Genomic DNA, 108,200 nt, shown 5'->3' on the forward strand with positions numbered 1-108,200 from the left:
TGCAAGCCCAGCTTTTGAAAATCCAGAGCTTCACGGCTTTAAAAAATTCTGTCATACCCTTGAGGACCACCGCAAGGCGATTACCCAGCCATCATGGAAGCATATGCTAAGCTATGAAACAACACAGATGACACGCGATGATATCTTGAACTCAACCTATGATTCTGCGCAAAAACTTAATGATTTTAAATTAAAATATGGTCTGATTGACCAAGCTGGCTACGAAGAAATTAAAGGCAAGATTGAAAAATCTCCAGCCTACATTGAAAAGATTGATTATGTCCTTTCTCTTTCTGAGGCAGAACAGCAAGTGGAATTAGCAAAGATTCATAAAGAAATTGAAGAATTAAATAAATATAGTATTTGTGGTAAGAACGAGTTAAAGTGGGAGGTTCAAAAAAATTATGCGAACTTCTTCTCCCTTGCATTAGTTGGTTTAGAGCAGCTGTATGAAGAGTATGCAATTAAAATCAAACATGCCTTCCAGCCAAAGCTTCGCCATCAATTCAAACTAGAAACACAACATCAGAACGCAAAAATGTAATCAAAAAAGACGTGTGAAGCACACGTCTTTTTAATGCCCGCCTAGGTAGGCCATTCTTATTTGGTCACTTTGATTTAATTCATCGGAAGAGCCTGAAAGGACAATTTTTCCTGTCTCAATAACATAGGCACGGTCTGCAATCGATAATGCCATGTTCGCATTCTGCTCCACCAACAGGATGGTAGTACCAGACTTGTTAATCTCTTCAATGATTCTAAAAATCGTCTTAACTAAAAGGGGAGCTAGTCCCATTGAAGGCTCGTCTAATAGTAAGAGCTTCGGACGTGCCATCAAGGCTCTGCCCATTGCAAGCATTTGCTGCTCACCGCCTGATAGTGTACCAGACAGCTGCTTACGCCGCTCTAGCAGACGCGGGAACAGGTTGTAGACCTTCTCAAAGTCCTCTTTAATGCCTTGCTTATCTTTTCGTAAATATGCCCCTAATTCGAGATTTTCCTCTACTGACATATTGGCAAACACACGGCGCCCTTCAGGAACATGTGAAAGCCCTTGTTTTACAATCGCCTGTGCTACCTTGCCAGAAATGGATTGACCCTCAAACAAAATACTGCCGTTCTTTGGCTTTAGTAATCCGGAAATCGTCTTTAACAGCGTACTTTTTCCTGCTCCATTCGCTCCAATCAAGGTAACGATTTCGCCTTCATTAATATCGAGAGAAACTCCCTTTAAGGCATGAATATTGCCATAATATACATTAATATCTTCAATTTTCAGCATTACGAAACCTCCTCCCCAAGATATGCTTCGATGACTTTTGGATTATTTCTGATTTGCTCGGGAGTCCCATCCGCAATAAGCTGACCATGGTCAAGCACATAGATTCGTTCACATACCCCCATCACAAGGAGCATGTCATGTTCAATCAAAAGAATGGTTAAATCAAACTTTTTACGAATTAAGGCAATTAAATTCATTAATTCTTCTGTTTCCTGTGGATTCATACCCGCTGCGGGTTCATCCAGCAGCAATAATTTCGGATTCGCTGCCAGCGCCCTGGCAATCTCTAGACGGCGCTGCTGACCGTACGGCAGATTCTTTGCCTTTTCATGCAAAACATTATCTAAATGAAAGATTTTCAAAAACTCAATCGCCTTTTCCTCCATATATTTTTCCTCTGAAAAGTGCTTAGGGAGACGGAAGATTGAACTCATAATGGAGTGCTTAGCAAGGGAGTGGTAGGCTACCTTTACATTATCAAGCACCGACAATTCATTAAACAAACGAATGTTTTGAAAGGTTCTGCTGATTCCCTTTTTAGTAATCTTATAGGGTGCTAATCCATTTAATTTATCTCCATCCAACTCAATACTGCCTTCAGTTGGTACATAGACGCCTGTTAACAAGTTAAAGAATGTTGTTTTACCGGCACCATTCGGTCCAATTAACCCTACTAATTCACCTTGCTTTAATTCGAGGTTCACGTCAGAAACAGCCTTTAATCCGCCAAAACGGATGCCTGCATTATTTACTTTAAGCAACGGGTTGTTTGCTGTCATCGTTGACTCCTCCTTTTGCAGACTTTCCAAACTTAAAGAATGAGGTTAATTCTCTTGTTCCCATAATTCCTTGTGGACGGTAAAGCATCATAATGATTAATACTAAGCTGTAAATAATCATCCGTAATTCAGGATAGCTTTGCAGGAAGGTAGAAACAATCGTTAACAGGATTGCAGCCAATACTGCACCTGACATGCTTCCTAACCCGCCTAGAACGACAAAGATTAAGATATCAAAAGATTTTAAGAAACCGAAGTTTGTCGGCTGGATAATGAAAAAGTTGTGCGCATATAAGGCACCCGCGACACCGGCAAAAAAGGCACCGATGGCAAACGCGATTACCTTATAGTAAGTAGTGTTAATCCCCATGGCGTCAGCCGCAATTTCATTTTCTCTAACAGAGATACAAGCTCGTCCATGAGTTGAATTGGTAAAGTTCCTGATGACAAGAAGTGTTAAAAGGATACTTCCAAATAGCCATGGCCAAGTAGTGAGCTGCGTGACGGTCATTCCGCTTGCTCCGCCGACATATTCAATATTTAAAAAGACAATCCGGACAATTTCCCCAAACCCAAGCGTGGCAATTGCTAGATAATCTCCTTTTAGCCGAAGTGTAGGAATACCAATAATTAAGCCTGCAATGGCAGCTGCTACTCCTCCCGCCACTAATCCAAGCGCGAAAGGAAGCTCTAATTTCATTGTAATAATCGCAGAGGCATAAGCGCCTACAGCAAGGAAGCCTGCATGTCCAATCGAAAACTGACCGGTAATTCCAATAATCAGATGTAAACTCGCAGCAAGAATAATATTGATACCAATAAAATAAAGTGTGTTTACATAAAAGAAATTAATTATTTCTCCGGTAATTAAAAATTGCATGACAACACCAAAAACAATGGCTAAAACGATTGATGACCAAAAACCTTTCGCTGATTTGAGAATATTCATCGCTATAGCCCCCCTTACACTTTTTCCCGTACATTTTTACCGAATAAACCGGCTGGACGGAAAATCAAAATTAAGATTAGTACAACAAACGCTACGCCATCTCGCCATAATGAGAAGCCCGCAGCACTTACAAGCGACTCAATGACACCCAATAACAAGCCGCCAACCATTGCGCCTGGAATAATTCCAATACCGCCAAGTACGGCCGCAACGAAGGCTTTAAGACCTGGAATAATCCCCATTAGTGGCTCAATTTTTGTATAGTACATTCCAAAAGCAACACCCGCTGCACCTGCTAACGCTGACCCAATCGCAAACGTTGCGGAAATGGTGTTGTTTACGTTAATTCCCATCAGTCTTGCGGCATCCATATCGTGGGAAACTGCACGCATTGCTTTTCCAATTTTTGTTTTATGAACAATAAATTGTAATAAAATCATTAAAGCGACAGATGTACCTAATATCAACAATGATTGACTGCTTACCTTAACTCCAAGGAAATCAATGCTTGTTGCCGGAATAAGATCGCTTGGATAAGCCTCTGGCTGAGCACCACGAACATAAATCATCCCATATTCAATGAGCAGGGATACGCCAATCGCAGTAATAAGTGCCGCGATCCTGGTGGCATTACGCAAAGGTTTATAGGCGATTCTTTCAATTAAAACCCCTAAGATGGCACAAGTTGCCATGGAAATGAGCAGGGAAGGAAAAAATCCTAAATCTAATATAGTAATAGAATAGAAACCGATAAATGCACCGACCATGAAGACGTCTCCATGGGCAAAGTTAATTAATTTTACAATTCCGTAGACCATCGTATAACCAAGGGCAATCAAGGCATAAATACTGCCTAACGACACCCCGTTGACCAGCTGTTGTAAAAATTCCATGTCTAAGTCTCCTCCTAAAATAAGGAAAATATCATCTAAATAGGAATAGGGAGATTTCCATTCTCCCTATTCTTTTATTCCACTATAAAATTTGTCTATTAAGGATTTACTTTTGTATTAAATTCTTGCTTGCCGCCTTTGTATTCTAAGATAACAGCTGCTTTGATAGGGTCATGGTTCTTATCAAGCTTCAAATTACCTGATACAAGCGCAAGGCCGTCTGTTTCTTCAAGTGCTTTTTTGATTTTCTCAGGGTCGCCGCTTCCTGCACGTTTAATGGCATCTGCAAGGTAGTAAGCAGTGTCATAGCCTAACGCAGCAAACGCATCAGGAGATTTACCATCATATTTACCTTCGAACGCTTTTACGAAATCTTGTACTTTTGGATCAGAATCTCCAGAAGAATAGTGATTTGTAATAAATGTGTTGTTTAACGGATCCGCACCTGCAATATCTACTAGAGTAGGAGAGTCCCAGCCATCGCCGCCCATGATAGGAACAGTAATTCCAAGTGCACGAGCTTGCTTGATAATTAATCCAACTTCTTCATAAAATCCAGGAAGGAAGATGAATTCTGGATTCTTTGCTTTGATATTCGTTAAGATTGCGTTGAAATCAGTATCCTTTGCTACATATGCTTCTTCAGCAACAACCTTACCGCCATTTCCTTCAAATGACTCTTGGAAAGATGCTGCAAGACCTTTTGAATAGTCGCTGGAGCTGTCAATAATGATCGCTGCATTTTTTACTTTACGATCTTTTGAAGCAAAGTTAGCCGCTACAGTCCCTTGGAATGGATCGATAAAACAAGTACGGAATACAAAGTCATTAAGGACTCCATCCTTGCTTGTAATTGTCGAGTTTGTTCCAGTTGGTGTGATCAATGGAGTTTTGTTTTTCTGAGCAATTTCCACCTGTGCTAATGTATTTGTACTTGTAGCTGCTCCCACGATAGCTGAAACTTTATCTTGGCTGATTAGCTTAATGGCACCGTTTGTTGCTTCCGCCGCATCAGATTTATTATCGAAGGTTACGAGCTCCAACTTTTTGCCATCAATACCTTCTTTGTTGATCTCTTCAATGGCCAATTTCAGACCTTCTTCAATCGACTGACCGTAAGAAGCTACCCCGCCTGAAAGTTCAAGGTTGGCACCGATTTTAACAGTTTCGCCATCCTTTTCCCCGCTTGTACTTGATGAGTTGCAGCCTGCCATAACACCTGCCGCCATCATGAACGACATAAAAATACCTGCTAGTTTTTTCTTTCTCACTGTCTATACCCCCTATTTTTGAATAGTCCCCTTTACCCGTTGTTTATCTCCGAGATGTTTAAAAAAAGATAATATTCTGAAAACATTGTACAAAATAAATTCCTGTTCGTCTAGTAGTATCTGCGTTATTTTAATATAATTCTGAAAAATTAATATAATTATGAATTCCTACTATTGTCATAGGGTTAAATAGATGATTTTAGGGCTTTTATGCATTAAAGGATTAAAATCATACTGTGTTAAAAAACAAAAGAGAGATTCCTAAATAGAAATCTCTCTCACCTAAAAATATTATACTAATATTTTGTTTTTTGTTTCTTTTCCTAAAAAGATAACGGCTAATGCAGCGATGAAAACCGAGATACAAAAGATCGTAAAAATAGTGGCAATCGATGTTTCTTGTGCTACCAGATATCCTACCAATAAGGGGCCCAGCACCCCACCTAACCTGCCAAATGCCGCTGCTGAACCTGAACCAGTGCCGCGGATAATGGTAGGATATTGTTCTGGAGTATAGGCATATAATCCGCCCCATGCCCCAAGATTAAAGAAGGATAAAAGAATTCCTGATGTGATTAACAGGGCCGTCGACTCTGCATTTCCAAACATAAAAGCACTGATTGCCGTACCAATTAGGTAGACAGCTAAGACAAATTTCCGGCCGAACCTTTCAATACACCATGCAGCTGTAAAATAACCCGGCAATTGAGCAAGCGTCATAATCAACACATATCCAAAGCTTTTAATGAGACTAAAACCTTTCAACACCATCACACTCGGGAGCCATAAAAACATGCCATAATAGGAAAAGACAACACAGAACCAAACAATCCATAACATCGTTGTTCTGCGGCGATACTCATTGGTCCATAAATTAGCGATACTTTGGAAGGCAGAAATCTTTTCTTTATCCTTAATCGCTTCAAATCTAGGCGAGTCGGGTAATCCAACACGTAGATATAAAGCATACAATGCAGGTGTCGCACTAATTAACAAGGCTGTCTGCCAGCCAAACTTCGGAATAATAAAATAGGAAATGACTGCTGCAATCAGCCAGCCGGCAGCCCAAAAGCTTTCAAGTAACACCACGATTCTCCCTCGTTTTTCTGCCGGAACGCTTTCCGAAACAAGAGTCGATGCAACAGGAAGTTCGCCGCCTAGGCCCATTCCAATAAAAAATCTTAATATAAGAAAAATCGTAATCGATGTGGCAAATGCGGAAATCCCGCTTCCAATTGAAAATAATAATAAGGTAATGATAAAAACATTTTTACGGCCAATTCGGTCTGCCATTAAGCCAAAAAGTAATGCCCCGACCGCCATTCCGATCGATTGAATGCTGCCAATCCAGCCCATTTGTTGGGCCGTTAAATCCCACTCCACACTTAATGCTGCAATAATGAAGGAAAGCATCCCAACATCCATCGCGTCAAACATCCAGCCCGTACCAGAAACCCAGAGCAATCTCCGGTTAGAAATCTCTTTTTTCATAACCTGCCCCCTTAAAAATACCATTAGTGACATTATTCCCTAATGAATGATCATTAATCTACTGCAATTTCAACGTTTTTAAATTGATTGTAGAACATATTAAAGTATCTGCCTTGCTGATCCATGAGTTCACCGTGATTTCCTTGTTCTACAATTTTCCCATTTTCAATCACCATAATTCTATCCGCGTCACGAATGGTGTTTAAACGATGGGCAATAATAAAGCTTGTCCTGCCCTTCATCAGAGATAGCAGTGCCTCTTGAATATGAAGCTCGGTACGCGTATCAATACTGCTTGTGGCCTCATCTAATATCAATACGGCTGGCTTTGCGAGAATCACCCTGGCAATCGCAATCAACTGGCGCTGCCCTTGACTTAAGTTTCCGCCGTTTTCTGAGAGGATTGTCTCATATTGATTAGGCAGACGTTTAATAAAAGCATCCGCATTGGCCATCTTAGCCGCACGAATGACTTCCTCATCACTTGCCGCAGGCTTTCCATACTTAATATTATCCTTAATCGTCCCTGAAAATAGATACGTATCCTGCAAAACAAAGCCGAAACAGCTTCTTAAGCTATCGCGGGTATAGTCACGAATGTCACGGCCGTCTAACAAAATCCTGCCCTCTGTCACATCATAAAATCTTGTCAGCAAATTAACGATTGTCGTTTTTCCCGCTCCCGTTGGTCCAACTAACGCCGTACTGCTGCCAATATCACTTTCAAAACTAACATTTTTTAATATCGGTACATCGCCCCGGTAACCGAAGCTGACATTTTCAAACACAACATGTCCCATTGGATTGTCCAGCACAACCGCATCCTGCACATCATCTGGTTCCTCTTGCTCGTCGAGTATTTCAAATACGCGCTCCGCACCGGCAACACCTGACTGGAGCATATTGAAAATTTGCGCAAGGTCATTCAACGGCCGGACAAACTGACGAGAGTAGGTGATAAAGCTCGCAATCGCGCCTACAGTAATCATATTCTCAACAGCAAGAAATCCCCCTGTTACGGCGACAATGGCAAAGCCTAAATTGTTGATTACATTCATGATTGGCATGAGAAAGCCGGACCAAATCTGCGCCTTAAGGCCAACCTCACGCAGTTTCTGATTGACCTCTTCAAACTCTGAGATCACTTTTTCTTCATGATTGAAGGCTTTCACTACCTCAATGCCTGAAATGGTTTCCTCAATTTGTCCATTTAGTTTTCCCAGCTGGATTTGCTGATCTTTAAACAGGACACTGGTTCTTTTTGCAATCGTCTTGGTTAACAGAAAGACAAGCGGAACCGTTACTAAGCTTGCCGCCGTCAAAATCGGACTCAAAATCAGCATCATAATGAATGAACCGCTGATAACAATGACACCTGACATCAGCTGTGTTGTCGATTGAGAGATGGTACTGCTGACATTATCAATATCGTTTGAAAGCCGGCTCATTAATTCTCCATGTGTCCGCTTGTCAAAAAAAGCCACTGGCAGTTTTTGCAGCTTTTTAAAAAGCGCATTCCGCAATCGTTTGACGATTCTTTGCGAGACACCCGCCATCAGCCAGCCCTGCAAAAACGTCAACACCGCATCTAAAATGAATGCCGATATTAGAATCATCACCATAACTTCAAGAAAATTAAAATCTACTTGTTTATCCAGGCTTATCGCATCAACCGCTTTTCCGATTAAAAAAGGAGAAAGCAGTGATAATGATGAGCTCAATAAGATGAACAAAAACACAAGGCTGAGCATTTTTCTTTCATTGCCAAAATAATGCCATAACCTCTGCATTGTTTCTTTAAAGTTCTTTGGTTTTACAATCGGTGCCCCCCGGCGATTGCCTCCAAAGCCGCCAGGTCTTCCCGGTATCGATAGGGGAGGAGGAGTGTTTGATTGATTGGCTGTTTTTGACATTAGAGGGCCACCTCCTTACCGACTTGTGATTGATAGATTTCCTGATAAACCTTGCAGTCTTTTAATAAATCATCGTGTTTTCCAATTCCAACGATTTCCCCATGGTCCATGACGACAATTTTATCGGCATCGATAATCGAGGTAATCCGCTGTGCAATAAGCAGACAGGTAAGACCTTTTGCATATTTTTTTAAGCCCGCTTTAATCCTTGCCTCCGTGGTGACGTCAACCGCACTAGTACTATCATCTAAAATCAAAATTTCCGGATTTTTAATTAATGCCCTTGCGATCGATAGCCGCTGCTTTTGACCTCCAGAAAAATTGACTCCGCCTTGCCCGATTCTTGTTTGATATCCCTCAGGTGAAGCACTAATAAAGTCATGTGCACCGGCAATCTCTGCCGCTTTTATGATTTCTTCGGTTGAGGCGTCTTCCTTTCCCCATTTAATGTTTTCCTCGACAGTTCCTGTAAAAAGAATTGTTTTTTGCGGAACAAAGGCGATCTTTTCCCGCAGTCTTTTAGGGTCAGCACGCTGTATCTCCTCACCATCCACCTTGATACTTCCGGCACTCACATCATAAAAACGGGGAATTAAGCCAACAAGGGTGCTTTTCCCTGAGCCTGTCGAGCCAATAATTCCGACTGTCTCACCTGGTGAGATTGATAGATTAATAGTTTTCAATACGGGTTCGCCGCTTGTTCCTTCATAAGAAAAGGAGACATTGTTAAACTCTATTCTTCCTTTTTCCACGAGAGGAGGGGCCAGTCCATCTTCCCAGGTTAGGTCATCCTCCTGGGAAAAGACCTCACTGATTCTGACAGCGGAGGTTTTCGCACGGACAAACATATTAAATACCATCGAAATCATCATTAATGAGAACAAAATTTGCGTCATGTAGTTAATAAAAGCAATAATATGTCCAACCTGAACATTGCCATTCGTCACGCCGTAACCGCCAATCCAGAGGACAGCGACAATACCCAGGTTAACCGTCAACATAATTGCGGGGCTGAATACTGCCATTAACCTTGTGGCAGAAATCGATTGCTTTTTAAACTCTTCATTTGTCTTATCAAATTTGTTGACTTCAACATCAAAACGATTGAAGGCTTTCACTACGCGGACACCAGATAAGTACTCACGCATTACACCGTTAACACGATCTAAAGCTTTTTGTACTTTTGAGAACATGGGGAACCCAAGTCTTAGATTTAGAATAATAAATATGGCAACAATTGGGACAACAACTGCCAATACGGCGGATAGATGAAGGTTTAACCGAGTTGCCATGATTAAGCCGCCGATGGCTAAAAGCGGTGATTTTACAAAAATCCGCATTAACCCATTGGCAAAAACTTGTACCTGGGTCACATCATTAGTCAGCCTCGTGACGAGCGACGCTCGCTCGAAACGGTCAATATTTTTGAATGACAGCGTTTGGATTTTTTTATATAAGTCGGACCGTAACTCTGACCCAAAGCTTTGCGAGACAATACTGGCTAATATACTTCTGGTAGAGGCAGCAATTGCACCAAAAAGGGTAATCAGGAGCATTAATCCGCCCATTTTTAATACGTAGTTTAAATCTCTGCCAGCAACACCAACATCTATGATTTTTGCCATGATCGTTGGCATTAACAAATCGCTTATCGCCTCAAAGGTTAAAAATAAAACAGCTAAGCTAAAAGACTTCCAATATTTCTTTATGTATTTTGCTAAAAACCCCATGAACCTTCACCTCGAGGAAATCTTTTCAAATTTATGGATAAAGCTATTATAGCAAAAAAAGTATGAGTTCTATGATAAGAACTCATACTTTTAATTAATCTTCGAGCGGGCGAAATTCATGAACCCAAACACGCATTTGCGGGAGCCATGGCATCCCAGGATGATAGGCAAGAATGGATTGCTTATACTCTTCAACCGTAGGGTAGCCCTCGCGGCGAGCGTCTTCATCCGTCAATTCACCTAAGCTTTGTGAATAGACTCGTTCCACGACAAATCGACGTCCTTCAAGTGTCATAATTTCTCCCGGATCGGCATATCTTCCATTTCTGCGGGTTGCGGTCTTTTCTCCTGCAAGCACCTTTTTAACATCACTTTCCATTGTTACTAAACGTTCAATGGAGCATGTTTTTGGCGGTAGTGTAGTGTTTTCATTTTGGCTCATAGTGTTATCCTCCTTTTTCCAATTGCACTTGCACTATTTTAACACTATAACCATGTTATTAAAAACGTTTATACATTCAAATCTCTTTTTTTATAAAAGATAAATGTCGCGGCTGTAAATGCAGCAATCAGGACACCGGATAATAATACAAAGATGAGCTCAAAACCGTCGCCGAACATCACATTTTTTGCCTCGAAATATTTAAACGGGGTGAGGTATTTTAAGCCTTCTATATTTTCGTTTAAATCAATCGCAACCGAGATCACATACGTAAGCAAAAGAACACCGGCCGCAAAGGAAGCCGCTGTTTTAGACTTCCTTTTAACGGCTGCAAGGGAGCTGCCGATCACCATAAATAACAGCTGCAAAATAAACATCCCCGCCATTGTTATCGCAATATCCCCTGTCACCACCTCACCATTGCTATATTTACCAACTAAAACCAGTGATGAAACGAATGTGACGATATTCAGGAATAAGATATTTACGAATGCCGCACCCAATTTTGCTGTAATAATCTCATTCCTTGATACAGGTTTAACAAATAAAAACTCGGTCGTTTTGTCCCGCGCTTCTTTTGCAATAATCGTTGCACCGAGCATGGCAGCATGAATGCTCGCCATTAATAACAAATAGATAAATAGTAATCCGTAATAACCACTTGCTGTGGAGATATCAAACTCACCAATTCCCAACACAGCAAGCAATGATTTGGGCATTCCTGCCAGCATTTCATTCATCGGCTGCCCAGAAGAAGATAGACTCTCATATTTAACCATCCCTGACGCGACCATTAGGAATATACCTATACTCCAAAAAATCAGTGATTTTCTATGTGACTTCATTTCTTTTAAAAAAATATTCATCCTTCCATCATCCTCCTTTGGGCGGCTTTTATACCGTATGGATATCCTTTTTAGCATAAATGAAATAACTGATTCCAATTGCTATGATAATGAACCCTGCGCCAGTAATTAAGAAGGAAGCTTCATAGTTAGATTGTTCCATGATATAGGCTGTGTCAAAGTATTTAAACGGGGAAAGATAACGTTTTACTTCATCACCGGAAGTCGAGCTGAACATCCCCAAAAAGTAAAAGGCAAAAACTGTTGCCAGTGACACCGTTAACACTGATTTTATCTTTTGAAAAATAATTGAAACGATGATTCCTATTCCTAAAAAAATCAATTGTGTGAATAAGACAGTCAATGAAAGCAGGACGAAAATGCCAACTTCAAAATCTTCCGCTGCTGCCTGGTAGGCTAGTAGTGTGGCTGCTGCTATATAAAAAATATTAGTTATAACAATTGAAATGAGGGCGGCCAATAGTTTGTTTGTCAAAACAGCGGTACGTGTAACCGGCTTTGTTAATAGAAAATCAGCTGTTTTTTCCCTGACCTCTTTGCTGACAATACTCGTACCAAGATTCATTGCCTGAATCGCACCGCAAAGAGTTACAAACGACAGGCCATAACAATAGAATCCAAGGATTGAAAAGAAATTATCGAGATTAATTCCGAATGCTTCTCTGAGCGTAGCTGGATACCCTTCAAGCAGCTTTCTAAACTCTTCCGTATCCTTTGTAAACGAAGGAAAAAATGACATGAACAGCGCTGCTATGGCAATTAATGATATCGTCCAAACAATCGTAGACTTCCGATAAGCCCTTAATTCATGCAACAATATATTCATCGTTTTTTACGCCTCCTTTTCGTAGTAGTGCATAAAAATCTCCTCGAGGTCTGGCTCTTCAATCCATAGATTGGTAATTTCTATGTCAGCAATTTTTTTCATGACTTCGTTGATATTCCCTTTAAATAAAAAGCTCGTAAGGTTATCCTTGGATTCCAACTTATTTACACCTGTGAGGTTGAAGTAATTTGGATCGAGGGCTGATTTTGTTTCTACTTTAAATTTTTTATAGGTATTCTCTTTTAAGGTACTGATCTTCTCAACGGTAACAATCCTGCCTTCTTTAATAATCGCAACCCGATTACACAAGCGCTGAACCTCCGTTAATATATGAGAGGAAAATAGAATCGTGGCACCTTTTCTATTCTCTTCCTCAAGTAGCTCAAAGAACTTTTGCTGCATGAGGGGGTCTAAGCCGCTTGTAGGTTCATCGAGTATGATAAGTTTTGGCTCATGGAGCAGCCCTTGAACAATCCCGACCTTCTTTTTATTTCCCAGTGAAAGGTCATCAATTTTTTTAGAGAGATCTAAATCCATAATTTCAGCCAACTCTTTGATTCTCTTACTGCAATCCTTTTTATAAAAACTAGCTGAATAGTTTAATAGTTCTTTTACCTTCATATTGTCATAGTAGAATACCTCAGATGGTAAATAACCAATTTCCTTTTTAATTTCAGGCGCAAATTGGACAGAGTCTTTTCCAAAAATAGTTGCACTGCCGCTGGTTGGGTAAATGAGTGAAAGGAGTGTCCGAATGGTGGTCGATTTTCCTGCACCATTTGGACCAATAAAACCAAAAATCTCGCCTTCTTCAACGTTAAAGCTGATATCGCTAATCCCTCTTGCTTTGCCGTATGTCTTTGTAAGATTCTTAATCTCAATCACATTCATCGTCACTGCCCCCTTATTTATAAAAGCATGTAATGAAAATATCAAAATACTCTTCTGCTTCCAGAAAGACTTTTTCATAATCAATCTTGTGACCAGGGATCATTTTTGCTTTGTGGAGCTCTTCATCACTCATTTTTTCAAACGTCCATGTGATGACCTTTAAGATTTTTTCGACATCCACGTCATCCCTAAATTTTGAGAGGTCGATTCCATCGTAAATAATCCCTATATTAACCGCGTTAAGTTCCCGCTTCTTTTTATCAAATTCATCTTTTATTTCCGGTGAATCCTGCATAAATGCTTCTTGGATAAACGTTAAGATTTCTGGGTATTTTGTCTGCAGATCCATTTTGATGAGTACAGATTGACGGATTCTCTTAAAAAAGTCCCTTTCTGTTAAATCAACCTTTTTATAAAACTCATCAGCAACGAGGTTGTAGCAATAATCAAATAGAAAGAAAAACAACTGCTTTTTGCTTTGAAAATAATGAAAGAGCAGCCCCTTTGAGATTCCAGCTTCCTTTACAATTTCATTCGTTGAGGCGCTATCATATCCTTTCTGGGCAAATTCCTTAATTGCTGCATTTATTATGCGGTCCTGCTTTTCCGTATCCAGGCTTAAAAATTTCGAAAACATACTGGCTGGCCCCTTTCGATTTATCATTGACCACATCAGTCAATTACAGTTTACTCCCGTTGACTCATCTGGTCAATGTTAGATAAGTTATATTTTTTACAAAATTATGAAGTTTATATATTTTGGATGGGGGATGTGCTAGGATACGTGTGGAGGTGAAAAACATTAATAGTAAAGAACGATCCGACTCAATAACGTTAAAGGGCTTAATTGCTGCCCAAAGCAGGATGTCTGCTAATCATCCTACCGTAGCTATACTATCTTCTAAACAATCCATGATTGAAGCTGGAATTGGCGGGGAGGAGCGCGTTGCCGAGGTCCTTGGGAGGTATAAGTTCCCATTTAAAAATAACATTTTCCACGACTTATCACTTTGCTCCGACAGTTACTTTCAAATTGACCACTTAGTAAAAACACCCTATTATGGCGTAATCTTAGAAACCAAAAATTTAGCCGGAAGCTTAGAATTCAGGGATAATCCCCCGCAGCTAATTCAAAAACGGGAAGACGGACAAATAAAATATTACGAAAGTCCAGTCGTTCAATTGGAGCGCAATATCGAACTCTTCTCCGCATGGTTATCCGAGCGGAATATTGACTTACCCCTTTATGGCGCCATTGTATTAGCCTATCCGAAACAACATGTGGAAATTCCACCTGCCGATACTAAGATACTGTTCCCGAACCTGGTCCCGCCTTTTATCAAAAGCCTTCCACAGCAAGGAAAGGGACTGTCTGCATCTACTTTTAACTGGTTATCTGCTGAACTGATTAGGTGTCATCAAACCTACATTCCGAAACCCATTTGTGAATCTTATCAAATTCCAATACAGGATGTTCAACCAGGGGTGCGGTGTATATCCTGCGGGAAGATTGGGATGATCAAAATATCTAGGTCGTGGCACTGTCCAGTTTGTAAGGTGAACAATCATCTAGCTCATGAGCCGACCTTGGCCGAGTGGTTTTTAGTGGTGAAGAGAACGATTACCAATCGGGAGTGCCGTGAGTTTTTGCAAATAAATGATAAATTCACTGCAAATCGAATATTACAAAGTATGAATTTTAAAAGTCACGGAACCTATCGAAACCGGACCTATTTTATGGACTTAAGGACTATTATCCGCAACTAATTTCGGCTATCCGTAACTAATCTCTGCTATCCACAACTAATCTCTGCTATCCGCAACTAATCTCTGCTATCCGCAACTAATTTCGGCTATCCGCAACTAAGGCTCGGCTATCCGCAACTAATCTCTGCTATCCGCAACTAATTCTGGCTATCCGCAACTAATCTCTGCTATCCGCAACTAATCTCTGCTATCCGCAACTAATCTCAGCCATCCGCAACTAATCTCAGCCATCCGCAACTAATCTCAGCCATCCGCAACTAATCTCAGCCATCCGCAACTAATCTCAGCCATCCGCAACTAATTTCGGCTATCCGCAACTAATCTCAGCTATCCACAACTAAGGCTCGGCTATCCGCAACTAATCTCAGCTATCCGCAACTAATCTCAGCTATCCGCAAGTATTCCAATCCAAGATACCTATTTTCAGCACCCCCACCCTCCGATTTCCACCCGGCCTGTTCAACGTGCTATTATTAGTTTGTAAAATTGATAAGGGGAGTGCTGCTAGAGTGAAGAATGAGATTATTAAGAGGTTTACTTCCTATGTGAAGGTGGATACGCAGTCGAATGAGAGCAATGAAAGCTGTCCTTCTACACCTGGACAACTTACGTTAGCCAATATGCTCGTTGAGGAGCTAAAGTCAATTGGTATGCAAGAGGTAACCATCGATGAAAATGGGTATGTGATGGCAACTCTCCCGTCCAATACGGATAAGGATGTGCCAACAATCGGCTTCTTAGCTCACGTCGATACTGCAACCGATTTCACAGGCAAGAACGTGAATCCGCAAATCATTGAAAACTATGATGGGAACGATATCCCTCTAAACGCGAACGTCACCATGACAACGAAGGATTTCCCAAGCCTGCCAAGCTATAAAGGGCACACGCTGATTACCACGGATGGTACTACACTGCTTGGAGCAGATAACAAGGCAGGGATTGCGGAAATCATGACCGCAATGTCTTACCTGATTCAACACCCAGAAATTAAGCACGGTAAGGTTCGCGTTGCGTTCACACCAGATGAGGAGATTGGCAGAGGTCCACATAAGTTTGACGTTGCTGCCTTTAACGCTAAATACGCTTACACTGTGGATGGCGGACCGCTAGGGGAGTTAGAATACGAAAGCTTTAATGCTGCGGCTGCAAAGATCACAATCAAGGGCACCAATATCCATCCAGGTTCAGCAAAAGATAAAATGGTGAATTCAATGAAGATTGCCATGGAATTACATAGCCAGCTGCCAGCATTGGAGGCACCTGAACATACAGAGGGTTATGAAGGTTTCTACCATCTGATTTCCTTCAACGGTGATGTTGAACAAACGAAAATGTACTATATTATCCGAGATCACGACAAAGAAATCTTCGAGGCGAGAAAAAAGAGAATCAACGATATTGTTGATCTGCTAAATGAAAGATACGGAAAAGACACCGTCCATTTAGAATTGAATGACCAGTATTACAATATGGGTGAAAAAATCAAACCGGTTATGGAAATCGTTGACATTGCCCAACATGCAATGGAGAGTTTAGATATTAAACCGCTTATTAAACCAATCCGCGGCGGTACGGATGGTTCTCAGCTTTCTTATATGGGTCTGCCAACTCCGAATATTTTTACAGGCGGAGAAAACTTCCACGGAAAGTATGAATTTATCTCTGTTGATAATATGATTAAAGCAGCCCACACCGTCATTGAAATAACAAAACTTTTCGAACAAAAAGCATAATATTAAGCCCAACTGATTGGTTGGGCTTTTACATTTGGTAGCGGTCCAATATTGAAAAGAAGTCTTTTAAAAAGTCATAGAAAAGTCTGACCGTAGGGAGCATTTTGCGTTCTCGCGGTATAATGACTCCGACCGTACGGCGGCTAACTTCAGGCTCAATAATCGGCACCTTTACGGTGGAACGAGGGAACCCATCCACCAGCGTAATTTCTGGAATTAATGTGATACCAAGGCCTGCTGAAACCAAGCCTTTTATGGAATCAATATCTACCCCTTCGAAGGACACCTTCGGCTGGAAACCCAGCTGTTCACAAGCTTGAACGATAATTTCTCTTAATATCTATTCCTTTGGAAACAAAACAAAGGCTTCCTCACGCAGCTAAAGGATGACTAGATGGTAATAGTGCCACAATATTATCTGTGAATAATGTTGTCCCCGCACCTTCTTCTCGTATTTCGGGATAGGTCCAATCAATGCCATATCGAAATCGCCATTCATAACCCCCTCAATCAACTCTTTGTATGTACCCTGTTTTAGTTGAAATTTCACTTGACATTTAACATTACGGCCTTCTCGGATGAATAAGTTAACGCCAAGTTCTTTTTAGAGGTTAAAGATTTGCCGGCTTACAGCTGATTGTGCTACGTGCAGCGCGGTTGCCGCCTCGGTAACATGTTCACGTTTGGCCACTTCCATAAAGTATTGGATTTGTCTTAATTCCAAAGGGCTCACCTCGAATCATCTCATTATGAGATGGATTTCATCTATTATTAGTATTGTTTAGATTATTATTTAATTATAAAATAATTGATATTAATAATCTAATTATTTAAAAAAATAACTTCCCATTAAAGAGGTGGATAGCTTGAAAACAATTGAACAGTTAAAACATGATGCGCAAGGCACAGCACTTCAATATGTGGATGAAGTGTTTAATAAGGTTGTATGCAGAAATACTTATGAATCTGAATTTCACCAAGCAGTTAAGGAAATCTTTGACTCCCTCATTCCTGTTTTTGCGAAACATCCCAAATACATGGAGCACAATATTCTTGAAAGAATCGTAGAGCCTGAAAGAGTCATTTACTTCCGTGTTCCTTGGGTTGATGATAAAGGGAAAGTTCAAGTAAACCGCGGCTTCCGTGTTCAATTCAACAGTGCAATCGGACCTTATAAAGGCGGATTACGCTTCCACCCATCCGTAAATGCCAGTATTATTAAATTCTTAGGTTTTGAGCAAATCTTTAAGAATTCATTAACTGGTCAGCCTATTGGCGGCGGAAAAGGCGGATCTGATTTTGATCCAAAGGGAAAATCAGATGGCGAAATTATGCGTTTTACACAAAGCTTTATGACCGAGCTTTACAGACATATTGGACCTGATGTCGATGTACCAGCTGGAGATATCGGCGTAGGTGCCCGCGAAATCGGTTATATGTTTGGACAATATAAGAAAATCCGCGGCGCCTATGAAGCAGGCGTGTTAACTGGTAAAGGACTTGGATATGGCGGTAGTTTAGGACGTACAGAAGCTACTGGTTACGGTACTGTTTACTTTGTAAACGAAATGCTTGCTGACAAAGGTGATAGCTTTGATGGAAGCACAGTTGTCGTTTCCGGCTCAGGAAATGTTTCTATTTATGCAATTGAAAAAGCTACTCAGTTAGGCGCAAAAGTTGTAGCCTGCAGTGATTCCAATGGATATATTTATGATCCATCCGGCATTAAACTTGAGACTGTAAAACGAATTAAAGAAGTGGAACGTAAGAGAATCAGCGAATATGTTCTTGAGCACCCAGAAGCTCAGTACTACGAAGGCTGCACTGGCATTTGGTCAATTCCCTGTGATATTGCTTTACCATGTGCAACTCAAAATGAAATTGATGAGGAATCTGCAAAAATCCTCGTTTCTAATGGTGTAAAAGCTGTTGGAGAAGGTGCTAATATGCCATCTACTCTTGAAGCAGTTGAGGTATTTTTAGAAAATGATATTTTATTTGCCCCTGGGAAAGCAGCAAATGCTGGCGGTGTAGCAGTATCTGCGCTTGAAATGGCTCAAAATAGCCAAAGACTTTCTTGGACATTTGAAGAAGTGGATGCAAAATTGCACCAAATTATGATCAACATCTATCGTAACAGTATGAATGCTGCCGAAGAATATGGCTACCCAGGCAACCTTGTTGTCGGCGCCAATATCGCAGGATTCTTAAAAGTAGCAGACGCAATGATTGCACAGGGCGTTATCTAAAAACATAAGGGTGCTCCGAGATGGAGCACCCTTATGTTTTGCAATTTTTTCAAGCCAATTCCTGCCTTCTACCATTCTCGAAACCATCATTCCCGCAACATTATCTCCACTTGCGTTCAGCATGGTCGCAGGAGGGTCAATTAATGTAGAGATTGCTGCGATGATGGGCAAGGCCTCAGGCGAGAATCCAAATAAACTCAAGATTAACATTGCCCCAATCATACCTCCACTTGGGATAGCTCCCATAACCGCTCCAACTAAAAGGGATATACTGATAATCAAGAAAAAGGTGCCAATCCCTGTGTTATTCATATCAAAGATTCCAAACAGAAATACATTTTTTAACACACCGCCAATAACAGAACCATCCTTTTGTAAGGCAGCTCCTAATGGAATGGTTGTATTCGAATATCTTCCTTGATTCCCATTCTTTTTGAAGCTTCTAGATTAACTGGAATTGAAGCGGCACTTGAACAGGTTGCAAGCGCAGTAATGGAAGGAGCCAGCACATTTGCTCCAAAACACTCTATAAATCCTTTTCTATGCTATAATTAGCCTAACAATTTATCAAAAATTAAGGGGGAGAATGGATGGAAATCGGTTTACTTTCCATACTTGGGTTGGGATTTGTTCTTGGTATCAAACATGCCATTGAGCCGGATCATGTTATTGCTGTATCCACCATCGCTAGTCAAAGTAAAAAGTTATTACGTTCGTCACTAGCTGGTGTGTTTTGGGGATCGGTCACACTGCAACATTATTTATTATAGGAATCGTCCTTATTCTTATGAAGGGTGAGATTCCGGAAAAATGGGCCATGTCATTAGAATTTTTAGTAGGAATCATGCTCGTTTATCTTGGTATTACTACTATTCTTTCCTTTAAAAATATTCATTTACATAAGCATGAACATAATGGTGAATTACATAAACATGTCCATTCCCATGAACATAGCGGCACACACGAGCACCGTCATCAGCATAAAAAAGTCTCCTACCTAAAATCTATGTTGATCGGGTTGGTGCACGGTCTTGCTGGAAGTGGTGCAATGATTGTTCTAACAATGAGTACAGTAAATAGTGCTTGGGAAGCCGCTGTTTATATCCTGATTTTTGGGGCAGGAACCATAATTGGGATGCTTTTCTTTACTACCTTAATTGGCATTCCATTTGTGTTTAGTGCGAAGAAGTTTAGTATAAATAAAACCCTTACACAGGTTACAGGTGTGATTAGTACTGTTTTTGGTATCTATTACATGTACAACCTAGGTATAACAGAGGGGTTATTTAAACTTTGGATACAGTAATAGAGAAAAAATGGACCTTATCGGGTCCATTTTTCTATTTATTCATACTCGCTAAAAATCCACCCAAGAGGTCATCTAAATCTGGCTCTTCCTCAACCTTTTCTTCTTGTATCAAAGGTTTGGCATTTTCCCAATCAAATTCATCTAAGTCATCATCCATATCGGATAAATCGATAGAAGCAGCCGTTTCCTCTACAACACTATCATTTTCTGGGTAGGAACTTATATCATGTTTCTCAGGAAATACTTCTTCTTGCAGGTATAAAGCTTCATCAATATCAACCGATCTGCTATTTAAACTTGCGAGCAGAGAAGTAGATCGAACGGGATCAGATATTAATTGATAGATGATACTCCCTAATAGGGCCTCTGAATGCTCGTGCTTCAGCCAGTCTCGCTGTGCCTTCGTCAGCTGTTTCGGCAGAGGAACGGTAATCATTTCGCGTTCTCTCGCATTTACGTTACCGACACCTTCCATTACAAACTCAGCGATTTTGCTTGAAAAATTTCTTCTTTCGGTTTCCTTTAATTTTTGCAGCTGCTTAATTAAATGGTCAGGTGTATCAGAAGGGACACGGAAGGAAATCGCCTGTCCCCGCTGAATTTCATTCGATCCAGCTTTTTTCATTTTATCACCCTATTAATTCGTAACAGGTTTTTTAGGTTGTTCAGCCTTTGGTTTCTCTGTTTTTCTAACGTAATCCATGATGAGTTTGTAATACGCATTTGCCATCATCCAAATACTCTCTTTTTCATCTTCAAAGAAATCAATATTAAAACCATCGAGATTATTATTTAATGTTTTAAGATAATCCTTTAATACGGTTGCACCACCGCCAACAAAGTAGCAAATTTCTGTTTGGGAGTTCTTTGACCAAACATTTCGTAATAAACGATATTGTTTCTTTGCTAAATCTAGTAAGATGCGGTCAGTAATATCGTGAACACTGGTCCTGCTACCTTTAACCATGATATGATTTCGGTCGTTTTTCTTCGTGATGATATCAACAACATCGCGGCGGCTGTCTAGTTCAACACCATGCTTTGTCCTAATTTCTTCACGGATTGCTTCCAATGATTCTGAAACCCCAAGATTAAAGCCTTGTGCCTTATCATCATCCACATTTCGATTTTTAATAACTGCAATATCTGTTGATAATCCACCGATATCTTGAATCAAGATACGCTTATCGATTAAATCCTTATTAATGATTTTTAAGTTATTATCCATAACTAGGTTAATATAGGCAGCAAAGCCTTCAGGGTATACTTTTATTTCATCAAACTTGATGTTTACTTTTAAACCCTGGTATTTAGGTGTAACAAGAAACTCTACTTGGTGAACAGAACCGATTAACTTCGAGCGGTAGCCAGCATCCTTCCCTTCCTTAACTTCACGAAGAGGGAGGCCTGTTCCAAGTGTGTAGTTCGCATCAATGACGTTTTTCGTTTGACGGAAATTGTTCTTATTTCCTTCCATCACCGCGTCCAATGCTAATGTAGTAAAAAGAAGAACTAAAGTTTGGTCTTCCTCTGACTTGCTGCTTCCAGGATCTAATTCAGTTCCATTAGAACTTTTTGTTGCGAGATTTCCAACACGATAAATAGCATTATTATCCTTCAAAGCAGGGGAGTGTACTCTAATATGAATACCATCCAGTGGATTTTTGTCATCTAATTCTTCAATTCCAATTACAGGGCGGTCTTCAGTATCCCTGGCAATAATATTAGGAATATTTAGCTCATATTCCATTTCTCCAAAAATCGCCTTAATCGAATCATTTCCAACATCAATAGCTGCAATTCTAGTATTATTCAAAATTGTCATCCTTTCATACTCTTAATTTAGATGTTAATGAAGATATGTATCTAACATTCTACTTTTAGATTATAGGAGATTGATAGATTCTTCAATCATGAAGTCCAAAAGAAATCAAAGTGTAAAATTGTAAACAATACGTAATCGTTGTACACACCAGCGTTTACATGTATACAAAACCGTACACATAGCTATATACCAATATGTGTACAGGTTTGCATACATGTAAACATTTTTGTGAACGCACTGTATACAAGATTGCAAACAAGTATACAGTTATTGTAAACACGTTTACGTATTTCGTATACAAAAGATAGACCCTCAATTGACGAGAGTCTATTACAGCTCTCTACGTTTTTTTTACCTACTTCTGTAACAGCAAAGGTTCGAACCATTTACTTAATTTGATCAGGTTGTTGGAACCTTAACACGGACCAGTCACCGTCAATGGTGATTTGTTGAACGAGCTCAAAGCCTTCTTCAGAGAGAATATCCCTATTTGGTTCACGGCTGCAATCCTTCCCTTTGTAGATACTCGATGATTTCTTTGGATAGCAGCAGCGCCAAAGTAAACCATCCTCTTTCAAATGAGTAACCGCATTTTTTGCATGTGATGGAAGTTTATGAGTACTTGTTCCAATTGCTGAGAAAAATCATACATCACCTGTTCATCCACTTAAAGGACTTCACCTTCAAATGCGCTCTAACCTCAGCATACGATTTTGGTACTTTAATCACTAATAGCAGCTGCTTTAATACTTGAAATTTATTTAATTGTTTTAATTAATTCCTTATACAACGCTGTCAAGTCTATGCGCAAGGCTCTATACCGGCATGTGTACAGCTTTGTATACGTATAAACGTTTTTGTAAACGCGATGTAAACAGACTCGTAAACATGTGCACATTAACGTAAACACGTAAACGTTTTTTGTAAACAAAAAAATAGACCCTCATTCAAGAGAGTCTATTCCTGCTCCGTACGTTTTTTACCGACCTCTGTTACAGCAAAGGTTCGAACCATTTTCTTAATTTTTTCAGGCTCTCTGAATCTTAATGCAGACCAGTCTTCATCAATGGCAATTTGTCTGACCGGTTCAAAACCTTCTTCAGAGAGCATACCTGTTACCGTATCACGGCTGCAATCAGAGCCTTTATAGGTTTTTGAAGATTTCTTTGGGTAGCATAGCCACAGTAATCCATCCTCGCTCACATAAGATACCGCGTTTTTAGCATGTGATTGAAGTTCTTGATTACTTATTCCAAATACTTGAACAAAATCATACTTCTCTAGCTCAGCCTGTTGATGAACCTCCCCTTCAAACGCTGCCTTAATATCGTCATAAGACTTTGGTGCATTGATTACTAATACCGGCTGTCCTTGATCCTTAAAATTCAACTTTTTTAAAACAGGAGCTGCTTCTGTCATCTATAAACCTCCCTCTCTTTCTATATACTCTCTATCTTAGCATAGACGTGTTTTCAGAACATTATTAGTATCTGCATCTTCGCATAGCTCTAGACTATTCCTTAAAACTACTATGACAAAATATTGCTAGAAATTAGGTATTTCGTCTTCCTAAATATATAACAAAATTGGGTCTTTTGTTTCTCTTTCATTTCTGATAATTCTGATATATTATAATTCTCAAATAATTTTAGGAGTGACGCTCATGTTAAAAGTACTATCAAAAACCGGTCTAATTCTAGCATTAGCTGGAAGTATTGTGGCAGCAGGCTTTCAACCTACTGAAGCACCATCCACAACAAAAAGTACATACACTATAAGTCCAGCTGATTTCGTTGGAGCTGCTCCAGAACTAGCTGCAAAAGCTAAGGAACTGGGAGTCGATTTATCAAAGGTCGACCCTGCAGAGAAGGCTAATATAGGAACTAAATTCCAGGAGCCAGGCGATAATCACGTAGCATATAAAGAGGCAACAGGTGATGTACCGGTTCTTGTTATTCTAGCAAAATATAAGGAAGGCGATGAACCAGTCAGCGACTATAAAGGACAAGTCCCTGCAAAATACTATGAGGATTTAATATTTGGAACAGAATATAATCCATATGAATTAGAAGCATTCAAACAATATGCTGAATATAACGGTGTGAAAGCTCCAACCGATCGTACTATGCAAAATGCTTATAAGGAGTCTAGTAATGGAGCTATTAATTTAGTTCGCAATGAAAACACCGAGTTTGTTTGGGTAGAACTTCCTAAAGGTGCTTCTTATTATTTAGACCAAGAAGGCAAGTATGCTGAAAACGGCAAATATGTACTAGGAAACGTTAACGGGGATGCTCACACAGGAGAATTCGTTCGTGACCTATTAAAAGCAGCAGATGACCAAATTGACTTTTCGAAGTATGCAGAAAACGGTGAAGTGCCAAACATTTTCGTTGTTCACGAAGGAACAGGAGCGGAGTGGAGCCAAGACCCAGCACAATTCTGGTCTCACAAATGGAGTTTATTAAGTGCCTTATACTATGGTAAATACTATGAAACTGGTAAACCAGCAGATGTTCATGCAGGTCTGAGTCAAAGTGCCTGGATTAATAAAACTGTTGCCGAAGATATGACATATGATGGCGTTGTTGTAAATAACTATAATATCCAGCCTGCTATTGGCGGTAACGTTGCCGGCTTCGACTTAACAACTGGCGGATATAACGAAGCCTTGAAAACCGGTCCATATCCTGCACAAGCTGGGGTATATGCTCATGAATTTGGACATGCATTAGGTCTACCTGACTTCTATGATACTCTTTATACTTCTGAAGGTGTTGGAAATTACTCAATGATGGCTGGCGGTTCTTGGATGCGCTATCCGGATAACAATGCCTATTCTGGTAACTCACCAACTCATTTTGATCCATTCTCAAAGATTTTCCTTGGATGGGCTGAGCCAAAAGAAGTTAAACCGACAGATGGAGTCCAAGAAATTACCTTACCGGCTATTAATAAAGCCAGTGCTACAAACGGTATCGTAAAGATGGAGGTTCCTGGATCTAACGGAACAGAGTATTTCTTATTTGAAAACGTACAGCAAGATGGCTTTAATAAAGGATTAGTCCGTCAAGGCGAAGATTCCCACGGTTTATTAGCTTGGCATGTAGATGAAAACATCATCAACCTATACCAAACTGCCGGCTTCCGTCCAAACAACGTTGAAAACTGGATGAACAAACGCTTCCAGTTTAATCAATCACAAACAGCAAGTGACGGCACTGTTGTAACACACTACGGATTATCTCTTCTTCAAGCAGATGGATTATATGAATTAGAAAAGAACTTAAACCGTGGTAACGCCGGGGACTTCTTTAAGACAGGCGCGAAGATCACACCGACCTCTTCAAATGTTCATACTGGTTCCTACTACTTCTGGAAGGGCTACAGCGCTACTCCAGCAGACTCTGGAATTCATGTAACGGATATTAAAGAAAATGCTGATGGTTCTATTACTGCTAAGTTCTACTATAGCTTTAGTGAAGCTAAGCAACAATAATATTTTACAAAAACCTGAGTTCAAATTGAGCTCAGGTTTTTTCCAGCTCTCCGTTACAATGAAAACCCTTTCGTATTATTCGTTTGGAACTTTTTGTAAAATAGTCCAGTTAATCCTCGAAGACTGTTGTCGTTTTTGGTAATATTACTTCTATTTTTGTAACTAGTTATTTTAATATTCACAATATTCAAACTAAATTATATCATCATATTACACTACTATATTCTTAGGGACTCGAACAATTTTAAGATTAGTAGATTCTTTTTATAAGGAGGTATGAGTACATAGTAGTAATCGGTTATAAAAGGGGTAAATAGAAAAAGGGAGGTTCTATATGAAGAAGAGAAAAATACTATCCACTGCCCTAACACTATCCTTAGGACTAGGGTTGTTTAATGTTGCCTCAGTCCCTCCAAATGCAAAGGCTACAGATTTTAAAGGCGCTACTTACGGTACTCCAATCGACTTGGGCATTGCAAACGATGAGAGATTAATAGAAATGCTCAAGAAAAACGGCACGATTGCTAAAAATGCTACCACTGCAGAGGCTGAAAAAGCGCTGCAAAAATTCTTAAAAAATAAAGCGGCCGGTGCAACAAAAGAAACCGGAGGGCTCCTTCAGCAAGAAAAAAAATTACAAAGTACTTTAAAGGATAATTTGGCTAAGGCCGGATTAACAAGTGGCAAAGGTAATAAACTCGGGCAAGCAAAGAAAAGCACTGTTGACTCAGTTAAAGTGGAATCTTGGACAGGTGGTAAACGAAAAGACAATGTCCTAGTCTTACTTATTGAATATCCTGATTTCCCTCACAATAGTATCGGTGAAAATGAAACAGATATGTATTATAAAGATTACACAAAACAGCATTACACCGACATGGTATTTGGTGATGATGGTTATACCGGGCCTAATGGTGAAAAGTTAATCTCAGTTAAACAATACTATGAACAACAGTCTGGGGGAAGTTATACCATTGATGGAGAAGTGGCGGGTTGGTACATGGCCTCTAAACCTGCTGCTGCATATGGTGGAAATAACTCTAGCGATAATGACAAAGATCCTCGTGGTCTTGTAACCGAAGCACTTAAAGCTGTTGCTGCAGATAAAACTGTTAACCTAAGCACGTATGACCAAGAAGACCGTTATGATTTGGATGGAGACGAAAATTATCGTGAGCCAGATGGACTAATTGACCACTTAATGGTAGTCCATTCAAGTGTCGGTGAAGAAGCTGGTGGCGGTTCATTAGAAGAAGATGCCATATGGTCACACCGTTCAAGTCTAGAAAATGTAACAACACTTCCTGGCACCACAACTGACGTACCTTACTGGGGAGGTAGGTTAGCAGCTTATGACTACACTATTGAACCTGCAGATGGTGCTGCAGGTGTGTTCGCTCATGAGTATGGGCATGACTTAGGACTTCCTGATGAATATGATACCATTTATTCTGGAGCTGGTGAGCCAATTGAGTATTGGTCTATCATGTCTGGCGGAAGCTGGGCAGGTAAAGTTCCTGGAACAGAACCAACTGGATTTAGCCCATATGCTAGAGAATTTTTACATGCCTCTATGCCAGGTAGTAATTGGTTAACTGGACTCACTATTAATCAAGCAGATGTAACCAGCAAAGGTACTGAAATTCTACTTGATCAAGCAAACTCAAAGGGCACAAATAATGACGCTGTCAGAATTGATTTACCTGAAAAAGTAAACGTGATTAACACCCCACCAGCGGGTGAATTCGAATACCATGGCGGTAAAGGTGATGAAGCCGACCATAAAATGGTAACAACGGTTGACTTAACAGGTGCTACTACAGCAACTCTTGATTTCGATGCTTGGTATAACATTGAAGAGAATTGGGATTTTGCAATGGTTCAGGTGTCAATTGATGGTGGAAGCACTTGGATTTCTTTATCAACACAAAAAACTACCTCTGATATTGTTGAAGATGGGTATCCAGCTATTAAAGCAAATCTCCCTGGATACACGGGTTCAAGTAATGGTTGGATTCATGAGAACATTGATTTATCTGCCTATGTTGGGAAGGAAATTAAGCTCCAGTTCCGTTCTATGTCAGACTGGGGAGCTAACTTAGAGGGCTTCTTTGTTGACAATATATCAGTAAAGGCAAATGGAACTGAAGTATTATTTGATGGGGCCGAAGGCGAAAGTTCATTTACACTAGATGATTTTGCTAAGCATAATGGTAAAACTGTAGCTACCCACTACTATCTATTAGAGTGGAGATCCCATAATGGTGTTGACCAAGGGTTAAAGAACATTCGCCGCGGAGCGAGTTTAATGAGCTATGACCCAGGTTTAGTTGTTTGGTATGTTGATGAAACTTATGGAGATAACTGGACTGGAGTACACCCTGGTAATGGTTTCCTTGGAGTTGTGGACGCTGATCAGCATGTCAATTCTTGGAGTGATAAAGCCCTTGGCTCTACTCGCTACCAAATGCATGATGCTGCATTTGGCCTAAACAAAACAGAGAAAATGTTCTTAAACTATCCAGGTCAATTTACTATGACCGATAACTTTACCCAACGTAACCCACTATTCGATGACAGCGCAGACTACAGTAACCCTGGTCTAGTTGACGCAGGACGTAATGTTCCAAAGTACGGATTAAAATTCCGTGTTGTTGGAGAAAGCTCTGATGGTACTGTTGGTAAAGTGTTAATATTTAAATAACTACTTTAGGTGACTCCGGTGCTTGCCGGAGTCATTTTTATAATAAAAAAACCGAATAACGACTATTTTAAGTCATTATCCGGTCTGTACTTACTTCTTCTTTGCAGAATTCTCTTTTAAATGAACTTCATATGAAAAGTCTACTGGATTTTTATCATCCGCAGGTGCTGCATAAGATGTGATCATATAGTTCTTACCATCTTTAAATAACTGTCTAAGAGTTAATGCATCCTCTTCTGTTACATTGAATGGATCAACTGTGATCACTTTGTAATTCGTCTTTGCACCCTTTTTATTACCAACTTCCTTTTCGTTGATAAATGTTACAGTGTAGTTTACATACTGTCCAGCTATCTCTTGTAAAGATTTAAAACCGTCTGTAGAACTGCCATCATTGCTATAACCGATTTCAGGAATTGCAATGTTATCAATGAACCAGCCACTATCAGTGTGACCCCAGTCTGTTAAGTATCGGAAGGAAACCAATACCTTTTGACCAGCGTACTCACTTAAATCAAACGATTCCTCTTGCCAAGTTTTTAAATTACCAGTAAAACCAGGTACGTTTTCTTTAATTTTAGGATAGCCTTCTTCGACAACGTCAGTGCGGGTGTTTTCGTTTGATAAGCTCTTCCAAGTCTTACCGCCATCCGTTGATACTTGAACCACTCCGAAATCCCACTGCTCTTCGATATCAAGGTAATTGTCAAAGTTTAATGTTGCTGTATTAACCCCTGATAGATCGGCTTCAAGGATAATTGCATTATCTGCTTCGTCTCCAGCGCTGCCCCACAATACTTTGTTTGTAGCATTTTTAGGGTCTGCAACTGATTGCCATGGAGTTGAAAGGAAATCTACTCCTTCAAAGGAAATACTTCTAATCTTATCTTGGAAATCTAACTCTTTAAAATCGCCGCCCCATGCTGGAACGCCTTCTTTTTCAAATTTAACTGCACCTTCATAGTCTACTGTTTTTCCACGTTTTGTTCCCTCATTGTCAACAACAAGGTTACGAAGGTCAATACTGTCAAAATTATATACTCCATTACCCACTCTATCAGAGTCTAATGCTAATGCAGTAATGAAGTTTTGATAAACTTGAGTGAAATCAAGATCATAACCATGTGCTTTTAATACTTCGTTAACACTATTAATTCCTTGTGTATCCTTCAAAGCTAAGTCACGAATAAACTCCTGACCGAACTTGTCATTCATATATAAGGTAAATAGGTAAACCTGGCCATAGTCAGCAATAGTTTCTGGTCCTGTTGTAGCACCAACGTGCTCATCCCAATTTACTAGTGAATTCTCTGGATGGTCTAAGTAGAAATTAATAGACCTATCATCATGTCCATATCCTCCGAGATATTCAGAGAAAGTAGACATTCCTTCATTTAACCATGTCTCTTCTGCGCCATCATTGTCTGCATGAATTAAATGCTGTAACTCATGAATCGTTGTTCCGAAGAAGGTAGACTCTAAACGAGTTTCCCAACTGTTTGTATCAATTGTAATGATATTTCTATCAATATAGTTTTCTAGCGTTTGCCAGAAGAAACCAGCAACAAAGAATGGATAACTAGGGTTAGTATAATTATCATCTTGGATATTATCGACTAACATGATAACCTTGTCGCTTCCCTCATAGTATCCAGCTGGAACATTTTTTCCAGCTAACGGGGATTTTGATCCATCATGAACGTCAGGTGTTCCAAAGAACGCTGTTGCTTTCGGATAAATATTTTTATCAAACTCATCTCGTAGTTTATCTACTTGCTCTTGTGTAACCACATGCGCCGGGCGAGAATCTCCTGCTGGGAATGCAAGGTCATTCGCTACCCAAATTTCAACATTTTCACCTACGCTGCGTAATGTAAATGGTTTGAACTTCAAATTTCTATTTAAGAATTGTTTCGTACCACCATCGTATGTAAAACTACTATTGGCAGTTGCACTACTTGATGATAGATCCTCATTAAAATTAATCTGTGCAGCTTGCTCAGCTATCTTCTTTTCTGCTTGTTTTAAATAGGAAGCGTCGTTAGCTAGTAGATTTAATTGACCATCAATATCTACACGATCTCCATAACGCTCTACGTCCCATTTTGGCGTTGTAGAAGCCGCAGCCTCTGCTTTTGAATTATTAGCTGATAAAGGAGCAAAAAGTGATAGAGCTAATGCACCAGTTGATAGAATGGATAATAATTTTTTCTTTTTCAACTTCTGGTTCCTCCCTTTTATTTCTATATGTTTTCCAAATAATAGTAACATATAGAATTTTTGGAATATATAGTTAATTAGATGCAAACACCTATTCCTAAAGTTCCAATTTTACTAGGATTTTCCATGTTCCTTTTTTCCTAAAAATTAGGATATTTATATCATCATCACTCCAACAAAAGTACTAAACCTCTATATTAATATTATTTCCCAGAAATAATTCATAGTTTACTTTTTAGCAGTACACCCTAAGAAAAAGTATGTAAACAGGAGGAAGAAATGTGAATGTAGATGATATTATCATTGCGAGGGAAAAGATGAAGGGGGTTGTCCATACCACGCCTTTAGACTACTCCAAGACATTTAGTCAGCTTTCTCATAATGAAGTATTTTTAAAGCTTGAAAACCTTCAAAAGACCGGGTCCTTTAAAGCGAGGGGTTCTTATAATAAACTCATTTCGCTGTCAAAGGAAGAACTGCAAAAGGGTGTAGTAGCTGCCTCAGCAGGCAACCATGCACAAGGGGTTGCTTATTCCAGCCAAATGCTTGGTGTAGACTGTACGATTGTGATGCCGAAGGGTGCGCCCCTTAGTAAAGTGCTTGCTACGAAACAGTATGGAGCACAGGTACTCTTAGAAGGAGCTACTTTTGATGATGCCCTTGCCTATACTTTAGAGCTTAAAGAGCAAAGGAACGCCACCTTTATTCACGCTTTTGATGATGAGGCAGTTATTGCCGGACAAGGAACAGTTGGATTAGAGATACTTGACCAACTTCAAGACGTAGAGGCTATTATTTGCCCTGTAGGAGGCGGCGGGCTGATTGCGGGAGTTGCACTAGCCGTGAAGGAGAAAAACCCCCATATAGCCGTATATGGAGTTCAGGCGCTTGCCTGCCCGAGCATGAAAACTTCTTTAAAAGAAAAGAAACCCGTGATGGTTGAATCCACTCCTACGATGGCAGATGGTATTGCTGTTAAAAAACCAGGACAAAGAACATTTGAAATCATTCAAAAGTATGTGGATGATATTTATTGTGTAGATGAAATGGAAATTGCCAGAACGATGCTCATGCTTTTAGAAAGAAACAAGCTGTTAGTAGAAGGCTCTGGTGCTTGTTCACTATCCTCACTTCTCTATGAGAAAGTAAAATTGAAGGAAAGAAAAGTAGTTGCGGTTTTAAGCGGTGGAAATGTTGATATGAATTTTATTTCAAGAATCATTGAACGCGGATTAGTTGAGTCGGGACGTTATGCTTCTTTTACCATTACCCTAAAGGATAAACCTGGCGAACTTCAGAAAGTATTAAGTTCATTAACCGATCTAGATGCAAACATTCAATCCGTCAATCTCAATAGAATGGGCAAAAATATATATCCAGGATATGCAGGTCTTGAAATTTCCGTAGAAACAAAAAACAACGAGCACATTGATATGCTGTATAAAGTCCTAAAAGAAAAAAATGAAAGTGTCGAGATGACACATTTTCAGTCATAAAAAAAGAGTGTTGATTTTTCAACACTCTTTTCTAATTGCTGCTTATTTATTTTTTTGCTCATTTTGGTATCTTTCAAATTCCTTTGCCGTACAACGTACAAAATGGCCTGGTGTAACTTCTCTTAGTTCAAACTCACCATCTGTATCATGTACAGTCGGATCATAGCTGATACGTTTACGCGTGCGCTCGTATCTTGGATCTGGAAGAGGAATAGCAGATAACAATGATTTTGTATATGGATGAATAGGATTGTTGTATAATTCATCACTTTCCGCTAATTCTACCAAGTTACCCATATACATAACGCCAATGCGATCGGAAATATATTTAACCATTGATAGGTCATGAGCGATGAACAGGTACGTTAATCCACGTTCTTTTTGAAGTTTCTTAAGCAGATTGACTACCTGTGCTTGAATAGAAACATCCAGTGCAGAGATAGGTTCATCGGCAATGATAAACTCAGGATCTACTGCTAGCGCTCTAGCAATACCAATCCGCTGTCTTTGCCCGCCGCTAAATTCATGTGGGAAACGAGTAGCATGCTCTTTGTTTAGACCTACCGCTTCTAGTAATTCTTCAACTTTCGCCTTGCGCTCCGCATCATTTTTTACTAGTTTATGAACGTCTAGACCCTCAGCAATGATATCCAATACCGTCATTCTAGGATTTAAGGATGAAGACGGATCCTGGAAGATCATTTGCATTTTACGGTTAAACTTAAGCAGTTGGGCTTTATTTTTCTTGCCGTGAACATCTTCACCAGCAAATTTAACTTCGCCGCCCGTTGCATCATAAAGTCTAATGATGGTTCTCCCTGTTGTAGACTTTCCACAGCCGGATTCTCCAACTAGACCAAAGGTTTCACCTTTATATACGTCAAAGCTAACACCATCAACAGCCTTGATCGTATTCTTTTTACCTACAGCAAAATGTTTTTGTAAGTTTTTTACTTCAAGTAGTTTTTCTCTTGTCACCGTTTTCCACCGCCTTTAGTACCTGTTTGAGCAAAACCTTGCATCCTGTGCTTAACAGCATCAGGCGGCTCAATTTTAGGCGCATCTGGGTGCAGCAGCCACGTTGCTGCATAATGTGTGTCAGAAACTTTAAACATCGGCGGTTCCATAACCGTATCAATTTCTAAAGCAAACTGATTTCTTGGAGCAAACGCATCCCCTACTGGAGGAGTAAGCATGTTAGGCGGACTGCCAGGAATAGCAAAAAGCTCTTCATCACTGCTGTCCAATGTAGGCATAGAACCGATCAATCCCCAAGTATATGGATGTTTAGGGTTGTAGAAAATATCATCTACTGTCCCAATTTCTACGATTTTTCCAGCGTACATTACCGCTACACGGTCTGCCACGTTTGCTACAACACCGAGGTCATGCGTGATAAAGATTATCGCACTATCGGTTTTTTGTTGAATACTCTTCATCAATTCTAAAATTTGAGCTTGAATGGTTACGTCAAGCGCAGTCGTTGGTTCGTCTGCAATTAAGATTTTTGGATTACATGCTAACGCAATCGCTACAACCACACGCTGACGCATACCGCCTGAAAATTGATGAGGGTATTGGTCTATACGTACATCAGGTCTCGGAATCCCAACAAGAGTTAGAAGTTCAAGAGCCGTTTTTCTTGCTTCTTGTTTGCTCATATTTTGGTGCTTAATCAGACCTTCAATAATCTGATTTCCAATTTTCATTGTCGGATTTAAAGATGACATTGGATCTTGGAAAACCATTGAAATGTCTTTACCGCGAATTTTTTGCATTTCCTTGCTTGTTTTTTTGGCAAGGTCTACTCCCTCAAGAAGGATTTGACCTTCTTTAATATAGCCATGCGGCTCTGGAAGGAGTCTCATGATCGCATTAGAGGTTACTGACTTCCCGGACCCAGATTCACCTACTATTGCCAATGTTTCACCTTTATTTAAATCAAAGGTAACACCTCGAACAGCATGCACTTCACCATTGTAGGTGTTAAATGATACTTTTAAATCTTTGACTTCTAATAATTTACTCATTTATTAAACACCTACTTTCTTATTTATGCATTTTCGGATCAAATGCATCTCTCAAACCGTCACCAACAATATTAAATGCAATCATAAGCACAGAAATTACAATTGCCGGGAACACAAGCATGTATGGATAAAGTCTGAGGTTATCAAACCCAAGGTCAATTAAAGATCCCAATGAAGCATCTGGAGGAACAATACCTAGTCCAATAAAGCTTAGGAATGCCTCAAAAAAGATCGCTCCTGGAACTGAAAACATCGTGTTAATAATGATAATACCGCTGATATTTGGAACTAAGTGTTTTCTAATGATGGTACCATTAGATGTCCCTAATGTTCTTGAAGCTAAAACAAACTCTTGGTTTTTTAGCTTTAATACTTCACCACGTACAATCCGGGACATACCAATCCAGCCAGTGATCGATAATGCAATGACAATCGAAATGATACCTGGCTTCAGAACGAGCATCATTAATAGGATAATAACTAGGTTCGGAATACCAACTAAAATCTCAGCAATACGCTGCATGACATTGTCGACTCTTCCGCCATAAAATCCGGATATCCCGCCATAAGCGACCCCAATAACAAGGTCAAGTACTGCGGCAACAAAAGCGATGATAAGAGAAACCCTTGTACCTTCCCAAAGTCTTGTCCATTGGTCACGGCCTAAGGCATCACTGCCAAACCAAAAATAGGTGTCTTTCATATCTTTCGCTTCATAAATATGATAGGTTGCTTTAACTTCAGCGGAATTTCTAGTGCCGTCACCTTTATTAATGACTTCAATATCAATAAAATCTTCTTTATTATCAAATCTTGCATTCGCTTTGGCAGTAGCCTGCTGAACATCTTTCCCTTGGAAAGTTCCACTTAACGTACCATCCAAACCAAGCCAAGAGACATTTTCTAAAGCAGGTACACGTGGAGGCATTTTTGCTCTTTTTAAATCCTGATCATCTGACCCAAAATCATTCATCCAAGGACCAGCAATACTCATGATAATAATAAACAGGATAAGAATCATGCTGAAAACAGCAGGCTTATTACCTAAAAGTGTTCTTTTCGCATCCTGAAAAAACGTTCTGCTTGGAGCTGAAATTTTTTCGCTCGTATCCTCTTTACGTACGAGAGGAACAAATAAATCTTTTGGTATATTATTTAGGTTATTTTTATCCATTTTATTTATTTCCTCCTGCTAGTCTAATCCTAGGATCAATTAATCCGTATAGGAGGTCAATGATTAAGATAATCACAATAAATCCGAAAGCAAATAACAATGTTGTACCCATTATTGTTGGGTAATCATTTACCATAACAGATGAAACGAATTGCTCACCAATACCAGGAATCGCAAAAATTTGTTCAATAACCATTGAGCCTGTCATTAAACCAACTGCCATTGGACCCAATACTGTAATTAACGGAATGAGTGCATTACGCAATCCATGTTTTAATATAATTCCAGCTTCAGAAACACCTTTAGCCCGAGCCGTAATGATGTAATTAGAGTGTAACACTTCTACCATTTCAGTTCTGGTGAAACGTGCCGCAGTTGCCATCGGGTGAATAGCCAAAGCGATGGTTGGCAAAATGGTATGTTCAAATTCACCCCAAAGCGCCACAGGGAACCAGCCTAACTTTACAGCAAACACATATTGCAATAATCCTGCAAATACAAACGAAGGAATCGACGTTCCTATAACCGCAATGATTGTCGATGAAAAATCAATCGGACTATTCCGGAAAATAGAAGCCATTAATCCGAGGAATATTCCCAAGATAGAACCTACCACTAATGCTTGAAAGCCTAAAAGTGCAGATGGCCCGATTCTGTCAAACAAGATTGTTGTAACCGGTGTATTATCAAATTTAAAAGATACACCCAAATCACCTTGTACAAGTCCGCCAAGATATTTGGCATATTGAACAGGTATTGGATCATTCAATCCATATTTTTCTAAAATAATTTCTTTTTGTTCTTCACTCAATTTATCTTCTGCGTTTAACGGACTACCCGGCAAAATCTTCATAAGAAAGAACGAGAAAGTCGCAATAATAAATAATGTTATTAGCATGTACCATACGCGACGTAGTAAATATCGAGTCATGTTGCACCTCCTAAATTTCTCTTTATTATAGGTTATATCGGTTCGATTATAAATTTTTGTTATAATCGGAATATTCATGTTCATAAGCCGAAAGAGAGTATATGCTTTAAAAGCATACACTCCCTTCAATTTTTATAAATAGTATCATTTATACTATTTTTTTACTGATTATTATTCTTCTGCACCAACACTAGCCCATTTGTACTCGTAAGTTGCTCCGAATGCGTTTGTAAACACACCCTGTACTTTAGGAGAAACTAATAGAGCAGATGCTCTTTGATATACTGGAGCGATTGCTGCATCTTCAAATAAGATTTTTTCTGCTTTTAAGAAGTTTTCATTACGTGCTTCTGGATCTTGAGCTAAAGTTGTTGCAGTTTCGTTTACTAACTTGTCATATTCTGGGTTAGAGTAGCCCATCTTATTGTTTCCACCATCAGTCAACCAAAGATTCATATAAGTATATGGATCAAGGAAGTCTGGTCCCCATCCAGCAAACTGCATGTCATAATCCATTGCTTTGTCTAATTCTAGACGTTGTTCAAATGGAACTTCTTTTAAAGTAACTTTTAAACCAGGCAGGTTAGTTGATAATTGGTTTGCAAGGTATTGGTTCATCATCTTAGAAACATCTGTGTCGCCGCCAAGCAATTCGATTTCAACTGAATCAGTACCTAGTTCAGTTAAAGCTTGTTCCCAGAATTTCTTTGCTTCTTTTACATTGAATTCCACAAGATCTCCGCTAACTTCACGGAAGTCTTTACCGTCTGGAGTTGGAACGAAATCTTTTGGTACTAAACCGTTAGCAACGATGGAACCGTTGTTTAAGATTTCATCAACTAGTGCTTGCTTATCAAATGCTCTAGAGATTGCTTTACGTACGTTTAAGTTCTTAAGAGCCGGATTTTTAGTTTGGTTCAGCTTAAGATAGAATACTGAAGTATCAGGTTCTACTGTGTAATCATCATGAGTTGAGTATTGGTCAACTAAGTCAGATGATAAACCAGCACGATCAACTTCACCTTTTTCATATAAGTCAACAGCTGTTTGTGCTTCTTTTACTACAACATAAGTCATTTTTTCTAATTTTACAGTTTTCGCATCCCAGTAATCTTCGTTCTTAACTAATTCCCACTCTTGAGCAGTACTAGTCCAGCTAGAGAACTTGAATGGTCCGTTAGATAATAATGTATCAGCGCTAGTAGCGAATGTATCACCTTTTTCTTCAACGAACTTTTGGTTCAATGGTAAGAAAGTACCGAAAGTTGCTAAAGATTCAAAGTATGGAGTTGCATTTTCAAGTTCAACAACTAGTTTGAAATCGCCATCAGCTTTAACACCTAATTGATCAACAGGAACTTCACCTTTGTTTACAGCAGTTGCGTTTTTGATAACGCCGCCCATCATGTATGGACCATATTCAGATCCAGTAGCTGGGTCAACTGCACGCTGCCAAGCATAAACGAAATCGTTTGCAGTTACAGGGTCACCATTTGACCACTTAGCATCTTCACGTAAAGTAAATGTCCAAGTTTTACCATCCTCACTTACTTCATGCTTCTTTGCAATACCTTCACTTACTTGACCCTTTTCGTCAAGACGGTATAGACCTTCCATTGTAGCACCTAAGAATTGGAAAGCATACTCATCAGTACCTAATGATGGGTCCATAGATGGAATAGTGTCACCATTAATAAAGTTTAATGTTTGTTCTACTTTTGGCGCATCAGCTGTATCTTTTGAATCATCAGCTGTTTCTTTGTCGCCGCCGCCTGAACATGCTGCTAAAAACATGCTTAGCACTAAGCTAAGGGCTAAAAGCCATGCATACTTTTTCTTCATAAAAAAATGACCTCCTATTGTTTTATTTTTCTGTCAATTCGCTCTTAAAAAAGAAGCTAAAGAAATCATACTATTTTTCTCCTACTCTTGTAAAGACTAAATATATCAAAGAGTCAAAAAATTATTATACCATTATAGATTACAATAACATTACAGTTGATATATCAACTCTTTTCCTCTTATTATTTGGAAAAAATTTATTTTAAAATAGGAATGCGCTTTCATAATTAAAGTAAAAAACGGATAAAGTATACTTTCTAAACGAGTTAGGTTAAAATACCTTTAATCTTCTTGTATGTTTAAAATAATATTATGAATGATAAGGTGAAAGTAAATGTTCAAAAATAAATGGAAGTTATTATTACTCAATCTATTATTAACCCTTTTGTTCTTTCTTATTTTTTCATCAAACTATAATCTTCTGAACTTTATAAATTCTTTATTCTATCTTAGTTTTATTTATATTATCACCGTTTTATTAATGTACACGACTAAAGGCGGTTTTTTTGACGGTGTTACCTTTGGATTTAGAAGATTCAATAGTATCATGTTTAAACGGAATGATTATCTAGAAGAGTGGCGTGATAAACCACTGCCGTCGGAAAAATTTAATGCTTCTCTCTATCAAAGGCTTAAATTCCAATCCATGTCCTTGCTAGTCCTGCTAATCATCCTGCTTATTCTTTACTATATAATGTAAAATAACTTTTAAATAATCCTTAGCATGGTTACACTTAACGTGTCTGAAAATTAAGCTTTATTTTGCGCAAGGGAGAAATAATCAATGGGGAAAAATCTGATTCAAAAAGTTGGTCAAATTGCAGTTCCAGTAAAAGATTTAGATCGAGCAGTAAATTTTTATAAAGAAAAACTTGGGATGACTCTTTTATTTACGTCCAATGGTTTAGCGTTCTTTGATTGTAATGGACTTCGTCTTTTGCTAAGTGTTCCTGAGAACGAAGAATTTGCCCATTCAAGCGTAATCTATTTTCAAGTCGAAAACATTAAAGAAGCTTATGAGGAACTGCTAAGTAAGGAAGTTATCTTTATTGACGAACCACATCTCATTGCAAAAATGGGACAAACCGAAACATGGATGGTATTTTTTAAAGATAGTGAAGGTAATACTCATGCATTAATGAGTGAATTTGAAGTTTAACACAATGACGAAAAAGACCCTAAGTAGTAAACGGTCTTTTTCTTTTTTTATTCCTAGTCTTAATACCTGCCCATGTATTGAATATACCGATCCATACTCTCCTGCATACGTTTTTCAACCGCTTTTCTATGAATTGCCTCGTCAAGGGAAATATCCCGTTTTTTTATGCTGATGGTGAAAAAGAAGATAGTTATTGTCATTGTTTTTTCCTCCTTCTTCAATATATTTGTTTTTTACCGTTCTCATCTAGATAACGGTTAATGGCTGCAAAGTGTTGGAGGAATTGAATAATAATTTAGCATAATCTCATTGCTGTTTTTGCAAACTATACATAAAAGTTTTGAAGGGGTAATAAAAATGAGGAAGAAACTCGTACTTGTTTTTGGCATTTTTTTCAGTTTGTTATTCCTAACAATATCTCCTGCCCATGCACTGGAGATTAAACACAATAATCTTTATGTGGTAAAAGCGGGGGACAGCCTGCCTGCTATTGCAAACAAATATAGCATTTCTATAGAAGAATTAAAGGTTACCAATGGCTTGCAGTCTGATGTTTTGATTGCGGGACAGAAGTTAAGGGTGCCAATCATATATGAAGTGGGAGCAGGGGACACACTTTTGGATATTTCCACTGCTTTTCATGCCTCAGTCGAGACAATCAAAGCAGTAAACGGACTTACTTCCGAGCAACTTTATTTAGGGCAGATATTAAAGGTAACTCCTAAAAAGATGACTATGCAGGGACAGCATATCCTCATGTCAAAAGAGGAATTTAAGGAGTGGCTGTTTAACACTCAAGTTAATCGAGAAATTCGATTAATCCAACAGCATCATACTTGGATTCCCTCCTACAAACACTTTAATGGATCCAATCATTTTCAAATGCTGATGGGTATGGAGAATCATCATAAAAAAACAATGGGCTGGAAGAACATTGCTCAAAATATCACGACATTTCCAGATGGAAAAGTGGCAGTCTCTAGACCGCTAAACATCATACCCGAGGGTACCATCGGTCCAAAGGCTAATTCTGTAGGCATTGCAATCGAACATGTTGGAAACTTTGATAAAGGGCATGATGTGATGACAAAGGAACAACAGGAAACCATTGTTTATATCAATGCCTTGCTTTGTATTAAGTTCGGGTTAACACCTTCCATTGACAGTATTACGTACCATCATTGGTGGCATATGAAAACGAAAGAACGAGTATTAGATGCGACGGCAAGTTATAACGTTAAATCCTGTCCAGGTACTGGATTTTTCGGGGGTAATACCACAGCCAGCGCAAAGACTTATTTTTATCCGCTTATATCAGATGAAATCGAAGAGATTTTAGAATCAATGCAATAAAAAGGGGAGAAGGGTGCTTTCTTCTTTCCGATTTTTACATGATCTTATAGATTACTCTTGTCCAATTTCTGAAAATTTAATATAATTATTTTTACCACTATCTTCGCCTTGTTTTCCTTAATTATCTGCTATATAAATAAAAAAAGAGTGCCCCCTATGTAATCCTGGGACACTTCCTCATTCACCGCAGACTATTCGTTGGATCGTTCCTCCAGCCAGTCGGCGATAGTGGGATAGGTTATCTTTACAGCCTGACTGCCAAATGTAATCGATGTATGCCCAACTGGTAAACATTTATATTCTTTATCTTCACTGGAAATAGCATTCATCAATGCTTCTACTTGATGCGGCTGTGCGATAAGGTCGTTTTTACCCGCTAAATTGAGTACATTCGCCTTAATATTTTCAAGGTTGACCTTTTTACCGCGGATAACCATTTCTCCTTTTATCAATTTGTTATTTTGATAAAAGTCTCTAATCCACTGGCGATAAGCTTCACCTGGGAATTGAATACCGTCGTTTAACCATTTTTGCAATAGTTTAAAGCTCTTTATAAAATTTTCATTATCGGCACGTTCATAAAGACTAATAAAAGGTCCATAGTTCGTCGCTATCGGATTGATCATCTTGTTTCCAAAGTCAATCATTTCAGGCGGAATTACGCCTAAGGTATCTACTACTTTATCAATATTAAAGTAGCGTTCATCTAACATAGCGCCATAAGAGCCTGTCTTCTCAAAATCAAAAGGACTTGTCATAAAGATAAGATTGCGAATTGGCAATTCTGGGTGTAGCGCAGCAAATATAGACGTCATCGTCCCTCCCATGCAATAACCAAGGATCGAAACTTCGTCAACATTCGACTTTCTCAGTACCTTACGAACTGCACGGGGTATGTAGTCCATAATGTAATCATCTAGTTTCATATTTCTATCTTCGTAACCTGGCTCACCCCAGTCAAGGAGATAGACATCAAACCCGCGATTAACCAAATATTCTACTAAACTGCCGCCCTTTGTTAAATCTAATACATATGGTTTATTAATGAGGGCATAAACCAAAAGAAGAGGGATCTTATGTTTTTTTGGACTTTCTGAAATATACCGATAAAGTTTTGTTTTATTTCTTGTCCAAACAAGTTCTTTTGGAGTAGGTCCTACTTGCGGTTCGGCATCGGTGGTCAGCACTTGATTTGCCCTAACTGCACGTTGAAACATCTCTTTATATTGCTGCGGTGTAAATTCGATCAACTCATTCCAATCTGTTGGCATCAGTACGCTAATGACTGTTCACTCCTTACATGATTTATTTACTCTATCAATTTATTAATAAATCCGAACCTTCATGACAATTACATGTAAAGTCCGCCGTTAATATTTAACTGCTGTCCAGTAATATAGTCACCATCTTTACATAGGAAAACAACACCACGAGCAATTTCTTCTGGTTTACCTAGACGTTTTTGAGGAACTTTTTCGACAATTCCTGCTAGCACTTTTTCAGGAATGGCTTGGACCATTTCCGTTCCAATAAATCCTGGGCAGATCGCATTAACGGTTACATTACTTTTTGCCAGTTCAAGAGCGAGAGATTTAGTGTATCCAATTAGACCAGCTTTTGCTGCAGCATAGTTCGTTTGGCCAAATCCCCCAGCTTGTCCAATAATGGATGAAATGTTAATGATTCGCCCTGCATCTGATTCAAGAAGATATGGTAAAGCTGCAGATGTATTGTTGTAAACACTGTTCAAGTTAACATCAATTACTTTTCTCCAATCTTCTTCGTTCAACTTTTTAAAAGTGCTGTCTCTGGTAATCCCCGCATTATTAACCAAAATGTCTAATCTGCCATAATGCTTGATCGTTTCATGTACAAGGTATTTTGCTTCATTACTTTCTGAAACATCTGCTTGAACTGCGTAGGCATCTCCGCCAAATTCATTTATTTCAGCGACAACTTTATCCGCTAGTTCTTTACGGATATTATAGTTGATGACAACCTTCGCTCCATTTTTAGCCAGTTCCAATGCAATAGCTGCACCGATTCCTCTGCTTCCTCCTGTTACGATTGCTACTTTATCCTTTAAACTTGCCATTTTAGCCACCCTCTCGATTTTAACTTTTTATAGATCTTCTCATTTAGGTAATGCGTTTCTATTTTGTTACTTCTTGTGATTTTAACAAGGTAAGAATTTGATTCAATTTATTATCTAAACTCTTCATATCCTTTTTTAAATTCGACAATTCCTTACTAAAGGATCCCTGAATCCCGTCCTGATCTAACTTCTCTTCTAATCTTTCTTCTAAATCATCAACCTTCGCATCTACATTCACAATCAATGATGAAAGGTTAGCAATGTCATTACGTGATGGTACGTTGATAAACTCTAGGTACTTCAATGTTGATTCGTCAATCATCTTTTTAAATTGGAGATTCATCTCCAAAATTTGTCCCATCCCTTCAGACGGGAAATCCTTGCTGACTTTTTCATCAAACAATTTACTGCTTTGTGAATAATAATCCTTCCACATGTCATAAAAGTTAAAGCCTTGGTCCATGTTTTTTCCTCCTTATTCTTCGTAGACGTATTCATCATACTAACTATATGGAAATAATTAAAGATTAAAAATTGAAAATTATCAAAATACTTTTCTTCTTTTATTGACAAAATTCCTCCTTTTTTGCAAATACAAAAAGGGAGACATTTGGTATTTTCCCCCTTTTATTAAACCTCTGTTTCCATTAAATTTTGAACTGACTTTCATACATCTTAAAATAAAATCCCTTTTTCTGCAGCAGTTCTTGATGAGTTCCAGATTCTAAGATTTCCCCTTGATTAATGACCAAAATCCGGTCAGCATTTTCGATTGTTTTCAAGCGGTGGGCAATAACAAAGCTTGTTCTGCCCTCCGTTAATGAATTGATTCCCTTTTGAATTTCTATCTCAGTATTCGTATCAATACTAGATGTTGCTTCATCAAGAATCAGAATATCTGAATCTGCTAAAATGGCTCTTGCAATCGCTAGTAATTGCCGCTGCCCCTGACTTAGATTGTATCCGCCAGATGTAATAGGTGTATGATAGCCTTCAGGTAAAAGTTTAATGAAACGATGTGCAGATGCCATTTTTGCAGCTGATATGACATCCTCATCTGTTGCCTCTAAACGGCCGTAACGGATATTTTCCATAATGGTTCCTGAAAACAAGAACGTGTCTTGAAGCACAACTCCGACCTTTTTCCGAAGCCCGCTTATTTGATAATCACGAATATCTCTGCCATCGAGTTTTATCTCGCCGGCACTCACATCGTAGAACCTCATCAATAAATTAATAATCGTTGTCTTCCCGGAGCCGGTTGGACCCACAAGTGCAATTTTCTCACCTGATTTAACCTGAAAATCGACATTTTTCAAGATTGGTTTGCCTTCCTCATAGCCAAAATGAACATGGGAAAATTCAACATTACCTTCAAATGATTCTACAAAAATCGCATTTTCTTTATCTAGTAAATCAGGCGTCTCATCCATGATTTCAAATACCCGCTCTGCGCCGGCTATAGCCGCTTGGAACATATTTAATAAATTCGAAAGCTGTGCGATCGGTCTAAAGAATTGACGGGAGTATGTCACAAAGGCGGCAATTATTCCGACAGACGCTAATTCCTGTACCGTCATAACTGCTCCAATTGCAATAATAAAACAAAGTCCTAAATTATTAATAAAGTTATTAACGGGACCAAGATATCCAGAAACCGTGTCAGCATCCATGGCTGATTGACGCAGACGTTCATTTATTTCAGAAAATTGCCGATTCATTTTTTCTTCTTTTCCAAAAAGTGTTACCACTTCGTTTCCTGTAATTGATTCTTCGATAAATCCGTTTAGTTCTCCTAAATCTCGCTGCCTTTTAATAAAATGACTGCTGCTATAGGTAATTAACTTTTTGGTAGTAAAGGTGATTAAGGGAATCACTAACAGCGCCACAATAGCCAATAGCCAATTAAGCGAAAACATCGCAATCGTCACGCCTAAAAGCATTAGAATCGACGAGAAGATTTGTATGATACTTTGACTTAGGGCACTATTCAAACTATCAATATCATTTGTGACCCTGCTCATTAGATCGCCATGTGTCCGTTTATCAAAAAATCGTAAAGATAGAGTTTGAAACTTATCAAATAAATCCTGCCGTAAATTCCGTATCGTTTGAATGGAGACCCGGACCATCATAAAAGATTGCAGCCACGTAAACAATGCAGCTGCCACATAAACAAGCCCCAGGAAAACCAAATTTCTAAGCGTTCCAGCAATATCCTTTGGAATGATGTATTCATCAATGATAATCCCAATCATATATGGTCCCAAAAGACCCAATAACGTGGAAATAAAGACAAATAGAATGGAAGCAATTAATACTGCCTTTTGCTTCTCCATATACAGCCAGATTCGTTTTATCGTTCCCTTCCAATCATTTGCCTTTACAACTGGTCCGCTTAACCCTCTCGGACCACGTACTTTATTCATAAAATTAGGATTGGGTTGTGTCTCAGATTTACTCATCCATTTACGACCTCCAATCCACTCTGTGAAGCATATATATCTCTATACACTTTACTATTGATTAGTAATTCTTCATGGCTGCCACTTGCTTCTATTTGTCCGTCTTTCATGACAAATATTTGATCTGCATCCCTAATGGAGGATATCTTTGATGAAATAATAAAAACGGTCGTTTGGGAGCAGGTTTGTTTTAATGCCTGTTGTACCATTGCTTCTGACAAAGCATCAATGGCAGAAGTGGAATCATCTAGAATCAAAATATTCGCTTCTCGAATAAAGGCACGCGCCATGGCTAACCGCTGTCTTTGGCCTCCTGATAAATTTGTGGCTCCTTGCAAAAGGGGATGTGCAAATCCATCTTCAAACCTGTCAATAAATTCACTAGCAGCGGCTGACCCGGCAGCCTGTTCTAAGTCATTCTTTGTTGCTTCGTCTTTCCCAAAACGCAGATTATCCCCGATGGTGCCTGAAAACAAAGTGGCCTTTTGTGGGACAAACCCAATCGCAGTACGAAGTTTTTCAAGCGGCATATCCTTTACATTAACCCCATCAATAAGAATAGCTCCGGACTCTGGATCATATAGGCGCGGAATCAGTTTAACAAGGGTTGATTTCCCGCTTCCCGTTGAACCTATAATCCCTATTGTCTGCCCAGCCTTCGCTTTAAATGATATGTTTTGAATCACATAATTCCCATTTTTACTGTAGCTAAAATTCACATCTCTAAATTCCACTTCACCTCTTAAATCAGGAACAGAGACCGGCTGTTCAGGTTCCGTAATATCAATTTCTGACTCAAGAACCTGGTTAATTCGCTCAGCTGAAGTAAACGAACGAGCAATTTGCATTAATACATGACTGCTGCTCATTAATCCATTCATCATAATGTTTAAGTAATTAATAAAGGCTAAAATGACCCCAATTTGAAGGGTACCTTCATTTACTTTAATAACACCCATCCAGAGTCCTGCAATCACCCCTATATTAACGATAAACATCATGATAGGCATTAGCGTTAAAATAAATTGTTCTGCGCTCATATTCTGTTTCATTAACAAATGATTAACGTTTTTAAAATGGTTCTTTTCATAATCATTGCGATCAAATGCCTTGATCACTCGAATACCCGATAACATCTCTTGAAGCTTTGTATTCACCTGATCCATAGCTTTTTGCACGTTCAAAAAAAGCTTTCCTGACTTTACTGAAAATAGATAGATACAGGCAATCAGAATAGGGATAGATACAAGCAGCACAGGAAATAGTTCTCGGGCCGTAAACCAAACAATCACAACAGATCCTATAAATAATAAAGGTCCCCGTACAAACATACGTAATGTCATGATAACAGCCTGTTTTAGTGTCTCAATATCGCTGGTTGTAATGGTAATTAATTTTCCGGTACCAAATGAATCTGTATTATGACTCGAAAATTGTTCGACCTTTTTAAACACATCTCGACGAATATCCGCAGCAACGTGAACAGCCGCTTTTGCAGCGTAAATAGAACATCCTGCCCCTCCTATTAATCCAACAACCGCGCTTAGAAGCATCATAAAACCCAGCTTGATGACATACCCATTATCTTGATTGGCAATGCCAGTATCAATCATCTTCTGCATGATGGTTGGCTGCAGGAGATCCATCATGACTTCAATACACATTAAGACTGGTGCTAAAATGGCAAAAAATCTGTATGGCTTACTATAATGCAGTAATTTTTTCATGGCATTCCCCTTATTTCTTTTTTAAACGGTCAGTCATTTCATCGATAAAGGCGATTAATTCAACTACTCTTTCTGGGTTACCCCGCGATTGTTTCATAGCTTTTCTAACTTCCGTTTCCCACCGTTCTAATGCTGCCCTTAATTGAACAGACTCGTCTGAGTTCTTCCACATCATTCTCTCTTTCCACTCAAGCCAGAAATCGCCTTCTTTATGTTTGGCAGTTTCCTCTAAGCGTTTTTTGCCATTCTCATTGATGGTATAAATTTTTTTATCCGACCCGGCATCTAGTTCAATTAAATTTTGATCCAATAATTCTTGAAGTGCGGGATATACCGTTCCAGCACTGGCGGAATAAGCACCATTTGACCGTTCCTCCAGCTCCTTCATGATTTGATAACCGTGCATGGATTCTTCTTTCAACAAATGCAAAATAGCTACTTGAACAAACCCTCTTCGTCTTTTCATTTTATCCCTCCTCATTTATATCGATAATTTTAATCGATATATCGAAAATAATCAATCGTAATAAATTGAAGCTATTTTTGTAACTTAATAGAAAAAGAGATTTACAAAAAATAACTTCTAAAATTACCCCAAAACTTTACAAGTAAACAAGTTAATGAGTATAATCAGTCTTAGAGTCCCAATTTTCAGTAGATAGATAATATTCAGAATTAAAATCTAATTAGGGGGAAAAACGAATGAAGGTCAAACATTGGTTATTGCTGTTAACATTTGGTTTATTGCTAAGTGTACTAGCAGCGTGTTCCGGCGATGAGCCAAAGGAACCTGCAGGTACAGATACAAAAGAGGAGGAAACAGGGGAAAAAGTACTGAACTTTTTAAACCCAGAAGCTATTCCTTCAATGGATCCATCGTTAGCTACAGATGAATCTTCCTTTATCTATTTAGCTGCTACTATGGAAGGTTTATATCGATTAGATGAAAAAACACAACCCACTCCGGGGATTGCTACCGAGCATAAAGTAAGTGACGATGGTCTGACTTGGACCTTTACATTAAGAGAGGACGCTAAATGGTCAAATGGGGACCCAGTAACAGCTCATGATTTCGTGTATTCATGGCAGCGTGCTGTTAATCCAGATACTGCATCAGAATATGGTCCGTATATGATGAATGGCGTAATCAAAAATGCTGCTGCTATAAGCAAAGGTGAACTAGCAGTAGAGGAGCTTGGAGTAAAAGCAGAAGGTGATTTTACTCTTATCGTTCAATTAGAAAATCCAACACCATACTTTGAAACATTAACTACATTTGGAACTTTCCTTCCATTAAACAAAAAGTTTGTCGAGGAAAAGGGAGATAGTTTCGCAACTAGCACAGAAAACTTATTAGCAAACGGTCCTTACACCATTGCTAATTGGTCTAGCACAAGCGACACTTGGGAACTTGTGAAGAATAAAGATTATTGGGATGCAAATACAGTAAAAATGGATAAACTGACATTCAAAGTCGTAAAAGATCCACAAACTGCTTTGGATTTATATGAAGAAGGTACGGTTGACCGTATGGATTTAACATCTGACCTAGTTGACCAATACTCTACTGGTGATGATTATTTGGTTTCAGCAGATACATTTGTATACTTCCTAAAATTTAACCAAACAACATCTGATGCGCTGGCAAATAAGAATATTCGTTTGGCACTTAGCAGAGCATTTGACAAAGAAGGCCTAGTAAACGAAATTTTAAACAACGGATCCATCGTTGCAAATGGTTTGGTTCCAAAAGACTTTACACCAATGCCTGAAACTGGTGAGGATTTCCGTAAAGTCAGCGGTGACCTAGTTAAGTATGACCTTGAAGCGGCAAAAGAATTTTGGGCAAAAGGACTGGATGAGCTAGGTACTGATAGTGTTGAACTTGAGTTCTTAGCTGATGATGATAAAACAACTAAATTATTAGTTGAATATGTTGCAAACCAGCTTTCAACGAATTTAGAAGGATTAAAGATTAACATTAAACAAGTTCCAAAAGAACAGCGACTTGATTTAGATTCAAATATGCAATATGAGCTTCAACTTTCTAGATGGGGCCCTGACTTCTTAGATCCGTTTACTTTCATGAACTTATGGACTACGGATAGCGGAAACAACTGGACAGGATACTCCAGCCCGGTATATGACCAATTAGTTTTTGATACAGCTTCAAAGCTTGCTACAGATAATGTGGCACGTTATAACAATTTCTTAGAGGCTGAAAAAGTGCTATTTGAGGATGCACCAATTGCACCTGTTTATCAATCTTCTAGAGCACAATTGATTTCTCCAAGAGTTCAAGGCGTGTTCGTGAACCCATTTGGGGCAACATACGAATATAAATGGGCAGATGTAGGGGAAGAGTAAAAATCTTTCACTTTAAAAAGAAGAGAGGGAGAAATACCAATTGGTATTTCTCCCTCTCTTCAGATTGTAGACAAAAGGCACCCGAATCGGCTCATTCGGGTGCCTTTTGTCTACAATCTGAGACGCTCCAATGGGAGCGTCTTCTTTATATTAATTAAAACGAATCTTAAAGGTTAATCCCTATGCGGTTTCATAATATCAGCCTCAACCCGGCTCATGAATTCTTCTACTGCGCTGTATCCTTGCTGCTTTAAGTACCAGTTGTTGGCCGCTGCCTCGATTAAACCAGCCACATCACGTCCAGGCTGCAGTTGGATTTCCATTGAAGGGATTTTAACACCCATATAGTCGGTGTAATGATATTCCTGTTCTAAATCATTATATAAGGCGTCCTTTTCCCACTTCGTTAAATGAATATCAAGGGAAATTCGTGTTTCGTCCTGAAATGCCTTACGGCCATATAAGCGGACAACATTTAGCAATCCTATACTACGGAGCGCCAAAAATTCCTTTGTTTTCCCATCATGAGTACCCAGAATGGTTTGCGTACTCAGTTTCTTTAGGACAACGATATCATCAGATACCAGCCGATGCCCGCGGCGAATTAATGTGTGGGCCGTCTCACTTTTTCCAACCCCCGAATTTCCACGAAGTAAGATCCCAATGCCTGATACATTCATACAAACGCCATGAATAGAAATCTCTGGTGCTAATTCCTTCACCAAAAACGCATCCAATTTTGGGATAAACTCTGATGTTGTCTCTGGCTGTTTTGTTACCAACAAGGGGATACCCTGCTCTGTACAATGGTGAATTAAATAGGTAAGTCCTTCTTCCCCAGCCGTTACAATAAAACATGGAGGATGATAGTGGACAATATTTCCGATCCGAATTTTACGTTCTTCTTTACTTAACTTATGTAAATAGGTAATTTCCTTTTTTCCTAAAATTTGAACTTGTTCTGTTGGGAAAAAGTCAAAATGACCTACAAATTCTAATCCCGGACGATGCACCCGCGGCTGTGTAATAATCTTCTTCAGGTGGTTTTCTCCAGCCAATACTTTCAATGAGAACCTTTGGACCAAGCTTTCTATTGTTACCGTTTTCAACCTATACTCACGTCCTATTAGCCTTTTATTTTAAGATTATACTTGAGTTCACTGGAAACGTCATCCATTAAACAGGGAACATAAGCAAAACTCAGTAAATTCACACAAAAAAATGGAGCCAAGTTTCAACCTGACTCCATCTCTTTGACTCAATTACTTGATTATTTTAAAGTACGTTTTAGGAATTCCCTTGTACGATCTTGTGTTGGATTATTGAAAATTTGCTCTGGACTTCCTTCTTCTGCAATAACTCCCTTATCCATAAATACAACTCGATCAGATACTTCTCTTGCAAATTCCATTTCATGCGTTACGATTAACATCGTAAGACCTGATTCAGCTAGTTCCTTCATGACTTTTAGAACCTCTCCGACCATTTCTGGATCGAGAGCGGATGTTGGTTCATCAAATAACATCACATCTGGTTCCATGGAAAGTGCTCTTGCAATCGCTACGCGCTGCTTTTGGCCGCCGGATAACTGCTTCGGCTTCGCATTAATATATTTGTCCATACCAACAACCTTCAAGTACTTCATCGCTACTTTTTCCGCTTCTTCCTTGGAACGTTTTAATACTTTTACTTGTCCCACCACACAATTATTAAGAACATTGTGGTTATTAAATAGGTTAAATTGTTGGAACACCATACCTAAATGCTTCCGATAATCAACTGCATCATGCTTGTCATCCAGAATATTTTCACCATGATAAATAATCTGCCCGCCGCTTGGTTTTTCTAATAGATTAATACAACGAAGAAGAGTTGATTTACCAGATCCTGAGGAACCGATAATAGAAACTACTTCTCCCTTATTCACCGAAAAATTAATGTCTTTTAATACTTCATGCGTTCCGAAGGATTTATTTAAATGTTGAATATCAATAATCTTTTCCAAATTCTCTCCTCCTTCTCTTATTATTTTTGATTATCGTTTCCAATCATCGTATAGTTGTCAGATCCATCTAATTTCTTTTCAAGGTATAGCAATATTCTTGTTACAATAAAAGTCATCACAAAATAAATCATACATGCTACGAAAAAGGATTCAAAATATCTAAAGTTATTACCTGAAATCGATTTCGTAACAAAATATAATTCTGTAACGGAAATAACATTCAGAACGGACGTATCTTTAATATTAATAACAAATTGATTTCCTGTTGCCGGTAGAATATTTCGAATAACCTGTGGCAGCACCACATTCCACATCGTTTGCACATGTGTCATTCCGATCGCATGAGCTGCTTCGAACTGACCTTTATCAATCGAAACAATCCCGCCGCGAACAATTTCCGCCATATAGGCCCCTGTATTAATCGATACAACAATAATTGCAGCTGCAAACACGTTCATATCGATACCAAATGCTAACGCAGAACCATAATAAATAACCATCGCTTGTACAATCATCGGTGTTCCACGGAAGAATTCAATATAGATAGTTAGGATTGTATTAATTACTCTTAAAAATACCTTTTTCGCTCCACGTTCAGGTACTGGAATTGTTCGAATTACCCCTGCTAATAATCCAATCATTGCTCCCAAAACCGTCCCAATAAGAGCAATCAAAAGTGTTAACCCAGCACCACGAAGGAACATAGGCCAGTTTTCCGAGATTATTTTAACGACCCACTCAAGACTCATCTTTTATCCTCCTTTACTTATAAAACCGACTGTACGATAAAATACAGCCGGCTTCCTTAAAAATTATTTTGCTGCTGGTTGATTCTTAATTGCAGTATCCATAATGCTCGTACGTTCTTCTTCTGAGATACCTGCTAAAATTTCATTGATTTTATCCTTTACGTCACTGCCTTTTTCAAGGCCCACAGCGATTGCCGTATCATCTGCTGATGTTTTAAATCCTTCTTCAAATTCAACCATTACATAGTTTTCATTTGCAGCTGAGGCACTAACTCCTTCTGGGCGTTCTGAAACGTAGCCATCAATAATTCCTGATTCAAGAGCTACTCTCATTGCAGGGAAGTTGTCCATCGCGGTTTTCTTGTCTACACCTTCAATTTGATCAATCACTGAATAGTGGAACGTATTTAATTGAGCTGTAACTTTTGCTCCTTTGAAATCTTGGATAGAAGCAGCATCTTCGTACTTGCTGCCTTTTTTCACAACCATCACTAAATTTGATGTATAGTAATTATCCGAAAAATCGATTGTTTCTTTACGTTCTGCTGTCGGTGACATACCTGCGATGATGGCATCAATTTTACCTGATGTTAAAGCTGGTACAAGTCCATCCCATTCTGTTTTAACAATCACTAATTCTTTTCCTAAACCTTCAGCTACCTTTTTAGCAATTTCCACATCATATCCGCCTGCATATTCTGCAGAGCCATCGATTTTAACACCGCCGTTGGAATCATCGTTTTGAGTCCAGTTAAACGGAGCATATCCCGCTTCAAGGCCAACCTTAAACGTATTATCCTCTGATGATCCAGAACCAGAACTCTTACTTGTTCCACAACCTGCTAATAGAAGAATCGCTGAAACCAATAAAACTATAACTATCTTAAACTTATTTTTCATGATGTCTCTCTCCCTGTTTTTTATAGTTTACTAAAGACAAAAAACGGCCTGAGATAAACTCAGGCCGCAGTATGCATAGTTACCTTAAGTCCCCTCTTTTATCCCAAATGAGATAGCACAACTCAATAAACCGGAAAGTTTATTGAGACAGTCCTGCAGCTCTTAACTACAGACCCAGCATGTAATGACTTGAGAATATTACAAACTTCGGCAACATTTCCTTCTCCTTAGCATCACTGCTTCTCAAACTCCACTAAGGACTGTTAAATATCGCGCCTCTACCTCACAGTAAAAAAGTGAGGTCTTATTTAATTATAGTAATATAGTACAGTATTTTGTCGAAATCCGTCAACCTGTATATTACTGACAATTCTATTTTTGAAATATCTAACGTGCACAATTCAAACGAAGATATCCTTTATTAAATATTTTAAAGAGCCTCTCTTTACCAAATGAGAGGCTCAAATTTTAATTGCTATTTATGGTATTTATTCGGTTCAGGTATTTTATTTTACCTGGAGCCATTTCTACATATCCCGAACCGTCATTTTTACTTTTCGCCCAACTAATATCCAGTACAGGAATAGGCTGAAAGCGGTAATGAGTACGAGAACAAAAAGGATATTACTATACATGGAAGCCTCCGGATTGCTTAAAATCCCTAGGATATTGGACCGCATTGCGGAAGAGTCCATCATCGCGGCTGTATAGGCAATTCCGATAGACATAGCGACATTTAGCGTCAAATTATAAAATCCAATAGCTGTCCCTGATTTATCTTTTCCAATTGTGCCAATACAAGAATCGAGCATTGGTGCGTACATGAACGCGAACGAACTTGAAAATATAATCATTGATATTACAAAGATAATGACAGAGGTTTTTACAAAGAGACCCCCCAGCAACAAACTGCCGATAATTCCAGCCATGGCTATCGTGATACATTGTCTGCTTCCCAGTACCTTTGCAATTTTCCCAGAAAGTGCTCCTACTATCGCAGCCAATAGATAAGCCGGAATCAACAATAGCGAAATCGTATCAAGCTTTAGGCCATAAAGCTTTTCTAGCAAAAACGGAAACAAGAAAATATACGCTAATTGGACAGAATAAATCACGAAAGCGACTCCGAGTAAAGAAATAAACTGCCTATTTTGAAAAAATGCTATACCAATGAATGCTCTTGAATTCTTGCTGATATAAGCAAGAAATAAAGCACCCGCCACGACAAACGCTAAAAGATAAACCCAATTGAAATCGGTAATATATAGCAGCAGGAATGCTGCAATGCCTGCAACTAGAAATAATCCTAATACATCAACATGACTGTTTTTTGTCTCTTCCTTAGGAAGATATTTTAGAATAAATGGAAGGGTGAAGAGAGTTATTAAAGGAACTAGAAAAAGAGTTGTCCAATGAAAATAAGTAGAAACATAGCCACCTGTTAATGCCCCAATAACCTGTGATAAAGCAAAGCTGCTTGTACTTAACCCCAAAAACTTTTTTTGTTCATGTACAGGCAAATGTTTGGTTACAAAAATAACATATAAGGTTTCAGCTGAAGCCAAGCCTGCTGTTTGGATGATTCGAGAAACAACTACTAGTAAAAATGAATGTTGAAAAAGGTAACCCATTACTGAGCCAACACAAATTAAAATAATCCCGATGCTTAAAAGCTTTCTAATACTAATGGAATCCGCCAAAGCAGCGTAGACCACTGCTCCAATTCCAATTACTAGCCCGGCTAAGGTTGCCTGCCAGCTTACTGTTGTTGCAGAAATATGAAAATCCTTTGCCATATCGGTAGAAATAATTTTAAACGAATTATCAATGATTAAACATAATAGAAATAACAGAAGCATTACTGGTACAGCTTTCTTAACACTATATTCCTGAGTTTCTGTCATGCTCGCATTTGCACTTAATGTTGTCATGGCGGCTTTCCTCTCTTTTTTGTCAAATCCGATATCAAATAAATTTGGCATTTGATCACGATTTTACAGCTTCGCTTGTAATGACATCTTTACCTCGTGTTGTACTCAAATGCCCAAAGTCATGCGCTTAAGCAAGCTCCAAAGCGATTTCCATCATATTCGTAAAGGCAACTTGTCGTTCTTCCGGTGTCGTTTGTTCATGTCGAATCATATGATCACTTACCGTTAAAATCGTAAGCGCGTTAACTCCTGCATAAGCTGCATTCATATAAAGACCGGCCGTCTCCATTTCCGCACATAGAATCCCCATTTTACGCCATTTTTCAACAGCTGTTTCATCTGCGTTATAAAAAATATCACTTGTCAGGACATTACCAACATGAACGGGAAGTTCTTTTTGATCAGCTACCTTTTTCGCTTTTTCCAATAATGCGAAGGAGGCAATGTTGGAAAATTGTCCTGGGAGATTGTACTGATGTACGTAACGCGAATCCGTTGAAGCCCCCATGGCAAAAACAATATCATATAAGTTCATATGATCCTGCATCGCGCCGCAAGTACCAATGCGAATCAAGTTTTTCACACCAAATACATGGATCAGCTCCCAAGAATAAAGGCTCATACTCGGCATACCCATACCTGTTCCCATAACGGATATTTTTTTTCCTTTATAAGTTCCCGTGTATCCAAACATATTGCGGACAGAATTGAATTGGACTGCATCCTCCAAATAAGTTTCAGCTATGAATTTTGCTCTTAATGGATCCCCTGGTAAAAGTATTGTTTCAGCAATCTCCACTCCATTAGGTTTGATATGCGCGGTTTCTTTTTGTCCGTTTGTATTCATCTGTATTCTCTCCTTTTTATCCTGATTAGTAGGTAGTTTTCCCAAGCGAAAGAATTCACCTTGTTTCCGCTTTCATTCTGTTGTATAAAATTCATCCAAAATTACATAACATTGTATAGTTGTATAAAAACTTGTATACATTAGAATAATTAAAAGAATAACATACTATCATTTGGTTCACAACTATCTTTTTATTTAAAATATGTCTTTTTTTTATAACAAAAAAAGCAATTTCCCATCCTGATTTTGATGAGAAATTGCTCCTTCTTTAAAGAAACCATGCTTACAATTACCTTTTCCACTGACTCTATTTGGCTGCATTAATCGTTATTTGGCTAGATTCTTTCGGAATATAGTATTTATTATAAACAACAGGATATTTATCACTTATATATACACTTTCAACTATTAAATCACAATCTTCCTCGTTAAGTATCTGATATTTTAGTGAGGGGATGGAATCGGAACGTTTAAGCTCAATCGTTGCAGAATTTGCAAGCTCGTATACTTTATTGTCTATCATATCCAATAATTGTTGTTCATCTTGTAAATCTAAATTTAATTCCGATACAGCTTCAATTGCCATGATCGTAAAAGCATAAGCTACCGCTTGTTCATTCCTTTTATACCAACGATCAATGGCAACAACGGCGGTCATATTCCGATTTAAAACTTGCTTGGCGTAATCACTTATTAGTTCAATTCGAAAATGCAGTTCCACATGATCAATTTTTCCTGAGAAGCATTTATATAAGGGGTTTCCCAGCTTTTCTAGGCCAATCATGTTTTTATTATGATGAAATTTTGTAATAAAATTTCCTTTTCCATGGATATTTTTAACCAAGCCATCTTCCTGCAATCGTGATAATGCATTCCGCAGTGTCATCCGACTGACGCCAAAAAGCTTGGCCAATTCCGGTTCTGTAGGCAGCCTGCTGTCAGGTGGAAAGGTTCCATCCATAATAAGTTTATATAATTTATCATAAACAACCGCAAATAATGGCCGCTTGGTTTTTTGAAGATCCTCCGGTTTAATACTCATTATCTTACACACCTTTAAATAAACTTTTGGCCTACTCAATTTTAATAACAAATAAACTATAAACTAATTTCCGCTCATTAATCAACTATCACTCCCTGATTAGACTATAAGAGAAGTAATGATTTGTATCTCATTTTAGCAGCGGTTCTCTTCATAAAATTGTAAAGATAATTGTCCCTATTTATGGTAGGGTTCACCGCACCTGTATAACCAGAAGTTCTTACAAAATTTGAACAATTGCAATTTTATTAATAGAAGCGTTTTGATAAAATTAGGAAAAGCGTTATTTTGAATTTTCGTAGGTGTTGGGTATGAAAATTTCAATAGTAGTAATTAATAATGAACCGGAAGAGGCAATCCTCAATAGGTGTCATGAGGTTGATGACGAAATATGCGAAGTCGTAGACAAGCTGAAAACAGAAAGCCTTATTACACTCGGATATCAAAATGATAGAGTTCACCCGTGACACACTTGGTTATCATCCAACATGTTTTCATATTAGTAGGAATATATATAAAATATTTAGTCTTTTAATCTATCAGGGAATAGTGTGAGGGGGAAAGAGATGTTATATACAGACGAGTTTTTGGAGAACTTACGGATGGAAGGCGATCCAGTACCGGACCGAATAATTGAAGAAATGTTCAAGAACAGTCAGGTTGGCTCCGTAAATAATTTGTTGAAGCAATTACTGTACAATGACCAAGAGTATCCGGATGATCTGCCAGATACCATAGAATTTTGGCTCAAGGATACAGCTTATTGCCCAGAAGGCATGGACTTGGACAGAATAAGAAACGCAACTGATTTATTTCGAGAACATGGCATTGCCATCACCTTCTTATTATCAACATCCTCACTTGTGAATTGTTACGCAGCACGTAAAGGTGTAAAGGTCCTTACATTTAGTTATCGTTTAGGTCAAAATGCATACCGCAGGATAGCAGAGACAGGACAATTTGTTCTTCAAGTCATGGCGCCAGGCGGACTTGAAGCCGGGGGACAAGGTATCAAATCCATACAAAAAGTCCGTTTAATGCATTCAGCGATTCGGTATCTGGTTCAAAAGACCGGAAGATGGGATGAAGAAGAAAATGGCATCCCCATCTGTCAGGAGGATCTGCTTGGTACTCTATTGACCTTTTCCATTGTCATCATAGATGGGCTTCGCCATTTAGGTATGAAAGTAACGGAAAAACAGGCGGAAGATTACCTGTACTTTTGGAAAAACGTCGGAATCATGCTGGGAGTTCGGAAGGATATTATCCCAGAAACCATGGAAGAAGCAATTCAATTGGAGAAAATGATTAAAAAAAGACATCATGGACCATCTCCTGAAGGTGTTCAGATGTCCTGTGCTTTACTTGAGTTTCATGCAGACCTCATTCCCGGTCAGATGTTTGACAACATAATCCCTGCTCTAATACGAGAAACCGTAGGGGATCAAATAGCAGATTGGATGAAAATTCCACATTCTAATTGGCAAGACCTTATGAAATACAAAGAGCTAATGGGTTATTTCCTTGATTCTGACTATACGGGCTTTTTAGGAAGTATGGTCAATCGGCTTGGGTTAGCATTAATTAAGCGCCAGTCACTTGCTATGACCGATTATAAATATACCCCATTTCTCATACCAACCGAACTGCGGAAGGTATGGGGAATTGACGAAAAAATAGTGTAACAATACAGTATCCTTTAGCATATAATTCCTCCAAAAAGCTTTGGCATAGCTGAAACTTTTGATGTTCAAATTTAGAACATTAAAGGTTTCAAATGAATAATTAATTTCATTTTCAATGGTTCACATTATTTTCACTTGTTTCGGTAGATAAATAAGGAGAATTATGATAATATTTAAATAAATTAAAAAGACCATGTGTAACTGGCGAAACGCGGATAACCGCGAGGGAGCACGTGGTGTCGCAGCCGTTCGCCTGGGCAGAGGTAAGGGAATTATTTCCCTTACCTCTTTCTGTTTATTAAGGCAAAAATCAGGAGGGAAATCATGAGCACAATCACTTTAGAAAAAGTGAAATCTATCAAGACACTTAATAATATTGCAGAAACGGGACTAAAGGTATTCAATAAGGGCAATTTCCAGATTGACAACGGCAGCGAAAATCCGGATGCAATCCTTGTTCGCAGCTTTAATATGCACTCAGTAGAAATCGGAAATAATTTAAAGGCAATTGCAAGAGCTGGAGCAGGTGTGAATAATATACCGATTGAAAAATGTACAGAGCAAGGTATCGTTGTATTTAATACTCCTGGAGCGAACGCCAATGCAGTAAAAGAAATGGTGCTGACTACATTAATATCTTCTTCGCGCAACCTTTTTGACGGTATTGCTTGGGTAAAAGCATTGGATGGTGAAGGTGACCAAATTCCAAAGCTAGTGGAAGCTGGGAAAAAACAGTTTGTAGGAAAAGAAATCAAAGGTAAAACGTTAGGTGTCATTGGTTTAGGAGCAATTGGTGCCCTTGTAGCGAATGATGCGCTAGATTTAGATATGGATGTGATCGGGTTTGACCCGTTTATCTCAGTCGATACGGCTTGGAATTTGTCACGCAATGTACAGCGTGCAATAACAATTGAACAGTTGTTCTCAGAATCTGATTATATTACTGTACACGTACCGTTTACCGAGAATACAAGAGAAATGTTCAACAAAGCAACATTCAGCATAATGAAGCAGGGTGTTCATATTTTAAACTTCTCACGTGGTGAGCTTGTAAATGAAAAAGACATGGCCGCAGCTCTCGAAAGCGGAATAGTTGGGAAGTATATTACAGATTTCCCGAATGAAAATGTGCTGAAAATGAAAAATACCATTCCCATTCCACACCTAGGTGCCTCTTCACAAGAATCAGAGGAAAATTGTGCAATCATGGCCGCTCGTCAGGTGAAGGAATTTTTAGAAACAGGGAATATCAAAAACTCAGTGAATTTCCCAAATACTTACCTTCCTTATACAGGAAAGCAGCGAGTATTGGCATTTCACCACAATGTTCCAAACATGGTCGGACAGATTACATCTGCTATTTCTAGTTATCAATTAAACATTGCGGATATGGTCAATAGAAGCCGAGGGGAATATGCATATACGATGATCGACATTGATAATAAAGTCAATGGTGATGTTATTCCGGCATTAGAGGAAAAAATCAAACAAATTTCTGGCATCGTAACCGCTCGTATTATTTAAAAATAAGAGGAATAGAATAAATTAAGTTTGAAAATGGAGCCACGTTTCACTACTGGCTCCATTTCTCTATTTATGGTACGGTTCACCGTAGCGCATATAAATAAGATTATTCTATATCCATTCTCTCTCTTTAGACCATAAGAGCAAGAATGAGGACGAAATGAATCAAACCTCCTTGATAAAATGAGTTACACCAACCATAAGGAGGAAGTAAAATGTCGGTAATTCAGGAATTCAATAATCTCCACACTTCTGAGGATATATTATTTTTAGGTAATGCCTGGGATCTTTTATCAGCTTTAACTTTAGAGAAGGCTGGTTTTAAGGCAATTGGGACAACCAGCTGGGGGATTGCCAACTCATTAGGATATGCTGATGGAGAATTAATCGATTTTGATGCAAATTTGAGAATTGTTAAAACCATTACTGAGAGTGTAAAATTACCAGTATCTGCTGATATTGAAGCAGGATATAGTGAAAATTTTGATACGATTATCAATAATGTATTAAGAATGGCAGATGTAGGGGTTGCTGGTATCAATATTGAGGATTCCTTCAAAAAAGGAAAGGGATTAAGAGATATAAAGGAACATTGTAATCTCTTAATAAATATGAGAACAGCATTGGATAATTACGGATATAAGGATTTTTATATTAACGCTAGAACAGATACTTACTTTCAATTGGAAAACCCATTGAATAAAACGATCGATCGAGCCATGGCCTATGTTGAAAGCGGGGCTAGCGGGGTTTTTGTGCCAGGAATAACGAAAGAACATGAGATTAAAGAAGTGGCTAATCAAGTAAAGGCACCACTAAATATATTATCTTTACCTACCCTAACCAATTGTAATAGGCTAAAAGAATTAGGAGTGAAACGTTTTAGCTTCGGCAATGCCTTATCAGATAAAATCATCGCTTTGTTAGAATACAATGCGGCTAAATTATGGAAGTTGCAAGATACATCACATTTATATGAAAATTAGTTTAGAAGGGCAGGCAGGTGATTCGTATGACAAATATCAATCTTTCATTTGACGAGATGTGGGATAAAATCATTGCATGCGACCGGAAATATGATGGGTTATTTTATACAGCCGTGAAAACCACTAAAATCTACTGCCGTCCTTCCTGTAGGTCTAGAAAACCTAAAAAAATAAATGTGGAGTTTTACCACAATATCAGTGAGGTTGAAAAGGCTGGTTATCGTGCATGTAAAAGATGCCAGCCTGAGGTTGAACATTCTCCTCATAGTGAAATCGTAATAGATATCACGAGAATCTTAGTGAATCAATATAAACAAAACTTAAAGCTAACTGATATTGCGGAACAAGTCGGTTTAAGTCCTTTTTATCTGGAACGACTATTTAAAAAAGAAACATCAGAGACTCCGCGTACTTACTTAGAAAAAGTGCGCATCGATAAAGCTGTACAGCTTCTTCAATCCACCAATTTGACGAATCTGGAAATCGGTTATGATGTTGGCTTCCAAAGTCCTTCTAATTTTTACAAAGTGTTTCGAAATTTAAAAGGTTGTTCACCCAGTGAGTTTCGAAAGATGAGGAAGGAGCCCTGATAGTGAACTGGAAATTGGATTCTACCTATATTCAAATCATCCCCCCAAAGGAATTTGATTTTCAAGAGTGTTTAGTCTTTTTAAATAGATCTAATCAAGAATTGCTTCACCAAATGAAGGACGGGCATATCTATAAATTGCTAAAGATAGACGAATCACTCATTTTAGTTAAGTTAGGATATGAAAATCATATGATAAAAGTGGAATTCCCCTATCATCAGCCGTCTGAAGAATCCTGCAGAAAAGTAGCAGAATATGTTTGGGAATGGTTTGATTTGGATAGTGATTTAGCTGGATTTTATGAAATGGCTGCCAAGGATAAGGTCTTAAATAAAATGGCTCAACAATATTATGGCCTTCGAATTTTGTGTATTCCGGATTTATTTGAAGCACTCATCTGGGCGATAATCGGACAACAAATCAACTTAACCTTTGCTTATACTCTAAAAAGAAGATTGATTGAGCACTTTGGAGAAAGTCTAACCGTGAACGGAGACACCTTCTGGTTATTTCCTTCATATAAAAAAATAGCTTCTATTGATTTGGAGGATCTGAAGAAACTCCAGTTTACGGGTAGGAAGGCTGAATACATCATAGGAATCGCTAATTCTATGAAAAACGAGGAGATAACAAAAGAATCCTTGCTTTTACAACAAGACAATCAAAAAATCGTAAAATCATTAACCGCAATAAGAGGGATCGGACCATGGTCGGCCGATTATGTGATGATGAAATGCTTCCATAGCATCACCTCTTTTCCAATAGGGGATGTTGGTCTTCAAAATGCCCTAAAGAATCGTTTAGGTATGGAGAGAAAGCCGACAGTTGAAGAAATGAAAAAGTTGGCTGAAAATTGGGAAGGCTGGGAAGCTTATGCTACCTTTTATCTTTGGAGGTCCTTATATGAGTAGACTACAAAAAATAGATTATAAATCACCAATCGGAATCATTGAAATAGAGGGAACAGATGAAGCTATTTACTCTATCTTATTCCCAGAACGGGATCAAATCTTAAATGTTATACATGACGATACTCCCATGGTTTTGAAGCTTTGCCGCGATCAGCTTGATGAGTATTTTAAAGGCAAGCTTACTGAATTTACATTCCCTTATATATTTGAGGGTACAGCATTTCAAAAAACAGTGTGGAACTCTTTAAAAGAAGTACCTTACGGACAAACATGGTCGTATAAAGATATTGCCATTTCAATTGAAAATGAAAAGGCCATAAGAGCAGTCGGTAGTGCAAATGGTAAAAACAAATTAAGTATCATCATTCCTTGTCACCGAATTATTGGCGCAAATGGACAATTAACTGGCTATGCAGGCGGGTTATGGAGAAAGGAATGGCTTCTTAAGCATGAAAGACTCTTGAAAAAAGAAGCGGATGGATTCAGGTCCATTAGAAACGAAAATCACAACAAAAAGCTCGTTCATTAATTTTGAAGCGAGCTTTTTGTTATGTTCAAAAACCTCATTTACTTATGGTAAGGTTCACCACGATTGATTCGATAGGCTCGATAAATCTGCTCCACTAGAATCAACTTCATTAATTGATGGGGGAAGGTCATTTTTGAAAAGGAGAGCTGTTCGTTCGAGCGTTTTAATACTTCATCACTTAATCCTAACGATCCGCCGATAATAAAGGCAATCTTACTTTTCCCGTACGTTGCCAGTTTGTCTAATGTATCGGCAAGCTCTTCAGAAGATTGCATTTTTCCATTGATGGCCAGGGCAATTACATATGTATCCTGGCTAATCTTAGCCAAAATTCGATCTCCCTCTTTTTGCTTTACTTGAAGCATCTCAGATTCACTTAGTTCCTCTGGCGCTTTTTCGTCTGCCACCTCAATGACTTCCACTTTCGCATACGCATTTAATCGTTTTAAATATTCGTCAATCCCCATTTTTAAATATTTCTCTTTTAATTTACCAACCGTAACAATTGAGATATTCACAATCCACAACCCTCTTTTTTATGTTACAAACAGTTTACAAACAACTTATCCACAGAAGTTATCCACATGTCCACAATTTTTATCCACATCTTGTATGGAATCATTTGTTCGCCACAATATATACAGCTCTATTTTGGCAATATTCACATCCTGTTGATAAGTTATCCCCAGTTACTTTTGACAAAACCGGAAACGTTTCAAACTCATCCACAACGCTATCTAGTGCCAAATCTACATGTTCCTCACAGCAATAAATCAATTTGGACCCCTCCTTCTCGCATAACTATTTCTCTTATTATTTACTTTCGAAACTGTATCATTCAACCAACCACTATACCATAAAAAAACAGAAAGGTGATAACACCTTCCTGTTCCTCCTTTTATGATTGGTCTTCTGCCAATGTGATCTTGGTCGTTTGCAGCTTGCCTTCTCGATAGTATTTTATCTCCATTTGGTCACCGATCTTTGTCTCTTGATATAAATGCTTTCTAAGATCAATGACGTCATGAATGGTTTTGCCATCCATCTCTACAATAACATCCAGTTCTCGTAATCCAGCCTGTGCAGCCGGTGAATTCGGTACAACCTGGCGAAGAGCTACCCCATAGGTGATATCCCTTGGTAGTTTTAAAGCTTCCTCTTGATAATAACCAGGGATTTCAGCAACTGATTTTAAGTCGACTCCCATGTATGGCCGTCTGACCTCGCCATATTGTTCCAGGTCATTGATAATGGGTCTTGCATAGTTAATTGGAATCGATAATCCAATCCCTTCAACTGCATTTTGAGCAATTTTCATCGAGTTAATGCCAATAAGTTGTCCCGCAATATTAATTAAGGCACCGCCGCTGTTACCAGGATTAATCGCTGCATCCGTTTGCAGTACCTCAGCCTGCCAGTCCATAATCCCATCTTGGTTAATATCAACGGGTATAGTCCGATTAATCCCTGAAATAATCCCTTGTGTGACAGAACCAGAGAAGGTGGCACCTAATGGATTTCCAATCGCCATTACCGGTTCCCCCATCTTTAAGGCATCAGAATTTCCAAATTCAGCGATTTTTTTAATCTTGCCTGCGTCAATCTCAAGAACAGCCAAATCTGTCCAAACATCTCCACCGAGAAGTTTTGCAGGAATCTTCGTGCCATCATTTAAGGTTACCTCTAACTGTGTAGCACCCTCAACCACATGTTGATTGGTCACGACATAAGCTTTATCTCCTGCCTTTTTATAAATGACACCTGACCCTGTACCCGCTGGCCCCTGGTTGTCTCCAGATTCATCGTTCCAAAAATTTGTTGTCTGGATATTATTAATCCCAACAACCGCATCTGCAGCCTTATCAATGGCTTTTGTCGTATCGGTTTGTACATCATAGGAAACCTGTTGTTGAATAACATTCTCTTGATCATCATCCGTCCCAGCAGGTTGAGTTTGATTGGGCTGTACATTGTAGGGAAGGAACCCTTGATTAGATAATGCCGGAATCGAAATGATAACTAGCATGGCTCCCAGTATTGCACCAACAATACTTGCAAGCAAAAAACTGCCTCTGTTCCCATTCTTTCTTTGGTTACGCCCTTGTGAATGATCATCATAGTAACCCATTTTCACCACGTCTCCCTTTCATAAGCAACTAATTAATATTTTGGCTTATAGTTACAATTATACTCTGTCCAAAACCATTTTATAAAAAAAAGAACAAAGATTCCAATGAGGTTCTTTGTTCTTTACTGTATTAAACTGCTGTTAGTATTGTTGGCACTTTAGGGTCTGTGTCATAGAGATCAAACCCCTCACCGACAATTAGTCCCTGGCTTTGAAGTGTTTGTGCTACTGACATTCTTGCTAAGTCCTTCATATTGTTGTCGAGACTTAAGTGGGCAAGGTAAACTCGTTTTGTATTGTCTCCGATAACCTCACTCATAGCAATGGCTGCATCCTCGTTCGAAACATGTCCAAGATCGCTCAGAATCCTTCGTTTAACATTCCAAGGATATCTTCCCATTCTTAGCATTTGCACATCATGATTCGACTCAAAAATATAGGCATCTGCATTTGAGATGATTCCTTTCATCCTATCGCTCACATAGCCTGTATCTGTTATCAACACTAATTTCTTATTCGAATGATGGAATACATAAAACATTGGTTCTGCCGCATCGTGCGATACTCCAAAGGATTCAATATCTGTGGCCCCAAAGCTTTTTACGCTTTCGGTGCTGAATATCATCTTTTGTTCAGTGGGAATATCTCCAACTAACCGATCCATTGCACGCCAGGTGTTTTCATTTGCATAAACTGGAAGCTTATATTTACGGGCTAACACGCCAATTCCTTTAATATGGTCACTGTGTTCATGGGTTACAAATATCCCTGATAATTTACTTATATCACGATCTATATGTTGGAAAAATGCCTCCATTTGCTTCCCGCTAAATCCGGCATCTACTAGAAAGGAATGCTCGTCTGATTCAACATAAAGCGAATTCCCCGTGCTTCCGCTCGCTAAAATGCTATAACGTAATGACATATCATTTCACTCCATATCTAATTTCCATCGCTGTTAAATTCTATAATCTGTCCTTCTAGCGCATTGACAAAAAGACTTTCATTCTCATCCACCACAAATCGCCATGTGGGTGCTAACGCTTGCGAAGCAGAAAGCTGAATTAATGATGAATAGCCGAGTTCAACTTTTGTAATTTTACTTTTTGGTTTCAGCATGCCTTTTTGGTGCAAGGTTTCCAGTGCCTTCAAAGGAGGGAGGATTTCTTCCTTTTCTGTCATTTTTTCAATATCCTCTAAATAGGTTTGTTCATAAGACACAATTTGATTTTTGTCGTCAATATGAAAGGTAATCATCCCGCTTAGATTTTCATACAAAGTCATATTCTCATAATGTTGAAAGTAAGTGATGGTGTTTTTCTTATCATCTTTCTTCCAGAATTGATATTGGTCGCCATACAATACATTATCCTTTATAAAAGGTGTAATATCAGCTGCCTCAAATTTTGCGTTTAAAGGAATGGGCTTATCCAATTTCATCTGCAGAGACGTACTAGGTTCCTTTAGAGCCGTTGTCTGCCCCTTCAGTTTTAAAATATCATCCTTCGTAAACAACTTTGGCTTTGCGCTTAGATACTGATCCTTAAATGGCCCCTTTGGCAGTTCTTTATAGCTGATTTCATCGATCTTCAGCATTTCCTCAATTGAGGCTGGTGTAATATATTCATATTTATTAGCGTCTCGGATCTTCATAAACTGAAATAAGAGATAGACGTCTAAAATTAAAAACGTTATGATAAAAATTGTTTTAATTTTACTCCAATCCACGTAACAATCCCCCCAGGTCTTCCTTCGTGATTTGTCCCCATGTCTGGTTATATCGATAAAACCAAGCTGGCTCTAGGAGGATCAGTCTATTTTCGCTTGTATCCTTTGACATCCGATATCCTAAAACAAGTTGTTCCAGTAATTCCGGTTTAAAATTCTTTCGGCTTTTGAGAAATTCCAATGCAGAAGAACCTGTTGGAAGAGTTACTTTTACCATTTCTGTTGTTAATGGAAGCTCTAAGGATATATTGGGTCTAACATATCTCGTTATTTCATCTCTGCCCCATACTTCCTCAATTTCTGACATTCCACTTTCATTAAAGACAGGATAGCCGTCGATACTATATAAACGGAACTTAACAGATTTCCTTTTTTCATCCTTTGCTACATAACGATAAGGGTCGGTCCAGCCTCCATGTCCATTAATAAAATCAATACTCCTCTTTAATAAATCATAAGAGTTGTCCACATAATTAGACTCTCCCGTAGGGTTCACATAGAGCAGCATATTGGTATCGTTATTAACCGTCATTTTACTTGAAACGTCACTAAATTCTTCTACCCCAGAAACGGTGCCCCTTTGTACGAAATTGGGGTCACTAAATAATGCTTCTTTGAAAGCCTCTGAGTTTAGGACCACAGGTAAATAGGTATATTCCATCATTTCCAACTTTCCATCGGGGATAAAGACCGTCCGCTGATCATTGGCTTCAAATGGGAAATAACGCTGATATTGCTCTGCATTTTTATAAAAGTTCTTGTTGAATTCACTTAATAAACCGGGTGATATATGACTGATGTATACATGCTGATAATCGGAAGAAACAAAGTAAACCGTACCGTTACCTTTTTCAGGATTCTCAACATTCACCACGATGCGATTAAAATTGAAAGCAGGAATTCTTTTCTCCTCAAACTTCAATACACTCCGATAAATTTCAATTGGGATATCGGCAGGAAATACAAATTCTGCATTTCCATTTCCATGGACTAATTCTTTAATGTCCTGCACATTATCTGAATAATCTTCCACGTCATAGATAGACCATTTCCTTAATTCACTCATCATTTTATCAAGACTTCCAGCATCTGTAGTTCCAAAATGCTGACCGTTACGATGAAAAAGAACAAGATCTGGACTAATAATCTGGTGAAGTTCCCGTTTTTCTTTTAACGTTACCTCTTCAACATAATTGCCATTTTCCAACATGTCAAAATTAGGCTGGTACGTCCAAAGATTCCAAGTTAAAACAATACTAACCAGAATGAGAAATGTTAAGATCACTGATTTACTATTTTCATATTTCATGACCATTCATCCTCTTCCGTTTGCTCGTATGGCAGTGAAAAGGAAATTTCCGTTCCCTTACCCTCTTCACTTACAGCCCAAATCATGCCGCCATGAACATTAACCATCTCTTTAGCAATGGCCAAACCTAATCCTGTACCGCCTAACTTTCTCGTCCTCGCTTTATCAACACGATAAAAACGGTCAAAGATTTTGCCGATATTCTCCTTTGGAATCCCCACACCTTGATCCGATACACTGACGATAATTTTTTCTTCTTCCTCTTTTATTGAGAAAGTAACCTGACCGCCTTCAGGAGAATACTTAAGTGCATTCGAAATGATATTGTAGAGAACCTGGGTCATCTTATCTTCATCTATTTCTACAAAAATAGCATGGGTCGGCAGCTGTCTTTTGAAGCTGACATTTTGGTCCTTCGCCATTTCGAAACGGTCAATAATTCGATCATAAAAATCGACAAAGTTGACCCATTCTTTGTTAAGTCGATAATCCGTGCTGTCTAATTTAGATAGTTGAAGGAGGTCATTCACCAGCCGAATCATTCTTTCTGTTTCAGTCCTCGTTACCTCTAAGAAATTCGGAGCAATGTCTTCGTCCTTCCACGCACCATCTGCCAACGCTTCTAAGTAACTTCTCATCGTCGTGAGCGGAGTTCTTAATTCATGCGATACATTGGCAACAAACTCTCTTCTTTCCGCATCTATTTTCTCCTGATCCGTTATATCATGAAGGACTGCAATCAAACCGTTAACAAATCCAGTCTCTTTTTGAATCACAGAGAAGTTAGCACGAAGGATATAAGGTTCCTTTTTTGTACTATAGTCAAGAATTAACGATTCTTTTTCTTCTAACAAATCCTCAAACGTATTGGTATCTGTTAGCCCTAATAAAGAAACAATTGGCTGTGAGAGAACTGTTTCACGTGAAACATTCAACATCTCTGCCGCAGGATCATTGATTAATATAACTCGGCCTTTCCGGTCCGTCGCAATCACGCCGTCTGTCATATACGATAAGACAGAAGAGAGCTTTCTTCTTTCCCCTTCCGTCATAGCCTGTGCTTCCTGGAGCTTTTTCGTTAAATTATTAAAGGTAACCGCTAAAGTCCCGATTTCATCCTGACCGTATACTTTTACTTTTCGTGAAAAGTTCCCCTTCGCCATCGCCAATGCTTGCTTTCTCATATCTACAATGGGCCTGGTGATGGTCTGAGCTAAAAGTATCCCTAAGATAGCTGTAATTGCTAAAGCAATCCCCGTTCCTGTCGCAAAAATACGATTGATCGTTTTCATTTGGGTAAATACATTTTCAATTTTCGCTTCTAAATAAATGGCACCAATGACCGTATTGCCTGATTTTATCGGAGTTGACAGCACCCAAATTCGATGACCGCCTTTTCGATCAATTAGGATACTGCTCAAATCTTCTCCAAGATTGATTGATTGGGTAATACGCAGGTTTGTGTCTCTCTGACCAACGACAACTTGGTTCGGATCGGAGGTCCCAAGAATTTTACGAGATTCTCCCTCAATCACCCTCACTTCAAAAATGTCTGCCGATTCAAAATCACGCAGTATTTTCCTGATTTCATCTTCAAGGGTAGGATCTTCAGGCGTTCTTTTCTTTTCCATCTCCTCGACCACATTATAGGCCAGTAAATTCACACGTTCCTTTAAGGAATTTTGAAAATTTGTCCTTAATGTTTCTTCCAGCTGCCTGACAAAATAAACGCCAATGATCTGCATCGCAACTAAAATAAGCAGGACATAGATAATGACGAATTTTACGTGTATAGAGCGAAAAAAACTAACCTTATTCATGTAGGGCATTACTCCTGATCTGGGTTACGCAAATAGTAGCCCACTCCTCTGCGGGTAACGATCCACGTAGGGTGGCTTGGATTATCTTCAATCTTTTCACGTAAACGGCGTACAGTTACGTCTACTGTTCGAACGTCTCCATAATAATCATAGCCCCATACCGTTTGCAGCAGGTGTTCCCTCGTCATTACCTGTCCAATATGTTTTGCTAGATAGTAAAGGAGCTCAAATTCACGATGAGTTAATTCAATGGTCTCCCCGCGTTTAGAAACCACATATGCATTTGGATGAATCGTAAGTGAACCAATTTCAATCTCATTCGTTTCTACTTCCTCATCCGTTTGAGCGACCACCACTTGATGACGGCGTAAATTCGCCTTTACACGCGCGATTAACTCTCTCGTACTAAAAGGCTTGGTCACATAATCATCCGCACCAAGCTCAAGTCCTAATACCTTATCTATTTCAGAGTCTTTCGCAGTCAGCATAATAATTGGCATATCATATTTCTTGCGGACTTCACGGCAAACTTCCATTCCATCTTTCAATGGCAGCATGATATCTAAGAGGATTAAATCTGGCTGTACTTCTTCTACCATCTGAAGAGCTTCATTTCCATCATAAGCACTGTAAACATCATAGCCCTCTTTTTTTAAGTTAAACTGCAAAATATCCGCAATCGGTTTTTCATCATCCACTACGAGAATTTTCTTTTCCATACCCATTGCTCCTTTGTTTTTAAAATAATCTATTGAATAAGTTAAATGGCATTTCTACTCTAGTTTACTTTACCATGGTTTCAGCAGTAATTCATCTATTAGTAGTATTTAACACCAAAAGAGCCTCTAGTACTAATAGAGACTCTTTTGTAAAAAGTTTAATTATTGATGAACATAATTTAATGGATTTTGAAGAGCTCCATTTTTGTATACTTCAAAATGTAAATGTACTCCGGTTGAGTTTCCAGTAGAACCCATTACTCCAATAGCTGAGCCCTGTGAAACCGTTTGTCCTACACTTACACCAATCGAATCTAGGTGAGCATATACCGTACGCAGACCATTTTGGTGATCAATAACGATTTTGTTACCATAGCCGCCATCATAGCCTGCAGACACGACCTTACCATTGTCAGCAGCCTTTATGGTTCTATTGCTAGGTCTAGCGATATCAATTCCTTTGTGGGCTCTGCCCCATCTCTGGCCTTGCTGGCTGGATACATAGCCTCCAACTGTTGGCCATGCAAGATTTCCAGTGCCGCGTGAAGGAATCACCTTTGTTCCTTTTACAACAATATAATTAACCGGCTCTGCGAGTATAGTCTCGCTTGTAACTGCACTACTGATAACTGCTCCATTTTGTGTTGAAATACGATAGCTTACAGAGCGTTCTCCATCTTTACCTTCTTGCTGCACTGTTGTTTCGCCTTTTGGCATATTTGCATCTTCGACTACTTGATTGGCAAATGGAATAGCTTCTTTTCGACTTTCTTCTTTTTCAACAATAATTTCAAGGTATGGCTTTAAAGCCGTCACATTAACCTCTTGGCCAATATTTACAACAGAGTCTTCTGTAAGACCTGGATTTAATGCAAGAAAGTCTGCCAAAGATAATCCATGATTATTGGCAATCGTTCCTAAAACATCACCTGGCTGGGCGACATACTTCTTTTCTTCTAACGTTCCCTTTTGTAAAAAGGTAACTGCTTCTTCAACAGACATAATTTTGTCAGGGGTAACTTTTTCTGAATCAAATGAAACATTTTTCGATACTCTTACGTCTAATATACGAGTTTCATTTTCCTGCAATGGAGGTAACTCAGCTGCAGGTGCAGATTTTCTTGCTTCTACCTCATCTAGTTGTTCTTGAGTTACAAACTCAAGTTTAAGTCTTTTAATAACATCCTCTGCAGTTTCTTGGTTTTCTAGAAAAGCAACCGGCTGTCCATCAATAACAATGGAGGAAGCGTCAGCTTGAAGCTGGATCACACTCTCAAGGTCTTGAATCGTTTTTGTATCATTTGCGGTTGAGTGAAAAACCTGTTCTTTTATGTACTCAATATTTGAGCCAAATTCTAAGTTTACATCCTTAGTGGATTCTTGAAACTGAACTGCCTTTTCTTCGACAATTTTTTCAACAACCTCTTTATTCGAAACAGTTCCGATATATTGTTGATTATGGTATACATGGTATACTGTTGTTAATTTAATTGATCCAGCAGCACTAGCTGACACACTGCTAAAAATTAATGCAGATGCTGCAAACGCTGTCATAACAACTGTTTTCAAGGATTGTTTATTCGCAAATTTTCCTTTATTAAAAAATAACATTGGAACCTCCTAAATTACGGAAACAACTCTCTTAATCTAGTACTTTATAACCACAAGTGAAATTTCCCTCTTTATCTACTCTATAACTTTACCATACTTTTAAAATAAATAACGATTAGTCTTTATAATGTAACAAAATTGTATAATACATGACATTTTACTACATTCGTAGGAGTTGGCAGTAGATAGATTATCACGATTTTTCTTGTGCTGTTTTACCTATGTTTGTAGGTAAAACTTATTATACCAACGTTTCTAGTGGGTATTATGATTTGACCACCTTTTACAAAAAGAAACAAGCTTCGATAAAGCGGTGTAAATATTTGGATGTTTTATTGCAATAACATTACATTTATAAAAAAATAAAAAAGAAGCTTACAATTTGCAAGCTTTCCTTTTATAATGGCTCAGGACGGAATCGAACCGCCGACACAAGGATTTTCAGTCCTTTGCTCTACCGACTGAGCTACTGAGCCATATGTATGGCGGTCTGGACGGGACTCGAACCCGCGACCTCCTGCGTGACAGGCAGGCATTCTAACCAACTGAACTACCAAACCATTTTTTAGTATTGATCGTCAGCAAGGAGACCGGACTTGCCAATCACTTGCCAACAATCAAATGCCAATGACCCCTACGGGATTCGAACCCGTGTTACCTCCGTGAAAGGGAGGTGTCTTAACCACTTGACCAAGGGGCCATATTTTAAAAGCTATTTTCTGTCGAAAATAATTTGGTGAGCCATGAAGGACTCGAACCTTCGACCCTCTGATTAAAAGTCAGATGCTCTACCAACTGAGCTAATGGCTCGTACTAAGTGTTTGTCGTTCGTGACGACGCTTTTTATAATAGCATGGTTTATACATATAGTGCAATACTTTTTTAATAAAATTTTTAAAAAAGTGAAAGCCCTCGGAAATCGAGGGCCTTTCCATGATTAAATTTGTCTCCAAGGACTGCGAACAACATTTGTTTGATTACGATCAGGTCCTACAGAGAAGGTCGTTAACGGTATTCCCGTAAGCTGTGTTACACGCTCAACATAATGGCGTGCATTAACAGGCAATTCATCTAATGATTTAACTCCTGTAATATCCTCTTTCCAGCCTGGAAGCTCTTCATAAACAGGCTCACACTCACTTAAAACCTTTAAGCTTGCAGGATATTCGGTAATTAATTCACCTTTATAGCTGTATGCTGTACAAATCTTCAATGTTTCGATTCCTGATAATACATCGATTGAATTTAAAGAAAGATCAGTAAGACCGCTGACACGGCGTGCATGGCGAACGACTACACTGTCAAACCAGCCAATGCGTCGTGGCCGTCCGGTAGTCGTACCGTATTCACGTCCAACTTCACGGATTTGATTACCGATTTCATCAAATAATTCTGTCGGGAACGGTCCATCACCTACACGTGAAGTATATGCCTTACAAACTCCGACAACATGGGTGATTTTGGATGGACCCACTCCTGAACCAATCGTAACGCCGCCTGCAACTGGATTTGAAGAAGTTACAAACGGATAAGTTCCCTGGTCAATATCCAGCATAACACCCTGTGCGCCTTCAAATAAAACCCGTTTTCCTTCATCCAAAGCGTCATTTAATACGACAGATGTATCGCAAACATATTTTTTAATTTGCTGTCCATATTCATAATATTCATCTAAAATTTCTTCTTTTGTGAACCCTGTAGTCTCATAAATACGTTCAAATAAACGATTTTTTTCAGCCAGGTTGCGCTCAAGCTTTTCTTCAAAAACGTCTCGCTCAAGAAGGTCAGAGATTCTAATTCCAACGCGCGCTGCTTTATCCATATAAGCAGGTCCAATACCTTTTTTGGTGGTTCCAATTTTATTGGCACCCTTACTTTCTTCCTCAACAACATCAAGTTTTAAATGGTAAGGAAGGATTACATGTGCCCGATTGCTGATTCGAAGGTTATCCGTTGTAATTCCTTTTTCATGCAAGTAAGCAAGCTCTGCTACAAGCGCCTTCGGATCCACAACCATTCCGTTTCCAATCACACAGATTTTTTCTTTATAAAAAATTCCTGATGGAATCAGGTGTAACTTATAGGTTTCACCGTTAAACTTGATCGTATGGCCAGCATTATTTCCACCTTGATAACGTGCAATTGCTTCTGCATTCTCAGAAAGGAAATCGGTAATTTTACCTTTCCCTTCGTCTCCCCATTGTGTACCAACTACCACTACTGATGTCATAAAGGCACCTCCAAATTATATACGCATTTCTTTTTCCCACAGACAAGTTTAACAATATATACTGCTAAAAGTCAATAAAACACGAACGATTTATATTAGGTTATTAAAATATGTTCGTAAAATATTAATTTATGAATCTAGCTTGTATTGGTTGTGGGTTTTCCATAAAATAGGTATTAGAGTTTTTTTAAAATAATAACGAGGAAGTGTTATATGTTATTTAGACCACGGCCAGAAATGCTAGAATTAACCCTATTACATTACTTACATGCCCGAAAAAAATTTACTTATGAAGAGGAATTTAACTACACCAACCTTGTAAAAGGCTACGAAGGAGAGCTCAAAAGTGATATTTGGCTCAAGGGACTAACAGAAGAGTGGCTAATTCTTAATCATTTATTACTCGAATATAATGGTTCAACTTTCCAAATTGATACCTTAATTATCGCCTATGAGAAGATTTATCTTTTAGATGTTAAAACTTTCGAAGGAGATCATTCCATTAAAGGCGATAAATGGTATACACCTTCTGGAAAGCCTGAAAAGAACCCTTTGCACCAGTTAGAACGCTGTGAAACCTTACTTCAAAGACTCCTACAAGTTTTAGGCTTCAATATTCCAATCGAATCCTACCTAATTTTCATCAACCCTGAATTCCACTTATACACAAGCTCAAACCATCCTACGATTATTTTTCCTGCACAACTTAACCGCTTTTTGAAAAAATTAAATACTAGACCAGTAAAACTTAATAAAAAACACTATCAATTAGCCGAAAAGCTAAACGCTCTACATATTGAGGAATCTCCCTATAAACGGTTGCCGCTATATAACTATGAGCAATTAAAGAAAGGTATTATTTGTCCCAACGATAAGACATTTTTTACTGATGAGACATTGATATGTAAGCAGTGTGGGTGCGTAGAAGACGTAGAAGCGGCTGTTTTGAGGAGTGTGAAGGAATTTTCGTTACTATTTCCGGATAGAAAGATAACAACAAATAATATTTACGACTGGTGCGGTGGAGTCAAGTCGAAGAAAGTGATAAGAAGGGTCCTATCAAAAAACTTTAAACTTGTAGGACATAGAACATCTGCCCATTATGTTTGATTTTTCATTATGGAATAACCTGGGGCTCCTTTTGATTCCCACCGAGCCCGCCTTTTCCTTTTGAAGGGAACCAAAAACTCCTTTTGATTCCCTAGAGCCCGCCTTTACCCTTTTGAAGGGACCATAGACTTCTTTTGTTTCCCTCGAACCAGCCTTTTTCCTTTTAAAGGGAACCATAGACTTCTTTTGTTTCCTTCGAACCAGCCTTTTTTCTTTTAAAGGGAGTCAAAACATCTTAATTACCCTTTTTGTAGAAAAATCCTATAAAAAAGAGCCAGCCAAATCTTTGGCTGAGCTCTCTAAAAACCTACGCACTTGGATCGTATCGTGTCTCCAAGTTAACGAATTTATTGTATTCCTTTACGAATGCCAGTGAGACGGTGCCAGTTGGACCGTTACGCTGCTTGGCAATAATGATTTCGATGATGTTTTTATTCTCGGATTCTTTATCATAGTAATCATCACGGTATAAGAAGGCAACGATGTCGGCGTCCTGCTCGATCGAACCGGATTCACGAATATCGGACATCATCGGACGTTTGTCCTGACGCTGCTCGACACCACGGGAAAGCTGGGAAAGGGCAATAACCGGAACCTGAAGCTCACGGGCTAATTGCTTTAGGGAACGCGAAATTTCCGATACTTCCTGCTGACGGTTTTCGCCAGCACGGCCGCTTCCTAAGATAAGCTGTAAGTAATCAATTAGAATCATCCCTAAACCGTGTTCTTGCTTTAAACGACGGCATTTAGAACGAATATCACTTATTCTTACCCCCGGAGTATCATCAATGAAGATACCTGAGCTTGAAAGGCTGCCCATAGCCATTGTCAGTTTGCCCCAGTCATCATCTGTTAAAGATCCGGTACGAAGCCTTTGTGCATCAATGTTCCCCTCGGCACAAAGGAGACGCATGACAAGCTGCTCTGCACCCATCTCAAGACTAAAGATGGCGATATTTTCACCTGTTTTGTGCGCAACATTTTGCGCAATATTTAAGGCAAAAGCGGTTTTACCCACAGAAGGACGGGCTCCGACAATAATTAAGTCATTGCGCTGGAAACCTGCTGTCATGCGGTCAAGCTCAATAAATCCTGTCTCAAGTCCGGTAATTTCCCCGGCACGCTGGTGCATTTGCTCGATATTGTCATACGTACGAACAAGGACATCTTTAATATTGTGGAACGCTCCAGCATTTTTGCGCTGTGCGACGGCAAGGATATTTTTTTCGGCCTCGCTTAAAAGTGCTTCCACTTCATCTTCACGGGAATAGCCATCTGAAGCAATCTCGGTTGCTGTCCGAATTAATCGTCTCAGCAAAGACTTTTCTTCTACGATTCTAGCATAATATTCAATATTGGCTGCGGTCGGGACAGAGCTCGCCAATTCACTTAAATAACTTACTCCGCCAGTATCTTCAATAAGCTTTGCTGCTGCCAATTCCTCGGTTACCGTTACAAGGTCTACTACCTTACCTTCGTCGTTCAGCTTCAGCATCGCATTAAATATCTTTTGGTGAGAGGCACGATAGAAGTCTTCTGGTATCAAGATTTCGGAAGCCACAGTTAAGGCAGATGGTTCTAAGAAAATCGCACCTAAGACAGCTTGTTCGGCTTCAATATTTTGCGGCGGCAGACGATCTGCATATACATCATTCATCTATCAAAAACCTCCTATTTGAAGAGGATAAATTATATATATTAATAGTTCTAAACCTAAATATGTCCATAATGAAGAAAAGTGACCAGTCTCGACCGATCACATCACTTGTTTGCTTTTATTATTTTAACATGTTTATCTGAAATTTGAACTGGAAATTACTTTACTTCTTTTACATGAACCGTTAGCGTAGCTAGAACTTCATGATGAAGCTTTACAGGAACCTTTGTATGACCAAGCGTGCGAATGGCGTCCGCTAATTCCATTTTGCGTTTATCGATTTTAATTCCGTGTTTCTTTTGAAGTTCTTCCGCAATTTGTTTTGTGGTAATGGAACCAAATAGGCGGCCGCCTTCACCCGCTTTTGCAGATAGCTCAACCGTAATTTTTTCTAGCTGTTCTCCTAGCTTTTTCGCTTCAGCTAGCTCTTCTGCCGCACGTTTGTCTTCCTTCTTCTTTTGACCCTCTAATGTGCTGATGTTTGCATTATTTGCTTCAATTGCTAGACCTTGCTTTATTAAAAAGTTTTGTGCATAGCCATCTGCCACATTCTTTACTTCACCTTTTTTGCCTTTTCCTTTTACATCCTTTAGAAAAATTACCTTCATTCCTTTTTCCCACCTTCAAAATAGTCTTCAATTGCTAGCTTTAATTGTCTTTCTGCTTCTGTTATGGAAATCCCGGTCAGCTGGGTGGCTGCATTGGTCAGATGTCCGCCGCCTTGAAGCTTTTCCATGATTACTTGAACATTGACATTGCCAAGCGATCTGGCACTAATGCCAATCAGCCCCTCATTGCGTTTTGCAATGACAAACGAGGCTGCTACCCCATCCATCGTTAGGAGTGTATCTGCTGCTTGTGCAAGAAGGACTTGATCATGAAGCTCATTTTCTTCCCCTTTCGCAATGGCAATTCCATCGCGGTAAAAAGCAACCGATTCAATTAATTTAGCCCTCTTAATATAGGTATTAATGCTTTCCTTTAAAAACTTCTGAACGAGAATGGTATCTGCCCCTTGACCTCTTAAATAGGAAGCAGCATCAAAGGTTCTAGCACCTGTGCGTAAGGTAAAACTTTTCGTATCGACCACGATTCCCGCTAATAAAGCAGTTGCTTCTATCATTTCTATTTTACCGCGTTTTGGCTGGTATTCAAGAAATTCGGTAACAAGCTCTGCTGTCGAAGACGCGTATGGCTCCATATAAACTAGAACTGGATTTTCAATAAATTCTTCCCCGCGGCGGTGATGATCAATAACAACCACATTATCAATTCTATTAAGAAGTCGTTCTTCAATCACTAGTGCAGGTTTATGGGTATCCACGATCACCAATAGAGTTTTTTCTGTTGAAATTTCCAATGCTTCTTCTGGACCGATAAATCGAGAAAATAATTGCTCTTGATGACGGATTTCTTCCATCAGTCTATGGACAGCGCCATCCATTTCTTGAAAGTTTAAAACTATGTAGGCATCTTTTTGGTTCATCTGCGCAACCTTGTAAATACCAATAGAGGACCCAATTGAATCCATATCGGGATTTTTATGTCCCATAATAATAACCTTATCACTTGCGGTAATTAAATCCTTTAGTGCATGGGAAATAACGCGGGCGCGTACTCTTGTCCGTTTTTCAACCGGATTTGTTTTGCCGCCAAAGAATTTCACTTTGCCGTTTGGATGTTTGATCGCAACCTGATCGCCGCCTCTTCCCAGGGCCAAATCCAAACTTGATTGAGCCAATACGCCCAACTCAGGCAGAGAAGGAGTGCCAGCACCTACACCAATACTTAATGTAAAGGAAATATTTTGCTTAGAGGTCATTTCTCTTATTTCATCAAGGACAGTAAATTTACCTTTTTCCATAAGTTGCAGAATGGCTTCATTAAACACAGCGATAAAACGTTCGGATGAAATTCTTTTAAGAAAAATGCCGTTTTCCTGAGCCCATTTATTTAGGGTTGAAGTAACCATGTTGTTAATGCTTCCACGCATTTGGTCATCCATACCTTGTGTTAATTCATCGTAATTATCTAAAAAGATAATCGCAATAACGGTTCGTTCATCATGGTACAATTTTTCAATTTCTTTTTGTTCTGTGACATCAAAGAAGTAAAGGAGCTTTTCCTCACTTTTAAGAATGACTCGAAACTTTCGTTCATGAAGAGTGATGATTTCTGTTTCTACTTCTTGTTTAATTAACGGTATCAACGTATCAGCGATTTCGTAGAGTGATTTTCCAATAAGGGTATCTTCATCAAAATAAGAGGAAAGAAAAGGATTGGTCCACTCGATCGAGTATTCATCATTGATGAGCATAATCCCAATTGGCATTTCCATCAGTGCTTCTTCGCCAACCCGTTTGACACGGTATGAAAGGGTTGAGATATAGTCTTCCATTTCTTTTCTTTGGCTGGATTCAATGACGATCATATAGTACAGCGGCGGGATGATGAGAAACAACCCCACCAAGCTTAGTATCCAATTATAGTAGGCCAGGACAATGAGCAGAACCACTGTAATGCCTATCAGCCCGTAAAAAGGGTAACGTATCGAGCGCTTTTCAATAAATGCAGGCAATTTTTTCAGCTCCTAAACAGTAGTCATCTCTCTTTTTTATTAAAGCCTTTTCGTAAATCAAAGCCTAAATCAATTATACCTAATATCCCTACAATATAAAGGAAAATTGGAATGATGAAAGAGACAATCGCTATTGTAATAGAAATGGCCTTCGAAAAACCCTTTTTGTCAAAATAATAAAAGATAAATGTATACCCTTGGAGAATCATCAAAAATTGAAGGATATAGGTCATATTGATAATGGCCATATACCAAAAGGTGCCCTCTTCAGGATGCATCACCATACTAACCAGCAAGGTAAGGAGAAAGTAATATAATATACTTTTTGGTAATGATATCTCTTTAAAGCTTTTCCACTTCTCCACCTTTACCCCGAATCTCTTAATGATTGGAAAGGATATAAGCTGCATAATGAATACAATAAAGAAAGATGAGAGAACAAATAAAGTGGGGATTAATGTTTTAATCAGGTTTAATCCATTATTAAATTGTTCCAACACCTTTTCAGAGTCTTGTGTATTCCCAAAATTCTTTAGTAAGTCAGCTGAAACATTGAGTGATTCCCGCATCATATCAATCATTTCAGTTATCATATCGACTTTAAAGAGGACGATACTTGCCACATAAATAAGAATTAGATTAACTAAAAAGACAAGAGAGCCCGTGATAAATAAAACACCCATGTTCTTCTGTTTCTGAATTAAATAGCCGATTACAACACCTGTTGTCCCATATGCGAGCGTTAATGGCAGCGACATAATTGTTCCTACGATGAACGATAGGAGAAGGGAGGCGATAATAAAAACAACGATACTCTTCCCGTCATTCTTGGCTGCAAAGAGCATAAATGGCACAGCTAAAAATAAGTTTACAATCATCCCAAGAAACGGGACATAAATCGTTAATAATAACAAAACCGCAAAGGCAGCTAACAGGATAGCTCCTTCTGTAAGTTTACGAACATTTTTCACTACTTCACCCCAATTATTTCAAAAGCCTATTCCTTAATTTTAGCCAGTTACGCTCTCCTATTCAACAAATCTGCAAGATAATATAAAAAGACAGCAAGGGATGAGCCCCAGCTGCCTTTAACTAATTCTTATATTCCAGCTTCAGCGCTTAGGCGCTTACGCTTTATTATTCACCCGCAACGAATGGTAATAATGCCATTTGACGTGCACGTTTGATTGCAACAGTTAGTTTACGCTGATATTTAGCGCTTGTACCAGTTACACGACGTGGTAAAATCTTTCCACGTTCAGAGATGAATTTTTTAAGTAAATCTACATCTTTATAATCGATGCGTGCGATGCCATTTGCTGTGAAATAGCACACTTTACGGCGCTTCGCGCGTCCGCCTTTACGTCCTCCACCTGCCATGAAAATTCCCTCCTTTATGAATGATTAACGATCATAAAAGTTTACGTTAAAATGGTAGATCATCATCGGAGATGTCTATCTGACCGTTACCTGCGAACGGATCATCATCCACTTTTGTAAAACCTTTATTATTGTTATTGTTGTTGTTTTGATACTGCCGTTGATTCTGATTGCCGCCGCCATAAGGATTTCCTTGCGGTTCCCTTGGTGGGGCACCGAAATGATCATTGTCGCTTCTTCCACCGCCGCCAGAAGAGTTTTTAGGTTCTAGAAATTGGACACTCTCTGCCTGAACTTCTGTAACGTAAACACGCTTACCATCTTGTCCTTCATAGTTACGGGTTTGAATGCGGCCATCCACTCCTGCAAGGCTGCCTTTTTTCAAGAAGTTTGCCACATTTTCAGCTGGTTTACGCCAAACAACACAATTAATAAAGTCTGCTTCACGCTCACCTGCCTGACTAGAAAACGGACGGTTAACAGCTAAAGTAAAGGTAGCTACAGGAACCCCATTTGGTGTATAACGCAAATCAGGATCTTTAGTTAAACGGCCAACAAGCACGACACGATTCATCATCAGAATCAACTCCTTTTCTTCTGGAGAATGTTTCATGTGAAACATCCAGCCAAAATGTATTTATATTAAGCTTCTTCTTTAATTACTAAATGGCGAATGATATCTTCGCTGATTTTCGCAAGACGAGAAAATTCTTGTACCGCATCAGCTGAAGATGTAGTTTTCACGATTTCGTAATATCCATCACGGAAATCGTTGATTTCGTAAGCTAAACGACGCTTACCCCAATCTTTTGTTTCAGCAGTTTCCGCACCGTTTTCAAGAAGAATTCCGTTGAAACGCTCTACAAGAGCCTTTTTCGCTTCGTCTTCAATGTTTGGGCGGATGATGTACATGATTTCGTACTTATTCATCACAGTCACCTCCTTTTGGTCTAAACGGCCCACTTTTGGGCAAGGAGCAATTATTCATTACTCACAAGTTAAGATTTTATCATAGTTAATGACGAAAAGCAAGGCTGTTCACCATTTCTAGATATTTCCCTTAAAAGTCTGTCCATATAAAAAGACTTGCAGACGCAAGGCTAGACATTTTATACATTGAAACGGAAGTGAATAACATCTCCGTCTTTTACTAAATACTCTTTTCCTTCTAAACGGACTTTTCCAGCTTCCTTAGCGGCATTATAACTTCCTGCAGCTAATAAGTCATCATATGAGACTGTTTCAGCACGAATAAATCCGCGTTCGAAATCTGAGTGAATGATACCCGCACATTGTGGAGCTTTCATGCCATGTCTAAACGTCCACGCACGAACTTCCTGAACACCTGCAGTAAAGTAAGTAGCTAATCCAAGCAGGTTATAAGCTGCGCGAATTAACTGGTCAAGTCCAGATTCCTCAATACCGAGCTCTTCAAGGAACATTTGCTTTTCTTCGCCTTCTAGTTCAGCAATTTCTTCCTCAATCTTTGCACAAACTACAATTACTTCAGCATTATCTGCTGCTGCAAATTCGCGTACTTTTTGAACATATTCGTTGCCTGATGGATCTGCAACATCATCCTCACCAACGTTTGCCACATATAAAACAGGCTTAATTGTTAAAAGGTGAAGCATTTTGGCGATTTTCATTTGTTCTTCCGTAAATTCAACCGTACGTGCTGGCTTTTCAGCTTCAAAAGCGTCACGAAGCATGGAGAGTACTTCAAACTCAGCTGCTGCGTCTTTATCTTTTTGCTTGGCTAATTTTTCAACGCGGCTAATTCTTTTTTCAACGGACTCCATGTCTGCAAGAATTAACTCTAAATTAATAACCTCGATATCGGAAATAGGATCTACTTTTCCTGATACGTGGGTGATGTTCTCGTCTGCAAAACAGCGGACAACCTGGCAAATGGCGTCTACTTGTCGGATGTGTGATAGGAACTTATTACCAAGTCCTTCACCTTTACTTGCTCCCTTTACAATCCCTGCTATATCAGTAAATTCAAATGCAGTAGGAACGGTCTTTTTTGGCTGCACAAGCTCCGTTAATTTCGTTAAGCGGTGGTCAGGAACTTCTACAATTCCTACGTTAGGATCGATGGTACAGAATGGATAATTGGCTGATTCAGCCCCAGCCTGTGTGATTGCATTAAATAATGTAGACTTACCAACATTCGGCAAACCTACGATTCCTGCTGTTAATGCCATAAAATTCACTCCTCAAGATATATATCTATTTAAAAAAATAACGTCCAAGAATTATTAAAAAGCCTCTCACAATTATAGGCATTAGTCAGTAAAAAGACAAGAACGAAAGAAAACTGGCGTCCTAGACACCAGTTAGTGTATTTTTTCAATATTCACCAGACAATCGTACAAGGTACTGCCAAGACCGTTATCAGATTCTTCGCTCGAAGTTAAGTTGTTAACAGAGCCGCCGAACCTTTTCCAAATCCCTTCATCAATATTAATTGTGTTAGGATGTACCTTTGGCAGAATCGAAAGATATCCTTTAATTTCACCACGATTATTCCATACTCGTACCAAATCACCATCCTTCAGATTATGCTCTTCCGCAATATTTCCGGCCACTTCAATTTTTAGCTGAGGTGCCTTAGGAAAAAGATGATAGTTTTGCGAATGGTTTGACCTTAGTGGATGAATCGTTAGTAGATTATAGGGAAATTTCTCAGCTAATGAGGGATTATTCCATTTTGATTCTTCAGGTAATGCTAATTGCAGCTGCCCCTCGACACCTTTGTTTATGACTGTAAACTCGTATTTTCCAGATGGTGTTTTAAACTGAAAATCATCCCATGGTACTGGTTTCACTGGCAATTCTACGTTATGGTGTTCCTTAAGTTTATCTAGTGTGATTCCTTTTGCAGATAATGTTTGTAGAGACATTTCCAGCCACTGATCTCTTGAGAACTGAAAATCTTCACCAAATCCAAGTCTTTCAGCAAGCTGTGTCCAAATCCATAAATCCGACTTCGCTTCTCCAGGAGCTGAAACGAGTTTCGGACCATAATTTACATAATGATGGTACATAGAAGAATAATAAAGATCTTCTTCCTCAAAAGAAGTGGTCGTCGGCAGGATATAATCTGCTAGTACAGCTGTATCTGTCATAAATTGCTCAATCACGACGAGCTTGGAAACAGAAGAAAAAGCTTTTTCTACGATAGATGAGTCTGGGACCTGTGTTAAGGGATTTCCACAGGTAACCACAATCATTTTGATTTCTGGATCAATCGCAGACAACACTTCTTCAGCCTGTTTCATAATTGAAAATTCTCTATGGCTGCTCCTGCGTTCGCTCAGCGTTAAATTGGCAGCATCAAAACTTTGCCCCACTTGAAGGTTGGCATAATTAGCGCCACCTCCAGGTATTCCAATATTGCCGCTTACCGCTGCAAGGGCATCAATCAAACGGATGGTATTTCCGCCATTTTTATAGCGCTGCAGTCCAAGTCCCATAAAAGTAGAGGTAGGTTTATCAGCAAATACCTTTGCTAAAAGCTTAATTTTCTCTACGGACACTTCCGTCATTTCACTGATTTTTTCTAATGATATGCCTTCAAACAGTTTCTCTAAATCCTCGAAGCCATATGAATAGTGGTCAATAAATTCACGATCTTCAAGGCCTAAATGAAGGAGTTCCTTTATAATCCCTGCAGCAAGCAAACCATCCATTCCAGGTTTAACGGATATATATTCATCGGCTATTTTCGCCGTTGCATTAAATAGTGGATCAATAACAAAAATCTTCGCTCCCTTTTTCTTTGCTTCCAAGAGCTTTTCATAAAAATGCATGTTGGTCCGCGCTACATTTCTTCCCCAGATGACAATGTTTTTACTTTTTAAAACATCCTCTGGTTCATGGGCATAAGCGTCACCAAAATCCCATTTCTGTGCTTCAATTCCAGCACCCCAGCAAAGTGAACCATAAAGCTGTGTTACACCGCCGTAAGCATTAAAAAAACGTTGGTCCAGGTTTTTTAGTATCCCATTGTTTGCATAGTCATGGCTATGGAGAACAGCAGTAGAACCATACTGTCTTTTAATTTCCTTCAACTCAAAGGCAATTTCATCGAGCGCCTGATTCCATGAAATTTGCTTGAATTCTCCGTTCACCTTTTTTAAGGGATAAAGAATCCGCTCAGGTGAGTTGGTCCTTGTTTCGAGCATTCTGCCTCTGCCGCAAATTTTCCCCTTGGTAATGGGGTGGGAAGGGTCACCTTCAACTTTTATAACCTTATCGTTCTCTACCGTTACATGAAAACCACAGCTGTCCCAGCAATTCAACGGACATGCTGATTTCACAATACTTGCCACTGCTCCACCCCCAAAACGATCTCTACTTTTTAACTAGAATAATACAGTTAACAAAAAAAAAGAAGCATAAACTACTGTTCATGCTTCACCAATATTTTCTTCATTTTCCTTGAGAATTCCCGCCTAGGAATCATTACGCTATGTTCGCAGCCTTCACATTTGATTCGAATGTCCATTCCCATACGAATAATTTTCCAGCGATTAGTCCCGCATGGATGCTGCTTTTTCATTTCAACGACATCATTTAACCCAAATTCTTTTTCTTCCATTGAATACCTCTCCTTTTAAACACTAGGTTCATTGATATTTCCAGAATTCTTTGAGTACATGACCATACGTGGATATGGAATTTCAATTCCATGCTCATCTAAACATTGTTTGATATCCCTTTTTATATCCCTAGAAACAGCTGCATGCTTCATTGGCAATGTTTCCGCAACAATTCGTAATACAACCTCAGATGGTCCTAAGGTTTGAACGCCTAATAGCTCAGGCGCCTTCGTAAGTTCTTCGTATTGTTCCGGCATTTTTTCAAGTAAATCCCTGATGATCTTTTGTGTCTTTTCAATATCTTCTTCATAAGCAACCGATATATCAATGATGGCAAGGCTGTTATTTAAAGAGAAATTCGTTACCTGAATGATACTTCCATTCGGTAAGATGTGAACTTCTCCTGTCCAACTTTTTAACTTTGTTGTCCGCAGGCCAATGGCTTGGACTGTTCCTTCAAATTGATCAATCCGTACATGGTCCCCGACTGAAAATTGATCTTCGAAAATAATAAAGAAACCAGTTATTACATCTTTTACAAGACTCTGTGCTCCAAAACCAACTGCAAGTCCGACAACCCCTGCACCTGCAATTAATGCTTTTACATCAATGGTTAGGACAGAAAGTATCATCATAAAGGCTATAAAATAAACAACATAGGTAAGAACATTATCGAGAAGTTTTGCTAATGTTTCTTCCCTTCGTTCTGAAGTTTTAAGCGGCGAACGAGTTCTTAGCTTGAAAACATTATCAATGGCCATACTTCCCAGCTTGATTAAGATCTTTGCCACAATCATAATCGCAATAATTTTTAAAAAACCTTCCCCAATAGCCAGCCATGTATCTTCATTTTGGAATTTATCAACAAATCTCTGAATAATTCTTTCTGTAGAAGTCATTTGAACATCCTTTCCTCTCACACTATTGAATCATTCTTATTTTATCAAGTTTCCTTTGTAGTTTATAGTATTGTGATTTATTCCTTTTTTCAACTGGAATATCTTTTATTCAGCATGTATAGATTTTCTTAATATTCCGTATACTGTTAAAAAGAAAAGCGGAATTATTAATGGTCACAATTAAGGAGTGTACTTATGAATCTAAAACCTAGTTTCTTTGATAGGAGGGCCAATACTGGGCGGATACCCCATGATGATTTTCAAGCTGTTGAAAATTTAGCCATGGAATTGCTTAAGTTCCTGCCACGGGCATCTCATCGTCCTATCGTATTTGTTTGTATCGGAACAGACCGCTCAACCGGAGATTCATTAGGACCACTTGTTGGATCATTTTTAGAGGAGAAGGATGTACCTTCTTTTCATGTTTACGGTACGTTAGATGAACCCATTCATGCCGTCAATTTGGGTGAACGGTTAAAGGAAATAGCAGTAAAACATCAAGATCCCTACATTATTGGTATCGATGCGTGCTTAGGACGAATGAAGAATGTTGGGGTAATCCAGGTAGGTAATGGACCTGTTAAACCTGGGGCAGGTGTAAACAAAGAGCTTCCGGCAGTCGGTGATATCCACATAACGGGGATTGTCAATGTGAGTGGCTTCATGGAGTTTTTTGTTTTACAAAATACCCGATTAAATTTGGTAATGAAAATGGCAAAGACCATTGCAAATGGGATTTATCAAGCAAGTATTCTCCATTCCAAAGGAAGACTGCAGGAATTAATTCAAGAGGAGCAAAAAAAGTCCAATTAAAAGAGCAGCCGGGATCAGCCTAGCTGCTCTTTTACCATTTACAAATTAGTAAAATATTACAAAAACAAACGATATAAATAGAGAACGGTTACGATAATTCCTGTCACAACAATAGCAGGAAGGAGGTTTGCTACCTTTATTTTTACTAATCCTGTTAGATTGAGACCGATAGCAAAAATCATGACACCGCCAGTAGCTGTCATTTCAATAATAAATTGATCCATCAATACCTGGGGGATAAAGGTGTTAATTTGCGTGGCGAATAAAGCGATTAGCCCTTGATAGAGCATGACCGGAATAGCTGAAAAAATAACACCCACTCCAAGTGTAGTCGTTAATATAATGGATGTGAAGCCATCAATGAGTCCTTTCGTATACAAGACATCGTGGTCACCGCGGATTCCGCTGTCAAGTGCCCCAATAATTGCCATAGCCCCAATTACAAAGATTAAGGTAGCAGTAACAAAACCTTCTGCTATACTGCCTTTTCCAGTTGAACCTATCTTGCTAGAACCAATTTTGTTTTCCAGCCAAAGCCCAAGCTGATTCAGCTTTTCTTCCAATTGCATGAGCTCCCCAAAAACAGCACCCATGACTAAACTAATGATTACAATTAGAAAATTCTCACTTTTTAACCCCATCTGCAGCCCCAAAACAATTACCGATAATCCTATTGCATACATAACCGTTGTTTTCATGCTTTCAGGAATTCGGTTTAAAAGCTTTCCAATTAGCACACCGACAATAATTAATAACCCGTTTACAAGCGTTCCTAATAAAAACATCTGTTATTCACCTATTCTTCGAAACTCGAAACTAATAATAGTATTAAACTATCATTTTTTAGTACAGTTGGAAAGTTATTTTTGCAAAAAAATAAACCATCCAAAGATGGTTTAAAGTGATTCTTCTTGTCCTAACATTTCTAAGATACGTTCTAAATCTTCTTGGGAGAAAAATTCAATTTCTATCTTGCCTTTATTTTTTGTCTGCTTAATGTTTACAGTTGTTCCAAACCGTTCGCGAAGGGAGTGTTCCCGTTCCTGGATAAACACATCTTTTTTCTTTTCAGGGTTTTTTGTTTCACGTGGAACATTTTCATTTAGATGTTGAATGATTTTTTCTAATTGGCGAACATTCAATGATTCCTGGATAATTTTATCTACTAAGGCTGGAAGCTTTGCCTTTTGACGCAGTCCCAAAAGGGCGCGACCATGGCCCATCGATATTTTTCCATCTGAAATCAGCTCTTGAATCTTGGGAGGCAGAGAGAGCAGCCGGATATGATTTGCTACATGCGGACGACTTTTTCCTAAACGCTTTGCTACTTCTTCTTGTGTGAACTTTAACTTTTCCATTAGCGTTTGATAGGCTAGACCCTCTTCAATTGGGTTCAAATCTTCACGCTGCAGGTTTTCTAAAACGGCTAATTCCATCATTTGCTGTTCGGTTAACTCTCTTACAACAGCTGGTACAGACGCTAGTTTTGCTTCTTTTGCTGCTCGGAAACGTCTTTCACCTACAACAATTTCATACCCTTTAATGCTTTTCCGAACGACAAGCGGCTGAAGAATTCCATGCTCTAAAATGGAGTCTTTTAGTTCATCAATGGCCTCTTGTTGGAAGGTTTTCCTTGGCTGGTAAGGATTTGGACGCAATTCTTTTAAACTTATTTCTTGGACAGTCTCTTCCTTACCGGCTTCGATATTTGTAAAAAATGCATTAATGCCTTTTTTTCCTAGACCTTTAGCCATTTGAGACCACTTCCTTTGCTAAATCTAAATAAACTTCTGCCCCTCGTGATTTTGAATCATACGTAATAATTGGTTCGCCATGGCTTGGAGCCTCACTTAGACGTACATTTCTTGGAATAATGGTTTTATATACTTTATCTTGAAAATACTTCTTCACTTCTTCGATTACTTGAATGCCTAAATTCGTTCGGGCATCGAGCATCGTTAATAACACGCCTTCTATTTTCAAGTCCTGGTTTAAGTGTTTTTGTACTAGCCTTACAGTATTTAATAACTGACTTAAACCTTCGAGAGCATAATATTCACACTGAACAGGGATTAACACAGAGTCTGAAGCTGTTAAGGAGTTGAGCGTTAACAATCCTAATGAAGGCGGACAATCGATAATAATATAATCGAATTGGTCTTTCACTTCTTCAAGCGCACGCTTTAATCGGACCTCCCTAGAAATAGTAGGAACGAGCTCGATTTCCGCTCCTGCAAGCTGTATAGTAGCCGGAATGGCATATAAATTTTCAACAGATGTTGTTTTAATAACATCCTTTGCTTCCACATCGTCTACTAAAACATCATATATACACTGTGCTACATCTGCCTTTTCGATACCAATTCCGCTCGTAGCATTCCCTTGTGGATCAATGTCTACTAATAAAACCTTTTTCCCAATGTATGCTAAGCAGGCGCCTAGATTGACAGAGGTAGTTGTCTTTCCAACTCCGCCTTTTTGATTCGCGATTGCAATAGTTTTGCCCACGATGTCACCTACCTTGTTTCAAATAAGATACTTAAATTCTAGTCATATCAACTAATTAAACCTGTGATTCTCGCAGGCAAAACTAGTAAATTAAAATTTCCATGCTATTTATTTTAACATGAAACTGATTTATTGTTATTTTTTTTCATAAAATATTAATGGCGAATCAAAGCGACGGCTACCATATTTTTACATACTAATAGACTTGTCTGTTGATTTCCTCTCCAGGCACTTCGCTTTCCGCGGGCGGTCCGGGGAGCCTCCTTGGCGCCTCAGCGCCTGCGGGGTCTCCCCTGCCCCGTCCTCCCGCAGGAGTCTTCGTGCCTTCCGCTCCAATCAACAGAGTGAAAAATAAAAAACTAGCTGTTATATTACAGGAAGACAAAAAATAAAAACCAAACTGCTTGATAGTCTGGTTCCATTGTGTGAATATTTTATTTTTTCTTTGGAATTTTTATAGTAAATTGATAGTACTCTTCAAACTCTTCTTCTTGTGAGTCGAGATTGATTCCGTTATCGGACACCATGGTTAACGATTGTCTTATGGTATTTACAGCAATTCTCATATCTTTGCTGAAGGCTTTTCTTTTTGGTTTTGGTTTTTGGTTCTTTTCTTCTAGCAGCCTGGCCACTCGATCCTCAGTTTGCTTTACATTAAGATTTTTTTCGATAATATCTTGTAAAAGCAGTACTTGTTTCTCTGGATTTTTAAGTGGAATAAGTGCACGGGCATGCCGTTCAGTTATTTCTTTATTTAGCAAGGATTCTTGGATAGGCTGAGGCAGCTTTAAAAGCCGCAGCTTATTGGCTACTGTCGATTGACCTTTTCCAAGACGCTGAGCAAGAGCTTCTTGCGTTAAGTTATGCAGCTCGAGCAGCCTACCATAGGCGATAGCCTCTTCAATCGGCGACAGCTCTTCCCGTTGTAAATTTTCAATTAATGCCACAGAAGCGGTTTCGGTATCGGAATAATTTTTTATGATCGCTGGTGCTTCTTCCCAGCCCAGCTTCTTCATCGCACGCCAGCGGCGCTCTCCGGCAATAATTTCATAATTTCCATCAAACTGTCGGACCACAATTGGCTGAATGATTCCGTGTGTATGGATTGTTCGTGATAACTCCTCTATTTTTTCATCGTCGAATACGGTTCGAGGCTGAAAACGGTTAGGAACAATACTTTCAATGGGAATCTTTTTAATTTCTTCATTTTTAACAACATCTAGCTCTTGTTCTAGCTCTTTTTCAAGCTCTTTTTCTAACTCAACCTTTTGATCTCCCTTTTCGCCGAGGCCAAAAAAGCGTGAAAACGAATTCTTCATCCCCAACACCACCTTTACGAAACTCCCTATTACTTATTCTCTATAATACTGTTTTCTTCCTGCCAAACCTGCAGTTTTATTTATACAAAATAGCCTTCATTATTCGATTGGCATTTTACCAGGTGTCCCTGGCTTTCGCGGATATTTTTTTGGCGTTTGTTTTTCCTTTTTAATGACAAGAATATTTCTTTCACTTTCTTCCATTGGTAAAGTGAAAGTATGCATCTGCTCTAATTTTCCTCCAAGAGTCGTAATCGCCTTCTGACCGACGGTTAACTCATCGTTTGCATGTGCGGCTTTCATGGCAATAAAATGTCCTCCTACTTTTACAAGCGGAAGGCAAAGCTCGCTAAGCACAGACATTCTTGCCACTGCTCTTGCCGTTACGAGGTCATACGACTCACGATGAGCTGGATTCACACCGAAGGTCTCAGCGCGATCGTGAATGAAATGAACCTTTTCCAATTTTAAAACATTTGCTAAATGATTTAAAAAGGAAATTCGCTTATTTAATGAATCCACGATGGTTACCTCTAAATGAGGAAAAGCAATTTTTAACGGAATACTTGGAAATCCCGCACCTGCGCCTACATCGCACAGATGCAGGGGCTGCGTGAAATCAAAGTAAAAGGCAGCAGATATGGAATCATAGAAATGTTTTAAGTAGACATCCTCTTGATCAGTGATGGCAGTTAGGTTCATTTTTTCATTCCACTCCACTAAGGTGTGAAAGTATTGATCAAATTGATCTAGCTGCTCATCGCTAAGGGCGATCCCCTTCTCAAGAAGCATAGCTTTGAATTGTTCGATGTTCATCAGCAAAACTTCCTCTTTTTGTAAAAATTATAAATTACTTGTTCGAGACACTTTACCTTGTTCCAAATACACAAGAAGAATCGATATATCGGATGGATTTACACCAGAGATTCTAGAAGCTTGGGCAAGAGATAACGGTTTGATTTGTTTTAACTTTTGCTTTGCTTCCGTTGCAAGACTTGCTATCGCATCATAGTCAATATTCTCAGGAATTTTTTTATTTTCCATTTTCTTTAAGCGTTCAACCTGCTGAAGTGATTTTTCAATATAGCCTTCATATTTAACTTGAATTTCAACCTGTTCTTTTATATCTTGATCTAATTCCATCTCACTAGGTGCTAGACTTTCGATGTGTTCATAGGTCATTTCGGGACGCTTCAATAAATCTGCGGCAAGAATTCCATCCTTAAGCTCACTGCCGCCAGTACTCCGGATAAGCTCCTGAACTTCTGTTGAAGGTTTTAATCGGATTGATGAAAGTCTTTCCTTTTCTGCTTCAACTGCCTCTTTTTTAGCTAAAAATCTTTGATAACGTTCTTCAGGTATAAGGCCGATAGAATAACCAATATCGGTTAATCGTAAATCTGCATTATCATGGCGTAAAAGAAGACGATATTCGGCTCTGGAAGTTAGCAGACGATACGGTTCATTTGTTCCTTTTGTAATTAAATCATCAATTAACACGCCAATATAGGCATCAGAACGACTTAGGATTAATGGCTCTTTTCCAAGTGCACTTAGACCCGCATTGATTCCAGCCATAATTCCTTGTCCCGCTGCTTCTTCATATCCTGAAGTTCCATTAATTTGACCAGCAGTAAAGAGGTTTTTTACTACCTTTGTTTCAAGTGTCGGCCAAAGCTGCGTTGGGTTAATCGCATCATACTCTATTGCATATCCAGATCTCATCATTTGAACATTTTCTAACCCTGGAATGGTTTTAAGGATTTGCTGCTGAACATCTTCAGGCAAACTGGTCGATAGGCCCTGAACATAAACCTCTTGCGTTTTTCTGCCTTCAGGCTCGAGGAAGATTTGGTGGCGCGGCTTATCATTAAAACGGACCACTTTATCTTCGATGGATGGACAGTAACGCGGACCTGTTCCTTTAATCATTCCTGAATACATCGGTGAACGATGAAGGTTTTGATCAATTAACGTATGTGTTTGTTCATTTGTATACGTCAGCCAGCATGGAAGCTGGTCAGTAATATACTTAGTTGTTTCATATGAGAAAGCTCTCGGAACTTCATCCCCAGGCTGAATCTCCGTTTTACTGTAATCAATCGTATGACTATTAACGCGCGGCGGAGTTCCTGTCTTAAAACGAACCAATTCAAATCCAAGTTCCTCTAAATGCTCCGATAACTTAATAGATGGCTGCTGGTTATTTGGACCACTTGAATATTTCAATTCTCCGAGGATAATTTCTCCACGAAGATAGGTACCAGTCGTGATTACAACTGTTTTGGCACGGTAAATCGCACCTGTTTTTGTTATAACCCCAACACAGATTCCGTCCTCAACAATTAGTCTTTCAACCATTCCTTGAAGAAGTGTCAGGTTTGGTGTTTCTTCTATTGTTCTTTTCATTTCGTACTGGTAGTCAACTTTATCTGCTTGGGCACGCAAGGCACGCACTGCGGGACCCTTCCCCGTATTCAACATTCTCATTTGAATATATGTTTTATCGATATTTCTGCCCATTTCGCCGCCAAGTGCATCTATTTCCCGGACAACAATTCCTTTTGCCGGTCCGCCGATTGATGGATTACATGGCATAAAGGCAACCATATCGAGGTTAATGGTGATCATTAGTGTTTTAGCACCCATACGTGCCGCCGCGAGGCCTGCCTCACAGCCTGCATGACCGGCACCAATGATCACAACGTCAAAATTACCTGCTTCGTATGACATCTCTTTCCTCCTCTTGTCTAACTCTATTGCTTTACTTCAACACCCAGCCATCTAGGTGCATACGCTTATTTTATTTTCCTAAACAGAACTGTGAAAATAACTGGTCAATTAGGCTTTCATGAACACTATCACCGATAATTTCCCCAAGAATCTCCCATGTTCTTGTAACATCTATTTGAACGATATCAATGGGCGTTCCCATTTCTACTCCATTAATCGCTTCTTCTATTGTGTGCAGACTTTGTCCGATCAAAGCAATGTGGCGGCTGTTAGATAGATATGTCATATCTCCAGCGTCAATCGACCCTTCAAAGAACAAGGATGATATAGCTTCTTCGAGCTCATCAACCCCGCGGTCCTCCAATAATGAGGTCGTGACGATTTTATGCTTTCTTGCCAGCTCCTTTACACGCTCCATATCAATTTGCTGCGTGAGGTCTGTCTTATTAACGATGACAATAACATCCATCCCTTTTACAGCTTCAAAAAGATTTTCATCCTCTTTTGTAAATTGATCAGCGTAATTAAGCACTAACAATATTAAATCTGCTTCTTTTAATACTTGTCTAGACTTTTCTACTCCAATCCGTTCAACTATATCTTCCGTTTCTCTTATACCCGCAGTATCTAATAGTCTTAGCGGTACACCGCGAACATTGACATACTCCTCAATGACATCACGGGTTGTCCCAGGAATATCAGTGACAATTGCTTTATTTTCTTGAACCAGACTATTTAATAACGATGACTTTCCGACGTTTGGGCGCCCAACGATTACTGTAGAAAGGCCTTCACGCAAGATTTTTCCTTGCTGAGAGGTTTGCAATAGTTTTTTTAACTCATCTCGAACATAGATGGCTTTTTCTAACAACATATTATGTGTCATTTCTTCAACATCGTCATATTCAGGATAATCTATATTTACTTCGACATGCGCAAGTATTTCTAAAATTTCCTGACGCAAGCCCCTGATTAACTTTGATAACCGACCTTCCATTTGTCCTAAGGCCACATTCATCGCACGATCCGTTTTGGCTCTGATTAAATCCATTACTGCTTCTGCTTGAGATAAATCAATCCGGCCATTTAAAAACGCCCGTTTTGTAAATTCACCTGGTTCAGCCAGTCTAGCGCCATAGGCCAGTACATGCTGCAAGACCCGATTCACAGAAACAATCCCGCCGTGACAATTTATTTCAACTACATCCTCTTTCGTAAAAGTTTTTGGTCCCTTCATAATTGATACCATTACTTCCTCAATTACTTGCTCCGTCTTAGGATCAATTAAATGACCATAATGGATTGTATGGGTTGGAACCTCTGTTAACCTTTTACCGCCGATGCTTCGAAAAATTTGATCAGCGATTTTAATGGAATCATCGCCGCTCAACCTTATAATTGCAATGGCTCCCTCACCCATCGGTGTCGATATGGCAGCTATCGTATCGAATTCCATTACTTTCACCACTCTTTATAAAATTAATCTATATAAAAATGAAATATTTTTACTCCAAATTATTAGAATACCACATCTGGTCTTCTCTGAAAAACCAGAAATCTCAGCGTTGATTTATCCACAACCTGAAAAATGTCTACCTATTATTTTAACTTATCCACATGTGAATAACAATAAAACAAGAGATTTCATATAATTGTTATAAACAAGTGCTTTTTAAATGTAAATTTCGACAACGCAAAAAAAAGACATCCTTCGAAAAGGATGTCTTTAACTCATTCTATTTAACGGGTGAAATCACGATATGCCGATGTGGATCTGAACCATCAGAAAAAGTTTTCACGCGTTTATTGTCAGATAAAGCTGTGTGAATGACTTTACGCTCGTAAGAAGGCATTGGCTCCAACGCAACATCCTTGCCAGTTTTTACAGCCTTTAAGGCAAGTCGATGGGCTAACTGGATCAGCGTATCATTTCTTCGATTCCGGTAGTCCTCCGCATCCAAAATAACCGTTAAGTATTGATTAGAAAAACGATTAATAATTAGCTGTGTTAAATATTGCAGCGAATTTAACGTTTGTCCTCTTTTTCCAATTAAAAGAGCAATTTTTTCACCAGTCATAACAAAGAGAACTTGTTTTCCATCACGTTTAATTTCGATATCGATAGGAGCTCCCATTTGTTCACTAACTTGAAGCAGAAATTTTTTAGCCTCTTCAATTGGATCAATGATAACCGTAACCTTAACGACAGCAGGGCGTGAACCAAAAATCCCAAAAATACCCTTTTTACCTTCATCAATTATAGCTACATCTGTGCGGTCTTTTGTTGTATTTAACTGAGCTAAAGCTGATTCCACTGCTTCTTCGACTGTTTGTCCGGTAGCAGTTACTTGTTTCACTTTTTTGCTCCTCCCGCTTTACCGGATTCTTGCGCTTTTTTCAAGTCCGGTCCTTTAATGAAATAGGTTTGTACGATCATAAAAATATTACCTACTACCCAATACAAGGAAAGGGCTGCTGGGAAACTAAAGGCAAAAATGACAATCATGATTGGCATCATCCAAAGCATCATCGCCATTTGCGGATTATGCTCTTGACCAGCCATCATCATTTTTTGCTGAATAAACGTTGTGATACCTGCAATAATTGGCAGAAGATAGAATGGGTCCTTATCTCCAAGGTCAAACCAAAGGAAGCTATGATCCGCAATTTCTCTTGTTCTTGAAATCGCGTGGTAAAAGCCAATTAGGATAGGCATTTGGACGATTAATGGGAAACACCCAGCCATCGGATTAACTCCGTGCTTTTGAAAAAGTGCCATTGTTTCTTGCTGTAATTTTTGCTGTGTCTTCTGATCCTTAGAGCTGTATTTTTCTCGAAGCGCCTTCATTTCTGGCTGCAGCGCCTGCATTGCTTTCGAGCTTCTTGTCTGCTTAATCATAAGCGGCAATATCGCTAATCGAATCAGTATCGTAACCACAATTAGTGATAATCCAAAGCTTCCGCCAAGTATTTCTGCACCTTTGACAATGATCCAGGAAAGCGGATAGACAATGTACTCGTTCCAAAACCCTGTACTTTCGGCACTTATTGGCTTATTAATTTCTGTACAGCCTGTTAAGAACAAAAATACAGAAACTATGCCAATCAAAAGTGATATTCGTTTTTTCAACCGAATTTTCCTCCTTGAACAATATATATATTATTTAGGTATGAATACCTGGTATGAATACCTTTTTTTAAAAATAGAGAGTAGGTATATTTCATAGGTATTTTACCATCTTTTAGAATAATTTGCTTCTTAATTTTTATAACGAATACAACATTATTTTAACAAACTACCTCCGCTTGAAAACCTTACCAACTTTAAAGACATGGGTTAAACTCTTTTTCACTTCAAAAAAGTCCATATCCGCAACAGGTTTTCTAGCAATAATGACGTAATCGTTCCCTGGAACAATTTGATCTGATAGTTCAAAAACAGCTTGTCTTATGTATCGTTTAATCTGATTTCTCATTACAGCATTTCCTATCTTTTTACTGACAGATAGACCAATGCGAAAATCCTCCTGGCCTTCTTTCGACAGACTATAGACAACAAATTGTCGATTAGCAAAGGATTGTCCCTTTTGAAATGCTTCTTGGAATTCTTTATTCTTCTTTACCCGTAATTCTTTCTTCATAGAAAACACCTTCCATCTACATTAGAAAGATATGTTATATCTGCTGTGTTAAAGGTGAATGTTGATTTCCACTCCAGTCAACATTCGGGCAGATCAAAAGTGTACTTCATCACAATTATTAGAAAAAAGACCACTGATGTTTCAGTGGCCTAAGCTGATAATACTTTTCTTCCTTTTTGGCGACGGCGTGCTAGAACTTTACGTCCGTTTGCGCTGCTCATACGACTGCGGAAACCGTGAACTTTACTATGTTTACGTTTATTTGGTTGATATGTTCTTTTCATATATGACACCTCCCTGAGGAATAGCTGTTAAAGACAGTCTAACTTATTATAAAGACGGACCCCAATATTGTCAACCACCACTAAAATATTGTTCCCCAGTTCCAAAAATTTTTGCGCCAAGATCCATTTTCAGCCGCCAAAGATTTTTAATGCAATCTTTTTTTTGAAAACCTGCCTGTGGATATTTTTTTCGACTTTTTTTTCGTCGTTTCACAAGATATTGACAGTTTTTGCACAGGACACACTACTTGTGGACAAGTTTTAATCACATATTGTTACAGTTGTGGATAAACGGCGAAAAGGCATTGCGCACCTGCCTTTTATCTGATATTATATTTGTGTTTTCACTCTGAATAACTTCGTCTCTAAAATGTGTTATCCACAAATTGTGGATAAGGTGTGGACAAGTTATTCTAGCATACTGCAGAAACTTGTCCACAAGCCGTGGATATTGTCGAAACTCCACTTTATTTCCTATAATATGTTTTTCCACAACCATTGTTTCGTATATTTATAAATTAGTAGGTTGTACAGCTTGTATAACGTTGTTTTTTCACGGAACTATTGCCGAATTTGTTATGAGGTAGCATCGAGGATACTTCACAACTCTTTGTGAAAAAATATCTCTATATATGGAGTTTAGACAGAAACGAACCTGCAAAATGCATTTGAATAATAGATAGATAAAAAAAGGAGGGACAACCGTTGGAGAATATTGCGGATCTTTGGAATGCTGCTCTAGCCAATATCGAGAAGAAGATTAGCAAGCCTAGTTTTGACACTTGGCTGAAGTCCACAAAGGCCCATTCCCTTCAAGGCAATCTACTTGTGATCACTGCTCCAAATGAATTTGCACGTGATTGGCTCGAGGAGCGCTACTCCCAGTTAATTGCAGGTATCCTGTATGAAATTACTGGAGAAGAGCTATCTGTTAAGTTCATTATTCCGCAAAATCAAAAAGAGGAAGACCCTGACTTACTATTGCCAGCTAAAAAGGCCAAAAAAGAGGAAGATCAACATGATTTTCCGGCAAATATTTTAAATCCAAAGTATCTTTTTGATACGTTTGTTATTGGTTCGGGCAACCGGTTTGCTCACGCAGCATCCCTGGCTGTAGCCGAAGCACCTGCAAAAGCATACAATCCCTTATTTATTTATGGGGGCGTCGGTTTAGGAAAAACACACTTAATGCATGCGATTGGTCATTATGTGTTAGAACATAAACCAAACGCTAAGGTAGTTTATTTGTCATCAGAAAAATTCACCAACGAATTTATTAATTCTATTCGTGACAATAAGGCTGTCGAATTCCGCAATAAGTATCGAAACGTTGATGTGTTACTAATTGATGATATTCAGTTCTTAGCTGGAAAAGAATCAACACAAGAGGAATTTTTTCATACTTTTAATACTCTTCATGAAGAAAGCAAACAAATCGTTATTTCAAGTGACCGTCCGCCTAGGGAAATTCCAACACTTGAAGACCGACTGCGTTCACGATTTGAATGGGGATTAATCACAGATATTACTCCTCCAGATTTAGAAACAAGAATTGCGATTCTTCGGAAAAAAGCTAAGGCTGAAGGATTGGATATACCAAATGAGGTTATGCTCTATATCGCTAACCAAATTGATACAAATATCAGAGAGCTTGAGGGAGCATTAATCCGCGTGGTTGCCTATTCTTCCTTAATCAATAAAGATATTAACGCCGATTTAGCTTCAGAAGCATTAAAGGATATCATCCCAAGCTCAAAGCCCAAAGTCATTACCATCCTTGATATTCAGAGGACTGTTGGTGAGCACTTTAGTGTCAAACTAGAGGATTTTAAAGCGAAAAAGCGCACGAAATCTGTAGCTTTCCCAAGACAAATTGCGATGTACTTATCACGGGAATTAACGGATTATTCTTTGCCAAAGATAGGAGAAGAGTTTGGAGGACGTGATCATACGACTGTCATTCATGCTCACGAAAAGATTTCTAAGCTATTGCAATCTGATCTTCAGCTGCAGAAGCAAATGAAAGAGCTAAATGAGTTGTTGAAGGTTTAAGGCAACTGTGAATAACTTGGACTAGTTTATGCACAGTCTGTCCACATGTGGATAGACTGTGTTTCCATTGTAAAAAATAGGTTATCCACATACTAACAGGCCCTACTAGTACTTCTACTGTTTTTTTATTTAAAAAACTTATTATTATATGTTCAAGAAATTTCATTTATGCGTACTAAGAATAAAAAATTGCTGGGAGGATTATGAAATGAGATTTATCATCCAACGGGATCGTCTTGTTCAAAGTGTCCAAGATGTTATGAAGGCTGTCACCTCGAGAACGACCATCCCAATTTTAACGGGGATCAAAATAACAGCTAGCAGCGAGGGAGTAACATTAACAGGAAGTGATTCCGATATTTCGATTGAATCATTCATCCCAAAAGAGGAAGACGGAGATGAAATTGTCGAAATCAAACAAGCTGGTTCGATCGTCCTTCAAGCAAAGTTTTTTAGTGAAATTGTAAAGAAATTACCTACAGATTCTGTTGAAATTGAGGTACTAGGGTCATTACAAACCGTTATTCGCTCAGGGAAATCCGAATTTAATCTAAACGGCCTTGATGCAGAAGAGTACCCTCACCTGCCGCAAATAGAAGAAAATAATAAATTTCATATTGCAACGGATCTTCTAAAAATGATGATCCGCCAAACCTTTTTTGCAGTATCCACTTCAGAAACACGTCCCATCTTGACAGGTGTAAACTGGAAGATTGAAAATGGCGAACTAAACTGTATTGCAACAGATAGCCATCGTCTGGCATTAAGAAAGGCAAAGATAGAAATTGAAAATAACGAAAGCTACAATGTCGTTATTCCAGGCAAGAGCTTGAATGAACTAAGTAAAATCATAGACGATTCGAACGAATTAATAGATATCGTTATCACAGAAAACCAAATTTTGTTTAAAGCGAAGCATTTATTATTTTTCTCAAGATTGTTAGAAGGAAATTATCCTGACACTTCTAGATTGATTCCTAGCGAAAGCAAAACAGATATTATTGTGAATACAAAGGAATTCCTGCATGCCATTGATCGTGCCTCCCTGCTTGCCCGTGAAGGCAGAAATAATGTTGTCAAACTTTCAACAATTGATGGCGGAGTAATTGAAATCTCCTCTAACACACCTGAGGTCGGTAAAGTCGTCGAAGAGATTCAAAGTCAATCCATTGATGGAGAAGAGTTAAAGATTTCTTTTAGTGCAAAATATATGATGGACGCCCTAAAAGCACTTGAAGGTACAGATATTAGAGTAAGTTTTACTGGTGCAATGCGCCCGTTCGTTATCAAACCCCTGCATGATGAAACCACACTGCAGCTGATTTTACCTGTAAGAACTTACTAGGATAAACCTCACGAATAGTCACCATGTTTTTTGGTGACTTTCTTTATTTTTTGTTTTTTAGTAAAATAAAGTATTGAGACCATTTTAGAAATGAGTGATAAACATTGCCTGAAGAAATAAAGCTAAATACAGAATTTATTACGTTAGGACAATTTCTTAAATTAGCTGACGTCATCCAATCTGGTGGAATGGCAAAATGGTTTTTAAGTGAAAACGATATTTTTATTAATGGCGAACAAGATCAAAGAAGAGGAAGAAAGCTTCGAGCAGGAGATAAAGTTAAAATTCCTGGCTTTGGAGAGTTTTTGATTACGAGTAACTAAAGGTTGTGTCGTTTTCATGTATATTGAACAATTAGCACTGAGGGATTATCGAAATTATCAGAGCCTGTCAGTTGAATTTGAAAATAAAGTCAATGTGATCCTTGGGGAAAACGCTCAGGGTAAAACAAATGTAATGGAATCCATCTATGTTTTAGCAATGGCCAAGTCTCATCGAACATCAAATGATAAAGATCTTATTCGCTGGGACCAGGAATATGCTAAAATAGAGGGCAGGGTTCAAAAACACCACAGCTCTTTGCCAATGCAATTAGTCATTTCTAAAAAAGGGAAAAAGGCTAAATGCAATCATATAGAGCAGCAGAAATTAAGCCAATATGTCGGGAACATGAACGTGGTCATGTTCGCACCGGAGGATTTAAATTTAGTAAAAGGCAGCCCGCAGGTAAGAAGGCGGTTTATTGATATGGAAATTGGGCAGGTATCGCCCATTTATTTACATGATATGAGTCAATATCAAAAAATACTTCAACAGCGCAATCATTTTTTAAAAATGATGCAGATAAAAAAACAAACCGATCAAACCATGCTTGAAATTCTTACTGAGCAGTTTATTGATATGGCTGTAAAAATTGTTTTGAAAAGGTTTGAATTTCTACATTTGCTTGAAAATTGGGCTAAGCCTATTCATAATGGCATTTCTAGAGGACTGGAATCATTAGAAATTGTCTATAAACCATCGGTTGATGTATTAGAAGATCAAGATTTGTCGAAAATGAAAGCAAGCTTTGAGGAAAAATTTAGTAAAGTTAGAATTAGGGAAATAGAACGTGGCACAACATTATTTGGGCCACATCGTGATGATTTGTTGTTTTTTGTGAATGATCGGGATGTTTCGACATTTGGATCACAAGGTCAGCAACGAACAACGGCACTTTCTGTTAAGCTTGCCGAAATTGAATTAATTCATTCAGAAATTCGCGAATATCCCATCTTACTCCTTGACGATGTTTTATCGGAATTAGATGATTATCGTCAATCACACTTGCTTAATACCATCCAAGGGAAGGTCCAAACATTCGTTACGACAACCAGTGTGGACGGGATCCATCATCAAACATTAAAAGAAGCTTCAACTTTTGAAGTAGAGTCTGGGGTTATCAATAAGGTTAATTGAGGTGGGAAGTGTGTATATTCATGTCGGGGAAGATTTAAATATCAGGGCGAAGGATATCATCGCCATTCTTGATAAAGGGTGCGTAAATTCTTCAAATTTAGTTGAAGAGTTCTTAGAACAGCATAAGGAAAAGCTTGTTAACCTTTCGAAAAACCCCTTTAAATCTGTCGTAATTACATATGACAAGGTTTATTTATCCCCAATTTCTTCTGGAACATTAAAAAAACGTTCAAATCAAAAGGAAATGCAGGAATATTGATATTATTATTTTTCATTTAGGTTAATAGAGTGATTTTTTCAATGAAAGTGCGGGGTGAACGATATGACAATGGAACAAAAAGTAGTCCCAGAACAAGAATATGGTGCGGATCAAATACAGGTTCTTGAAGGACTGGAAGCTGTAAGAAAAAGACCTGGTATGTACATTGGTTCAACTAGTGGAAAAGGTCTCCATCATCTTGTTTGGGAAATTGTAGATAACAGTATTGATGAGGCATTGGCAGGTTATTGCGACGAAATCAATGTCATCATTGAAGAAGATAACAGTATAACCGTTAAAGATAACGGACGTGGTATACCTGTCGGAATTCAAGAAAAAATGGGCAGACCTGCTGTTGAAGTTATTATGACCGTTCTTCATGCCGGAGGAAAATTTGGCGGCGGAGGATATAAGGTTTCTGGCGGACTGCACGGTGTAGGTGCCTCCGTAGTTAACGCCCTCTCCACACATTTGGATGTTTTGGTACACCGTGATGGTAATATTTACTCCATTAAGTTTGAACGTGGAGCTGTAGTTCAAGAATTAGAGGTTGTTGGAACAACAGATAAAACTGGTACGATTACTCACTTTAAACCAGATGGCGAAATTTTTACTGAAACATTGGAATACGAATATGATATTCTAGCAACTCGTCTGCGTGAACTTGCATTCTTAAATCGGGGAATAAAAATTACGATTAAAGATAACCGTGTGGAAAATAAACAGAATGAATATTACTACGAAGGCGGTATTAAATCGTATGTAGAGCATTTAAACCGTACAAAAGAGGTTATTCATGATGAACCGATCTATATTGAGGGAGAACGCGATGGCATTAGCGTTGAAGTAGCTCTTCAATACAATGAGGGGTATACGGACAGCATTTATTCCTTTGCGAATAACATCCACACCTATGAAGGCGGAACGCATGAATCTGGATTTAAAACAGGTTTAACCCGTGTTATTAACGATTATGCAAGAAAAAGCGGTTTGATTAAAGAGAATGATACGAATCTATCCGGTGAAGATGTTCGTGAGGGCTTAACTGCGATTGTTTCAATTAAGCATCCAGACCCGCAATTCGAAGGGCAAACAAAAACAAAGCTCGGAAACTCTGAAGTAAGAACGATAACGGATTCATTGTTTTCAAACCACTTTGAAAAATTCTTACTGGAAAATCCACAAGTAGCCAAAAAAATCGTTGAAAAAGGATTAATGGCTGCCAGAGCAAGACTTGCTGCAAAGAAAGCTAGAGAATTGACACGCCGAAAGAGTGCTTTAGAGGTTTCAAGTTTACCTGGGAAATTAGCTGACTGTTCTTCAAAGGACCCTTCTATCAGCGAACTGTATATTGTTGAGGGTGATTCCGCAGGCGGTTCAGCAAAACAAGGCCGTGACCGCCATTTCCAAGCGATTCTGCCATTGAGAGGAAAAATCCTCAATGTAGAGAAGGCTCGTTTAGATCGAATCCTCTCAAATAATGAGGTTCGCTCGATGATCACAGCCATAGGAACAGGTATTGGAGAAGATTTTGATATTGCTAAAGCTAGATATCATAAAATAGTCATTATGACGGACGCGGACGTTGATGGAGCTCATATTCGTACGCTATTGTTGACTTTCTTTTACCGTTATATTCGAAAAATTTTAGAAGCTGGCTATGTATATATCGCACAGCCGCCATTATATAAAGTGCAGCAAGGAAAAAAGGTTAGGTATGCTTATGATGACAAAGAGCTTGAAAAAATATTCGCCGAGCTCCCAAGCCAGCCGAAGCCTAATATCCAGCGTTATAAAGGTTTAGGAGAGATGAATCCTGAACAATTATGGGAAACGACAATGGATCCTTCTAATCGAACTATGCTTCAAGTAAGTCTGGAAGATGCCATTGAAGCAGATGAAACATTTGAAATGTTAATGGGCGACAAGGTAGAGCCGCGTCGTAACTTCATTGAAGCAAATGCTCAATACGTAAAGAATTTAGATATATAGATTTGACTTGCTTCAGCGCCTAGGGAAAAATGAACTTCTTTTTCCCCTTATGCAAGGCGCTTCAGCTTTTCAAAAAGGGATAGAGGGGTGACCACTATCCTCCTTTTTTCGTTTATCTTGATCTCAGTGGATGATGATTAAAGGCAGATCGTCGCCAAAATAGGAGGTACTAATATGGCCGAAACACCAAATTCTCAAGTGAAAGATATTAATATCAGTCAAGAAATGAAAACATCATTTCTTGACTATGCAATGAGTGTTATTGTTTCTCGTGCCCTTCCAGATGTTCGGGATGGTTTAAAACCAGTTCATCGCCGTATTTTATACGCCATGCATGATCTTGGAATCCATGCAGATAAACCATATAAAAAATCAGCTCGTATCGTTGGGGATGTAATCGGTAAATATCACCCGCATGGTGATTCAGCTGTATATGAAACAATGGTACGGATGGCGCAAGATTTTAACTATCGTTATATGCTTGTTGACGGCCATGGGAACTTTGGTTCAGTAGATGGTGATTCAGCAGCAGCAATGCGTTATACAGAATCTAGAATGTCCAAAATTTCTATGGAATTACTAAGAGACATTAACAAAGATACAATTGATTTCCAGGATAACTATGATGGTGAGGAAAGGGAGCCATCTGTTCTGCCAGCGAGATTTCCTAACCTATTAGTCAATGGTTCTATGGGTATTGCTGTTGGTATGGCTACGAATATAGCACCACACCAGCTTGGTGAAGTAATTGATGGCGTGTTAGCCGTTACTCGTGATCCAGAAATCACCATTCAAGAGTTAATGGAGATTATTCCTGGACCGGACTTTCCAACCGGAGGGATCATAATTGGCCGAAGCGGTATCCGTAAGGCCTATGAAACAGGCAGAGGATCAATAACCATACGGGGAAAAGTCGAAATTGAACAAAAATCAAATGGTAAAGAAGTTATCATTGTTAATGAATTACCATACCAAGTAAACAAAGCGAAATTGGTTGAAAGAATTGCTGAATTACATCGTGATAAAAAAATAGAAGGCATTACCGATTTACGGGATGAATCTGACCGTAATGGTATGCGAATTGTTATTGAGGTACGTAAAGACGCAAATGCGAATGTCCTTTTAAATAACTTATATAAACAAACATCACTGCAAACCAGCTTTGGGATCAATACATTAGCCCTTGTAAATGGACATCCAAAGGTATTAAACCTAAAACAATGTTTAGTTCATTATTTAGACCATCAAATAGTCGTTATTCGCAGAAGAACACAATTTGAATTGCGTAAAGCAGAAGCACGTGCTCATATTTTAGATGGGTTAAGAATTGCTTTGGATAATCTTGATGCCGTCATAAGCTTAATTAGAAGCTCGCAGACAACAGATATTGCGCGTGAGGGTTTAATGACGCAATTTAACCTTTCTGATAAACAAGCACAAGCGATTCTGGATATGCGCTTGCAGCGTTTAACCGGTTTAGAAAGGGAGAAAATTGAGGAAGAATATCAAAGCTTAGTAAAGCTTATCGCTGAATTAAAAGCAATTTTAGCTGATGAAGAAAAGGTTCTTGAAATCATCCGTGAAGAATTAACTGAGATTAAAGAGCGATTTAATGATACACGCCGTACGGAAATCGTAACAGGCGGAATTGAAAATATCGAAGATGAAGATCTCATCCCACGTGAAAATGTTGTTATTACGTTAACGCATAATGGCTATATTAAACGTCTCCCTGTCTCTACGTACCGGGCGCAAAAAAGAGGCGGTCGAGGTATTCAAGGAATGGGCACGAATGAGGACGATTTTGTTGAACATTTAATCACGACATCGACTCATGATACGATTCTCTTCTTTACGAATAAAGGGAAGGTTTATCGTTCAAAGGGTTATGAAATTCCTGAATACAGCCGTACGGCGAAAGGCCTTCCAATCATTAACCTTCTTGGAATTGAAAAAGGAGAATGGGTTAATGCCATCATTCCAATTGAGGAATTTGTTGATGACTGGTACCTATTCTTTACGACAAAAGAGGGTATTTCTAAGCGTTCACCATTAACATCATTCGCACATATTCGTAATAATGGTCTAATTGCGTTGAATCTCCGTGAAGGTGATGAACTGATTTCAGTCCGGTTAACCGATGGAACGAAGCATATGATTATTGGTACGAAGAAGGGAATGTTAATCCGTTTCCCTGAAACTGATGTACGTTCTATGGGCAGAACGGCAACAGGAGTAAAAGGGATTACCTTAGACAGTGATGATGAGGTAGTTGGTATGGAAGTGCTTGAGGAAGATAGCAGCGTCCTTATTGTTACTAAGAACGGATATGGAAAGCGTACACCGGCAGAGGAGTACCGTATCCAAGGCAGAGGCGGTAAAGGTATTAAAACTTGCCACGTCACCGAAAAGAATGGCCCATTAGTTTCTGTAAGAGCTGTAACGGGTGAAGAAGACTTAATGTTAATCACTACTGGCGGAGTCCTCATTCGTATCGATGTAGCTGGCATTTCGACTATGGGGCGAAACACTCAAGGTGTTAAATTAATTAGTATTAAAGGCGATGAACATGATTATGTTGCAACTGTTGCTAAAGTAGAAAAAGAAGAGGTTTCAGAAGAAACGGAATCGGATGATACTGAAGGAGCAGAAGGCACAGAAGTATTAGCTGGAACGGAAGAAGATAACGCAGAAATCGAGTTAGATTCTGAAGATGTCGATTCTGATCCAACTGCTGAAGAATAAGTTATAAGTGGAGGAACACCTAATTGGGTGTTCCTATTTTTATTTAATTTATCAAATTGCTAATTATCTCTTGATAGATAGTGTTGATCCTGCTATAATCATTTGAGTCGGCGTTGATCGCTAGTTTCACTTTAATATAAAAACAAATAAACGTTGACATTTATTTTAATAGATGATATATTAATAAAGTCGCTTATGAGCGAATGAGAAAAATTGCTCCTTGAAAACTAAACAAACAAGAACGTCAACAAACAATTTTTTAGCTTTTTATAAAAGCTAAGCCAACGTAACA

At 38.8% G+C, this 108,200-nt stretch carries 95 protein-coding genes, 4 tRNA genes, 3 pseudogenes and 2 riboswitches (1 of these 104 only partly in view); of the genes and pseudogenes, 27 read left to right on the forward strand and 75 right to left on the reverse strand.

The window, feature by feature from the left end; translation table 11 throughout:
* Positions 1-544 carry the end of a TIGR04190 family B12-binding domain/radical SAM domain protein gene (locus ACIQAA_RS10220; protein ID WP_402618475.1) on the forward strand. Its footprint begins 1,265 nt before the window's first position, so the window shows 544 of its 1,809 coding nt (coding positions 1,266-1,809); the start codon falls outside the window, past its left edge; it ends in the stop codon at positions 542-544.
* Between the two features lie 30 nt (positions 545-574).
* Here the strand turns inward: ACIQAA_RS10220 and ACIQAA_RS10225 are convergent, their stop codons facing one another.
* The 13 genes from ACIQAA_RS10225 to ACIQAA_RS10285 form a co-directional block, all read right to left on the reverse strand.
* The gene (locus tag ACIQAA_RS10225; RefSeq protein ID WP_402618478.1) at positions 575-1,282 is read right to left on the reverse strand and encodes an ABC transporter ATP-binding protein; all 708 of its coding nucleotides are present in this window, start codon (positions 1,280-1,282) and stop codon (positions 575-577) included.
* Positions 1,282-2,061, reverse strand: coding sequence for an ABC transporter ATP-binding protein (locus ACIQAA_RS10230; RefSeq protein WP_402618481.1), 780 nt, complete (start codon positions 2,059-2,061; stop codon positions 1,282-1,284). The genes ACIQAA_RS10225 and ACIQAA_RS10230 overlap by 1 nt, the downstream gene beginning before the upstream one ends.
* A complete protein-coding gene (locus tag ACIQAA_RS10235) occupies positions 2,036-3,010 on the reverse strand; it encodes a branched-chain amino acid ABC transporter permease (RefSeq protein WP_402618484.1) in 975 nt (324 codons plus the stop codon). The genes ACIQAA_RS10230 and ACIQAA_RS10235 overlap by 26 nt, the downstream gene beginning before the upstream one ends.
* Before the next feature lie 14 nt (positions 3,011-3,024).
* Positions 3,025-3,903 (reverse strand): branched-chain amino acid ABC transporter permease, encoded by an 879-nt coding sequence (locus tag ACIQAA_RS10240; RefSeq protein ID WP_402618486.1) that lies wholly within the window; start codon positions 3,901-3,903, stop codon positions 3,025-3,027.
* 98 nt (positions 3,904-4,001) lie between these two features.
* Complete coding sequence (locus ACIQAA_RS10245; RefSeq protein WP_402618488.1) at positions 4,002-5,174, reverse strand: ABC transporter substrate-binding protein; 1,173 nt, start codon at positions 5,172-5,174, stop codon at positions 4,002-4,004.
* A gap of 291 nt (positions 5,175-5,465) precedes the next feature.
* The gene (locus tag ACIQAA_RS10250; protein ID WP_402618491.1) at positions 5,466-6,665 is read right to left on the reverse strand and encodes an MFS transporter; all 1,200 of its coding nucleotides are present in this window, start codon (positions 6,663-6,665) and stop codon (positions 5,466-5,468) included.
* Between the two features lie 53 nt (positions 6,666-6,718).
* The gene (locus tag ACIQAA_RS10255; RefSeq protein WP_402618494.1) at positions 6,719-8,578 is read right to left on the reverse strand and encodes an ABC transporter ATP-binding protein; all 1,860 of its coding nucleotides are present in this window, start codon (positions 8,576-8,578) and stop codon (positions 6,719-6,721) included.
* On the reverse strand, positions 8,578-10,308 hold the full coding sequence (locus ACIQAA_RS10260; RefSeq protein WP_402618497.1) for an ABC transporter ATP-binding protein: 1,731 nt from the start codon (positions 10,306-10,308) through the stop codon (positions 8,578-8,580). Before ACIQAA_RS10260 ends, ACIQAA_RS10255 begins: the two co-directional genes overlap by 1 nt.
* Positions 10,309-10,402: 94 nt before the next feature.
* Positions 10,403-10,750 (reverse strand): ASCH domain-containing protein, encoded by a 348-nt coding sequence (locus tag ACIQAA_RS10265; RefSeq protein WP_402618500.1) that lies wholly within the window; start codon positions 10,748-10,750, stop codon positions 10,403-10,405.
* A 68-nt stretch (positions 10,751-10,818) separates the two neighbouring features.
* A complete protein-coding gene (locus tag ACIQAA_RS10270; protein WP_402618503.1) occupies positions 10,819-11,616 on the reverse strand; it encodes an ABC transporter permease subunit in 798 nt (265 codons plus the stop codon).
* Between the two features lie 28 nt (positions 11,617-11,644).
* Complete coding sequence (locus ACIQAA_RS10275) at positions 11,645-12,442, reverse strand: ABC transporter permease subunit (RefSeq protein ID WP_402618505.1); 798 nt, start codon at positions 12,440-12,442, stop codon at positions 11,645-11,647.
* A 6-nt stretch (positions 12,443-12,448) separates the two neighbouring features.
* On the reverse strand, positions 12,449-13,333 hold the full coding sequence (locus tag ACIQAA_RS10280; protein ID WP_402618508.1) for an ABC transporter ATP-binding protein: 885 nt from the start codon (positions 13,331-13,333) through the stop codon (positions 12,449-12,451).
* Between the two features lie 13 nt (positions 13,334-13,346).
* On the reverse strand, positions 13,347-13,970 hold the full coding sequence (locus ACIQAA_RS10285) for a TetR/AcrR family transcriptional regulator (RefSeq protein WP_402618511.1): 624 nt from the start codon (positions 13,968-13,970) through the stop codon (positions 13,347-13,349).
* A gap of 155 nt (positions 13,971-14,125) precedes the next feature.
* On the opposite strand from ACIQAA_RS10285, the gene ACIQAA_RS10290 reads away from it, so the two are divergent.
* A complete protein-coding gene (locus ACIQAA_RS10290) occupies positions 14,126-15,100 on the forward strand; it encodes a nuclease-related domain-containing protein (RefSeq protein WP_402618513.1) in 975 nt (324 codons plus the stop codon).
* A 509-nt stretch (positions 15,101-15,609) separates the two neighbouring features.
* Positions 15,610-16,836 (forward strand): peptidase T, encoded by a 1,227-nt coding sequence (gene pepT / locus ACIQAA_RS10295; protein WP_402618516.1) that lies wholly within the window; start codon positions 15,610-15,612, stop codon positions 16,834-16,836.
* A gap of 28 nt (positions 16,837-16,864) precedes the next feature.
* Here the strand turns inward: pepT and ACIQAA_RS10300 are convergent.
* Positions 16,865-17,560, reverse strand: a pseudogene (locus tag ACIQAA_RS10300) (LysR family transcriptional regulator).
* Between the two features lie 142 nt (positions 17,561-17,702).
* Between ACIQAA_RS10300 and gdhA the strand changes: the two are divergent.
* The gene (gdhA, locus tag ACIQAA_RS10305) at positions 17,703-19,085 is read left to right on the forward strand and encodes an NADP-specific glutamate dehydrogenase (protein WP_402618519.1); all 1,383 of its coding nucleotides are present in this window, start codon (positions 17,703-17,705) and stop codon (positions 19,083-19,085) included.
* 48 nt (positions 19,086-19,133) lie between these two features.
* Here the strand turns inward: gdhA and ACIQAA_RS10310 are convergent.
* Positions 19,134-19,627, reverse strand: a pseudogene (locus ACIQAA_RS10310) (cation:dicarboxylate symporter family transporter); the annotation flags it as partial.
* Between the two features lie 48 nt (positions 19,628-19,675).
* Between ACIQAA_RS10310 and ACIQAA_RS10315 the strand changes: the two are divergent.
* Positions 19,676-20,391: pseudogene (locus ACIQAA_RS10315) on the forward strand (urease accessory protein UreH domain-containing protein).
* A 34-nt stretch (positions 20,392-20,425) separates the two neighbouring features.
* On the opposite strand, the gene ACIQAA_RS10320 reads toward ACIQAA_RS10315, so the two are convergent.
* The 4 genes from ACIQAA_RS10320 to ACIQAA_RS10335 form a co-directional block, all read right to left on the reverse strand.
* Positions 20,426-21,019, reverse strand: a complete 594-nt coding sequence (locus ACIQAA_RS10320; RefSeq protein WP_402618522.1) for a hypothetical protein — start codon at positions 21,017-21,019, stop codon at positions 20,426-20,428.
* Positions 21,020-21,031: 12 nt separating this feature from the next.
* Positions 21,032-22,210 carry an Alp7A family actin-like protein gene (locus tag ACIQAA_RS10325; RefSeq protein WP_402618524.1) on the reverse strand — a complete coding sequence of 393 codons (1,179 nt, stop codon included), beginning with the start codon at positions 22,208-22,210 and terminating at the stop codon, positions 21,032-21,034.
* 395 nt (positions 22,211-22,605) lie between these two features.
* Positions 22,606-22,797 (reverse strand): hypothetical protein, encoded by a 192-nt coding sequence (locus ACIQAA_RS10330; protein WP_402618526.1) that lies wholly within the window; start codon positions 22,795-22,797, stop codon positions 22,606-22,608.
* 379 nt (positions 22,798-23,176) lie between these two features.
* Positions 23,177-23,638 carry a DUF3052 domain-containing protein gene (locus ACIQAA_RS10335; RefSeq protein ID WP_402618528.1) on the reverse strand — a complete coding sequence of 154 codons (462 nt, stop codon included), beginning with the start codon at positions 23,636-23,638 and terminating at the stop codon, positions 23,177-23,179.
* A gap of 244 nt (positions 23,639-23,882) precedes the next feature.
* Here ACIQAA_RS10335 and ACIQAA_RS10340 point away from each other — a divergent pair, with 244 nt between their 5' ends.
* Both ACIQAA_RS10340 and ACIQAA_RS10345 read left to right on the forward strand, forming a co-directional pair.
* On the forward strand, positions 23,883-25,718 hold the full coding sequence (locus ACIQAA_RS10340; protein WP_402618531.1) for a M6 family metalloprotease domain-containing protein: 1,836 nt from the start codon (positions 23,883-23,885) through the stop codon (positions 25,716-25,718).
* A gap of 334 nt (positions 25,719-26,052) precedes the next feature.
* Positions 26,053-28,422 (forward strand): immune inhibitor A domain-containing protein, encoded by a 2,370-nt coding sequence (locus ACIQAA_RS10345; protein ID WP_402618534.1) that lies wholly within the window; start codon positions 26,053-26,055, stop codon positions 28,420-28,422.
* Positions 28,423-28,512: 90 nt separating this feature from the next.
* Here ACIQAA_RS10345 and ACIQAA_RS10350 read toward each other — a convergent pair whose 3' ends face one another.
* On the reverse strand, positions 28,513-30,642 hold the full coding sequence (locus ACIQAA_RS10350) for a peptidase M6 (RefSeq protein WP_402618536.1): 2,130 nt from the start codon (positions 30,640-30,642) through the stop codon (positions 28,513-28,515).
* Between the two features lie 317 nt (positions 30,643-30,959).
* On the opposite strand from ACIQAA_RS10350, the gene ilvA reads away from it, so the two are divergent.
* Positions 30,960-32,138, forward strand: a complete 1,179-nt coding sequence (gene ilvA, locus ACIQAA_RS10355) for a threonine ammonia-lyase (RefSeq protein ID WP_402618731.1) — start codon at positions 30,960-30,962, stop codon at positions 32,136-32,138.
* Between the two features lie 42 nt (positions 32,139-32,180).
* Here ilvA and ACIQAA_RS10360 read toward each other — a convergent pair whose 3' ends face one another.
* The 5 genes from ACIQAA_RS10360 to ACIQAA_RS10380 form a co-directional block, all read right to left on the reverse strand.
* Complete coding sequence (locus ACIQAA_RS10360; RefSeq protein ID WP_402618539.1) at positions 32,181-33,116, reverse strand: ABC transporter ATP-binding protein; 936 nt, start codon at positions 33,114-33,116, stop codon at positions 32,181-32,183.
* A complete protein-coding gene (locus ACIQAA_RS10365; RefSeq protein ID WP_402618541.1) occupies positions 33,113-34,168 on the reverse strand; it encodes an ABC transporter ATP-binding protein in 1,056 nt (351 codons plus the stop codon). The genes ACIQAA_RS10360 and ACIQAA_RS10365 overlap by 4 nt, the downstream gene beginning before the upstream one ends.
* Positions 34,169-34,187: 19 nt before the next feature.
* Positions 34,188-35,342: an oligopeptide ABC transporter permease gene (opp3C, locus tag ACIQAA_RS10370; protein ID WP_402618544.1), complete on the reverse strand. Its 1,155-nt coding sequence runs from the start codon at positions 35,340-35,342 to the stop codon at positions 34,188-34,190.
* Between the two features lies 1 nt (position 35,343).
* Positions 35,344-36,273, reverse strand: a complete 930-nt coding sequence (opp3b, locus tag ACIQAA_RS10375; RefSeq protein WP_402618547.1) for an oligopeptide ABC transporter permease — start codon at positions 36,271-36,273, stop codon at positions 35,344-35,346.
* A gap of 171 nt (positions 36,274-36,444) precedes the next feature.
* The gene (locus tag ACIQAA_RS10380; protein ID WP_402618550.1) at positions 36,445-38,115 is read right to left on the reverse strand and encodes a peptide ABC transporter substrate-binding protein; all 1,671 of its coding nucleotides are present in this window, start codon (positions 38,113-38,115) and stop codon (positions 36,445-36,447) included.
* A 334-nt stretch (positions 38,116-38,449) separates the two neighbouring features.
* Here ACIQAA_RS10380 and ACIQAA_RS10385 point away from each other — a divergent pair, with 334 nt between their 5' ends.
* Both ACIQAA_RS10385 and ACIQAA_RS10390 read left to right on the forward strand, forming a co-directional pair.
* Positions 38,450-38,815, forward strand: a complete 366-nt coding sequence (locus ACIQAA_RS10385; RefSeq protein ID WP_402618553.1) for a DUF3899 domain-containing protein — start codon at positions 38,450-38,452, stop codon at positions 38,813-38,815.
* Between the two features lie 84 nt (positions 38,816-38,899).
* Positions 38,900-39,274 carry a VOC family protein gene (locus ACIQAA_RS10390; RefSeq protein WP_402618556.1) on the forward strand — a complete coding sequence of 125 codons (375 nt, stop codon included), beginning with the start codon at positions 38,900-38,902 and terminating at the stop codon, positions 39,272-39,274.
* A gap of 59 nt (positions 39,275-39,333) precedes the next feature.
* Here the strand turns inward: ACIQAA_RS10390 and ACIQAA_RS10395 are convergent, their stop codons facing one another.
* The gene (locus ACIQAA_RS10395) at positions 39,334-39,474 is read right to left on the reverse strand and encodes a YrzI family small protein (RefSeq protein WP_402618559.1); all 141 of its coding nucleotides are present in this window, start codon (positions 39,472-39,474) and stop codon (positions 39,334-39,336) included.
* Positions 39,475-39,631: 157 nt separating this feature from the next.
* Between ACIQAA_RS10395 and ACIQAA_RS10400 the strand changes: the two genes are divergently transcribed.
* Positions 39,632-40,627, forward strand: a complete 996-nt coding sequence (locus ACIQAA_RS10400; RefSeq protein WP_402618562.1) for a peptidoglycan recognition protein family protein — start codon at positions 39,632-39,634, stop codon at positions 40,625-40,627.
* A gap of 191 nt (positions 40,628-40,818) precedes the next feature.
* On the opposite strand, the gene phaC is transcribed toward ACIQAA_RS10400, so the two are convergent.
* From phaC to ACIQAA_RS10430, 6 genes are all read right to left on the reverse strand, one after another.
* Positions 40,819-41,898, reverse strand: coding sequence for a class III poly(R)-hydroxyalkanoic acid synthase subunit PhaC (gene phaC / locus ACIQAA_RS10405; RefSeq protein ID WP_402618565.1), 1,080 nt, complete (start codon positions 41,896-41,898; stop codon positions 40,819-40,821).
* An 80-nt stretch (positions 41,899-41,978) separates the two neighbouring features.
* Entirely contained in the window at positions 41,979-42,722 is a 744-nt protein-coding gene (locus tag ACIQAA_RS10410) for a 3-oxoacyl-ACP reductase (protein WP_402618568.1), read from the reverse strand.
* A gap of 58 nt (positions 42,723-42,780) precedes the next feature.
* Positions 42,781-43,185: a polyhydroxyalkanoic acid synthase subunit PhaR gene (locus ACIQAA_RS10415; RefSeq protein ID WP_402618571.1), complete on the reverse strand. Its 405-nt coding sequence runs from the start codon at positions 43,183-43,185 to the stop codon at positions 42,781-42,783.
* Positions 43,186-43,369: 184 nt separating this feature from the next.
* Positions 43,370-45,151 (reverse strand): ABC transporter ATP-binding protein, encoded by a 1,782-nt coding sequence (locus tag ACIQAA_RS10420; protein WP_402618734.1) that lies wholly within the window; start codon positions 45,149-45,151, stop codon positions 43,370-43,372.
* 32 nt (positions 45,152-45,183) lie between these two features.
* The gene (locus tag ACIQAA_RS10425) at positions 45,184-46,914 is read right to left on the reverse strand and encodes an ABC transporter ATP-binding protein (RefSeq protein ID WP_402618574.1); all 1,731 of its coding nucleotides are present in this window, start codon (positions 46,912-46,914) and stop codon (positions 45,184-45,186) included.
* A gap of 10 nt (positions 46,915-46,924) precedes the next feature.
* Positions 46,925-47,380, reverse strand: coding sequence for a PadR family transcriptional regulator (locus ACIQAA_RS10430; RefSeq protein WP_402618577.1), 456 nt, complete (start codon positions 47,378-47,380; stop codon positions 46,925-46,927).
* 236 nt (positions 47,381-47,616) lie between these two features.
* On the opposite strand from ACIQAA_RS10430, the gene ACIQAA_RS10435 reads away from it, so the two are divergent.
* Complete coding sequence (locus ACIQAA_RS10435) at positions 47,617-49,281, forward strand: peptide ABC transporter substrate-binding protein (protein WP_402618580.1); 1,665 nt, start codon at positions 47,617-47,619, stop codon at positions 49,279-49,281.
* A gap of 173 nt (positions 49,282-49,454) precedes the next feature.
* Here ACIQAA_RS10435 and hprK read toward each other — a convergent pair whose 3' ends face one another.
* From hprK to ACIQAA_RS10470, 7 genes are all read right to left on the reverse strand, one after another.
* Positions 49,455-50,390 carry an HPr(Ser) kinase/phosphatase gene (gene hprK / locus ACIQAA_RS10440; RefSeq protein WP_402618583.1) on the reverse strand — a complete coding sequence of 312 codons (936 nt, stop codon included), beginning with the start codon at positions 50,388-50,390 and terminating at the stop codon, positions 49,455-49,457.
* Between the two features lie 161 nt (positions 50,391-50,551).
* Positions 50,552-51,286 carry an amino acid ABC transporter ATP-binding protein gene (locus ACIQAA_RS10445; RefSeq protein WP_402618586.1) on the reverse strand — a complete coding sequence of 245 codons (735 nt, stop codon included), beginning with the start codon at positions 51,284-51,286 and terminating at the stop codon, positions 50,552-50,554.
* A gap of 20 nt (positions 51,287-51,306) precedes the next feature.
* A complete protein-coding gene (locus ACIQAA_RS10450; RefSeq protein WP_402618589.1) occupies positions 51,307-52,035 on the reverse strand; it encodes an amino acid ABC transporter permease in 729 nt (242 codons plus the stop codon).
* A 63-nt stretch (positions 52,036-52,098) separates the two neighbouring features.
* Positions 52,099-52,935 (reverse strand): transporter substrate-binding domain-containing protein, encoded by an 837-nt coding sequence (locus ACIQAA_RS10455; protein WP_402618592.1) that lies wholly within the window; start codon positions 52,933-52,935, stop codon positions 52,099-52,101.
* A 105-nt stretch (positions 52,936-53,040) separates the two neighbouring features.
* Positions 53,041-53,224: riboswitch (Lysine riboswitch) on the reverse strand.
* A 238-nt stretch (positions 53,225-53,462) separates the two neighbouring features.
* Complete coding sequence (locus ACIQAA_RS10460) at positions 53,463-54,839, reverse strand: MFS transporter (protein ID WP_402618738.1); 1,377 nt, start codon at positions 54,837-54,839, stop codon at positions 53,463-53,465.
* A gap of 154 nt (positions 54,840-54,993) precedes the next feature.
* The gene (gene deoD, locus ACIQAA_RS10465; protein ID WP_335536610.1) at positions 54,994-55,713 is read right to left on the reverse strand and encodes a purine-nucleoside phosphorylase; all 720 of its coding nucleotides are present in this window, start codon (positions 55,711-55,713) and stop codon (positions 54,994-54,996) included.
* Positions 55,714-56,020: 307 nt separating this feature from the next.
* A complete protein-coding gene (locus ACIQAA_RS10470) occupies positions 56,021-56,755 on the reverse strand; it encodes a GntR family transcriptional regulator (RefSeq protein ID WP_402618594.1) in 735 nt (244 codons plus the stop codon).
* Between the two features lie 566 nt (positions 56,756-57,321).
* On the opposite strand from ACIQAA_RS10470, the gene ACIQAA_RS10475 reads away from it, so the two are divergent.
* From ACIQAA_RS10475 to ACIQAA_RS10500, 6 genes are all read left to right on the forward strand, one after another.
* Complete coding sequence (locus ACIQAA_RS10475) at positions 57,322-58,440, forward strand: oxygenase MpaB family protein (RefSeq protein WP_402618597.1); 1,119 nt, start codon at positions 57,322-57,324, stop codon at positions 58,438-58,440.
* Between the two features lie 187 nt (positions 58,441-58,627).
* A riboswitch (ZMP/ZTP riboswitch) is annotated at positions 58,628-58,706 on the forward strand.
* Between the two features lie 58 nt (positions 58,707-58,764).
* Complete coding sequence (locus ACIQAA_RS10480) at positions 58,765-59,964, forward strand: phosphoglycerate dehydrogenase (protein WP_402618600.1); 1,200 nt, start codon at positions 58,765-58,767, stop codon at positions 59,962-59,964.
* A 215-nt stretch (positions 59,965-60,179) separates the two neighbouring features.
* Positions 60,180-60,950, forward strand: a complete 771-nt coding sequence (locus ACIQAA_RS10485; RefSeq protein ID WP_402618603.1) for an isocitrate lyase/PEP mutase family protein — start codon at positions 60,180-60,182, stop codon at positions 60,948-60,950.
* Between the two features lie 26 nt (positions 60,951-60,976).
* Entirely contained in the window at positions 60,977-61,540 is a 564-nt protein-coding gene (locus ACIQAA_RS10490; protein ID WP_402618740.1) for a bifunctional transcriptional activator/DNA repair enzyme AdaA, read from the forward strand.
* 2 nt (positions 61,541-61,542) lie between these two features.
* Positions 61,543-62,451 (forward strand): DNA-3-methyladenine glycosylase 2, encoded by a 909-nt coding sequence (locus tag ACIQAA_RS10495; RefSeq protein WP_402618606.1) that lies wholly within the window; start codon positions 61,543-61,545, stop codon positions 62,449-62,451.
* On the forward strand, positions 62,444-62,980 hold the full coding sequence (locus ACIQAA_RS10500; protein ID WP_402618608.1) for a methylated-DNA--[protein]-cysteine S-methyltransferase: 537 nt from the start codon (positions 62,444-62,446) through the stop codon (positions 62,978-62,980). Before ACIQAA_RS10495 ends, ACIQAA_RS10500 begins: the two co-directional genes overlap by 8 nt.
* A 38-nt stretch (positions 62,981-63,018) precedes the next feature.
* Here the strand turns inward: ACIQAA_RS10500 and rlmH are convergent, their stop codons facing one another.
* The 14 genes from rlmH to ACIQAA_RS10570 all read right to left on the reverse strand — a co-directional run bounded on the left by rlmH (position 63,019) and on the right by ACIQAA_RS10570 (position 74,525).
* A complete protein-coding gene (rlmH, locus tag ACIQAA_RS10505) occupies positions 63,019-63,498 on the reverse strand; it encodes a 23S rRNA (pseudouridine(1915)-N(3))-methyltransferase RlmH (RefSeq protein ID WP_402618611.1) in 480 nt (159 codons plus the stop codon).
* Between the two features lie 100 nt (positions 63,499-63,598).
* On the reverse strand, positions 63,599-63,757 hold the full coding sequence (locus tag ACIQAA_RS10510; protein ID WP_402618614.1) for a CxxH/CxxC protein: 159 nt from the start codon (positions 63,755-63,757) through the stop codon (positions 63,599-63,601).
* Positions 63,758-63,878: 121 nt separating this feature from the next.
* On the reverse strand, positions 63,879-65,108 hold the full coding sequence (locus ACIQAA_RS10515) for a S1C family serine protease (protein WP_402618617.1): 1,230 nt from the start codon (positions 65,106-65,108) through the stop codon (positions 63,879-63,881).
* Between the two features lie 130 nt (positions 65,109-65,238).
* Positions 65,239-66,033, reverse strand: a complete 795-nt coding sequence (locus tag ACIQAA_RS10520; protein ID WP_402618620.1) for an MBL fold metallo-hydrolase — start codon at positions 66,031-66,033, stop codon at positions 65,239-65,241.
* 17 nt (positions 66,034-66,050) lie between these two features.
* Positions 66,051-66,836 carry a two-component system regulatory protein YycI gene (locus ACIQAA_RS10525; protein ID WP_402618623.1) on the reverse strand — a complete coding sequence of 262 codons (786 nt, stop codon included), beginning with the start codon at positions 66,834-66,836 and terminating at the stop codon, positions 66,051-66,053.
* On the reverse strand, positions 66,823-68,145 hold the full coding sequence (locus tag ACIQAA_RS10530) for a YycH family regulatory protein (protein ID WP_402618626.1): 1,323 nt from the start codon (positions 68,143-68,145) through the stop codon (positions 66,823-66,825). The genes ACIQAA_RS10525 and ACIQAA_RS10530 overlap by 14 nt, the downstream gene beginning before the upstream one ends.
* Positions 68,142-69,965: a cell wall metabolism sensor histidine kinase WalK gene (gene walK, locus ACIQAA_RS10535; protein WP_402618629.1), complete on the reverse strand. Its 1,824-nt coding sequence runs from the start codon at positions 69,963-69,965 to the stop codon at positions 68,142-68,144. The genes ACIQAA_RS10530 and walK overlap by 4 nt, the downstream gene beginning before the upstream one ends.
* A gap of 8 nt (positions 69,966-69,973) precedes the next feature.
* Positions 69,974-70,684, reverse strand: coding sequence for a response regulator YycF (gene yycF, locus ACIQAA_RS10540; protein ID WP_402618632.1), 711 nt, complete (start codon positions 70,682-70,684; stop codon positions 69,974-69,976).
* A 162-nt stretch (positions 70,685-70,846) separates the two neighbouring features.
* A complete protein-coding gene (locus ACIQAA_RS10545; RefSeq protein ID WP_402618635.1) occupies positions 70,847-72,295 on the reverse strand; it encodes a peptidoglycan DD-metalloendopeptidase family protein in 1,449 nt (482 codons plus the stop codon).
* Between the two features lie 403 nt (positions 72,296-72,698).
* Positions 72,699-72,771 (reverse strand) — tRNA-Phe (locus ACIQAA_RS10550).
* 7 nt (positions 72,772-72,778) lie between these two features.
* Positions 72,779-72,855: transfer RNA gene (locus tag ACIQAA_RS10555), tRNA-Asp, on the reverse strand.
* A 68-nt stretch (positions 72,856-72,923) separates the two neighbouring features.
* A tRNA-Glu gene (locus tag ACIQAA_RS10560) sits at positions 72,924-72,995 on the reverse strand.
* A gap of 34 nt (positions 72,996-73,029) precedes the next feature.
* Positions 73,030-73,105: transfer RNA gene (locus ACIQAA_RS10565), tRNA-Lys, on the reverse strand.
* A gap of 127 nt (positions 73,106-73,232) precedes the next feature.
* The gene (locus ACIQAA_RS10570; RefSeq protein ID WP_402618638.1) at positions 73,233-74,525 is read right to left on the reverse strand and encodes an adenylosuccinate synthase; all 1,293 of its coding nucleotides are present in this window, start codon (positions 74,523-74,525) and stop codon (positions 73,233-73,235) included.
* Between the two features lie 213 nt (positions 74,526-74,738).
* On the opposite strand from ACIQAA_RS10570, the gene ACIQAA_RS10575 reads away from it, so the two are divergent.
* Positions 74,739-75,635, forward strand: coding sequence for a nuclease-related domain-containing protein (locus ACIQAA_RS10575; protein WP_402618641.1), 897 nt, complete (start codon positions 74,739-74,741; stop codon positions 75,633-75,635).
* A 307-nt stretch (positions 75,636-75,942) separates the two neighbouring features.
* On the opposite strand, the gene dnaB is transcribed toward ACIQAA_RS10575, so the two are convergent.
* From dnaB to ACIQAA_RS10630, 11 genes are all read right to left on the reverse strand, one after another.
* Complete coding sequence (gene dnaB / locus ACIQAA_RS10580; RefSeq protein WP_307193174.1) at positions 75,943-77,292, reverse strand: replicative DNA helicase; 1,350 nt, start codon at positions 77,290-77,292, stop codon at positions 75,943-75,945.
* A gap of 158 nt (positions 77,293-77,450) precedes the next feature.
* A complete protein-coding gene (gene rplI, locus ACIQAA_RS10585) occupies positions 77,451-77,900 on the reverse strand; it encodes a 50S ribosomal protein L9 (protein WP_402618645.1) in 450 nt (149 codons plus the stop codon).
* Positions 77,897-79,870 (reverse strand): DHH family phosphoesterase, encoded by a 1,974-nt coding sequence (locus ACIQAA_RS10590; protein WP_402618648.1) that lies wholly within the window; start codon positions 79,868-79,870, stop codon positions 77,897-77,899. The genes rplI and ACIQAA_RS10590 overlap by 4 nt, the downstream gene beginning before the upstream one ends.
* Before the next feature lie 23 nt (positions 79,871-79,893).
* Positions 79,894-80,841 (reverse strand): YybS family protein, encoded by a 948-nt coding sequence (locus tag ACIQAA_RS10595; protein WP_402618651.1) that lies wholly within the window; start codon positions 80,839-80,841, stop codon positions 79,894-79,896.
* A 166-nt stretch (positions 80,842-81,007) separates the two neighbouring features.
* Positions 81,008-81,250: a 30S ribosomal protein S18 gene (rpsR, locus tag ACIQAA_RS10600; protein ID WP_402618654.1), complete on the reverse strand. Its 243-nt coding sequence runs from the start codon at positions 81,248-81,250 to the stop codon at positions 81,008-81,010.
* 46 nt (positions 81,251-81,296) lie between these two features.
* Positions 81,297-81,827 carry a single-stranded DNA-binding protein gene (gene ssb / locus ACIQAA_RS10605; RefSeq protein WP_402618742.1) on the reverse strand — a complete coding sequence of 177 codons (531 nt, stop codon included), beginning with the start codon at positions 81,825-81,827 and terminating at the stop codon, positions 81,297-81,299.
* A 65-nt stretch (positions 81,828-81,892) separates the two neighbouring features.
* Positions 81,893-82,180, reverse strand: a complete 288-nt coding sequence (gene rpsF, locus ACIQAA_RS10610; protein ID WP_045519104.1) for a 30S ribosomal protein S6 — start codon at positions 82,178-82,180, stop codon at positions 81,893-81,895.
* 179 nt (positions 82,181-82,359) lie between these two features.
* Positions 82,360-83,460 (reverse strand): redox-regulated ATPase YchF, encoded by a 1,101-nt coding sequence (gene ychF, locus ACIQAA_RS10615; protein ID WP_307193169.1) that lies wholly within the window; start codon positions 83,458-83,460, stop codon positions 82,360-82,362.
* Between the two features lie 132 nt (positions 83,461-83,592).
* Positions 83,593-85,590 carry a molybdopterin-dependent oxidoreductase gene (locus tag ACIQAA_RS10620; RefSeq protein ID WP_402618657.1) on the reverse strand — a complete coding sequence of 666 codons (1,998 nt, stop codon included), beginning with the start codon at positions 85,588-85,590 and terminating at the stop codon, positions 83,593-83,595.
* 71 nt (positions 85,591-85,661) lie between these two features.
* Positions 85,662-85,859, reverse strand: coding sequence for a DUF951 domain-containing protein (locus ACIQAA_RS10625; RefSeq protein ID WP_045519309.1), 198 nt, complete (start codon positions 85,857-85,859; stop codon positions 85,662-85,664).
* Positions 85,860-85,874: 15 nt separating this feature from the next.
* Complete coding sequence (locus ACIQAA_RS10630) at positions 85,875-86,759, reverse strand: mechanosensitive ion channel family protein (protein WP_402618661.1); 885 nt, start codon at positions 86,757-86,759, stop codon at positions 85,875-85,877.
* 195 nt (positions 86,760-86,954) lie between these two features.
* Here ACIQAA_RS10630 and yyaC point away from each other — a divergent pair, with 195 nt between their 5' ends.
* Positions 86,955-87,572, forward strand: a complete 618-nt coding sequence (gene yyaC, locus ACIQAA_RS10635) for a spore protease YyaC (protein ID WP_402618663.1) — start codon at positions 86,955-86,957, stop codon at positions 87,570-87,572.
* Positions 87,573-87,628: 56 nt separating this feature from the next.
* On the opposite strand, the gene ACIQAA_RS10640 is transcribed toward yyaC, so the two are convergent.
* The 11 genes from ACIQAA_RS10640 to rpmH all read right to left on the reverse strand — a co-directional run bounded on the left by ACIQAA_RS10640 (position 87,629) and on the right by rpmH (position 98,057).
* Positions 87,629-88,357 carry a DUF554 domain-containing protein gene (locus tag ACIQAA_RS10640; RefSeq protein WP_402618665.1) on the reverse strand — a complete coding sequence of 243 codons (729 nt, stop codon included), beginning with the start codon at positions 88,355-88,357 and terminating at the stop codon, positions 87,629-87,631.
* 111 nt (positions 88,358-88,468) lie between these two features.
* On the reverse strand, positions 88,469-89,326 hold the full coding sequence (locus ACIQAA_RS10645) for a ParB/RepB/Spo0J family partition protein (protein WP_402618668.1): 858 nt from the start codon (positions 89,324-89,326) through the stop codon (positions 88,469-88,471).
* Positions 89,319-90,080 carry a ParA family protein gene (locus ACIQAA_RS10650; protein ID WP_402618671.1) on the reverse strand — a complete coding sequence of 254 codons (762 nt, stop codon included), beginning with the start codon at positions 90,078-90,080 and terminating at the stop codon, positions 89,319-89,321. The genes ACIQAA_RS10645 and ACIQAA_RS10650 overlap by 8 nt, the downstream gene beginning before the upstream one ends.
* Positions 90,081-90,514: 434 nt before the next feature.
* The gene (gene noc / locus ACIQAA_RS10655) at positions 90,515-91,399 is read right to left on the reverse strand and encodes a nucleoid occlusion protein (protein WP_402618673.1); all 885 of its coding nucleotides are present in this window, start codon (positions 91,397-91,399) and stop codon (positions 90,515-90,517) included.
* A gap of 99 nt (positions 91,400-91,498) precedes the next feature.
* Complete coding sequence (gene rsmG, locus ACIQAA_RS10660) at positions 91,499-92,215, reverse strand: 16S rRNA (guanine(527)-N(7))-methyltransferase RsmG (RefSeq protein ID WP_402618676.1); 717 nt, start codon at positions 92,213-92,215, stop codon at positions 91,499-91,501.
* A gap of 27 nt (positions 92,216-92,242) precedes the next feature.
* Positions 92,243-94,132 carry a tRNA uridine-5-carboxymethylaminomethyl(34) synthesis enzyme MnmG gene (mnmG, locus tag ACIQAA_RS10665; RefSeq protein ID WP_402618679.1) on the reverse strand — a complete coding sequence of 630 codons (1,890 nt, stop codon included), beginning with the start codon at positions 94,130-94,132 and terminating at the stop codon, positions 92,243-92,245.
* Positions 94,133-94,202: 70 nt separating this feature from the next.
* Complete coding sequence (gene mnmE / locus ACIQAA_RS10670; protein ID WP_402618681.1) at positions 94,203-95,588, reverse strand: tRNA uridine-5-carboxymethylaminomethyl(34) synthesis GTPase MnmE; 1,386 nt, start codon at positions 95,586-95,588, stop codon at positions 94,203-94,205.
* Between the two features lie 280 nt (positions 95,589-95,868).
* Positions 95,869-96,489 (reverse strand): RNA-binding cell elongation regulator Jag/EloR, encoded by a 621-nt coding sequence (gene jag, locus ACIQAA_RS10675; RefSeq protein ID WP_402618684.1) that lies wholly within the window; start codon positions 96,487-96,489, stop codon positions 95,869-95,871.
* Positions 96,486-97,262 (reverse strand): YidC family membrane integrase SpoIIIJ, encoded by a 777-nt coding sequence (spoIIIJ, locus tag ACIQAA_RS10680; protein ID WP_402618687.1) that lies wholly within the window; start codon positions 97,260-97,262, stop codon positions 96,486-96,488. The genes jag and spoIIIJ overlap by 4 nt, the downstream gene beginning before the upstream one ends.
* Before the next feature lie 166 nt (positions 97,263-97,428).
* Positions 97,429-97,773, reverse strand: a complete 345-nt coding sequence (rnpA, locus tag ACIQAA_RS10685) for a ribonuclease P protein component (RefSeq protein WP_402618689.1) — start codon at positions 97,771-97,773, stop codon at positions 97,429-97,431.
* Between the two features lie 149 nt (positions 97,774-97,922).
* The gene (rpmH, locus tag ACIQAA_RS10690; RefSeq protein WP_063255153.1) at positions 97,923-98,057 is read right to left on the reverse strand and encodes a 50S ribosomal protein L34; all 135 of its coding nucleotides are present in this window, start codon (positions 98,055-98,057) and stop codon (positions 97,923-97,925) included.
* 705 nt (positions 98,058-98,762) lie between these two features.
* Between rpmH and dnaA the strand changes: the two genes are divergently transcribed.
* From dnaA to gyrA, 7 genes are all read left to right on the forward strand, one after another.
* The gene (gene dnaA / locus ACIQAA_RS10695; protein ID WP_402618693.1) at positions 98,763-100,109 is read left to right on the forward strand and encodes a chromosomal replication initiator protein DnaA; all 1,347 of its coding nucleotides are present in this window, start codon (positions 98,763-98,765) and stop codon (positions 100,107-100,109) included.
* Between the two features lie 208 nt (positions 100,110-100,317).
* On the forward strand, positions 100,318-101,454 hold the full coding sequence (dnaN, locus tag ACIQAA_RS10700) for a DNA polymerase III subunit beta (protein ID WP_402618696.1): 1,137 nt from the start codon (positions 100,318-100,320) through the stop codon (positions 101,452-101,454).
* 104 nt (positions 101,455-101,558) lie between these two features.
* A complete protein-coding gene (yaaA, locus tag ACIQAA_RS10705; protein WP_402618698.1) occupies positions 101,559-101,777 on the forward strand; it encodes a S4 domain-containing protein YaaA in 219 nt (72 codons plus the stop codon).
* A gap of 16 nt (positions 101,778-101,793) precedes the next feature.
* Positions 101,794-102,912: a DNA replication/repair protein RecF gene (recF, locus tag ACIQAA_RS10710; RefSeq protein ID WP_402618700.1), complete on the forward strand. Its 1,119-nt coding sequence runs from the start codon at positions 101,794-101,796 to the stop codon at positions 102,910-102,912.
* Positions 102,913-102,922: 10 nt separating this feature from the next.
* Entirely contained in the window at positions 102,923-103,171 is a 249-nt protein-coding gene (gene remB, locus ACIQAA_RS10715; RefSeq protein ID WP_063255145.1) for an extracellular matrix regulator RemB, read from the forward strand.
* 69 nt (positions 103,172-103,240) lie between these two features.
* Entirely contained in the window at positions 103,241-105,163 is a 1,923-nt protein-coding gene (gyrB, locus tag ACIQAA_RS10720) for a DNA topoisomerase (ATP-hydrolyzing) subunit B (protein ID WP_402618746.1), read from the forward strand.
* 174 nt (positions 105,164-105,337) lie between these two features.
* Positions 105,338-107,908, forward strand: a complete 2,571-nt coding sequence (gyrA, locus tag ACIQAA_RS10725; protein ID WP_402618704.1) for a DNA gyrase subunit A — start codon at positions 105,338-105,340, stop codon at positions 107,906-107,908.
* Positions 107,909-108,200 lie beyond the last annotated feature (292 nt).

Source organism: Neobacillus sp. NPDC093182, from assembly GCF_044754045.1.

What these genes read in the sequence shown, in the direction of transcription:
- ACIQAA_RS10225 (WP_402618478.1), bottom strand. Translation starts at nt 1,282, where the DNA reads ATGCTGAAAATTGAAGATATTAATGTATATTATGGCAATATTCATGCC.
- ACIQAA_RS10230 (WP_402618481.1), bottom strand. Translation starts at nt 2,061, where the DNA reads ATGACAGCAAACAACCCGTTGCTTAAAGTAAATAATGCAGGCATCCGT.
- ACIQAA_RS10235 (WP_402618484.1), bottom strand. Translation starts at nt 3,010, where the DNA reads ATGAATATTCTCAAATCAGCGAAAGGTTTTTGGTCATCAATCGTTTTA.
- ACIQAA_RS10240 (WP_402618486.1), bottom strand. Translation starts at nt 3,903, where the DNA reads ATGGAATTTTTACAACAGCTGGTCAACGGGGTGTCGTTAGGCAGTATT.
- ACIQAA_RS10250 (WP_402618491.1), bottom strand. Translation starts at nt 6,665, where the DNA reads ATGAAAAAAGAGATTTCTAACCGGAGATTGCTCTGGGTTTCTGGTACG.
- ACIQAA_RS10255 (WP_402618494.1), bottom strand. Translation starts at nt 8,578, where the DNA reads ATGTCAAAAACAGCCAATCAATCAAACACTCCTCCTCCCCTATCGATA.
- ACIQAA_RS10260 (WP_402618497.1), bottom strand. Translation starts at nt 10,308, where the DNA reads ATGGGGTTTTTAGCAAAATACATAAAGAAATATTGGAAGTCTTTTAGC.
- ACIQAA_RS10265 (WP_402618500.1), bottom strand. Translation starts at nt 10,750, where the DNA reads ATGAGCCAAAATGAAAACACTACACTACCGCCAAAAACATGCTCCATT.
- ACIQAA_RS10270 (WP_402618503.1), bottom strand. Translation starts at nt 11,616, where the DNA reads ATGAATATTTTTTTAAAAGAAATGAAGTCACATAGAAAATCACTGATT.
- ACIQAA_RS10275 (WP_402618505.1), bottom strand. Translation starts at nt 12,442, where the DNA reads ATGAATATATTGTTGCATGAATTAAGGGCTTATCGGAAGTCTACGATT.
- ACIQAA_RS10280 (WP_402618508.1), bottom strand. Translation starts at nt 13,333, where the DNA reads ATGAATGTGATTGAGATTAAGAATCTTACAAAGACATACGGCAAAGCA.
- ACIQAA_RS10285 (WP_402618511.1), bottom strand. Translation starts at nt 13,970, where the DNA reads ATGTTTTCGAAATTTTTAAGCCTGGATACGGAAAAGCAGGACCGCATA.
- ACIQAA_RS10320 (WP_402618522.1), bottom strand. Translation starts at nt 21,019, where the DNA reads ATGAAAAAAGCTGGATCGAATGAAATTCAGCGGGGACAGGCGATTTCC.
- ACIQAA_RS10335 (WP_402618528.1), bottom strand. Translation starts at nt 23,638, where the DNA reads ATGACAGAAGCAGCTCCTGTTTTAAAAAAGTTGAATTTTAAGGATCAA.
- ACIQAA_RS10340 (WP_402618531.1), top strand. Translation starts at nt 23,883, where the DNA reads ATGTTAAAAGTACTATCAAAAACCGGTCTAATTCTAGCATTAGCTGGA.
- ACIQAA_RS10345 (WP_402618534.1), top strand. Translation starts at nt 26,053, where the DNA reads ATGAAGAAGAGAAAAATACTATCCACTGCCCTAACACTATCCTTAGGA.
- ilvA (WP_402618731.1), top strand. Translation starts at nt 30,960, where the DNA reads ATGAAGGGGGTTGTCCATACCACGCCTTTAGACTACTCCAAGACATTT.
- ACIQAA_RS10365 (WP_402618541.1), bottom strand. Translation starts at nt 34,168, where the DNA reads ATGAGTAAATTATTAGAAGTCAAAGATTTAAAAGTATCATTTAACACC.
- opp3C (WP_402618544.1), bottom strand. Translation starts at nt 35,342, where the DNA reads ATGGATAAAAATAACCTAAATAATATACCAAAAGATTTATTTGTTCCT.
- opp3b (WP_402618547.1), bottom strand. Translation starts at nt 36,273, where the DNA reads ATGACTCGATATTTACTACGTCGCGTATGGTACATGCTAATAACATTA.
- ACIQAA_RS10380 (WP_402618550.1), bottom strand. Translation starts at nt 38,115, where the DNA reads ATGAAGAAAAAGTATGCATGGCTTTTAGCCCTTAGCTTAGTGCTAAGC.
- ACIQAA_RS10385 (WP_402618553.1), top strand. Translation starts at nt 38,450, where the DNA reads ATGTTCAAAAATAAATGGAAGTTATTATTACTCAATCTATTATTAACC.
- ACIQAA_RS10390 (WP_402618556.1), top strand. Translation starts at nt 38,900, where the DNA reads ATGGGGAAAAATCTGATTCAAAAAGTTGGTCAAATTGCAGTTCCAGTA.
- ACIQAA_RS10395 (WP_402618559.1), bottom strand. Translation starts at nt 39,474, where the DNA reads ATGACAATAACTATCTTCTTTTTCACCATCAGCATAAAAAAACGGGAT.
- ACIQAA_RS10400 (WP_402618562.1), top strand. Translation starts at nt 39,632, where the DNA reads ATGAGGAAGAAACTCGTACTTGTTTTTGGCATTTTTTTCAGTTTGTTA.
- phaC (WP_402618565.1), bottom strand. Translation starts at nt 41,898, where the DNA reads ATGCCAACAGATTGGAATGAGTTGATCGAATTTACACCGCAGCAATAT.
- ACIQAA_RS10410 (WP_402618568.1), bottom strand. Translation starts at nt 42,722, where the DNA reads ATGGCAAGTTTAAAGGATAAAGTAGCAATCGTAACAGGAGGAAGCAGA.
- ACIQAA_RS10415 (WP_402618571.1), bottom strand. Translation starts at nt 43,185, where the DNA reads ATGGACCAAGGCTTTAACTTTTATGACATGTGGAAGGATTATTATTCA.
- ACIQAA_RS10420 (WP_402618734.1), bottom strand. Translation starts at nt 45,151, where the DNA reads ATGAATAAAGTACGTGGTCCGAGAGGGTTAAGCGGACCAGTTGTAAAG.
- ACIQAA_RS10425 (WP_402618574.1), bottom strand. Translation starts at nt 46,914, where the DNA reads ATGAAAAAATTACTGCATTATAGTAAGCCATACAGATTTTTTGCCATT.
- ACIQAA_RS10430 (WP_402618577.1), bottom strand. Translation starts at nt 47,380, where the DNA reads ATGAAAAGACGAAGAGGGTTTGTTCAAGTAGCTATTTTGCATTTGTTG.
- ACIQAA_RS10435 (WP_402618580.1), top strand. Translation starts at nt 47,617, where the DNA reads ATGAAGGTCAAACATTGGTTATTGCTGTTAACATTTGGTTTATTGCTA.
- ACIQAA_RS10450 (WP_402618589.1), bottom strand. Translation starts at nt 52,035, where the DNA reads ATGAGTCTTGAGTGGGTCGTTAAAATAATCTCGGAAAACTGGCCTATG.
- ACIQAA_RS10455 (WP_402618592.1), bottom strand. Translation starts at nt 52,935, where the DNA reads ATGAAAAATAAGTTTAAGATAGTTATAGTTTTATTGGTTTCAGCGATT.
- ACIQAA_RS10460 (WP_402618738.1), bottom strand. Translation starts at nt 54,839, where the DNA reads ATGACAGAAACTCAGGAATATAGTGTTAAGAAAGCTGTACCAGTAATG.
- deoD (WP_335536610.1), bottom strand. Translation starts at nt 55,713, where the DNA reads ATGAATACAAACGGACAAAAAGAAACCGCGCATATCAAACCTAATGGA.
- ACIQAA_RS10470 (WP_402618594.1), bottom strand. Translation starts at nt 56,755, where the DNA reads ATGAGTATTAAACCGGAGGATCTTCAAAAAACCAAGCGGCCATTATTT.
- ACIQAA_RS10475 (WP_402618597.1), top strand. Translation starts at nt 57,322, where the DNA reads ATGTTATATACAGACGAGTTTTTGGAGAACTTACGGATGGAAGGCGAT.
- ACIQAA_RS10480 (WP_402618600.1), top strand. Translation starts at nt 58,765, where the DNA reads ATGAGCACAATCACTTTAGAAAAAGTGAAATCTATCAAGACACTTAAT.
- ACIQAA_RS10485 (WP_402618603.1), top strand. Translation starts at nt 60,180, where the DNA reads ATGTCGGTAATTCAGGAATTCAATAATCTCCACACTTCTGAGGATATA.
- ACIQAA_RS10490 (WP_402618740.1), top strand. Translation starts at nt 60,977, where the DNA reads ATGACAAATATCAATCTTTCATTTGACGAGATGTGGGATAAAATCATT.
- ACIQAA_RS10500 (WP_402618608.1), top strand. Translation starts at nt 62,444, where the DNA reads ATGAGTAGACTACAAAAAATAGATTATAAATCACCAATCGGAATCATT.
- ACIQAA_RS10515 (WP_402618617.1), bottom strand. Translation starts at nt 65,108, where the DNA reads ATGGGTTACTATGATGATCATTCACAAGGGCGTAACCAAAGAAAGAAT.
- ACIQAA_RS10520 (WP_402618620.1), bottom strand. Translation starts at nt 66,033, where the DNA reads ATGTCATTACGTTATAGCATTTTAGCGAGCGGAAGCACGGGGAATTCG.
- ACIQAA_RS10530 (WP_402618626.1), bottom strand. Translation starts at nt 68,145, where the DNA reads ATGAAATATGAAAATAGTAAATCAGTGATCTTAACATTTCTCATTCTG.
- walK (WP_402618629.1), bottom strand. Translation starts at nt 69,965, where the DNA reads ATGAATAAGGTTAGTTTTTTTCGCTCTATACACGTAAAATTCGTCATT.
- yycF (WP_402618632.1), bottom strand. Translation starts at nt 70,684, where the DNA reads ATGGAAAAGAAAATTCTCGTAGTGGATGATGAAAAACCGATTGCGGAT.
- ACIQAA_RS10545 (WP_402618635.1), bottom strand. Translation starts at nt 72,295, where the DNA reads ATGTTATTTTTTAATAAAGGAAAATTTGCGAATAAACAATCCTTGAAA.
- ACIQAA_RS10570 (WP_402618638.1), bottom strand. Translation starts at nt 74,525, where the DNA reads ATGACATCAGTAGTGGTAGTTGGTACACAATGGGGAGACGAAGGGAAA.
- ACIQAA_RS10575 (WP_402618641.1), top strand. Translation starts at nt 74,739, where the DNA reads ATGTTATTTAGACCACGGCCAGAAATGCTAGAATTAACCCTATTACAT.
- dnaB (WP_307193174.1), bottom strand. Translation starts at nt 77,292, where the DNA reads ATGAATGATGTATATGCAGATCGTCTGCCGCCGCAAAATATTGAAGCC.
- rplI (WP_402618645.1), bottom strand. Translation starts at nt 77,900, where the DNA reads ATGAAGGTAATTTTTCTAAAGGATGTAAAAGGAAAAGGCAAAAAAGGT.
- rpsR (WP_402618654.1), bottom strand. Translation starts at nt 81,250, where the DNA reads ATGGCAGGTGGAGGACGTAAAGGCGGACGCGCGAAGCGCCGTAAAGTG.
- ssb (WP_402618742.1), bottom strand. Translation starts at nt 81,827, where the DNA reads ATGATGAATCGTGTCGTGCTTGTTGGCCGTTTAACTAAAGATCCTGAT.
- rpsF (WP_045519104.1), bottom strand. Translation starts at nt 82,180, where the DNA reads ATGAATAAGTACGAAATCATGTACATCATCCGCCCAAACATTGAAGAC.
- ychF (WP_307193169.1), bottom strand. Translation starts at nt 83,460, where the DNA reads ATGGCATTAACAGCAGGAATCGTAGGTTTGCCGAATGTTGGTAAGTCT.
- ACIQAA_RS10625 (WP_045519309.1), bottom strand. Translation starts at nt 85,859, where the DNA reads ATGGAAGAAAAAGAATTTGGGTTAAATGATGTCGTTGAAATGAAAAAG.
- ACIQAA_RS10630 (WP_402618661.1), bottom strand. Translation starts at nt 86,759, where the DNA reads ATGACTTCTACAGAAAGAATTATTCAGAGATTTGTTGATAAATTCCAA.
- yyaC (WP_402618663.1), top strand. Translation starts at nt 86,955, where the DNA reads ATGAATCTAAAACCTAGTTTCTTTGATAGGAGGGCCAATACTGGGCGG.
- ACIQAA_RS10640 (WP_402618665.1), bottom strand. Translation starts at nt 88,357, where the DNA reads ATGTTTTTATTAGGAACGCTTGTAAACGGGTTATTAATTATTGTCGGT.
- ACIQAA_RS10645 (WP_402618668.1), bottom strand. Translation starts at nt 89,326, where the DNA reads ATGGCTAAAGGTCTAGGAAAAAAAGGCATTAATGCATTTTTTACAAAT.
- noc (WP_402618673.1), bottom strand. Translation starts at nt 91,399, where the DNA reads ATGAAGAATTCGTTTTCACGCTTTTTTGGCCTCGGCGAAAAGGGAGAT.
- rsmG (WP_402618676.1), bottom strand. Translation starts at nt 92,215, where the DNA reads ATGAACATCGAACAATTCAAAGCTATGCTTCTTGAGAAGGGGATCGCC.
- mnmG (WP_402618679.1), bottom strand. Translation starts at nt 94,132, where the DNA reads ATGTCATACGAAGCAGGTAATTTTGACGTTGTGATCATTGGTGCCGGT.
- mnmE (WP_402618681.1), bottom strand. Translation starts at nt 95,588, where the DNA reads ATGGAATTCGATACGATAGCTGCCATATCGACACCGATGGGTGAGGGA.
- rnpA (WP_402618689.1), bottom strand. Translation starts at nt 97,773, where the DNA reads ATGAAGAAAGAATTACGGGTAAAGAAGAATAAAGAATTCCAAGAAGCA.
- rpmH (WP_063255153.1), bottom strand. Translation starts at nt 98,057, where the DNA reads ATGAAAAGAACATATCAACCAAATAAACGTAAACATAGTAAAGTTCAC.
- dnaN (WP_402618696.1), top strand. Translation starts at nt 100,318, where the DNA reads ATGAGATTTATCATCCAACGGGATCGTCTTGTTCAAAGTGTCCAAGAT.
- recF (WP_402618700.1), top strand. Translation starts at nt 101,794, where the DNA reads ATGTATATTGAACAATTAGCACTGAGGGATTATCGAAATTATCAGAGC.
- gyrB (WP_402618746.1), top strand. Translation starts at nt 103,241, where the DNA reads ATGGAACAAAAAGTAGTCCCAGAACAAGAATATGGTGCGGATCAAATA.
- gyrA (WP_402618704.1), top strand. Translation starts at nt 105,338, where the DNA reads ATGGCCGAAACACCAAATTCTCAAGTGAAAGATATTAATATCAGTCAA.